This is a genomic window from Ensifer sp. R1-3, assembly GCF_056739175.1.
On the sequence record NZ_CP096515.1, the window covers coordinates 3,479,108 to 3,590,694 of the forward strand.

General features: G+C 63.1%; 108 protein-coding genes, 1 tRNA gene and 1 pseudogene (2 of these 110 running past the window's edge). 64 read left to right on the plus strand and 46 right to left on the minus strand.

The window, feature by feature from the left end:
* The 3 genes from M1D43_RS16435 to M1D43_RS16445 all read left to right on the plus strand — a co-directional run.
* A protein-coding gene (locus M1D43_RS16435; RefSeq protein ID WP_028003133.1) for an efflux RND transporter permease subunit crosses the window boundary here: on the plus strand, window positions 1–1,268 show its 3' portion. The gene continues 1,909 nt to the left of window position 1, outside the view; the window shows 1,268 of its 3,177 coding nt (coding positions 1,910–3,177); its start codon lies off the left edge, out of view; the stop codon is at window positions 1,266–1,268.
* Window positions 1,269–1,440: 172 nt separating this feature from the next.
* Window positions 1,441–2,274 (plus strand): MBL fold metallo-hydrolase, encoded by an 834-nt coding sequence (locus M1D43_RS16440; RefSeq protein ID WP_027993296.1) that lies wholly within the window; start codon window positions 1,441–1,443, stop codon window positions 2,272–2,274.
* 116 nt (window positions 2,275–2,390) lie between these two features.
* Window positions 2,391–3,137, plus strand: a complete 747-nt coding sequence (locus M1D43_RS16445) for a YebC/PmpR family DNA-binding transcriptional regulator (protein WP_010970171.1) — start codon at window positions 2,391–2,393, stop codon at window positions 3,135–3,137.
* Between the two features lie 181 nt (window positions 3,138–3,318).
* Here M1D43_RS16445 and M1D43_RS16450 read toward each other — a convergent pair whose 3' ends face one another.
* Window positions 3,319–4,308 carry an LLM class flavin-dependent oxidoreductase gene (locus tag M1D43_RS16450; protein WP_003535967.1) on the minus strand — a complete coding sequence of 330 codons (990 nt, stop codon included), beginning with the start codon at window positions 4,306–4,308 and terminating at the stop codon, window positions 3,319–3,321.
* Between the two features lie 168 nt (window positions 4,309–4,476).
* Here M1D43_RS16450 and ruvC point away from each other — a divergent pair, with 168 nt between their 5' ends.
* The 4 genes from ruvC (at window position 4,477) to M1D43_RS16470 (ending at window position 7,797) form a co-directional block, all read left to right on the plus strand.
* A complete protein-coding gene (gene ruvC / locus M1D43_RS16455; RefSeq protein WP_027993294.1) occupies window positions 4,477–4,989 on the plus strand; it encodes a crossover junction endodeoxyribonuclease RuvC in 513 nt (170 codons plus the stop codon).
* A gap of 74 nt (window positions 4,990–5,063) precedes the next feature.
* On the plus strand, window positions 5,064–5,681 hold the full coding sequence (gene ruvA, locus M1D43_RS16460) for a Holliday junction branch migration protein RuvA (protein WP_010970169.1): 618 nt from the start codon (window positions 5,064–5,066) through the stop codon (window positions 5,679–5,681).
* Between the two features lie 171 nt (window positions 5,682–5,852).
* Window positions 5,853–6,893: a Holliday junction branch migration DNA helicase RuvB gene (gene ruvB / locus M1D43_RS16465; protein ID WP_153313686.1), complete on the plus strand. Its 1,041-nt coding sequence runs from the start codon at window positions 5,853–5,855 to the stop codon at window positions 6,891–6,893.
* 1 nt (window position 6,894) lies between these two features.
* Window positions 6,895–7,797 carry a metallophosphoesterase gene (locus M1D43_RS16470; RefSeq protein ID WP_153313685.1) on the plus strand — a complete coding sequence of 301 codons (903 nt, stop codon included), beginning with the start codon at window positions 6,895–6,897 and terminating at the stop codon, window positions 7,795–7,797.
* 139 nt (window positions 7,798–7,936) lie between these two features.
* Here M1D43_RS16470 and M1D43_RS16475 read toward each other — a convergent pair whose 3' ends face one another.
* Genes M1D43_RS16475 through M1D43_RS16485 form a run of 3 tightly spaced genes read right to left on the minus strand, consistent with a single transcriptional unit; the run spans window position 7,937 to window position 10,955 of the window.
* On the minus strand, window positions 7,937–8,863 hold the full coding sequence (locus tag M1D43_RS16475; protein WP_010970167.1) for an NAD-dependent epimerase/dehydratase family protein: 927 nt from the start codon (window positions 8,861–8,863) through the stop codon (window positions 7,937–7,939).
* Window positions 8,860–9,738, minus strand: coding sequence for a glycosyltransferase (locus M1D43_RS16480; RefSeq protein ID WP_153313683.1), 879 nt, complete (start codon window positions 9,736–9,738; stop codon window positions 8,860–8,862). The genes M1D43_RS16475 and M1D43_RS16480 overlap by 4 nt, the downstream gene beginning before the upstream one ends.
* Window positions 9,735–10,955: an NAD-dependent epimerase/dehydratase family protein gene (locus M1D43_RS16485; protein WP_003527600.1), complete on the minus strand. Its 1,221-nt coding sequence runs from the start codon at window positions 10,953–10,955 to the stop codon at window positions 9,735–9,737. Before M1D43_RS16485 ends, M1D43_RS16480 begins: the two co-directional genes overlap by 4 nt.
* Window positions 10,956–11,082: 127 nt before the next feature.
* Here M1D43_RS16485 and ybgC point away from each other — a divergent pair, with 127 nt between their 5' ends.
* Window positions 11,083–11,538 carry a tol-pal system-associated acyl-CoA thioesterase gene (gene ybgC, locus M1D43_RS16490; RefSeq protein WP_003527598.1) on the plus strand — a complete coding sequence of 152 codons (456 nt, stop codon included), beginning with the start codon at window positions 11,083–11,085 and terminating at the stop codon, window positions 11,536–11,538.
* Between the two features lie 9 nt (window positions 11,539–11,547).
* Here ybgC and ligD read toward each other — a convergent pair whose 3' ends face one another.
* Entirely contained in the window at window positions 11,548–14,145 is a 2,598-nt protein-coding gene (gene ligD, locus M1D43_RS16495) for a DNA ligase D (protein ID WP_153313682.1), read from the minus strand.
* A gap of 349 nt (window positions 14,146–14,494) precedes the next feature.
* On the opposite strand from ligD, the gene tolQ reads away from it, so the two are divergent.
* The 13 genes from tolQ to serA all read left to right on the plus strand — a co-directional run bounded on the left by tolQ (window position 14,495) and on the right by serA (window position 30,540).
* On the plus strand, window positions 14,495–15,214 hold the full coding sequence (gene tolQ / locus M1D43_RS16500; RefSeq protein ID WP_003527594.1) for a protein TolQ: 720 nt from the start codon (window positions 14,495–14,497) through the stop codon (window positions 15,212–15,214).
* A gap of 27 nt (window positions 15,215–15,241) precedes the next feature.
* On the plus strand, window positions 15,242–15,694 hold the full coding sequence (gene tolR, locus M1D43_RS16505; protein WP_003527592.1) for a protein TolR: 453 nt from the start codon (window positions 15,242–15,244) through the stop codon (window positions 15,692–15,694).
* Window positions 15,695–15,702: 8 nt separating this feature from the next.
* The gene (gene tolA, locus M1D43_RS16510; protein WP_153313681.1) at window positions 15,703–16,773 is read left to right on the plus strand and encodes a cell envelope integrity protein TolA; all 1,071 of its coding nucleotides are present in this window, start codon (window positions 15,703–15,705) and stop codon (window positions 16,771–16,773) included.
* A 71-nt stretch (window positions 16,774–16,844) separates the two neighbouring features.
* Complete coding sequence (tolB, locus tag M1D43_RS16515) at window positions 16,845–18,155, plus strand: Tol-Pal system beta propeller repeat protein TolB (RefSeq protein ID WP_153313680.1); 1,311 nt, start codon at window positions 16,845–16,847, stop codon at window positions 18,153–18,155.
* A 265-nt stretch (window positions 18,156–18,420) separates the two neighbouring features.
* A complete protein-coding gene (gene pal, locus M1D43_RS16520; protein ID WP_003527588.1) occupies window positions 18,421–18,951 on the plus strand; it encodes a peptidoglycan-associated lipoprotein Pal in 531 nt (176 codons plus the stop codon).
* Between the two features lie 191 nt (window positions 18,952–19,142).
* Window positions 19,143–20,180, plus strand: coding sequence for a tol-pal system protein YbgF (ybgF, locus tag M1D43_RS16525; RefSeq protein WP_003527587.1), 1,038 nt, complete (start codon window positions 19,143–19,145; stop codon window positions 20,178–20,180).
* Between the two features lie 11 nt (window positions 20,181–20,191).
* Window positions 20,192–21,550, plus strand: coding sequence for a tRNA lysidine(34) synthetase TilS (tilS, locus tag M1D43_RS16530; protein WP_153313679.1), 1,359 nt, complete (start codon window positions 20,192–20,194; stop codon window positions 21,548–21,550).
* Window positions 21,551–21,649: 99 nt separating this feature from the next.
* Entirely contained in the window at window positions 21,650–23,587 is a 1,938-nt protein-coding gene (gene ftsH, locus M1D43_RS16535; RefSeq protein ID WP_003527585.1) for an ATP-dependent zinc metalloprotease FtsH, read from the plus strand.
* 322 nt (window positions 23,588–23,909) lie between these two features.
* Window positions 23,910–25,262, plus strand: a complete 1,353-nt coding sequence (gene glmM, locus M1D43_RS16540) for a phosphoglucosamine mutase (RefSeq protein ID WP_153313678.1) — start codon at window positions 23,910–23,912, stop codon at window positions 25,260–25,262.
* 398 nt (window positions 25,263–25,660) lie between these two features.
* On the plus strand, window positions 25,661–26,536 hold the full coding sequence (locus tag M1D43_RS16545; RefSeq protein ID WP_013844837.1) for an outer membrane protein: 876 nt from the start codon (window positions 25,661–25,663) through the stop codon (window positions 26,534–26,536).
* 211 nt (window positions 26,537–26,747) lie between these two features.
* Window positions 26,748–27,548 carry an outer membrane protein gene (locus tag M1D43_RS16550; protein WP_153313677.1) on the plus strand — a complete coding sequence of 267 codons (801 nt, stop codon included), beginning with the start codon at window positions 26,748–26,750 and terminating at the stop codon, window positions 27,546–27,548.
* Window positions 27,549–27,685: 137 nt separating this feature from the next.
* Window positions 27,686–28,864, plus strand: coding sequence for a phosphoserine transaminase (locus M1D43_RS16555; protein WP_153313676.1), 1,179 nt, complete (start codon window positions 27,686–27,688; stop codon window positions 28,862–28,864).
* An 80-nt stretch (window positions 28,865–28,944) separates the two neighbouring features.
* Window positions 28,945–30,540 carry a phosphoglycerate dehydrogenase gene (serA, locus tag M1D43_RS16560; protein ID WP_010970158.1) on the plus strand — a complete coding sequence of 532 codons (1,596 nt, stop codon included), beginning with the start codon at window positions 28,945–28,947 and terminating at the stop codon, window positions 30,538–30,540.
* Window positions 30,541–30,677: 137 nt separating this feature from the next.
* On the opposite strand, the gene M1D43_RS16565 is transcribed toward serA, so the two are convergent.
* Entirely contained in the window at window positions 30,678–31,568 is an 891-nt protein-coding gene (locus tag M1D43_RS16565) for a DMT family transporter (RefSeq protein ID WP_498814034.1), read from the minus strand.
* 204 nt (window positions 31,569–31,772) lie between these two features.
* Between M1D43_RS16565 and M1D43_RS16570 the strand changes: the two genes are divergently transcribed.
* A complete protein-coding gene (locus tag M1D43_RS16570) occupies window positions 31,773–33,071 on the plus strand; it encodes an adenylosuccinate synthase (protein ID WP_003527570.1) in 1,299 nt (432 codons plus the stop codon).
* A gap of 63 nt (window positions 33,072–33,134) precedes the next feature.
* Window positions 33,135–35,399, plus strand: a complete 2,265-nt coding sequence (locus M1D43_RS16575; RefSeq protein WP_153313675.1) for a hypothetical protein — start codon at window positions 33,135–33,137, stop codon at window positions 35,397–35,399.
* Between the two features lie 130 nt (window positions 35,400–35,529).
* Here the strand turns inward: M1D43_RS16575 and rpoH are convergent, their stop codons facing one another.
* Window positions 35,530–36,435 carry an RNA polymerase sigma factor RpoH gene (rpoH, locus tag M1D43_RS16580; RefSeq protein WP_003527567.1) on the minus strand — a complete coding sequence of 302 codons (906 nt, stop codon included), beginning with the start codon at window positions 36,433–36,435 and terminating at the stop codon, window positions 35,530–35,532.
* A 197-nt stretch (window positions 36,436–36,632) separates the two neighbouring features.
* Window positions 36,633–37,664 carry an RluA family pseudouridine synthase gene (locus M1D43_RS16585; RefSeq protein ID WP_153313674.1) on the minus strand — a complete coding sequence of 344 codons (1,032 nt, stop codon included), beginning with the start codon at window positions 37,662–37,664 and terminating at the stop codon, window positions 36,633–36,635.
* A 29-nt stretch (window positions 37,665–37,693) separates the two neighbouring features.
* Between M1D43_RS16585 and M1D43_RS16590 the strand changes: the two genes are divergently transcribed.
* Window positions 37,694–38,077, plus strand: a complete 384-nt coding sequence (locus M1D43_RS16590) for a hypothetical protein (protein WP_003527564.1) — start codon at window positions 37,694–37,696, stop codon at window positions 38,075–38,077.
* Between the two features lie 4 nt (window positions 38,078–38,081).
* Window positions 38,082–38,909 (plus strand): TrmH family RNA methyltransferase, encoded by an 828-nt coding sequence (locus M1D43_RS16595; protein ID WP_003527563.1) that lies wholly within the window; start codon window positions 38,082–38,084, stop codon window positions 38,907–38,909.
* Between the two features lie 230 nt (window positions 38,910–39,139).
* Here M1D43_RS16595 and M1D43_RS16600 read toward each other — a convergent pair whose 3' ends face one another.
* Window positions 39,140–40,222: a coiled-coil domain-containing protein gene (locus M1D43_RS16600; RefSeq protein ID WP_318853534.1), complete on the minus strand. Its 1,083-nt coding sequence runs from the start codon at window positions 40,220–40,222 to the stop codon at window positions 39,140–39,142.
* A gap of 148 nt (window positions 40,223–40,370) precedes the next feature.
* Window positions 40,371–40,973, minus strand: a complete 603-nt coding sequence (locus tag M1D43_RS16605; protein ID WP_010970153.1) for a DUF1134 domain-containing protein — start codon at window positions 40,971–40,973, stop codon at window positions 40,371–40,373.
* A 367-nt stretch (window positions 40,974–41,340) separates the two neighbouring features.
* Here M1D43_RS16605 and chpT point away from each other — a divergent pair, with 367 nt between their 5' ends.
* Entirely contained in the window at window positions 41,341–42,003 is a 663-nt protein-coding gene (chpT, locus tag M1D43_RS16610; RefSeq protein WP_003527560.1) for a histidine phosphotransferase ChpT, read from the plus strand.
* Between the two features lie 242 nt (window positions 42,004–42,245).
* Window positions 42,246–42,614, plus strand: coding sequence for a response regulator (locus M1D43_RS16615; RefSeq protein ID WP_010970151.1), 369 nt, complete (start codon window positions 42,246–42,248; stop codon window positions 42,612–42,614).
* 374 nt (window positions 42,615–42,988) lie between these two features.
* On the opposite strand, the gene ctrA is transcribed toward M1D43_RS16615, so the two are convergent.
* The gene (gene ctrA, locus M1D43_RS16620; protein WP_003527557.1) at window positions 42,989–43,690 is read right to left on the minus strand and encodes a response regulator transcription factor CtrA; all 702 of its coding nucleotides are present in this window, start codon (window positions 43,688–43,690) and stop codon (window positions 42,989–42,991) included.
* 550 nt (window positions 43,691–44,240) lie between these two features.
* Between ctrA and M1D43_RS16625 the strand changes: the two genes are divergently transcribed.
* The gene (locus tag M1D43_RS16625; protein WP_003527555.1) at window positions 44,241–44,591 is read left to right on the plus strand and encodes a hypothetical protein; all 351 of its coding nucleotides are present in this window, start codon (window positions 44,241–44,243) and stop codon (window positions 44,589–44,591) included.
* Between the two features lie 172 nt (window positions 44,592–44,763).
* Here the strand turns inward: M1D43_RS16625 and M1D43_RS16630 are convergent, their stop codons facing one another.
* Both M1D43_RS16630 and sciP read right to left on the minus strand, forming a co-directional pair.
* Window positions 44,764–45,045, minus strand: coding sequence for a GNAT family N-acetyltransferase (locus M1D43_RS16630; protein ID WP_153313673.1), 282 nt, complete (start codon window positions 45,043–45,045; stop codon window positions 44,764–44,766).
* 150 nt (window positions 45,046–45,195) lie between these two features.
* On the minus strand, window positions 45,196–45,471 hold the full coding sequence (sciP, locus tag M1D43_RS16635; RefSeq protein WP_003527546.1) for a CtrA inhibitor SciP: 276 nt from the start codon (window positions 45,469–45,471) through the stop codon (window positions 45,196–45,198).
* 406 nt (window positions 45,472–45,877) lie between these two features.
* Between sciP and M1D43_RS16640 the strand changes: the two genes are divergently transcribed.
* The 7 genes from M1D43_RS16640 (at window position 45,878) to M1D43_RS16670 (ending at window position 50,509) form a co-directional block, all read left to right on the plus strand.
* On the plus strand, window positions 45,878–46,621 hold the full coding sequence (locus tag M1D43_RS16640; protein WP_153313672.1) for a helix-turn-helix transcriptional regulator: 744 nt from the start codon (window positions 45,878–45,880) through the stop codon (window positions 46,619–46,621).
* Window positions 46,622–46,885: 264 nt separating this feature from the next.
* Entirely contained in the window at window positions 46,886–48,082 is a 1,197-nt protein-coding gene (mnmA, locus tag M1D43_RS16645; RefSeq protein WP_013844832.1) for a tRNA 2-thiouridine(34) synthase MnmA, read from the plus strand.
* 134 nt (window positions 48,083–48,216) lie between these two features.
* Window positions 48,217–48,293: transfer RNA gene (locus M1D43_RS16650), tRNA-Met, on the plus strand.
* Window positions 48,294–48,802: 509 nt separating this feature from the next.
* Window positions 48,803–49,063, plus strand: a complete 261-nt coding sequence (locus M1D43_RS16655) for a hypothetical protein (RefSeq protein ID WP_003527539.1) — start codon at window positions 48,803–48,805, stop codon at window positions 49,061–49,063.
* A 216-nt stretch (window positions 49,064–49,279) separates the two neighbouring features.
* Window positions 49,280–49,615: a hypothetical protein gene (locus M1D43_RS16660; RefSeq protein ID WP_027989798.1), complete on the plus strand. Its 336-nt coding sequence runs from the start codon at window positions 49,280–49,282 to the stop codon at window positions 49,613–49,615.
* Window positions 49,616–50,093: 478 nt separating this feature from the next.
* Entirely contained in the window at window positions 50,094–50,327 is a 234-nt protein-coding gene (locus M1D43_RS16665; protein ID WP_014526973.1) for a hypothetical protein, read from the plus strand.
* Window positions 50,309–50,509, plus strand: a complete 201-nt coding sequence (locus M1D43_RS16670) for a hypothetical protein (RefSeq protein ID WP_018096871.1) — start codon at window positions 50,309–50,311, stop codon at window positions 50,507–50,509. Before M1D43_RS16665 ends, M1D43_RS16670 begins: the two co-directional genes overlap by 19 nt.
* Window positions 50,510–50,602: 93 nt before the next feature.
* On the opposite strand, the gene M1D43_RS16675 is transcribed toward M1D43_RS16670, so the two are convergent.
* Window positions 50,603–50,803, minus strand: a complete 201-nt coding sequence (locus M1D43_RS16675; RefSeq protein WP_153313670.1) for a hypothetical protein — start codon at window positions 50,801–50,803, stop codon at window positions 50,603–50,605.
* Window positions 50,804–50,947: 144 nt separating this feature from the next.
* On the opposite strand from M1D43_RS16675, the gene M1D43_RS16680 reads away from it, so the two are divergent.
* Window positions 50,948–51,136: a hypothetical protein gene (locus M1D43_RS16680; protein ID WP_003527526.1), complete on the plus strand. Its 189-nt coding sequence runs from the start codon at window positions 50,948–50,950 to the stop codon at window positions 51,134–51,136.
* A 53-nt stretch (window positions 51,137–51,189) separates the two neighbouring features.
* Complete coding sequence (locus tag M1D43_RS16685) at window positions 51,190–51,444, plus strand: hypothetical protein (protein WP_003527524.1); 255 nt, start codon at window positions 51,190–51,192, stop codon at window positions 51,442–51,444.
* 54 nt (window positions 51,445–51,498) lie between these two features.
* Here M1D43_RS16685 and M1D43_RS16690 read toward each other — a convergent pair whose 3' ends face one another.
* The 7 genes from M1D43_RS16690 to hutF all read right to left on the minus strand — a co-directional run bounded on the left by M1D43_RS16690 (window position 51,499) and on the right by hutF (window position 59,211).
* Window positions 51,499–52,092, minus strand: a complete 594-nt coding sequence (locus M1D43_RS16690) for a HutD/Ves family protein (protein ID WP_003527522.1) — start codon at window positions 52,090–52,092, stop codon at window positions 51,499–51,501.
* A complete protein-coding gene (locus M1D43_RS16695) occupies window positions 52,080–53,405 on the minus strand; it encodes a YjiH family protein (RefSeq protein ID WP_153313669.1) in 1,326 nt (441 codons plus the stop codon). The genes M1D43_RS16690 and M1D43_RS16695 overlap by 13 nt, the downstream gene beginning before the upstream one ends.
* A gap of 31 nt (window positions 53,406–53,436) precedes the next feature.
* Entirely contained in the window at window positions 53,437–54,936 is a 1,500-nt protein-coding gene (locus M1D43_RS16700) for an HAL/PAL/TAL family ammonia-lyase (RefSeq protein WP_153313668.1), read from the minus strand.
* Window positions 54,929–55,756, minus strand: a complete 828-nt coding sequence (locus tag M1D43_RS16705) for a quaternary amine ABC transporter ATP-binding protein (RefSeq protein ID WP_153313667.1) — start codon at window positions 55,754–55,756, stop codon at window positions 54,929–54,931. Before M1D43_RS16705 ends, M1D43_RS16700 begins: the two co-directional genes overlap by 8 nt.
* The gene (locus M1D43_RS16710) at window positions 55,749–56,606 is read right to left on the minus strand and encodes an ABC transporter permease (protein WP_010970142.1); all 858 of its coding nucleotides are present in this window, start codon (window positions 56,604–56,606) and stop codon (window positions 55,749–55,751) included. The genes M1D43_RS16705 and M1D43_RS16710 overlap by 8 nt, the downstream gene beginning before the upstream one ends.
* Window positions 56,607–56,741: 135 nt before the next feature.
* Entirely contained in the window at window positions 56,742–57,776 is a 1,035-nt protein-coding gene (locus M1D43_RS16715) for an ABC transporter substrate-binding protein (protein ID WP_027989802.1), read from the minus strand.
* Between the two features lie 37 nt (window positions 57,777–57,813).
* Complete coding sequence (gene hutF, locus M1D43_RS16720) at window positions 57,814–59,211, minus strand: formimidoylglutamate deiminase (protein WP_003527512.1); 1,398 nt, start codon at window positions 59,209–59,211, stop codon at window positions 57,814–57,816.
* Window positions 59,212–59,339: 128 nt separating this feature from the next.
* On the opposite strand from hutF, the gene hutC reads away from it, so the two are divergent.
* Together hutC and M1D43_RS16730 are read left to right on the plus strand one after the other, a co-directional pair.
* Window positions 59,340–60,083, plus strand: coding sequence for a histidine utilization transcriptional repressor HutC (hutC, locus tag M1D43_RS16725; protein WP_003527510.1), 744 nt, complete (start codon window positions 59,340–59,342; stop codon window positions 60,081–60,083).
* A gap of 30 nt (window positions 60,084–60,113) precedes the next feature.
* Window positions 60,114–63,044 carry an aminotransferase gene (locus M1D43_RS16730; protein ID WP_192923422.1) on the plus strand — a complete coding sequence of 977 codons (2,931 nt, stop codon included), beginning with the start codon at window positions 60,114–60,116 and terminating at the stop codon, window positions 63,042–63,044.
* Window positions 63,045–63,131: 87 nt separating this feature from the next.
* On the opposite strand, the gene M1D43_RS16735 is transcribed toward M1D43_RS16730, so the two are convergent.
* Window positions 63,132–64,142 carry an amino acid ABC transporter substrate-binding protein gene (locus M1D43_RS16735; protein WP_107608344.1) on the minus strand — a complete coding sequence of 337 codons (1,011 nt, stop codon included), beginning with the start codon at window positions 64,140–64,142 and terminating at the stop codon, window positions 63,132–63,134.
* 98 nt (window positions 64,143–64,240) lie between these two features.
* Window positions 64,241–67,294 carry an aminotransferase class III-fold pyridoxal phosphate-dependent enzyme gene (locus tag M1D43_RS16740; RefSeq protein WP_153313663.1) on the minus strand — a complete coding sequence of 1,018 codons (3,054 nt, stop codon included), beginning with the start codon at window positions 67,292–67,294 and terminating at the stop codon, window positions 64,241–64,243.
* A 45-nt stretch (window positions 67,295–67,339) separates the two neighbouring features.
* Between M1D43_RS16740 and M1D43_RS16745 the strand changes: the two genes are divergently transcribed.
* A complete protein-coding gene (locus M1D43_RS16745) occupies window positions 67,340–67,882 on the plus strand; it encodes an Lrp/AsnC family transcriptional regulator (RefSeq protein ID WP_003527502.1) in 543 nt (180 codons plus the stop codon).
* Between the two features lie 42 nt (window positions 67,883–67,924).
* Here the strand turns inward: M1D43_RS16745 and M1D43_RS16750 are convergent, their stop codons facing one another.
* Window positions 67,925–68,866: an AraC family transcriptional regulator gene (locus tag M1D43_RS16750; RefSeq protein ID WP_010970135.1), complete on the minus strand. Its 942-nt coding sequence runs from the start codon at window positions 68,864–68,866 to the stop codon at window positions 67,925–67,927.
* A gap of 251 nt (window positions 68,867–69,117) precedes the next feature.
* Between M1D43_RS16750 and M1D43_RS16755 the strand changes: the two genes are divergently transcribed.
* On the plus strand, window positions 69,118–70,161 hold the full coding sequence (locus tag M1D43_RS16755) for an NAD(P)-dependent alcohol dehydrogenase (RefSeq protein WP_318853533.1): 1,044 nt from the start codon (window positions 69,118–69,120) through the stop codon (window positions 70,159–70,161).
* Between the two features lie 24 nt (window positions 70,162–70,185).
* Here M1D43_RS16755 and M1D43_RS16760 read toward each other — a convergent pair whose 3' ends face one another.
* Both M1D43_RS16760 and M1D43_RS16765 read right to left on the minus strand, forming a co-directional pair.
* Window positions 70,186–70,650 carry an Lrp/AsnC ligand binding domain-containing protein gene (locus M1D43_RS16760; RefSeq protein WP_010970133.1) on the minus strand — a complete coding sequence of 155 codons (465 nt, stop codon included), beginning with the start codon at window positions 70,648–70,650 and terminating at the stop codon, window positions 70,186–70,188.
* A gap of 22 nt (window positions 70,651–70,672) precedes the next feature.
* Window positions 70,673–71,836, minus strand: coding sequence for a M20 aminoacylase family protein (locus M1D43_RS16765; RefSeq protein ID WP_028011314.1), 1,164 nt, complete (start codon window positions 71,834–71,836; stop codon window positions 70,673–70,675).
* A 251-nt stretch (window positions 71,837–72,087) separates the two neighbouring features.
* Here M1D43_RS16765 and M1D43_RS16770 point away from each other — a divergent pair, with 251 nt between their 5' ends.
* The 4 genes from M1D43_RS16770 to vapC all read left to right on the plus strand — a co-directional run bounded on the left by M1D43_RS16770 (window position 72,088) and on the right by vapC (window position 75,072).
* Window positions 72,088–73,170, plus strand: coding sequence for a D-alanyl-D-alanine carboxypeptidase family protein (locus M1D43_RS16770; RefSeq protein WP_153313691.1), 1,083 nt, complete (start codon window positions 72,088–72,090; stop codon window positions 73,168–73,170).
* A gap of 13 nt (window positions 73,171–73,183) precedes the next feature.
* Window positions 73,184–74,332, plus strand: coding sequence for a CobW family GTP-binding protein (locus M1D43_RS16775; RefSeq protein ID WP_153313660.1), 1,149 nt, complete (start codon window positions 73,184–73,186; stop codon window positions 74,330–74,332).
* Between the two features lie 108 nt (window positions 74,333–74,440).
* A complete protein-coding gene (gene vapB / locus M1D43_RS16780; protein ID WP_010970129.1) occupies window positions 74,441–74,674 on the plus strand; it encodes a type II toxin-antitoxin system antitoxin VapB in 234 nt (77 codons plus the stop codon).
* The gene (gene vapC, locus M1D43_RS16785; RefSeq protein WP_013844828.1) at window positions 74,674–75,072 is read left to right on the plus strand and encodes a type II toxin-antitoxin system toxin VapC; all 399 of its coding nucleotides are present in this window, start codon (window positions 74,674–74,676) and stop codon (window positions 75,070–75,072) included. Before vapB ends, vapC begins: the two co-directional genes overlap by 1 nt.
* Before the next feature lie 33 nt (window positions 75,073–75,105).
* On the opposite strand, the gene M1D43_RS16790 is transcribed toward vapC, so the two are convergent.
* The 5 genes from M1D43_RS16790 to M1D43_RS16810 all read right to left on the minus strand — a co-directional run bounded on the left by M1D43_RS16790 (window position 75,106) and on the right by M1D43_RS16810 (window position 79,130).
* Window positions 75,106–75,345: a sulfurtransferase TusA family protein gene (locus M1D43_RS16790; RefSeq protein WP_010970127.1), complete on the minus strand. Its 240-nt coding sequence runs from the start codon at window positions 75,343–75,345 to the stop codon at window positions 75,106–75,108.
* Complete coding sequence (locus tag M1D43_RS16795; protein WP_153313659.1) at window positions 75,345–76,787, minus strand: L,D-transpeptidase family protein; 1,443 nt, start codon at window positions 76,785–76,787, stop codon at window positions 75,345–75,347. The genes M1D43_RS16790 and M1D43_RS16795 overlap by 1 nt, the downstream gene beginning before the upstream one ends.
* 244 nt (window positions 76,788–77,031) lie before the next feature.
* The gene (locus M1D43_RS16800; RefSeq protein WP_003527479.1) at window positions 77,032–77,985 is read right to left on the minus strand and encodes an acetyl-CoA carboxylase carboxyltransferase subunit alpha; all 954 of its coding nucleotides are present in this window, start codon (window positions 77,983–77,985) and stop codon (window positions 77,032–77,034) included.
* Window positions 77,986–78,048: 63 nt separating this feature from the next.
* On the minus strand, window positions 78,049–78,984 hold the full coding sequence (xerD, locus tag M1D43_RS16805) for a site-specific tyrosine recombinase XerD (protein WP_010970125.1): 936 nt from the start codon (window positions 78,982–78,984) through the stop codon (window positions 78,049–78,051).
* Entirely contained in the window at window positions 78,981–79,130 is a 150-nt protein-coding gene (locus tag M1D43_RS16810; RefSeq protein ID WP_003527468.1) for a hypothetical protein, read from the minus strand. Before M1D43_RS16810 ends, xerD begins: the two co-directional genes overlap by 4 nt.
* A 287-nt stretch (window positions 79,131–79,417) precedes the next feature.
* On the opposite strand from M1D43_RS16810, the gene M1D43_RS16815 reads away from it, so the two are divergent.
* The 5 genes and pseudogenes from M1D43_RS16815 (at window position 79,418) to M1D43_RS16835 (ending at window position 83,093) form a co-directional block, all read left to right on the plus strand.
* Window positions 79,418–79,693, plus strand: a complete 276-nt coding sequence (locus M1D43_RS16815) for a type II toxin-antitoxin system ParD family antitoxin (RefSeq protein ID WP_153313658.1) — start codon at window positions 79,418–79,420, stop codon at window positions 79,691–79,693.
* Window positions 79,690–79,991: pseudogene (locus M1D43_RS16820) on the plus strand (type II toxin-antitoxin system RelE/ParE family toxin). Before M1D43_RS16815 ends, M1D43_RS16820 begins: the two are co-directional and overlap by 4 nt.
* Window positions 79,992–80,075: 84 nt before the next feature.
* Complete coding sequence (locus tag M1D43_RS16825; RefSeq protein WP_027989814.1) at window positions 80,076–80,654, plus strand: shikimate kinase; 579 nt, start codon at window positions 80,076–80,078, stop codon at window positions 80,652–80,654.
* A gap of 4 nt (window positions 80,655–80,658) precedes the next feature.
* Window positions 80,659–81,792, plus strand: a complete 1,134-nt coding sequence (gene aroB, locus M1D43_RS16830; protein ID WP_153313657.1) for a 3-dehydroquinate synthase — start codon at window positions 80,659–80,661, stop codon at window positions 81,790–81,792.
* Window positions 81,789–83,093: an HlyC/CorC family transporter gene (locus tag M1D43_RS16835; protein WP_003527459.1), complete on the plus strand. Its 1,305-nt coding sequence runs from the start codon at window positions 81,789–81,791 to the stop codon at window positions 83,091–83,093. Before aroB ends, M1D43_RS16835 begins: the two co-directional genes overlap by 4 nt.
* A gap of 276 nt (window positions 83,094–83,369) precedes the next feature.
* On the opposite strand, the gene M1D43_RS16840 is transcribed toward M1D43_RS16835, so the two are convergent.
* Window positions 83,370–83,651, minus strand: coding sequence for a BolA family protein (locus tag M1D43_RS16840; protein WP_153313459.1), 282 nt, complete (start codon window positions 83,649–83,651; stop codon window positions 83,370–83,372).
* 139 nt (window positions 83,652–83,790) lie between these two features.
* On the opposite strand from M1D43_RS16840, the gene M1D43_RS16845 reads away from it, so the two are divergent.
* The 4 genes from M1D43_RS16845 (at window position 83,791) to M1D43_RS16860 (ending at window position 88,746) form a co-directional block, all read left to right on the plus strand.
* A complete protein-coding gene (locus tag M1D43_RS16845; RefSeq protein WP_003527457.1) occupies window positions 83,791–84,426 on the plus strand; it encodes a J domain-containing protein in 636 nt (211 codons plus the stop codon).
* A 75-nt stretch (window positions 84,427–84,501) separates the two neighbouring features.
* Window positions 84,502–85,497 carry a cobaltochelatase subunit CobS gene (cobS, locus tag M1D43_RS16850; protein WP_003527456.1) on the plus strand — a complete coding sequence of 332 codons (996 nt, stop codon included), beginning with the start codon at window positions 84,502–84,504 and terminating at the stop codon, window positions 85,495–85,497.
* A 49-nt stretch (window positions 85,498–85,546) separates the two neighbouring features.
* Window positions 85,547–87,442 carry a cobaltochelatase subunit CobT gene (gene cobT, locus M1D43_RS16855; protein WP_003527455.1) on the plus strand — a complete coding sequence of 632 codons (1,896 nt, stop codon included), beginning with the start codon at window positions 85,547–85,549 and terminating at the stop codon, window positions 87,440–87,442.
* Between the two features lie 311 nt (window positions 87,443–87,753).
* Window positions 87,754–88,746 carry an esterase-like activity of phytase family protein gene (locus M1D43_RS16860; protein ID WP_153313460.1) on the plus strand — a complete coding sequence of 331 codons (993 nt, stop codon included), beginning with the start codon at window positions 87,754–87,756 and terminating at the stop codon, window positions 88,744–88,746.
* A gap of 83 nt (window positions 88,747–88,829) precedes the next feature.
* Here M1D43_RS16860 and M1D43_RS16865 read toward each other — a convergent pair whose 3' ends face one another.
* On the minus strand, window positions 88,830–89,468 hold the full coding sequence (locus M1D43_RS16865) for a VUT family protein (RefSeq protein WP_003527453.1): 639 nt from the start codon (window positions 89,466–89,468) through the stop codon (window positions 88,830–88,832).
* A gap of 135 nt (window positions 89,469–89,603) precedes the next feature.
* Entirely contained in the window at window positions 89,604–89,894 is a 291-nt protein-coding gene (rpmB, locus tag M1D43_RS16870) for a 50S ribosomal protein L28 (RefSeq protein ID WP_003527451.1), read from the minus strand.
* A 416-nt stretch (window positions 89,895–90,310) separates the two neighbouring features.
* Here rpmB and M1D43_RS16875 point away from each other — a divergent pair, with 416 nt between their 5' ends.
* Together M1D43_RS16875 and yddG are read left to right on the plus strand one after the other, a co-directional pair.
* Window positions 90,311–91,102, plus strand: coding sequence for a DUF3108 domain-containing protein (locus tag M1D43_RS16875; protein ID WP_003527448.1), 792 nt, complete (start codon window positions 90,311–90,313; stop codon window positions 91,100–91,102).
* Between the two features lie 136 nt (window positions 91,103–91,238).
* On the plus strand, window positions 91,239–92,126 hold the full coding sequence (yddG, locus tag M1D43_RS16880; protein WP_153313461.1) for an aromatic amino acid exporter YddG: 888 nt from the start codon (window positions 91,239–91,241) through the stop codon (window positions 92,124–92,126).
* Window positions 92,127–92,129: 3 nt separating this feature from the next.
* Here yddG and M1D43_RS16885 read toward each other — a convergent pair whose 3' ends face one another.
* Together M1D43_RS16885 and gloB are read right to left on the minus strand one after the other, a co-directional pair.
* A complete protein-coding gene (locus M1D43_RS16885) occupies window positions 92,130–92,570 on the minus strand; it encodes a cupin domain-containing protein (RefSeq protein ID WP_010970112.1) in 441 nt (146 codons plus the stop codon).
* A 1-nt stretch (window position 92,571) separates the two neighbouring features.
* Window positions 92,572–93,342 carry a hydroxyacylglutathione hydrolase gene (gene gloB / locus M1D43_RS16890; RefSeq protein ID WP_153313462.1) on the minus strand — a complete coding sequence of 257 codons (771 nt, stop codon included), beginning with the start codon at window positions 93,340–93,342 and terminating at the stop codon, window positions 92,572–92,574.
* 101 nt (window positions 93,343–93,443) lie between these two features.
* On the opposite strand from gloB, the gene M1D43_RS16895 reads away from it, so the two are divergent.
* The 3 genes from M1D43_RS16895 (at window position 93,444) to M1D43_RS16905 (ending at window position 96,362) form a co-directional block, all read left to right on the plus strand.
* Window positions 93,444–94,208 (plus strand): class I SAM-dependent methyltransferase, encoded by a 765-nt coding sequence (locus M1D43_RS16895; RefSeq protein WP_010970111.1) that lies wholly within the window; start codon window positions 93,444–93,446, stop codon window positions 94,206–94,208.
* A 124-nt stretch (window positions 94,209–94,332) separates the two neighbouring features.
* Window positions 94,333–95,439, plus strand: a complete 1,107-nt coding sequence (gene hisC / locus M1D43_RS16900) for a histidinol-phosphate transaminase (RefSeq protein WP_153313463.1) — start codon at window positions 94,333–94,335, stop codon at window positions 95,437–95,439.
* Entirely contained in the window at window positions 95,436–96,362 is a 927-nt protein-coding gene (locus tag M1D43_RS16905; RefSeq protein ID WP_027989821.1) for a prephenate/arogenate dehydrogenase family protein, read from the plus strand. Before hisC ends, M1D43_RS16905 begins: the two co-directional genes overlap by 4 nt.
* A 31-nt stretch (window positions 96,363–96,393) precedes the next feature.
* On the opposite strand, the gene M1D43_RS16910 is transcribed toward M1D43_RS16905, so the two are convergent.
* Window positions 96,394–97,407 carry a DUF2125 domain-containing protein gene (locus M1D43_RS16910; protein WP_027989822.1) on the minus strand — a complete coding sequence of 338 codons (1,014 nt, stop codon included), beginning with the start codon at window positions 97,405–97,407 and terminating at the stop codon, window positions 96,394–96,396.
* 305 nt (window positions 97,408–97,712) lie between these two features.
* On the opposite strand from M1D43_RS16910, the gene M1D43_RS16915 reads away from it, so the two are divergent.
* Window positions 97,713–98,267 carry a gamma-glutamylcyclotransferase gene (locus M1D43_RS16915; RefSeq protein WP_107608330.1) on the plus strand — a complete coding sequence of 185 codons (555 nt, stop codon included), beginning with the start codon at window positions 97,713–97,715 and terminating at the stop codon, window positions 98,265–98,267.
* A 9-nt stretch (window positions 98,268–98,276) separates the two neighbouring features.
* Here the strand turns inward: M1D43_RS16915 and M1D43_RS16920 are convergent, their stop codons facing one another.
* From M1D43_RS16920 to ftsE, 4 genes are all read right to left on the minus strand, one after another.
* On the minus strand, window positions 98,277–99,059 hold the full coding sequence (locus M1D43_RS16920) for a lysophospholipid acyltransferase family protein (protein ID WP_010970106.1): 783 nt from the start codon (window positions 99,057–99,059) through the stop codon (window positions 98,277–98,279).
* 101 nt (window positions 99,060–99,160) lie between these two features.
* Window positions 99,161–99,859, minus strand: a complete 699-nt coding sequence (locus M1D43_RS16925) for a YdcF family protein (protein WP_107608329.1) — start codon at window positions 99,857–99,859, stop codon at window positions 99,161–99,163.
* Window positions 99,860–99,964: 105 nt separating this feature from the next.
* On the minus strand, window positions 99,965–100,981 hold the full coding sequence (locus M1D43_RS16930; protein ID WP_153313464.1) for a cell division protein FtsX: 1,017 nt from the start codon (window positions 100,979–100,981) through the stop codon (window positions 99,965–99,967).
* Window positions 100,974–101,597 (minus strand): cell division ATP-binding protein FtsE, encoded by a 624-nt coding sequence (ftsE, locus tag M1D43_RS16935; RefSeq protein ID WP_015007944.1) that lies wholly within the window; start codon window positions 101,595–101,597, stop codon window positions 100,974–100,976. Before ftsE ends, M1D43_RS16930 begins: the two co-directional genes overlap by 8 nt.
* Before the next feature lie 424 nt (window positions 101,598–102,021).
* Between ftsE and M1D43_RS16940 the strand changes: the two genes are divergently transcribed.
* Window positions 102,022–102,462 carry a hypothetical protein gene (locus tag M1D43_RS16940; protein ID WP_153313466.1) on the plus strand — a complete coding sequence of 147 codons (441 nt, stop codon included), beginning with the start codon at window positions 102,022–102,024 and terminating at the stop codon, window positions 102,460–102,462.
* A gap of 25 nt (window positions 102,463–102,487) precedes the next feature.
* Here M1D43_RS16940 and M1D43_RS16945 read toward each other — a convergent pair whose 3' ends face one another.
* Entirely contained in the window at window positions 102,488–103,408 is a 921-nt protein-coding gene (locus M1D43_RS16945) for a protein-L-isoaspartate O-methyltransferase family protein (protein WP_127597436.1), read from the minus strand.
* Window positions 103,409–103,743: 335 nt separating this feature from the next.
* Here M1D43_RS16945 and hpt point away from each other — a divergent pair, with 335 nt between their 5' ends.
* Together hpt and M1D43_RS16955 are read left to right on the plus strand one after the other, a co-directional pair.
* Window positions 103,744–104,289, plus strand: a complete 546-nt coding sequence (hpt, locus tag M1D43_RS16950; protein ID WP_153313467.1) for a hypoxanthine phosphoribosyltransferase — start codon at window positions 103,744–103,746, stop codon at window positions 104,287–104,289.
* 225 nt (window positions 104,290–104,514) lie between these two features.
* The gene (locus M1D43_RS16955; RefSeq protein ID WP_003527419.1) at window positions 104,515–104,874 is read left to right on the plus strand and encodes a response regulator; all 360 of its coding nucleotides are present in this window, start codon (window positions 104,515–104,517) and stop codon (window positions 104,872–104,874) included.
* Window positions 104,875–105,120: 246 nt separating this feature from the next.
* Here M1D43_RS16955 and M1D43_RS16960 read toward each other — a convergent pair whose 3' ends face one another.
* From M1D43_RS16960 to argH, 4 genes are all read right to left on the minus strand, one after another.
* Complete coding sequence (locus tag M1D43_RS16960; RefSeq protein WP_153313468.1) at window positions 105,121–107,778, minus strand: TIGR02302 family protein; 2,658 nt, start codon at window positions 107,776–107,778, stop codon at window positions 105,121–105,123.
* A 140-nt stretch (window positions 107,779–107,918) separates the two neighbouring features.
* The gene (gene lysA, locus M1D43_RS16965; protein ID WP_028010987.1) at window positions 107,919–109,187 is read right to left on the minus strand and encodes a diaminopimelate decarboxylase; all 1,269 of its coding nucleotides are present in this window, start codon (window positions 109,185–109,187) and stop codon (window positions 107,919–107,921) included.
* Between the two features lie 14 nt (window positions 109,188–109,201).
* Window positions 109,202–109,402, minus strand: a complete 201-nt coding sequence (gene lptM / locus M1D43_RS16970; RefSeq protein ID WP_003527415.1) for an LPS translocon maturation chaperone LptM — start codon at window positions 109,400–109,402, stop codon at window positions 109,202–109,204.
* A 195-nt stretch (window positions 109,403–109,597) separates the two neighbouring features.
* Window positions 109,598–111,001 carry an argininosuccinate lyase gene (argH, locus tag M1D43_RS16975; RefSeq protein WP_153313470.1) on the minus strand — a complete coding sequence of 468 codons (1,404 nt, stop codon included), beginning with the start codon at window positions 110,999–111,001 and terminating at the stop codon, window positions 109,598–109,600.
* Between the two features lie 25 nt (window positions 111,002–111,026).
* On the opposite strand from argH, the gene tlpA reads away from it, so the two are divergent.
* Window positions 111,027–111,587, plus strand: the 5' portion of a protein-coding gene (gene tlpA / locus M1D43_RS16980) for a thiol:disulfide interchange protein TlpA (RefSeq protein ID WP_028010988.1). Its footprint extends 114 nt past the window's final position; only the first 561 of its 675 coding nucleotides appear in the window; its start codon is at window positions 111,027–111,029; the stop codon falls past the right edge of the window.

The following is a 111,587-nucleotide window of genomic DNA, read 5'->3' on the forward strand; positions in this document are numbered from 1 at the left end:
TGATCTTCACGCCCTTCGACAGCTTCGAGGAACGCCTCGAGCAAAAGCAGAGCGCTGAACAGATCATCGGCCAGATCTTCGGTGCCATGCAAGGCATTCAGGAGGCTTTCATCATCGCCGTTCCGCCACCCTCCGTGCGAGGCATCGGCAATTCGGGCGGCTTCAAGATGCAGATCATGGACCGGCAGAGCGCCGACATGCGCCGCGCGCTCGGGCTCGCCTATCAGATGATGGGAGCGGCGAACCAGACGGAGGGGCTGACCGGCGTCTTCACCACATTCACGGCCTCCAGCCCGCAATTCTTCCTGGCGATCGACCGCGACAAGGCGCGGGCCCTGAACGTCCCGATCCCCAATATCTTCGAGACGCTCTCGATCAATCTGGGGACGTCCTACGTCAACGATTTCAACGCCTTCGGCCGCGTCTATCAGGTCCGCGCCCAGGCCGACCAGCAATTCCGGCTGGAGCGGGAGGACATACTCGCGCTCAAGGTACGCTCCGCCTCGGGCGCGCTCGTGCCGCTCGGAACGCTCGTCGAAATCCGCGATACGAGCGGACCGGCGCTCGTCCAGCGCTACAACATGTATGTCTCGGTCCCCGTTCAGGGCAATCCTGCGCCGGGCGTCTCGACGGGCAGCGCCCTCGACAAGATGGAAGCGCTTGCAGGTCAGATCCTGCCGCAGGGCACGACCTTCGAATGGACGGAACTCGCTTTGCAGGAGCGCCAGACCGGCAACACTGCGGTCTTCATCTTCGCTCTTTCGGTGGTCTTCGTCTTCCTGGCGCTCTCGGCGCAATATGAAAGCTGGGTGCTGCCGCTGGCCATCATCCTGATCGTGCCGCTTGCCGTCCTCGCGGCACTTCTCGGCGTTTCGATCCGGGGCTTCGACAACAATGTGCTGACCCAGATCGGGCTCATCGTCCTTATCGGTCTTGCCGCCAAGAACGCGATCCTCATCGTGGAATTCGCCCGCCAGGGCGAGGAGGAGGGCAAGACGCCGATCGAGGCGGCGATCGATGCGAGCCGGCTCAGGCTGCGGCCGATCCTGATGACCGCTTTCGCCTTCATTCTCGGCGTCGTGCCACTGGTCATCGCCACGGGGCCCGGCGCCGAAATGCGCCAGTCTCTCGGTACCGCGGTCTTTGCCGGCATGCTCGGGGTCACCTTCCTCGGCCTGTTCCTGACGCCGGTCTTCTACGTGGCCCTGCGCTCCCTGCGCCGCAAGCCCGCACCGGCGGCTGCGCCGGCGCCGGCGCCGGGAGAGTGAGGAGACCAGGTGCATCGGCAATGACGTAATTGTGAGCGGTTGTCCGTCGTTAGACGCTGGACGCGATCATGACCTTGAATGATCCTGCCTGCCGCCCGGCATGAGCGGCAACGCGGGATGCGGGCGGAATGAGAGAGCAAGTTTTTCATCCCGCATATGTGAGAGGTGAAGGATGCTGCTGCGATACCTTGCCTACACCCTGACCGTCATCTGGCTCATCCATGCGCTCTGGCCGACACCGGCTCACGCGCAGCAGGCGAAAGCCCATGTGAGCCAATGCCAGGCGATCGCGGCAGCCACGCCGGCGGCGACGTTCGCCAGCTTCTCGGCCGCCGATGCCACTCCGGTGGCGTCGGCCGACACGAGCGAGGTGACGATCACCTTTCTCGGCCATTCGACCTTCCTGATCGAAACGCCGGGCGGGGTTTCGATCGCCACGGACTACAACGGCTGGTTCCGGACCTCGTCGCCGCCTACGGTGGCGACGATGAACAGGGCCCATTCCAGCCACTACACCCTGGCGCCTGATCCGGCGATCGCGCATGTCCTGCATGGCTGGGGCGACAATGGCGAGCCGGCGGATCATGACCTCGTCGTCGGCGACGCCTATATCCGCAATGTGACGACGGATATCCGTTCAGGCTTCGAGGGCATGGAACGGGACGGCAATTCGATCTTCATTTTCGAGATTGCCGGGCTCTGTATCGGCCATCTCGGCCATCTGCACCACGAGCTCGACGAAAGCCATTACCGGCAGATCGGCCGGCTCGACGTGCTCATGGTGCCGGTGGACGGCGGGCTGACGATGGGCGCGGAGAGCATGAGCCGTGTCGTCTCGCGGCTGCGCTCGGCGCTGATCCTGCCGATGCACAGGCCGATGACCAACGACTTTCTGGCGATGTTCGGCGATGACTTCGACAAGCGCTTCGCCACGGAGCCCTCCGTGAAGGTGTCGCTGCGTTCCCTGCCGAGCAGACCGCTCATCTATGTCCTGCAGGGCGTTTGAGGACCGCTGCAGCGCATTTCCCGCCTCCTGAAAACACGACGCGACTGCTGGACTGGACGCGGCAATGAAACTATAAGGCGCCCGATCTCACCAAAATCACGCATGCAGAGGGCGTCATGGCTGGCCATTCACAGTTCAAGAACATCATGCACCGCAAGGGCCGTCAGGATGCGGTGCGCTCCAAAATGTTTTCCAAGCTCGCGCGCGAAATCACCGTCGCAGCAAAAACCGGTCTTCCCGACCCGACGATGAATCCGCGTCTGCGTCTGGCGATCCAGAACGCCAAGGCGCAGTCGATGCCGAAGGACAATATCGAGCGCGCGGTCAAGAAGGCTGCGGGCGGCGATGCCGAGAATTACGAAGAAGTCCGCTACGAGGGCTACGGCCCGGGCGGCGTCGCGGTCATCGTCGAGGCGCTGACGGACAACCGCAACCGCACCGCCTCCAACGTACGATCCACCTTCACCAAGGCGGGCGGAGCGCTCGGCGAAACCGGTTCGGTTTCCTTCTCCTTCGATCGCGTCGGTGAAATCACCTACAAGCTCTCCGCCGGCGACGCCGACAAGGTCATGGAAGCCGCGATCGAAGCGGGTGCCGACGACGTCGAGACGGATGAGGAAGGCCACACCATCACCTGCGGTTTCGAGGATATCGGCGAGGTGTCGAAGGCCCTCGAAGGCGCGCTCGGCGAGGCGGAGACCGTGAAGGCGGTCTGGAAGCCGCAGAATACCGTGCCGGTCGACGAGGAAAAGGCACAGTCGCTGATGAAGCTCATCGACAATCTCGAAGACGACGACGATGTCCAGAACGTCTACTCGAACTTCGAGGTTTCCGACGAGGTCCTGGCGAAGCTTTCGGCCTGAGGAGAGGAAGGGTACCGCCTCTGGCCTGCCGGCCATCTCCCCCGCAAGGGGGGAGATCGGCAAGCGGCGATGTTCCACTCAATTCAATTAGGCAGCGTGCACGCACTGCGTTCACCGTCGGGCAGGACGGGAGATGCCGGCAGGGCAAAGCGGCGTATCGGGCCGGTTGCGATCAGAGCACTCAACCCGTTCTCCGGATCCCGCCGAAAAGCTTCACCGAACGCAATCGCGCTTCCATGTCGAAGATCGGCATCGAGACGATCAACTCGTCCGCCTTGGTGAGATCGAGAAACGCCTCGATCTTTCGGCGGATCGTCTCGGGGCCGCCGACCACCGCGTAGCTCATTGCGTGGTCGACGAAAATCTTCTCGTCCTGGCTCCAGAGGCCGTCCATCGATTTGACCGGCGGCGGGAAGCGCCCGCGCGCATTGCGGCGAAGCGCGACGAAGGATTGCTGCATGGAGGTGAAGAGGTGGTTCGCCTCCTCGTCCGTGTCCGCTGCGACGCCCATGACGCCCACCATGACATGCGGCTTGTCGAGCTGTGGCGACGGGGTGAAGCGCTCGCGGTATATTTCGAGCGCGGAAAGCAGCATGTCCGGCGCGAAATGCGAGGCGAAGGCGAAGGGAAGGCCGAGCATGCCGGCGAGATGGGCGCTGAAATGGCTCGAACCGAGCAGCCAGATCGGCACGTTCGAATCCGCGCCCGGAACGGCGATGATCTTCTGGTCTTCGGTCGCCGGGCCGAGCAGCGCCTGCAGTTCCACGACATCGTTGGGGAAATTGTTGGCGCTCGCCTCCATGTTGCGGCGGAGCGCCTGCGCCGTTCTCATGTCCGTGCCGGGCGCGCGGCCGAGGCCGAGATCGATGCGGCCGGGGTAAAGCGCCGCAAGCGTGCCGAATTGCTCGGCGATGACGAGCGGTGAATGGTTGGGCAGCATGATGCCACCTGAGCCGACGCGGATCGTCCGCGTGGCCGAAGCCACATGCGAAATCACGAGAGACGTCGCGGCGCTGGCAATGCCCTTCATGCCATGGTGTTCGGCCAGCCAGAAGCGCTGATAGCCATTCTCCTCCGCCGCGATTGCCAGCCGCTGCGAATTTTCGAGCGACTCTGCGATGCTGCCCCCTTCGGTGATCGGCGACAGGTCGAGAATGGAAAAGGGGATCATGGCGAGGCTTTCAATTAAGAGAAATTGATCTTCCGCAATGTAGGTTCAAGTTTCCTTACGCCAAGGGTGCCCCGGCGCTTTTAGGCAGTACGCGACCATTTCTGTGCAATGTTTTTGTTTTGTTCACTTTTTGCTGGCAGCGTCCCGCCGACCGAAATAGGGTGAAGCATGCAGAATACGATTCGCATCATCGGCATCGATCCGGGCTTGAGGCGCACCGGCTGGGGGGTCATCGAAACGCTCGGCAATTCGCTGCGTTTCGTCGCTTCCGGCACCGTCACTTCCGATGGCGAGATGGATCTTGCCTCCCGTCTCTGCCAGTTGCATGACGGGCTTGCCGAGGTGGTGCACGGCTACCAGCCGCACGAGGCCGCTGTCGAACAGACCTTCGTCAACAAGGATGCGACCGCCACGCTGAAGCTCGGCCAGGCGCGCGGCATCGCCATGCTGGTGCCGGCCCGGGCGGGCTTGAGGGTCGCGGAATATGCGCCGAACGCCGTCAAGAAGGCCGTGATCGGCGTCGGTCACGGCGAAAAGCAGCAGATACACATGATGTTGAAAGTCCTGATGCCCAAGGCCGAGTTCAAAGGCAACGATGCCGCCGACGCGCTCGCCATCGCCATCTGCCACGCCCATAACAGGCAGGCAGTCACGAGCCGCCTTGCGGCGCTTGCGGGGTAGGTCGTGCGAATGAATATGACGGCAAGCGATACGCCCTCTGGCCGGCAGGTCAAAGGGCGTTGGAGGGCAACCGGATGATTGGCAAGCTCAAGGGCACGATAGACGAGATCGGCGAGGATCACGTGGTTCTCGACGTGCATGGGGTCGGGTATGTCGCCCATTGCTCCGCGCGCACGCTCGGAAAGCTCGGAAGCGCTGGAGAGGCGGCCGTACTCTTCATCGAGACCTATGTGCGCGAGGATCAGCTGAAGCTGTTCGGGTTCCTGAGCGCGTTGGAGCGCGAATGGTTCCGCCTGCTTCAGAGCGTTCAGGGTGTGGGATCCAAGGTGGCGCTGGCGGTGCTCTCCACGCTGACCCCCGGGGAACTCGCCAATGCCATCGCCTTGCAGGACAAGACGTCGATCTCGCGCGCGCCGGGCGTGGGTCCGAAAGTTGCCGTGCGCATCGTCACCGAACTCAAGAACAAGGCTCCGGCCTTCTCCGGCGAGATGGCACCATCGATCGGCCTCAAGCAGGAGCTCGGCGAAGGCGTTGCCGCAGCGCCGGTTGCGGACGCGGTCTCGGCGCTCACCAATCTCGGCTATTCGCGAGACCAGGCGGCCAACGCCGTTGCGGCTGCGCTGAAAAACGGCGGGGAGGGCGGCGACAGCGCCAAGCTGATCCGCCTCGGCTTGAAGGAACTGTCGCGGTGAGGAAGCGGCGAGCCTTCCTGCGGCCACAAAAGCATTGGAGTAGAGGGACGCTGGCCGTTCTCGCTGGATTGATCCGGGCGCCCCAATTATGGTTGAGCGCGGCAGCGGCGGTGACCGGCCTCAACACCGGCACCCCTATGGCCGCGGACAGCCCGAAACGGAAGCAATGACATGAGCGAAGCCGCACGTCTGATCGCGCCGGAAAAGCGAGGCGAAGACCTCGATGCGACCATGCGCCCGCAGACGCTCGACGAGTTCACCGGCCAGGCTGAAGCCCGCGCCAATCTGAAGATCTTCATCGAGGCGGCGCGCAATCGCGGCGAAGCGCTCGACCACGTGCTCTTCGTCGGCCCGCCCGGGCTCGGCAAGACGACGCTGGCGCAGATCATGGCGAAGGAGCTCGGCGTCAATTTTCGCTCGACTTCCGGCCCGGTGATCGCCAAGGCCGGTGACCTTGCGGCGCTGCTCACCAATCTCGAAGAGCGCGACGTGCTCTTCATCGATGAAATCCACCGCCTCAATCCGGCCGTCGAGGAAATCCTCTATCCGGCCATGGAGGATTTCCAGCTCGACCTCATCATCGGCGAGGGGCCGGCGGCCCGTTCGGTGAAGATCGATCTCGCAAAGTTCACCCTCGTGGCGGCGACGACGCGCCTCGGACTGCTGACGACGCCGCTGCGCGATCGCTTCGGCATCCCCGTGCGGCTCAATTTCTATACGGTCGAGGAGTTGGAGCTGATCGTCCGGCGTGGCGCGCGGCTGATGGGTCTCGGCATGACCGACGAAGGCGCGCGCGAGATTGCCCGCCGGGCGCGCGGAACGCCCCGCATCGCCGGCCGCCTCCTGCGCCGGGTGCGCGACTTCGCCGAGGTCGCACGGGCGGAGGCCGTGACGCTAAAGATTGCCGACGATGCGCTGACCCGGCTGCTCGTCGACAGCATGGGTCTCGACCAGCTCGACCGGCGCTATCTGACGATGATCGCCCAGAATTTCGGCGGCGGGCCGGTGGGGATCGAGACGATCGCCGCCGGGCTTTCCGAGCCGCGCGACGCGATCGAAGACATCATCGAGCCCTATCTGATCCAGCAGGGCTTCATCCAGCGCACGCCGCGTGGCCGCGTGCTCACGGCGAATGCCTGGAAGCATCTCGGCCTCAATCCGCCACGGGATGTCGAGGCAAGCCAATTCCGGCTGACGCTCGAGGACGATTGAAATGATCACCCGGCGGGGCTTCATGAAGGTCCTCGGCGGTGGATTGGTGAGCGCCGTGGCCCTGGGCAGCTACGCCTTCGGCATCGAACCGCTTGCGCGTCTGAGGGTGGCGCGCTACGCCCTGACGCCACCCGGCTGGAGCCCCGGCCTGAAGCTCCGCCTGGTCGCGCTCGCGGATGTTCATGCCTGCGAACCCTGGATGTCTGCGCGCCGCATCGCATCCATATGCGAGCGCGCCAACGACCTCGGCGGCGACGTGACGGTCCTTCTCGGCGACTACGCTTCCGGCATGAATCTCGTGACGCGCTATGTCCATTCGAGCGAGTGGTCGAAGGCGCTTGCCACGCTCAGGGCACCCCTCGGCGTCCATGCGATCATGGGAAATCATGATTGGTGGGAAGACAGGACCGCCCAGAAGAGCGGCGGCGGCGATACCTTCGGCCATCGGGCATTGGCGGGCGTCGGCATTCAGGTGTACAGCAATCGCGCGGTCCGCCTTGAGAAGAGCGGCTTCCCCTTCTGGCTCGCAGGGCTCGAGGACCAGCTTGCGCTCCTGCCGGGACGGAAATGGAAACGCGCGGGGATGGGCGGACTCGACGATCTCGATGGCACGCTTGCACAGGTGACGGACGAGGCGCCTGTGATACTGCTCGCGCACGAGCCGGATATTTTTCCGAAGGTGCCCTCGCGGGTGGCATTGACACTATCCGGTCACACGCATGGCGGACAGGTGCGCTTTGCCGGCCACTCGCCCGTCGTGCCATCGCGTTTCGGCGACCGGTACGCCTATGGTCATATTGTCGAGGGAGACCGCAACCTCATCGTCTCGGGCGGCCTTGGCTGCTCCATCGCACCGATCCGTTTCGGCGTGCCGCCGGAAATTGTGGTCGTCGATCTCGGATGACCGGAATTGCCCCTCATCCGGCTGCCGCCACCTTCTCCCCGCATGCGGGGAGAAGGGACTCGCGGTTTCGTCATTGCAACCAATATCGGCCGCGCATTCGCAGGGGGCATGTCCCCTCTCCCCGCTCGCGGGGAGAGGGTTAGGGTGAGGGGCGAAATCTTGGTTCAACGGTCACAGCTTGCACGGCAAGCTCCCGGATCGTCGCAGCCAGTCTTTCCCTTCCGCCCGGCACCCAGCCGAGCGCGCGCAGCTTCTCCGTCGACATCGTCTTGAATGCTGCCGCTTCCGCTGCCGGCGGCAGAGGGTGCGGGCAGCCGGTTGCAGCCTGGAGAAAGGAGAGGATCTCGCGGTTGTCGGTCAGCACGTCGGAGACGTTGAACACCTGACCGGATATTCTCGCCGGTTCGGTTTCGAGCATGAGGCGGACGGCCTGGGCGACATCGTCGCCGTGGACTTCCGTGCCGATGCGCCTTGGCACCGGTCGGCCGGCAATGTAATCGGAAAAGAGATCGCTCCACTTGTGTTTTCGTCCCGAGCCCGCGGGGCCGTAGACACCGGTGACGCGCAGGCTCGTCGTGACGAAACTGTGGTCGGTCATCGATTTCAAGGCGTTCTCGGTGGCGAGCTTTACCTGTCCGTAGAACGTGTCCGGCTCGACAGGTGACGTCTCAGCGACAACCGGCGGCGCCGTCTCGCCATAGACGGCGCGGCTCGACAGGAAAACGCAGCGCCGTACGCCGGCGGCGCGCGCTTCCTCGAAAAGGCGAACGGAGCCGTCGAGATTGGCGCGGCGGAAACTCGTGGGATCGTCACCCTCGCCTCCGCGATATCTGCCCTCGACATGCTCGAAAGCCGCATGGACGAAATAATAGATATCGTCGAAGGCGCCGGCCTGGTCCGCATCCGCATCGAGACGGAGCGGCACATGGGACACGGGTTGCGAATAAAAGCCGGCAGGCGGCGGAGAGCGCCCGCCGACCGTGACCTCATAGCCGTTTGCCAGCAGGTGCTCGATGATGAAGCGGCCGACGAATCCGGTGCCGCCGGAGACGAGAACGCGGGTCATGGCGACGTGAGGCCGGCGTACGGCGGGTTGGGAAGAGTGGCAATATCGGGAATCTGCTCGCCGGTCAGAAAAGCGTGCCAGAGATCGGTCAGCGGGCGCAGCGCATCCGCGCGCGGATGATCCTTCTCCCACGGCTTTTCATACTGGTAATGAAGCACCCCGATCGAGCGCCAGTCCCAAAGCTCAGGCAGGTTGAACCACACATATTGCAGCATGTTCATCGTCACCGGCAGGCCATGCCAATCGGGGAAGAAGCTTTGCAGAAAGGTCTGGTCCGTGCGCGGCCAGAAGGCGTCCGGCGCATCGAGGGCCGCGAGCATCTTCTCGAAGGTCGCGACTGCCGGCTCGGCGACGAAGACGCCGGAGTTCAGGCGGTGGAAGTCCGCGAGACTCTCATAGACGTTCGGCGCTGCGGCAAATTCCGGATAGAGAAACAGCTTGTCGATGTTGCGCAACACGATCGCGTCGGCATCGATGAAGATGCAGCGTTCGTATTCGACGAGTTGCCACAGCCTTATCTTGCAGAAATTGTCGAGCGGCGAATGGAAATCGGGCTTGCGTCCTTTTGTGAAGGGGGCCTGCTCATGCACGTTGCGGCGCTGATGCCGGGCGTTGAATTCGTCCGAAAGCGGCAGCAGGTCGGTTTGGATCAGGCGGCAGTCGAATTCGGTCAGCGGCTCGAGGGAGGCGGCATCCACCCCGCCGGTATGGAGCACGACGACATCTGCGGGCGTCCGGGTGAGACGGATCGATCTGAGCAGGGCCCGCGCACCGAGCGCGTAGTCGCTGTTGGTGACGAGCGTCACGAAAGCGTGGCGCGCAGTCACCGTGGAGGAGGGACTGAGCCCCTCCGGACTGGCGAAGACGCGGCTCATGAAACCGATTTCAGCCGCTTGCCCTCCGGATCGTGGTTGATCAAGGGGGCGATGTCCTTCGTCCAGGCGGAAACCGCCGGCACGCGCGAGCGATCGACGCGATAGGCGAATTTCTTCGCCACGTCGACGATCTCCGAAAGCAGCCCGTCTTCGAGCCGAACCGGATTGAGTCCGAGCGCGAGGAATTTCTCGTTCCGCACCACGAGCTCGTTCTCGGCCGCTTCCTTGCGCGGATTGGGCAGCCAGGCGATTTTCGCGCCGGTCATGCGTGCGACCATCTCGGCGAGATCGCGGATGCGGTGCGTTTCCGTCATCTGGTTGAATATCTCGACGCGGCTGCCGCGCGCCGGCGGGTTCCTGAGCGCGAGTTCGATGCAGCGCACCGAGTCCTGAATATGGATGAAGGCGCGCGTCTGGCCGCCGGTTCCGTGAACCGTCAGCGGATAGTCGATTGCTGCCTGGATCAGGAAACGATTGAGGACGGTTCCGTAATCGCCGTCATAGTCGAAGCGGTTGATGAGCTGCGGATGACGCCGCGTCTGCTCCGTATGCGTGCCCCAGACGATGCCCTGATGCAGATCGGTGATCCTGAGGCGGTCATTCTTCGCATAGAACTGGAAGAGCAGCTGATCCAGGCACTTGGTCATGTGATAGACGGAGCCCGGATTGGAAGGATAGAGGATTTCCTGGTTCACCGTCTCTCCGCCCATGGTCTCGATGCCGACGGGCAGGTAGCCTTCAGGGATCGCCGCCCCGATCGTGGAATAGCCGTAAACGCCCATCGTACCGAGATGCACGAGATGGGCATCGAGTTCGAGTTCGACCAGTGCGTTCAGGAGATTGTGGGTCGCGTTGACGTTGTTGTTGACCGTGTAGTTCTTGTGCCTGTCGCTCTTCATCGAATAGGGGGCGGCCCGCTGCTCGGCGAAGTGGACGACCGCATCGGGCCGATGCTCCGCCAGCCAGTTCTTCAGGAGTTCGTAGTCGCGGGCGAGATCGATCAGATTGAAGTGGATGCGCCGGCCGGTTTCCGCGTGCCAGATGCGCGTGCGCTCCTGGATGGAATCCATGGGCGTCAGGGATTGAACGCCGAGTTCCGTGTCGATCCAGCGGCGGGAGAGATTGTCGAGGATGTGAACCTCGTGGCCCGCATCGGACAAATGCAGGGCGGTGGGCCAGCCGACGAAACCGTCACCGCCGAGGACTGCAATCTTCATGCACGATTCTCCTGCTCGGGAAGAGGACAGGGTCCTGATAGGATAGGATTGTGACAAAGCTGCAGTGCTTGCAAATGTCTTTTTGTTCCTGCACAGGAAAACGCAATAAATCCTCCCGGAGAATGCCATGTCACTGATTTCGCTTGCCGGCGAGCTGACCGAGACCGGCCACCGACTGATCCAGCGGGTCTATTACGAGGACACCGATTTTTCCGGCGTCGTCTACCATGCGCGCTATCTGCATTTCATGGAGCGCGCCCGGACCGACTATCTGCGGCTTCTCGGCGTCGAGCAGGCGTCGCTGGCGATCGAAGGCGACGTGGAAGGTCTCGTCTTCGTCGTTCACCGTATGGAAATCGACTTCAAGGCGCCGGCGCGCATGGACGACGTCCTGACCATCGAGACCGCGACCGAAAAGGCCGGCGGCGCAAAAATGATCCTGCAGCAGCAGATCAGGCGCGGCGACGCGCTGCTGATCGCGGCCAAGGTAATCATCGCGGTCATCAACGGTCAGGGGCGGCCACGGCGTCTGCCGGAGGCACTGGCAACGAAATTCCTGGCTGCGCAAGCGGCTTCCGCGTGAGCGGCCGGCTCATTCGACCGAGTTCAATATCTTCTTCGTCAGCGACTGACTGATCTTGCCGATCTCCCGCCACGGATCGGTCCCGGCTTCGATCCGCTCGATAATGTCCGGAATCTGAAACCCGTTGGCGGCTTCGAGGCCTTGGAGTTCGTCCCAGCCGACCGGCGTGGCGACCGGTCCGCCGGAGCGCGCGCGGGTGGAATAGGGCGCGATCGCCGTGGCGCCGCGATCGTTTCTCAGCCAGTCTATGAAAATCTTTCCCTTGCGCTTCGCCTTCGACATGGTGGCGACGAAATTGTCCGGATCGCGCTCGGCGATAGATCGCGCGAGCGCTTTCGCGAAGCCTTTGGCCTCCTCCCATTCGGCATGGGGGCGGAGCGGAACGATGACGTGGACGCCCTTGCCGCCGGTCACCATGGGCACTGTTTTCAGGCCGATCTCGGCGAGTTCGTCGCGGAGCCTGACGGCTGCCGCCTTGACTGTCTCGAAGTCGACGCTCGGATCGGGGTCGAGATCGAAGACCAGACGGTCGGGTTTCTCCAGCCGGTCGATGCTTGAACCCCAGATGTGAAACTCGAGCGTCCCCATCTGCACGGCGGCGACGAGGCCCTTGGCATCGTGGATGTACATATAGTTCTCGGTGTCGCCCGATGACTCGGTAATCGGCACTTCCCGGATCGCCTCGGGAAAGCCGTCGCTTGCGTGTTTCTGGAAGAAACAGTGCCGCTCGCCGCCCTGCGGGCAGCGCACCAGCGAAACGGGGTGATCGGCGGCAAAGGGGAGCATCCTCTCGGCGACAACGGCATAATAGCGGGCGAGATCGATCTTGGTGATGCCCTGGCCTTCGAAGAGCACCCGGTCCGGATGGGAGATGCGGATGCCGAGGACATCGGCGTCTCCCTGCACAGGCGGCGTCTTGCGCGTCCTGGCGGAGGATTTGCTCTTGGCGGTCTCCGGCTCCGCTTCTGCCGGCTTCGGTGTCTCCAGTTTCACGGCCCTGGCCTCCTTGTCCTCGCGCAATCCCTCGAATGAACCGTGACGGACATGTCCGTCGGCCGTGAATTCGGCGAAATCCACCTCCGCCACCAGGTCCGGCTCAAGCCATACCGAATTTCGCATTCTCTCTCGCGGCACGCTGTCGAAGGGCGACGTATCGCGCTTGCGCTTTGCGAAGGCCGCGGCGAGGTCCTCCATTGTCTTTCCGCTGAAACCGGTGCCGACGCCGCCACGGTAGATCAGCTTCCCGCCTTCGAAGGTCCCGACGAGCAGCGAGGCGAAGGCACGCCCCTTCTTCGAAGACGGGGTATAGCCACCGATCACGAACTCCTGGCGCTTCGTGCATTTCACCTTGAGCCAGCTTCGGCTGCGCCCGCTGCGATAGGGGGCATCCGCCTCCTTGGCGATTATACCCTCCTGGCCGGCCTTGCATATCGCGGAAAGCACGTGCTCGCCATTGCCGCGGACATGCTCGCTGAATTGTACGGTAGAGGTGGCGCCGAGCGTTTGGAGCAGCGCTTCGAGCCGTTCCTTGCGTTCCACGAGCGGCTTCCGGCTCAAATCCTTGCCGTCGAGCTCGATGAGATCGAAAGCGTAAAGCCGTGTGCTGGCCCCCGTTCTAAGCGCCTTCTGCAGGGCCGAGAAGGTCGATCCGCCTTCCGAAAGCGCCACCACTTCGCCATCGATCAGAGCGGACTGGCAGTCGAGTTCGGCAAGGGCGGCGGCAATTGCCGGGAACTTCTCGGTCCAGTCGAGGCCGTTGCGCGTGTAGCAGCGCACGGTGCCGGCACCGACGGCGCAGACAAGACGGTAGCCGTCGAACTTGGCTTCGTTCAGCCATGCGTCGCCGGCGGGCACCTTGGTCACCAGAGTCGCCAGCTGCGGTGCCTTGAAGGCGGGCAGCTTGCCGGAGGCTTTTCGCGTCGCGCGCTTGCCTGCATTGCCGTTTTCGGCGATCGCGCCGGCCTTGAGATTGGCCGAGATGCTTTTGTTGGAATGCCAGACCCGCGCCCGCTTCTCGCCCCTGCCTTCGGCGATCTCCTCCATCGTCCGGCCGGTAACGATGCTGGTGATGTTCTCGTTGATCAGGCTCTCGCCGTCATCGGAGGCGACATCGTCCGTTTCCTTGACGAGCAGCCAGTTCTCGCGCTTTTCGCCTTCGCGTGGCCGCATGCGCACCAGCGCCCAGCCGCCCTTCATTCGGCTGCCATGCAGCTTGAAGGAGAGCTTGCCCTTCTTCAGGGCTTTCGACGGGTCATCCTCCGGCTCCCACCAGCCGGTATCCCAGAGCATCACGGTACCGCCGCCATACTCTCCCTTCGGTATCGTTCCTTCGAAGTCGCCATAGGCAAGCGGGTGGTCTTCGGTACGCACGGCCAGGCGCTTGTCTTCGGGGTTGAGGCTCGGGCCGCGTGTGACCGCCCAGCTCTTCAGCACGCCCTCCCATTCCAGGCGGAAGTCGTAATGCAGGCGGGTCGCAGCGTGCTTCTGAACCAGGAACCGCATCCTGTTGTCCCCGCTGCGCCGAGCGACCGCTCCCTTGGGTTCGCTCGTCCGCGTGAAATCGCGGCGCCGGTTATATTCGGAAAGCGGTTCATTGCGAGCGGCCATGGATCGTCAGCCCGATTTCGGCTGGAAGGCGATATGTTTCGGGGACCAGGGGCTCATGGCACCGAAACGTGCGACCTGCTGCGAAGTTCCGTATCGTGCAAGCTCACTCGAACTGCGCGCGCGGTAATACTCCCTTAACCATAATGGTGTCTTAATCCGTGTATCAGGATTTGTGCAGTGCACGTCATCCTTTGACCAAAATTGACGGCAAGAAGGCAGGCTGAAGCGAGTAGATCGCAATGCCGCGATCGGTGGCAATACCGGGGCATTCCTGCTGCAGGACATTTGGGCGACCCGGTCACGAGCATGAGTTGCTCTGCCGGGTGTTTGGATTCGGGGACTGAAATCGATGGAACAGGTTGGATTGGCCGCGACGAGCGACGTGACCCTCTGGTCGCTCTTCATGCAAGCGGGCTTGGTCGTGAAGCTGGTCATGCTGGGGCTCATCGCCGCCTCGGTCTGGACCTGGGCTATCGTCGTCGACAAGAGCCTGAATTACGGGCGTGTCCGCCGGCAGCTCGATAATTTCGAGCAGGTATTCTGGTCGGGTCAGTCGCTGGAGGAGCTCTATCGGACCCTCTCGGACAGGCAGACGAGCGGAATGGGCGCGATCTTCGTTTCGGCCATGCGCGAATGGAAGAAAAGCTTCGAGCGCGGCGCGCGCGCGCCGATCGGCCTGCAGATGCGGATCGACCGTGCGATGGACGTGACGCTCGCCCGTGAATCCGAAGCGCTCGAGGCAAGGCTCGGCTCGCTAGCGACGATCGGCTCGGCTGCCCCCTTCATCGGCCTTTTCGGCACCGTCGTCGGTATCATGACCTCGTTCCAGGCCATCGCCGGTTCCAAGTCCACCAACCTCGCCGTCGTTGCTCCCGGTATCGCCGAAGCGCTGCTTGCGACCGCCATCGGTCTGCTCGCCGCCATTCCTGCCGTTATCGCCTACAACAAGTTCACCGCCGATGCCGGCAAGCTGACGGCACGCATGGAAGCCTTTGCCGACGAGTTCTCCGCCATCCTGTCGCGGCAGATCGACGAGAAGCTGCAGCCTTCTCGCCAAGCCGCGCAATAACGACCTCAAAGCACGGAGACCACGCTGATGGGTATGGCAGTTGGCGGAGCCAAGGGGTCGGGCGGCGGGCGCCGCCGCCGCGGCGGCAGAAGAAGCGCGATCAGCGAGATCAACGTCACGCCGCTCGTCGACGTCATGCTGGTTCTCCTCATCATCTTCATGGTGGCTGCGCCGATGATGACGGTCGGCGTGCCGATCGATCTGCCGGAAACGCAGGCGAAGGCCATGAACGCCGATACGCAGCCGATCACCGTCTCGGTCAACCCGGCGGGCGAGATCTTCCTGCAGGAGACGCCGATAGCGATCGACGAGGTCGTCCCGAAGCTCGAGGCGATCGCCACGACCGGCTACAATGAGCGCATCTATGTGCGCGGCGACACCAATGCCGACTACGGCACCGTGATGAAGGTGATGGCACGCATCTCCGCGGCAGGCTTCAAGAACCTGGGTCTCGTAACGCTTCAAGAACAAGAGAAGTGATCGTCCGAATGAAGGGCAGTATCGCTACATCTGCTGTCCTCCACGCCCTGGTCCTGACCTGGGCGCTGGTGTCGCTTGGCAGCCCGGCCGATTTCGAGGTCGCGGATGTCGAGGCGCTGCCGGTCGACATCGTGCCGGTCGAGTCGATCACGCAGATCCAGCAGGGCGACAAGAAGGCTCCGGCCAAGGAAAAGGCATCGCCCGTTCCGACCAAGAAGCCGACGCCCGTCGAGAACGCCGAGAATGCCGGCGAGAACGACGTCGACCTGAAGACGCCGCCCACACCCAATGTCAAGCCGGTCGAGAACGAGTCGGCCGCAGCGCCGCAGAAGACCGAAAAGGCCCCGCCGACGCCCGATCCCGTGAAGGAAGAGATCGAAAAGGTCGAAGAGACCAAGCCGGCCGCCGAGCCCGCGACGGAAGTGGCGGCACTCCCCGAACCCAAGCAGGAAGTAAAGCCGGATACGAAGCCGGAACCGGCACCGGCGGAAGAGCAGCCCGCGGAAAATCCCGAGGCCGAGGCTCTGCCGGACAGGGTGCCGACGCCGCAGGTGAAGCCCAAGGTCGAAAAGCCCGCGCAGACGGCCAAGACGCCAGAGCGCAAGAAGGAAGAGGTCAAGAAGGAGCAGAAGAAGGCGTCCTCCCAGAAGGAGAGCGACTTCAATGCCGACGAGATCGCGGCGCTGCTCAACAAGCAGGAATCCTCCGGCGGCGGCGCCAAGCGCTCGACCGAGGAGGCGGCCCTCGGCGGCAAGAAGACGACGAGCGGCAACACGCTTTCGCAGAGTGAAATGGACGCGCTTCGCGGCCAGATCCAGAACAACTGGTCGATCATTCCCGGCATGGCCGACGCGGCGGACGTCCGCATCAAGGTGACGATGCGGCTCGACCCGAACGGCGACCTGATCGGCGAACCGGAAGTGGAAGCCAGCGGCGGCTCGGATGCGGCGCGGCGGGCACTCATGGGTGGTGCACGCCGGGCCATCCTGAAGTCCGTTCCCTTCAAGGGGCTGCCGGCCGACAAATACGATTCGTGGAGCGAGGTCGTCGTCAACTTCGACCCGAGCTCGATGCTCTAGACAGGTTGGGCCGGTTGCGGGCGGAATATTGCGCCTCATCCTGCTCGGAACACGAAAGGCTGAAAGGCTTTATGGAAATGCTGAGACGCAATTTTTTCCGCCTCCTGATGGTGCTGGTCGCCGGCTGCGGGCTCATTGCCACGCCGGCAAATGCGCTCGTCGAGATCAACATCAACAAGGGTAACGTCGAGCCGCTGCCGATCGCGATCACGGACTTCCTGCAGGGCGAACTCGCCCAGAAGATCTCCGGCGTGATTGCCGCCGACCTGAAGCGCTCCGGGCTTTTCGCGCCGATCGACAAGGGCGCCTTCATCGAGAAGATCTCCAATCCCGATGCCACACCGCGTTTCGAGGACTGGAAAGTGATCAACGCGCAGGCGCTCGTCATCGGCCGCGTCACGCAGGAAGGCGACGGCAGGCTGAAGGCGGAGTTCCGCCTTTGGGATACCTTTGCCGGCCAGCAGATGCTCGGTCAGCAGTTCTACACCCAGCCGGAGAACTGGCGCCGGGTCGCCCACATCATTGCCGACGCGATCTATGAGAGGATCACCGGCGAGAAGGGGTATTTCGACACGCGCATCGTCTACGTCGCCGAAAGCGGGCCGAAGAATGCGCGCAAGCGCCAACTCGCCATCATGGACCAGGACGGGGCCAATTCCCGGGCGCTCACCAATTCCAACGACATCGTGCTGACGCCGCGCTTCTCGCCGAACCGTCAGGAAATCACCTATATGTCGTTCGAGAACCAGCAGCCGCGCGTTTATCTGCTTCAGCTTGAAACGGGGCAGCGCGAGGTGGTCGGCAATTTCCCGGGCATGACCTTCGCCCCGCGTTTCTCGCCGGATGGCCAGCGGGTGATCATGAGCCTGCAGCAGGAAGGCAACGCCAATATCTATACGATGGATCTGCGCTCGCGCACGACGACGCGGCTCACCAACACCGCGGCGATCGACACCTCTCCCTCCTATTCGCCGGACGGCAGCCGGATCGTCTTCGAAAGCGACCGCGGCGGCAAGCAGCAGCTCTACGTCATGGGCGCCGACGGCTCCGGCCAGACGCGCATTTCCTTCGGCGACGGTTCCTATTCGACGCCCGTCTGGTCTCCGCGCGGCGACCTCATCGCCTTCACCAAGCAGTCGGGCGGGAAGTTCTCGATCGGCGTCATGAAGCCGGACGGGTCGGGCGAGCGCATTCTCACCACCGGCTTCCACAATGAAGGCCCCACCTGGGCGCCGAACGGCCGTGTCCTGATGTTTTTCCGTCAGAACGCCGGTGCGGGCGGCCCGCAGCTCTATTCGATCGATCTGACGGGCTATAACGAGCAGCTTGTCCAGACGCAGGGTTTCGCCTCGGATCCGGCCTGGTCGCCGCTGATGGAATAGGGCATCCGCCGCGAGCCCAATCGAGAGAAATGATGAGATTCAAAGATTTCGGGCCAATACGGCCCGAAATTCTTCGTGATCGCGCGTCCACAGTTATGGCAGGGAATGAGGCGAATGTGCCGCTTTCTCGCCGCAAAGTGCTGGTGTAGCAGGCGCCCCGACGCACATTGTCGATTTGTTAACCATATCCGTTGAAAAGCAATTAACCGCTTCCGGTTACAGTCTGGCAACCGTGAATTTGACACTTCTCAAGGAGACCCGGCCCATGAGCCGAATTGACACCCCGGCAGCAAGCCGCATGCAGACCATCGCCCGCAATCCGGTCATGATCGCGCTCGTCATGACGCTTGCCCTTGCTGGCTGCGCTTCGAAGAAGAACCTGCCGAACGATGCTGCCGGCCTCGGTCTCGGCGCAGGCGCGGCGACCCCGGGCTCGCAGCAGGACTTCACCGTCAACGTCGGCGACCGCATCTTCTTCGATACGGATTCGACGTCGATCCGCGCCGACGCGCAGGCGACGCTCGACCGCCAGGCCCAGTGGCTGGCAAAATATCCGAACTACGGAATCACCATCGAAGGCCATGCCGACGAGCGCGGCACCCGCGAATACAACCTGGCGCTCGGCGCGCGCCGTGCTGCCGCGACCCGCGACTATCTCGTCAGCCGCGGCGTCCCCGGAAACCGCATGCGCACGATCTCCTACGGCAAGGAAAAGCCGGTCGCCGTCTGCGACGACATCTCCTGCTGGTCGCAGAACCGCCGCGCCGTTACCGTGCTCGGTGGCGCCGGCAGCTGATTATTCGGCATGGAAGGTGAATTCGAGGGGCGGTCTACGGGCCGCCCTTTCTTTTTTACCACACTTTGGCCGAACTCCGTTGCTTTTTCACGGGAGTTGGAAAACTGTGCGGCACCCCGCCTCGGAATCGGCAAATGTACTGCGCAACGCGATCCAGGGCGGGATAATCGGTTACGAACAGGACAAATGAAATGAAGAAATTTGTCGTGGCAGGACTGCTTGGCCTCGTGACCCTTGCGGGTCTCGGCTCTACAGCAGATGCCATGCCGCTTTCCGGGCTCTTTGCCCGCACGACGCAGACCGATGCCGGCAGCAAGGGCGACCTTCCGGTAATGAAGGTGCAATCACCCGATATTGCGCGGGTCGGTCAACTCGAGGAACAGATCCGCTCCCTCAATGGGCGTATCGAGGAAATGAGCTTCCAGCTCCTGCAGATGCAGGAGCAGATCCGGAAGTTCCAGGAGGACAACGAGTTCCGCTTCCAGGATCTGGAAAACGGCAGGTCCTCCTCCAAGAAGAGCGGCGCGCTTGAAACGCCGAAATCGAATGATCAGGCGTCCGTCACCCCCGGGGTGACGGATAGCCGGCCGTCGGGCGCTCCGGCTGCCGGCGGCGCCGATATGGCGGGTGTCGATCCCAACGCGCCGGGCGCCGCGCCCGCGCCGGCGACGCTGGGGCAGATCATTTTCGACGAGAACGGCAACCCCGTCTCGGCAACGGCGGGCGTAGAGCCCGGGGCCAACGCCACTCTGCCCGGCGTCGATACAGGGCTTGCGACCCAGGGCGGTGGCCTCAACGACAATCCGGGAAGCGTGCCGGACAGCGGACAGGCGACCGCGTCTCTCAGCGATCCGGGCGATCTCTACCAAGCAGGCTACAGCCACGTGCTTTCCGGCGATTACAGCATCGCAGAGCAGGAATTCCGCGATTACCTCGATGCCTTTCCAAGCGGCGACAAGGCGGCGGATGCGAGCTTCTGGATGGGCGAGGCACAGTATTCGCAAGGCAAGTACAGCGACGCGGCCAAGACCTTCCTCAACGCGCATCAGAGCCACGGCAAGTCACCGAAGGCTCCGGAAATGCTCTTGAAGCTCGGCATGTCCCTCGGCGCCCTCGACAACAAGGAGACCGCCTGCGCCACGCTGCGCGAGGTCAACAAGCGCTATCCGAAAGCATCACCCGCCGTGAAGGCGAAGGTGGCGAGCGAGCAGAGCCGTTTCGGCTGCTGAGGCGGGCCCAGATGCCCCATGCCGTCCTCGATACGGCCCGAAATTTTCTCCGATCCTTTATCACGCCCCGCAGGATCCTGGTTGCCGTCTCCGGTGGCAGCGACTCGATGGGGCTGCTTGTAGCCCTGCATTCGGCGATCGCCGCAGATGAGCGCCGCGGATTTTCCCTTGCCGCCTGCACTGTCGACCATGCGCTGAGGCCGCAGTCGGCTCGCGAAGCCGAAGATGTGGCGGCCTTTTGTGCTGCGCTCGGCATTGCCCACCGTATCTGCCGCTGGGAGGGCCCGAAGCCGTCGACCGGCATCCAGGCGGCGGCTCGAAACAAGCGCTACGAATTGCTGACTGAGGCCGCCGACGCGCTCGGCGCCGATTGCATCGCGACCGGCCATACCCGCGACGACCAGCAGGAGACCGTCGCCATGCGCATTGCCCGCGGCAAGGGTGGTGCCGGAGACGGGCAGGGCGAGGGGCAGGGCGGCGCCGGCATGGCCGCGGCCATGTTATACGGACGGCGGATCTGGGTGTTGCGGCCGTTTCTCGGCTTGGCGCGCGCCGAGATCCGCAGCTTTCTCCAGGCACGCGGCGTCTCCTGGATCGACGATCCGAGCAATGCCAACCCCGCCTTCGAGCGGGTCCGGGTGCGTGCCCGGATAGCGACATCCGGAGGGATGCCGACGCCCTTGGGCAACGGGCGCCAGCGCGCCGCCTCTTCCGCCAGAGCCGCCGCCCTGATCGAGAAGCGTATCCGCGTTCACGAGGCGCTCGTCGCGGAGGTCTCGGCGCGGCATGCCGGGGAGATCGACGATCCGGACTGGCGCCGTGCGCTCCTGACGGTCGCGTCGGTTCTCGGCGGGCGCGAGCACATGCCCGCTCTCGCCACGGTGCAGCGGCTTTCGCAGTTCCTGCGATCAGGTGAGCCTGGCCGCATGACGGCGGGACGGGTCGTCTTCGACCGGCGAGCAAGCGGTCTCTATCTCTATCGAGAGGCGCGCAACCTGCCGGTGCTCGCCGTTGGACCGGGCCGGCAGGGCACTTGGGATGGGCGGTTCACGGTAAAGAGCTGCGGGCCGGCGGTTACGGTCGCCGCGGACGCTTCGGGGAGGTTGTGGACCCAGAGGCTTATTGACGCAGGGCTGCCGGCGGGGATTGCCAAGCGCGGATCCACGGTGGCACCAGAAATCGCGTCGACGGACGGCGCGGGGCTCGCCTTCGGCGAGGCTTCGGCGCAAGTCGAGTACCACATCGGGCTTTACGACACCTTTTTGCCGGGTTTCGACAGGATCATGGCGGATGCGGTCGCCGTGTCGTTTGGGCGTGATCGATACCCCGCGCCGCCGGTGCACGATGTTTTGATAGAAATGGAAACGTAACCGGCGGTTTTCCTTGGCAAGGTCACCCCGGACACCTATGTTAGGGACAAGAATACAGTCCGGCAAATGCGCGGGCTGCGACAGGTTCCGGGGAGTTCGATGAACCCTAATTTTCGAAATTTTGCCCTTTGGGCAATCATAGCGCTTCTCCTGATAGCGCTATTCAGCATGTTCCAGCAGCCGACCGAACGAGCAGGCTCGCGTGAAATTCCATTCTCGCAGTTCCTCAAGGACGTCGACGCGAGCCGCGTGAAGGACGTGGTGATCACCGGTTCGAAGGTGATCGGCAGCTACACCGAGAGCGGGGCGACCTTCCAGACCTATGCGCCCGCCGTCGACACGGCGCTGACGGAGCGGCTGGAAGCCAAGGACGTCACGGTCACGGTTCGGCCGGAGACGGACGGCTCGTCGGGCTTCCTCAGCTATATCGGAACGCTGTTGCCGATGCTCCTGATCCTCGGCGTCTGGCTGTTCTTCATGCGGCAGATGCAAGGCGGCTCGCGCGGCGCGATGGGTTTCGGAAAGTCCAAGGCAAAGCTTTTGACGGAAGCGCATGGCCGCGTGACCTTCGACGACGTCGCTGGTGTCGACGAGGCCAAGCAGGACCTGGAGGAAATCGTCGAATTCCTGCGCGACCCGCAGAAGTTCCAGCGTCTCGGTGGCCGCATCCCGCGCGGCGTGCTGCTGGTCGGACCGCCCGGCACCGGTAAGACGCTGCTTGCCCGCTCGGTGGCCGGTGAGGCGAACGTGCCCTTCTTCACGATCTCGGGTTCGGACTTCGTCGAAATGTTCGTCGGTGTCGGCGCATCGCGCGTCCGCGACATGTTCGAGCAGGCGAAGAAGAACGCGCCCTGCATCATCTTCATCGACGAAATCGATGCGGTTGGCCGTCATCGCGGCGCCGGTCTTGGCGGCGGCAACGACGAGCGCGAGCAGACGCTGAACCAGCTGCTGGTCGAGATGGACGGCTTCGAGGCGAACGAGGGCATCATCCTTATCGCCGCGACGAACCGGCCGGACGTGCTCGACCCGGCGCTGCTGCGTCCGGGCCGCTTCGACCGCCAGGTCGTCGTGCCGAACCCGGACATCAACGGCCGCGAGCGGATCCTGAAGGTGCATGTCCGCAACGTGCCGCTCGCACCGAACGTGGACCTCAAGGTGCTGGCGCGCGGCACGCCGGGCTTCTCGGGCGCCGATCTCATGAATCTCGTCAACGAGTCGGCGCTGATGGCGGCGCGGCGCAACAAGCGTCTCGTTACCATGCAGGAGTTCGAGGACGCCAAGGACAAGATCATGATGGGCGCCGAGCGCCGCTCCTCGGCCATGACCGAAGCCGAGAAGAAGCTGACCGCCTATCACGAGGCGGGCCATGCGATCCTTGCGCTCAACGTCCCCTCGGCCGATCCCTTGCACAAGGCGACGATCATTCCCCGGGGCCGTGCGCTCGGCATGGTGATGCAGTTGCCCGAGGGCGACCGCTACTCGATGAGCTACAAATGGATGATCTCGCGTCTCGCCATCATGATGGGCGGACGCGTTGCCGAGGAACTGACCTTCGGCAAGGAGAACATCACCTCGGGCGCATCCTCCGATATCGAGCAGGCGACGAAGCTTGCCCGGGCGATGGTGACGCAGTGGGGCTTCTCCGACCAGCTCGGACAGGTCGCCTATGGCGAGAATCAGCAGGAGGTTTTCCTCGGCCATTCCGTCGCGCAGCAGAAGAACGTTTCGGAATCGACCGCGCAGAAAATCGACAACGAAATCCGCCGGCTGATCGACGAGGCCTATGAGACGGCACGCCGCATCCTCGTCGAAAAGAACCATGAATTCGTGGCTCTCGCGGAAGGCTTGCTCGAATACGAGACGCTGACCGGCGACGAGATCAAGGCTCTGATCCGCGGCGAGAAGCCGGCGCGCGATCTTGGGGACGATACACCGCCGCATCGCGGCTCCGCAGTGCCTTCGGCCGGTACGAAGAAGGAAGCCGGCACGAAGGGCGAAGAGCCTGAAGGCGGGTTCGAACCGCAGCCGCAATAGGTTCCTACACATGCGCAAATCAAATGCCGCCGCTCCGGAAGGGGCGGCGGCATTTTTGGATGCTCACGGTTTCAATGAAGCAGTGGTGCGCGCCGGTTTTGCGTTCATGCTTCAGGCGACCCGGCCGAAGCGTTGAAAGATCCAGTTGTAACGCGCTGTAATGATTTCTGATGTTATGATCGGTGCCGTATATTGCGGTTTTATGGCAAATATGGCGCAGATCTGCAGGCGGGGTCGCGGAACTATGAAAAACAATAGCGGAACACGCAGGCAGACGCGGCCGGCACAAGAGGCGACGCCGAAGCAGGACAATGGAGTTTTTATGAAGCGAAGATATTTCGGCACCGACGGCATTCGCGGCCAGTCCAATATATTTCCGATGACGCCGGACCTCGCCATGCGGGTCGGCATTGCGGTGGGAACCATTTTCAGAAACGGTGCTCACCGCCACCGGGTGGTGATCGGCAAGGATACGCGCCTCTCCGGCTATATGCTCGAGAACGCGATGGTCGCGGGCTTCACGGCGGCGGGGCTCGACGTCTTTCTGCTCGGCCCGATCCCGACGCCAGGCGTTGCCATGCTGACGCGGTCGCTGAGGGCCGATATCGGCGTGATGATCTCCGCCTCGCACAATGCGTTTCGCGACAACGGCATCAAGCTCTTCGGACCCGACGGCTACAAGCTTTCGGATGACATCGAGCAAAAGATCGAGGACCTGCTGGAGCAGGACATGTCCGGGCAGCTCGCCAAGCCGGAGGATATCGGCCGGGCCAAGCGCGTCGACGGTGACATCTACCGTTATATCGAGCAGGCCAAGCGGACGCTGCCGCGCGACGTCACGCTGAAAGGTCTCCGGATCGCCATCGACTGCGCAAACGGTGCCGCCTACAAGGTCGCGCCCTCCGCCCTTTGGGAACTCGGCGCCGAAGTCGTTACGATCGGGACCGAACCGAACGGCGTCAACATCAACCTCGAGTGCGGATCGACGCATCCGGCGGCGCTTCAGAAGAAGGTGCACGAGGTGAGGGCGGATATCGGCATCGCGCTCGACGGAGACGCCGACCGTGTTCTGATCGTCGACGAGGAGGGGGCGGTCATCGACGGGGACCAGCTCATGGCGGTCATCGCCGACAGCTGGGCGGCAGACGGCATGCTCAAGGGCGGCGGCATTGCCGCGACCGTCATGTCGAATCTCGGCCTCGAACGCTACCTTCAGGCGCGCCGGCTCAACCTTCACCGCACGAAGGTGGGCGACCGCTACGTCGTCGAGCAGATGCGTCAGGACGGCCTGAACGTCGGTGGCGAACAATCGGGCCATATCGTGCTTTCCGATTTCGGCACGACCGGCGACGGCCTCGTCGCGGCGCTGCAGATCCTCGCGGTCGTCAAGCGCCAGGGCAAGACTGTGAGCGAAATCTGCCGTCGTTTCGAGCCGGTGCCGCAGGTCCTGAAGAACGTCCGCGTGTCGGCCGGCAAGCCCCTGGAGGATGCCGCCGTGCAGCAGGCGATCGCTGAAGCAGAGGCGCAGCTCGCCAAGAACGGGCGGCTGCTCATCCGGCCCTCCGGCACCGAACCGCTGATCCGCGTCATGGCGGAAGGCGACGACCGCGGTCAGGTCGAGCGCATCGTCGACGAACTCGTAAACGTGATCGGCGGCGTGCGCAACGCTGCCTGAAGAAGTAGCCTTTGCCCCTCATCCGGCCTGCCGGCCACCTTCTCCCCGCAAGCGGGGCGAAGGGACAAGCGGCCTGCCCTCGTACGCCATCGCCTCCCGGTGTCAGGGAGTGAAACCGTTGCCACGAGTCACCTTCTCCCCGCAAGCGGGGCGAAAGGACAAGGGGCCTGCCCTCGTACGCCATCGCCTCCCGGCGTCAGGGAGTGAAACCGTTGCCACGAGTCACCTTCTCCCCGCGCGCGGGAAGAAGGTGCCGGCAGGCGGATGAGGGGCAACTATTGTTGGCTACGACGACCGAATACTGCCGACAGTTAATATTCAAGGTAAATTTTTGTAGTTAATCAGGGATTAACCATTCCCCTTCATTATGCGTCGAAGCATACGGAACCGCTGCGACTATGATCCGTCAGCCGTTCAAGAATACTCTAATGTATTGGGGTTGGGGCATGAAGAAGATTTTTAGGGGCGTTGCTGCGGCTCTGCTGAGCGGCACGCCGGTATATGCAGCGGACGTCTATCAGCCGCCCGTGGAAGCGCCGTTCGTCGAGCAGCCTGTGGAGGTGGTCGAAGCCAGCGGCTGGTATTTGCGCGGCGACGTCGGCTACGCGTGGAACGATTTGCGCGGGGCCCACTATTTCCAGGGCTCGAACAGCAACCTGGTCGATTTCGACCGCGCCGATGTGGATGATTCCTACGTCCTTGGCGGCGGTGTCGGATACCAGATCAACAGCTATCTGCGTGCCGACGTCACCCTCGATTATCTCGGCGAGTCCGACTTCAACGGTTCTACCAGCGGCGGTTGCGGGGTTGCCGTCAATTGCGTCTCGAACGATGTCGCATCGATGTCCGCCTGGAGCCTGCTCGCCAATGCCTATGTGGATCTCGGGACCTACGGCGCCTTCACGCCCTATGTCGGTGCCGGTATCGGTGGCACCCGGGTAAAGTGGGGAACGCTGCGCAACACGAGTTGCGACGTCACGGATCCGAGCAACTGCGACCCGACGATCGAGCACAAGGGCGAAAGCGATTGGCGCTTCACCTATGCGCTGATGGCCGGTACCTCCGTAGATCTCACCTGCAATCTCAAGGCCGATGTCGGCTACCGCTTCCGCCATATCAACGGCGGCAACATGTTCGGCTACAATCTCAACAGCGGCCCGGCCTACGACAAGGACATCTATGTGCACGAGGCGCGCGCCGGCTTGCGCTATTCCTTCGGCAACAATTGCGAAGCGGCCTACGTGCCGCCGGCCGAGCCGATCGTATACAAGTGATCCGAGCTAGACCTAGACTGCGGAGTTTCGAAGGGCCGTCCCATGGGGCGGCCCTTCCGTTTTGTCGCCCTTTCCACATTCCTAAGAGACATGGTTAACCCATAGTTAACCCGTGCCTGCAATAGTTAACGCGAATGGTCAGCTTCATGCTGCAGCGCTTTGCGTCCCCATATGCGCAAGCCCGCAGCTTGGCCGAGCGAAAGGGCATGGCATGGATTGGCGACGGGGATTTTGCAGCATGGCGTTCTGCGCCGGCCTGTTGGCGCCGTTCTCCGCACAGGCCGCCGACGAAGAACTGCTCGACGCGCCCGAGATAACGATTTCGCCGGAAGCGACCGGCGGCGGCCGCCTTTATCTGCGTGGCGACATCGGCTACGCGGCCTGGCTGGACGAGGGCGATCCCTTCTACCGCTCCTTTGGCGGCACGGGAGCCGTTTCCTTCGACAGCGCACGCTTCGACAAGCCGGCCTCCGCCACGATCGGTCTCGGCTATCAATTCACCGACGTCATTCGTGCCGACCTGACGGCCGAATATTTCGAGGGCCGCTTCGACGGGTCGTCGCTGTCCACCAATCCGTGCGCGGGCGAGGGCGCTGGGACAAGGTGTGCCCTTTCCCACAGCGCCAATTTTTCCGCGCTCGGCCTGATGGCAAACGGTTATCTCGATCTGGCGACGCTTGCCGGTTTCACGCCGTATCTCGGTGCCGGTATCGGAGCGACCCGGATCGACTGGAAAACGACCCATGAAACCTCGACTTGCGTCGGGGCAGGCGGGGCCTGCTCCGGGGCGGCGGGCGGTGCTTCCTACGGCGGGCGGGACAGCTGGCGCTTTACCTATGCCCTCATGGCGGGTGTCTCCTACGATGTCACGGATCGGCTGAAGTTCGATGCCGGCTATCGCTATTCGCAAATCGCGGATGGTGACATGTTTGGCTCCGGGGGCGCGAAGGGTCATGACGACGGACTCTCACGCCATGAGTTCCGCGTCGGCCTGCGTTTCGCGCTTTGGTGATGCAGAGCCGGTTTGCTCGAAACGGCAAAAGTTTCTTCAATCGCGACGCGACCGCTTGACTTCCTCTCCGAGCCGCAATATTTCCGGCGGCGGGACACCCCTCCCCAACGAGGGGCTTCTATCTGAGAGGATAGCATATGACGAAGCCTGCCAAGCCGGCCATGCGCCCGGCCAATACTCATTTTTCTTCTGGTCCTTGCGCCAAGCGTCCCGGTTGGACGCTCGAAGCTCTCTCCGATGCCCCGCTCGGTCGCTCGCACCGTGCCAAGATCGGAAAGAGGAAGCTCAAGCAAGCGATCGACCTTACCCGCGAAATTCTCGAAGTTCCGGCCGACTACCGTATCGGTATCGTCCCCGCTTCGGATACCGGTGCCGTTGAAATGGCGCTCTGGTCGCTGCTCGGCGCCCGCGGCGTCGACATGCTGGCCTGGGAGAGCTTTGGTGCCGGCTGGGTGACCGACGTCGTCAAGCAGTTGAAGCTCTCCGACGTACGCCGCCTCGAAGCCGATTACGGCGAGCTCCCGGAACTGTCCAAGGTCGACTTCGACCGCGACGTGGTCTTCACCTGGAACGGCACGACCTCCGGCGTGCGTGTCCCGAATGCCGATTTCATTCCCGCGGATCGCAAGGGCCTGACCATCTGCGATGCGACCTCCGCCGCCTTCGCGCAGGCGCTCGATTTCGCCAAGCTCGACGTCGTGACTTTCTCCTGGCAGAAGGTGCTCGGTGGAGAGGGCGCCCATGGCGTGCTGATCCTCAGCCCCCGCGCCGTCGAACGGCTGGAGACCTATGTCCCCGCCTGGCCGCTGCCGAAGATCTTCCGCATGACCAAGGGCGGCAAGCTCATCGAAGGTATCTTCACCGGCGAGACGATCAATACGCCGTCCATGCTCTGCGTCGAGGACTATATCGACGCGCTTCTCTGGGCGAAGTCGGTCGGTGGCCTCGAAGGTCTGATGGCCCGCGCCGATGCCAATGCCGAGGTCATTCACCGTTTCGTTGCAGCCAACGACTGGATCGCCAACCTCGCGGTGAAGCCCGAAACCCGCTCCAATACGTCGGTCTGCCTGAAGATCGCCGACAATGATGTGTCGGCGCTCGACGCGGACGCACAGGCCGCCTTCGCCAAGGGCGTCGTGGCCCTCCTCGAGAAGGAAGGCGTCGCATTCGACATCGGCCACTATCGCGATGCGCCGTCCGGGCTTCGCATATGGGCGGGCGCGACGATCGAGACGTCCGACATGGAAGCGCTGATGCCGTGGCTTGCCTGGGCTTTCGAGACTCAGAAGGCGACGCTTTCGCAGGCTGCCGCCTGATCCGATGCGATCCGCTTCGCTCTCCCTGAGGGCGAAGCCTAATCCCCAATGGTTCAGACCTGTTTTTCAAGGAGGCCTTCATGGCACCTCGCGTTCTCGTATCCGATGAACTGTCGGAAACCGCTGTCCAGATATTCCGCGACCATGGCGTGGAAGTGGATTTCCAGCCGAAGCTTGGCAAGGACAAGGAGAAGCTTGCCGAGATCATCGGCAATTACGACGGCCTCGCCATCCGCTCAGCCACCAAGGTGACCGAAAAGCTGATCGCCGCCGCGACCAATCTCAAGGTCGTCGGCCGCGCCGGCATCGGCGTCGACAATGTCGACATTCCCGCCGCTTCGCGCCGCGGCATCATCGTCATGAACACGCCCTTCGGCAACTCGATCACCACCGCCGAGCATGCGATCGCCTTGATGTTCGCCGTTGCCCGCCAGCTTCCCGCTGCCGACGGCTCGACCCAGGCCGGCAAGTGGGAAAAGTCGAAGTTCATGGGTGTCGAGATCACCGGCAAGGTGCTCGGCGTCATCGGCGCCGGCAATATCGGCTCGATCGTCTGCGCCCGCGCGATCGGTCTCAAGATGCACGTCATCGCCTATGATCCGTTCCTGTCGAAGGAGCGGGCGGAGGAAATGGGGGTCGTCAAGGTCGAGCTCGATGAACTCCTCGCCCAGGCAGACTTCATCAGCCTGCACGTGCCGCTGACGGACAAGACCCGCAACATCCTGAACGCGGAGGCGATCGCGAAGGCCAAGCCGGGCGTGCGTATCATCAACTGCGCCCGCGGCGGTCTCGTCGATGAAAAGGCGCTTGCCGAGGCCCTCAAGGCCGGCCACGTCGCCGGCGCAGGCTTCGACGTCTTCGAGGTCGAGCCCGCCACCGAGAGCCCGCTCTTCGGCCTGCCGAACGTCGTCTGCACCCCGCATCTCGGCGCATCGACCACCGAGGCGCAGGAGAACGTCGCTCTGCAGGTCGCCGAGCAGATGTCGGAGTATCTCGTTAAGGGTGCGGTCACCAACGCCATCAACATGCCGTCGATCACGGCGGAAGAGGCGCCGATCCTAAAGCCCTTCATCCGGCTCGCGGACGTTCTCGGCGCCTTTGTCGGGCAGGTCACCGAAAGTGCGATCAAGGAGATCGAGATACTCTACGACGGCTCGACCGCGGCGATGAACACCAAGGCGCTGACGAGCGCGGCGCTCGCCGGCCTGATCCGCCCGCAGGTGGCCGACGTCAACATGGTTTCGGCGCCGGTCATGGTCAAGGAAAAGGGTGTGATCCTTTCCGAGGTCAAGCGCGACAAGACCGGCGTCTTCGACGGCTACATCAAGCTGACTGTAAAGACGGCGAACCAGACCCGCTCGGTCGCAGGTACCGTCTTCTCCGACGGCAAGCCGCGCTTCATCCAGATCAAGGGCATCAATCTCGATGCGGATGTCGGCAATCACATGGTCTACATCACCAACACCGACGTTCCCGGCATGATCGGCTTCATCGGATCGACCCTCGGCGACGCGGGCGTCAACATCGCCAACTTCCAGCTCGGCCGTGAGAAACAGGGCGGCGATGCAATCGCGCTGCTTTACGTCGATGGCCCGGTTTCGGAGATCGTGCTCGACAAGCTGCGGGCGAACGAAGCGATCCGCCAGGCAAAGCCGCTGGTGTTCAATATCGACTAAGCACGGTCGCCCCCCTCATCCGGCCTGCCGGCACCTTTTCCCCATCGTGTGGGGAGAAGGGGCCGGCAGGCGGATGAGGGGCGGGTTACTACAGCGCGAAGCGATTTCTCACGCGCGCGAACATGCGAGCCTTTATGTCACCGCGGCAGCTTCGGCCGGCCGCGTTCGGCGATGGCGATGCCGCCGAGGACGAGTGCCAACGCCGCGAGATGAAACGGGTGAAATATCTCGCCGACCAGAAGGACGGAGAGAAGGGTCCCGAACACCGGAATGGCGTTGATGAACAGACCGGCACGGTTGGCGCCGATCATCTCGACGCCGCGAACATAGAGAACCTGCGACATCAGCGAGGGGAAGATCGCCGCATAGATCACGATCGCCCAGCCGTTCGCATCCGGCATGATCGCCGTGCCTTTCCCCATCTCCCACAAGAGGAGCGGTATGGCGCTCAGCAGCGCCCCGAAGGCCGGGGCGGCTATGAAGCTCTGCCAATGCATTGCCGGTTTCCACCGCAGCGCAACCGTATATGCGGCATAGACGATGCAGGCGAGGATCATCAGCGCGTCGCCGAAATTGAAGCTCAGGCGCATGAGGCTCGCGAGATCGCCATGGGCGGCGGTAATGAGCACGCCGATCAATGTGACGGTAAAGCCGATGACCTGGGCGAGCGACGCCTTCATCTTGAAAAGCGCGAAATTGAAGATGAAGATCAGCATCGGAATGCCGGCCTGAAGGATGACGGCATTGATGGCGCTGGTGTATTGCACCGCGGAATACAGGAACGCATTGAACATGGTGAAGCCGACGGCGCCATAGGCAAGCAGCTGCAGCCAGTGCTGGCGGATCTTTTGCCAGTCGCGGCGGATCTGCGGCGTCATCAGGACCAGGATGACCGCAAGCGCGAGCAACCAGCGCAAGGTCGTCAGCATCATCGGGCTGACGTGCCCGACGGCCATCTTGCCCGCTACCGAATTGCCGCCCCAAAAGAGCGCGGTAATACCGAGATAGAAATAGGCCCTGGCGTTCACGATGATACGGTCCGTGCGGGATGGAGGAGGATTGCCGGAATGGCACGAGAGTTCGAGATATAGGCGTTAAATCCGCGGTTTGTCATTCAAAAAGGACTGACCACCGCTCATAACGGGGTCGCTTTCCGAAAGACAACACAGTATAGATGCGCGGGTTTGAGAACAGCGCACCGTCCGCATGCGCGCGTGAACAGGAAGAGAATTATGACGAATGTCGTGGTGGTCGGATCCCAGTGGGGCGACGAAGGCAAAGGCAAGATCGTGGATTGGCTCTCGGAGCGCGCCGACATCGTGGTGCGCTTCCAGGGCGGCCACAATGCCGGCCACACGCTGGTGATCGACGGCGTCAGCTACAAGCTGTCGCTGCTGCCTTCGGGTGTCGTCCGTCCCGGCAAGCTCGCCGTCATCGGCAATGGCGTGGTGATCGACCCCCATGCATTGCTCGCCGAGATCGACAAGCTTGCGGCCCAGGGCGTCAAGGTCACGCCCGAGAACCTGCGCATCGCCGACAATGCCACGCTCATTCTCTCGCTCCACCGCGAGCTCGACGGCATACGCGAGGATGCGGCTTCCAACAGCGGCACGAAGATCGGCACGACCCGCCGCGGCATCGGTCCGGCCTACGAGGACAAGGTCGGCCGCCGCGCGATCCGCGTCATGGATCTCGCCGATCTCGACACCCTTCCGGCCAAGGTCGATCGACTGCTGACGCATCACAACGCGTTGCGCCGCGGCCTCGGTGAGGCGGAAATCAGCCATCAGGCGATCATGGACGAGCTGTCGTCGGTTGCCGAGCGCGTGCTGCCGTTCATGGACACGATCTGGCTGCTCCTGGACCGGGAGCGCCGCAAGGGCGCACGGATCCTTTTCGAAGGCGCGCAGGGCACGCTGCTGGATATCGATCACGGCACCTATCCCTTCGTGACCTCGTCGAACACGGTCGCCGGTCAGGCCGCCGCCGGCTCGGGCATGGGCCCCGGTTCGCTCGGCTATATCCTCGGCATCACCAAGGCCTATACGACGCGCGTCGGCGAGGGGCCGTTCCCGACCGAACTCGACGATGAAATCGGCCGCTTCCTTGGAGAGCGCGGCCATGAATTCGGGACGGTGACGGGTCGTAAGCGCCGCTGCGGCTGGTTCGATGCTGCGCTGGTGCGCCAGTCGGTCGCCGCCAACGGCATCACGGGCATAGCGCTCACCAAGCTCGACGTGCTCGACGGGCTGGATGAGTTGAAGATTTGCGTCGGCTATACTCTGGATGGACAGCAGATCGATCATCTTCCCGCAAGTCAGGCACAGCAAGCTTCGGCAAAGCCGGTCTATATCACGCTCGAGGGATGGAAAGAATCGACGGTGGGTGCCCGCAGTTGGGCCGATCTTCCGGCGCAGGCGATCAAGTATGTTCGCCAGGTCGAGGAACTGATCGGCGCGCCGGTCGCGCTACTTTCGACCAGCCCGGAACGGGACGACACGATACTTGTGACGGACCCTTTTGAGGACTAGTGTCGGCGCAGGGAAAGCGGCGACGCGGCAATTGCCGCGGGTCTCGAAATTGAGAAAGTACTGATGGCGGATTTTGTTGCAGTTATTCGCAGGACGGTCGACGGCCTGTCGGAAAACACACTGGAAATGCGAGGCAGGGTCTACGAGAAGGCGCGCGGTGCCGTACGCCGTCAGCTCGAGAGCATGAACCCCCGGCCCTCGGACGACATGATCAACCGCCAGCTCAACAAGCTGGAACAGGCAATCTCCGAGGTTGAAAGCGAACACGCCGAAGCCCTGCCGCCGGTCGAGGAGACCGAAGCTATCGAGCCGGATACGCTCGAAGCACCGCCGAGCGACGAGGCCGCCACACCGGTAACACAGGAGGCGGAGCCTGAGGGACTGCCGGCCGCATCCGTCGAAGCGGAACAGACCGCTCCAACTCCGGTCGAAGAGCCTGCTTCGGACGCCGCCCCCGAAGAACCTGAAGATCTGGTGCAAGCGGCCCCCGATGAGGAGCCGCCTGCACCGGTTGCCGAGGCGCCCACGGTCGACACGCGCGAAGGGGCACCGCTTCACGAGGTGGAGCCGGTCGACGCTGCCCCCGCCGCTCCGCAATGGGATGAGCCGGCCGAGGAACAGCAGCCGGCCGCCGAGGCCGATGCGCAGCAGGAACATCCGGCCAAAGACGTGACGGCCGCCGAGCCCGATCCGCAGGATGTCAGCCGCGATGAGGCTGAGATCGAAACGCATCAGGCCGAGCCGGCGCCGGTGGAGGTCCAGGCCGAGGATGTGCCGGACAGGCCGGGACCATCCGAGTGGGCCTTGCCCGAATGGGAGGATACCACCCCCCCGGCACGGCCGAGCGAGACCCCGGCCGAGCCGGAAGACCATAGGCAGGACGAGACATCGCCGGCCGAGCCTGAACGGCTTGGCATACATCCGGTCGAGCCGGAAAAGGCGGAAACGCAGCAGCAGCGCGGCGAGGCCGACGCAGCGCGCTCCTGGTCATTCGACGACAGCGACCCCTTTGCCCAAGGAACCGAAGGCACGAAGGACCGGCCGGCCGACGAGCCGGAAATTTCCGAATGGTCGTGGCCCGTCGAGAAGGCTCCGGCGGCCGCGAACCAGGAAGAGCGTGCCGGCACGGCCTGGGACCATGTCGATGATCTGCTCGGTTTTGACGACGACGGGCGAACGGCGAATGGTCCGACGAGCAACAAGGACAAGGACGGCAGCCTTGCCGCGCCGCCGGCGGTCCCTGCTCGCCCCACTTCCTATCGCACCACGCCCAAGCCCAGCCGGTTCAGCATCAAGCGCCTGTCGATCGGCGCGGCGGTCGTGCTTCTCCTCGGCGCCGGCGGCTACGCCTACTGGCAGAACAGAGAGGCGGGCAATGCCTGGCTCACGGGCATGGTCGCGAAGCTCATGCCGGGTGATCCCGCCGAGGCACCGGCACCGGCGACGCCCGGTAGCGAGGCCGAGCCGGCGAACCGACCGGCCGAACAGTCCGGCATCGAGGAAAATGCAGCGCCTTCGGATGCTGCATCCACCAAGTTCACTCAGCGGCTGCTTGTCGATGGAACGGAAATGGACGAGGGACCTGCCGTCGCGAACGAGACGGCAGCTTCTCAGGAAGGCAAATCCGTCGCCGCACGGACGCATGCGGTAGAGCCGCCGAACGCCAATGCCGGCGTGCAGCAGGCGGCAGCGGATCAGACAGCCTCGCCGGTGCCCGGCCAGGCCGCCAGCGAGGCAGCGCAGCCCGAGGTTTCCGTCGCCGATGGCGAGAAGATGTTCCTCTATGAAGAGAGGCTCGGCCAGTCCTCACCGACCGCGATCCCCGGCACCGTTGCCTGGTCGATCAAGGAGGAATCGCCCGGCGGCGATGCCAAGCCCGAGCCCGCGATCCAGGCGCAGATCACGGTTCCCGATCGTGGCCTCACGGCACTGATGACCATCAAGCGCAATGCCGATCCGTCCTTGCCCGCAAGTCACGTGATCGAATTCGTGTTTTCGCTGCCCGAGAGCTTCGAGGGCGGCGCCATCGACGGCGTCCAGCGCGTTTCGATGAAGCGAACCGAGCAGGACCGCGGCGATCCGCTGATCGCAGTCCCGGCAAAGATCACCGACGATTTCCACATGATCGCGCTCAACGATTTTGCCGAAGCGGTCAGCAACAACACCGAGCTTCTGCGCAGCCGCAGCTGGATCGATATCCCCATCACCTATCGCAACGGCCGCCGCGCGCTCCTCACTTTGGAGAAGGGGCAGGGCGGAGCGGACGCCTTCAACAAGGCCTTGCAGGCATGGGGCAGTCCCGGCAGCACAGCTTCCAGCGGGCAGTAGAGCACTTCCTGGAAAAGTGGGTAACGGTTTTCCGTCCGGTAGTGCGTGGTTTCAGAGCACATGAAGACATGAAAAAATCCCGGCTGGGTGTCCAGCCGGGATTTTCGTTTGTCGAGAAATGAGTGGTCCTTTAAGCGCCTTCAACCACGCGCAGCGCACTGGCTCGTTCCAGCGCAGCCTTGCGCACGGCCTCCTGCACCTTTTCGAAGGCACGAACCTCGATCTGCCGCACGCGCTCGCGGCTGATGTCGAACTCGGTCGAAAGATCCTCCAGCGTTATCGGTTCCTCGGTGAGGCGGCGGGCCTCGAAGATCCGGCGCTCACGATCGTTCAGAACCTTCATGGCATTGGCCAGCAGTGCGCGGCGGCTCTCGAGCTCGTCCTGTTCGATCAGGATTTGTTCCTGATTGTCGTGATCGTCCACCAGCCAATCCTGCCACTGGCCGGAATCGCCTTCGCTCGCCTTGATCGGCGCGTTGAGCGAAGCGTCGCCCGAAAGGCGACGGTTCATCGAGACGACCTCTTCCTCACTGACCTTCAGGGTCGTGGCGATCTCCTTCACCTGTTCCGGCTTGAGATCGCCTTCATCGAGCGCCTGGATGCGGCCTTTCAGCCGTCTCAGGTTGAAGAACAGGCGTTTCTGGTTGGCCGTCGTGCCCATTTTGACCAGAGACCACGAACGCAGGATATATTCCTGGATGGCAGCCTTGATCCACCACATGGCGTAGGTCGCGAGGCGGAAGCCGCGATCGGGCTCGAACTTCTTGACCGCCTGCATCAGGCCGACATTGCCTTCGGAAATGACTTCGCCGATCGGCAGACCGTAGCCGCGATAACCCATCGCGATCTTGGCGACGAGGCGAAGATGGCTCGTTACGAGCTTGTGCGCGGCCTTGCGGTCGTCATGCTCCTGATACCGCTTGGCGAGCATGTACTCTTCCTGCGGCTCGAGCATGGGAAATTTGCGAATCTCGTCGAGATAGCGGTTGAGACCGCCCTCTCCAGCAGCAATGGTCGGCAAGGTATTGCGGGCCATGAAGCACCCCCTTTGTGCGTCGCCGGCCTCCGGGACGGCAGGCCGGGCCTGTGGGTCTTCATCCAAGACCCCACGAGGCTAATAGATAAGTGCGGCGAAAGCATGATTCAAGGAATCCAGTTTCACGCTGTCGTCAAACTGGAGAAAGAAATCGGCGAGTTGAAACGCCTATAAGATTGGAATCTTCACACGCAAATTCAAGGGGCTCCGGCCCGCAGCGCCGCGATCAATTCCTGCATATCCGCCGGCGCGGGCGTTTCGAAATGCATGGTCTCGCCGGTTGCGGGGTGTTCGAATTGCAGCATGAAGGCGTGCAGGGCCTGTCGCGGAAAGCGATTGACGGCGGCCCTCGCCGGTTCCGGCAGCAGATTGGCCTTGGTGCGGAAGGCCGCGCCGTAATCCGGATCGCCGATGAGCGGATGACCGATATGGGCCATGTGCACGCGGATCTGGTGCGTACGCCCGGTCTCCAGATGGCACTCGACGGTGGAGGCGAGAGAGGTGCCGTCCGGTTTCTCGTGATAGCGCTCGACCACCTCGTAATGCGTGATCGCCTCGCGTGCATCGTCGCTGTCTTCGCGTTTGACGGCCCGTTTCGTCCGGTCGCCCGCCCGCCCCAGCGGTGCGTCGATCTTGCCCTTCAATTGGCGCGGCCGGCCCCAGACTACGGCGCGATAGGCGCGCTCGAGCGGCCCGTTGCGGCCATGGTCGGCGAACTGGTCCGAAAGGTGGCGGTGTGCGGCATCGTTCTTCGCGACCACCATGACGCCGCTCGTGTCCTTGTCGAGGCGATGCACGATACCGGGGCGCTTGACGCCGCCGATGCCGGAAAGGCTGTCGCCGCAATGGTGGATGAGCGCGTTGACGAGGGTTCCCGTCCAATTGCCGGCGCCCGGATGCACGACCAGACCGGCCGGCTTGACCAGTACGATCAGGTCGGCATCCTCGTAAAGCACGTCGAGCGGGATCGCCTCACCCTTGGGTTCGGGATCCTCCGGCTCGGGCAGGGCAATCCGGAAGGAGTCGCCGGGATGAACCTTTCGCTTCGGTTCGGTGACGGTCGCGCCGTTGATCGAGACGGCTCCTTGCTCGATCAGGCTCTTGATGCGATTGCGCGAAAACTCGCCCGCAAGCGCTTCCGTCAGGAAGGCGTCGAGGCGCCCGGCCGCGTCATCGCCTGCCGTCAGGACTTTCCTATTGCCGGGCGCTTGTTTAAAGGGATCGTTCATTCCGTTCCAATTCCGATAGAAAGCCGACCATGACCGCAATCGAGCCTGAAGAACAGGAAGACAAGCCGCTTGACCCCGCGATGGAGAACGTCCGTCGCAAGATGGTGCGCCTGCAACTCGTCTCGGCCGGCGTGATGCTGGTGATGCTTATGGCCGTCCTCGGGGCGATTGTCTACAAGCTGACCCGCACGGACGGAAGCGCCGAGGCGGCGCAGCCGGCCCTGAGCGTGCCCGGCGATGCGCCGGTAAGTGCCATTGCGGCGCTGCCGGCCGGCTTCTCGGTGAGCAATGTGGCGCTTTCCGGCTCGCAGCTCGTCTTCTACGGCAGTTTGCCCGGTGCGGAGCCGCGTGCGATCGTTTTCGACATCAGGGCCGGCCGCATCGTCGCCGACGTCACGGTCAGGACCAACTGACGACATGACTGAGCCTCTCCTTCGCATTGACGACCCGGCGGACCCGCGCATAGCCGGGTTCCTGTCGATCAAGGAGCGCGATCTGACGGGACGGCAGGGCCGCTTCATCGCCGAGGGGACCGTGGTGCTCAGGATGCTTGCGGCTGCGCATCGCGAAGGGCGCGGCATCGCAGCCGAGGCGATCCTGCTCCTCGAGAGCCGGGTCGCCGGCGTCGCGGAGCTGCTCGCGCAGTTTCCGCCGGACGTTCCGGTCTATGTGGCCGCCAGCCGCGTCTTCGACGCGATCGCCGGGTTCAACATGCATCGCGGCGTGCTGGCGCTCGGCCGGCGCGATGCCGCGCCGGGCCGCGATGCGCTGATTGCAGGCTTACCGCAGTCGAGCCTCGTGCTCGCCGCCTGCGGCATATCGAACCACGACAATATGGGATCGCTCTTTCGCAACGCTGCGGCCTTCGGGGTCGATGCGGTGCTGATGGACTCGACGAGCTGCGATCCGATGTACCGCAAGGCAATCCGCGTATCCGTGGGGTCGGTGCTGACGCTGCCCTTCGCGCGCGAGGGTACGGCGGCGGAGCTGATCGAACGTCTTCAGACGGCAGGTTTCGTCGTCTGGGGTTTGTCCCCGCGCGGCACCGCCGACATCAACGCAATCCCGCCGGCGCCGCGCACCGCATTGCTTGTCGGCACCGAAGGCGAGGGACTGCCCGAAACGATCCTTTCGCAAATCCGCACGGCCCGCATCCGGCAGCGGCCCGGCCTGGACAGCCTCAACGTGGCGATGGCGGCGGGCATAGCGCTGCATCAGGTTGCAAGCATCAACGGCAGGATTTGAGCGCAACGGCGAGCGTTTAGGCAAGATGGGTGCGGATGCTGCCCCTCATCCCGCTGCCGCGACCTTCTCCCCGCCATGCGGGGAGAAGGGGACTCGTGGTGCCGGCAGGGCCCTCCCGCGAGCATGGCGAGGGGACCAGGTCGGCGCGGCATATGCCTTCGCCCCGCTTGCGGGGAGGAGGTGCCGGCAGGCGGATGAGGGGCATCCCGCCTTCGCCAGGCGCCCTGATCTCATTCGGGCTCCAGCATCTCCTTCACCCGCCGCGCCAGGCTCCTTCGGCCTGCCTGCCCTTCGGCATCCTCGCCGGCAAGAAGGCCGTGGATGGGCGAGGTGTCGCCCTCGCGCGTCGCCGTCAGGGTGACCATGCCAGCCGCGATTTCGGCCATCTCCTCGCGGAGCGCCTCGTCGTGAGCAGCCGATTTGGAACCGACAAGGCGTTCGGAGAGCGCTGTCGCCCGGTTTCTGAGATCGTCGGAAAGCGCGGTCGTGCCGAGGCCATCCGTCGCGGCGTCGTGCCCGTCCGCATGCTTCGAACGCTTCGCACCGCGCGTTTTGACCTGCGACCTCAAATGGGCGATCTCTGCCGCGCGCTGTTCGAGGGCACTTTCGCGGTCGGCATTGGCCGCCGTTTCGCGGGCGAGCCGGTTTTCGAGTTGATGCATGCGTGCCTCGTCTCCGGTGAGGCGCAGCTCCATTTCCCCGGCGCGGGCGGTTTCTGCCTTCAGGTTGGCGCGCAAAGTCTCGCGCTCGTCATGCATCGCTCTCATCCGGTTCTTCAAGTGCTCGATTTCGGTGTCGCGCGCCGCAAGGTCTATCTTGAGGCCGTCGAGGTCCGCGCTCTGCTTGTCGATCCGGCTCTGCAGCGAGCGCACGGTCTCGGAATTCGCACCGTTCTCTCGTGCCGAGCTCTTGGCAGCCGCCTCCATGCTTTCCAGGCGTTGCTCCAGTTGACGGATGGCAGAGCGCATGGTGGCCGCCTCGACGTTCATATCCGCCAGCTGCGCCTGAAGTTCGGTGTTTTCGCTCACCAGATGGCGCGTGTCCCTCAGGGTTCTTTCATGCTGAACCATCAGCGCGACAGCCTTGTCGCGCTCGCGGCGCAGCGCCTGAAGCGTCTTGGCGTTTTCGACGGCATAAGTCGCGCGCGCCGCATCCCTTTGCGCGCGCACTTCCTGCGGGCTCAGAGGCATCGTTGCCTTCAGCCTGTCCTCCGCAAAGCGCACGATGCGCCTTTGGATGGCAGGTGCGACGAGAAGGCCGATGACGACCGCCGTCAGGAAGCCCAGGGCAAAGAGGAGCGCATATTCAATCACGTGCGGGCCGTTTCAGTGTGGACCGGGTCTGCAGCAGGCAGTCATTCGCGTTCATGCAGTAAGCATGATGCAGGAAATGCTGCAACAATTACCGCAAGCTTGCACGTCTTTTCGAAGGGCAGTTCATCGGCGCCGTGCCGCGGGCGCCTCAGAAGGGGTTCCAGGTCGGCTGCTGCGTCAGCTTGAGATAGCCGACATTGATACCGAGCCTCGCGCCGATGCCGGTGCGGATCGGCACCACCACGACATGTTCGTCCGTCAGCACCGTCATGCCGACGCCGGCGACCACGTAAGCCGAACCGGAGACGCCGCCGAAGCGCTTGTAAAGAGCCGGGACGCTCGGCAGATTGTAGACGAGCATCATGGCGCGGCTGCCCTGGCCGCCCCAGTCGAGCCCGAGTGACGGGCCCTGCCAGAAGACGCTGTGCTGCCCCACATTCTTGGTATGGAGCTCGCCCTCGCCATAGGTGACGCCGGCGATGAAGGCACCGGATCCTTCCTGACCGAGGATATAGCCGTTCGGCAGGCCATAGCGCTCGAAGGCCCGCTCGACGACCTTGGCAAGGCCCCCGGACGTTTCGCCGAAGAAACCATGACCGGCGTCGACGATCTCCTGCATCGTGTACTGGCTTGAGTTTTGCGATTGCGCCTGCGCGCCGGAGGTGCCGGCGATCAGGGTGCCGGCCACCAGGGCCATCATGGTCACAATAGCGCGGACAGCCATCAGGGTGGTCTTCATCATCGGCTGCATCGTTTCCTCCGTCGGGGCGCGAAAGCGGCTCGCGCGCCGGCCGTCATGACCGGCTCTTCCATCGGCTGCGCCGTCGGTGCCGGCACGGGCCATTTTCACAAGCATGCGCGCGGGACGCACTAGCATTTGGAACGAGTGCACCTTATCGGCTTCCAGGAACCCACCTGAAATCGGGGTGCTCCGACAATTTGAACGGATCATCTTAACAATCGGTTTACCAAATGTGATGTCATTATGGCTTATCGACATATGGCACGACCGCCCGCCTCATGATCTTACTCACGACCGTGCGGGAGCTGCGTCGGGCTTATGCGCGCCCGGCGCCGCGACAGCCCGTGATCCGGTTTGAAGCGAGCAAGGAAGAATGATGGCAAAGAATCCGAATCTGACGTTGACGGGACACGATCTGGCCGCGCTGCTGTGCAGCCGCGTCTGCCACGACATCATCTCGCCGGTCGGCGCCATCAACAACGGTCTCGAACTCCTCGACGAGGGCGGCGCCGATGCGGACGCGATGGACCTGATTCGCACCAGCGCGCTCAATGCCTCGGTACGGCTGAAATTCGCGCGCCTTGCCTTCGGGGCCTCGGGCTCGGTCGGTGCCTCGATCGACACCGGCGAGGCCGAGAAGGCCGCCAAGGATTTTGCCGCTTCGGAGAAGAAGACCGAGGTCAACTGGAACGGACCGCGCGCGATCATCGCCAAGAACCGCGTCAAGCTGCTCCTGAACCTGTTCCTGATCGCTTACGGCTCGATCCCGCGTGGCGGCGTCATCGACATCACTCTGGAAAATCCGGAGTTCGACGCGATATTCACCCTCAATGCCAAGGGTCGGATGATGCGCGTGCCGCCCAAGCTGGTGGAGCTCATCTCCGGCACGCCGGAGGAGGCGGTCGACGCACATTCGATCCAGCCCTATTACACGGTGCTCCTGGCGGAAGAGGCCGGTATGGCGATCGACGTCGTATCGACCGGCGAAGCGATCGTCTTCACCGCTCGCGTCGTAGCGCCCGAAACGGTGAGCGCCTGAGGCGGAACCAAGCGCGGCTTTCGGCAAATCTGGCCGATTTCCATCGTCTCATTGCTCCGGTGACGGGAGGACCCATGCGCCCTCCCGTATGCTTCACGACCGCATCCCTCCGACCGACCGGAAGCGTCGGCGGTTTTCAGCGCGGCGGGTGATGCCGCGTCACCGCGGTAACTGTTTCTTTGCCAAATCCGTATAGGATTGCTTCATGGAGATGGTTTCGCGTGTGGCGGAGCGGGAAGGAGATGGACGTGCGGCGCTTGATGATTGCTGACGGATCGGATGTTGTGCGTAAGGTCGGGAAGCGCATCCTGTCGGGAATGGGATTCCTGGTTTCCGAGGCGCCGAGCAGCCTTGAAGCGCTGGTGCGATGCGAGGCCGAACTGCCGAACATCCTGATCGTCGATGCGGGCCTGGACGGTGCGCTCGACCTGATCGGCAATATCCGTCGCCTGCCTGAGGGCGCTTCGGTGCGGATCTATTACTGTGTCGTCCAGGCGGATCTCAAGAAGATGATGGCCGGCAAGCGGGCCGGTGCCGACGATTTCCTGCTGAAACCGTTCGACCGCAAGATCCTGACGAGTGTTTTCGCCGGTCAGTCCATGGCGGCCTGAAACAGAGCCGGTCCTATGGGGCCACGCGGGGCTTACCCAAGCGCTCACCTGCCCCGTCTTCCGACAGGGCAAGGCTTTCTCTCTTGATTCCTCATTCCTGTGCTCGTCACCGGAATCCAGCCAGGCCAAGTCCCTGGGCTGAAAAGACCCTCCCGCGCCGCAGACGCAGCGCTGCTGGATTCCTGTGACACGCACAGGAATGAGGCAGAGAGAAAAAATGTATCCGCCACCAATCGCTGCTATGCGGCGTCACGTGCTTGCTGTGACCGGTCAATATGCGTCGGCAACAAAAAACCCGCCCTGACTAGGCGGGTTCGGCTGCGATTCGGGCGAGGCGGCAGATGCGGGTATGTCGCCTACGGGAATGCCGGAAATCAGGCGGTTTCCAGGTAGTCGCTGCCTTCCGGTTCGCGCAGCACGTAGCCGCGGCCCCAGACGGTTTCGATGTAGTTGGCGCCGCCGGCGGCATTGGCGAGTTTCTTGCGCAGCTTACAGATGAAGACGTCGATGATCTTCAGCTCCGGCTCGTCCATGCCGCCATAAAGGTGGTTCAGGAACATTTCCTTGGTGAGCGTCGTGCCCTTGCGCAGCGAGAGCAGCTCCAGCATCTGGTATTCCTTGCCCGTCAGATGCACGCGCTGGCCGCCGACTTCCACGGTCTTGGCGTCCAGGTTGACGATCAGCTCGCCCGTCGAGATGACCGACTGGGCATGGCCCTTGGAGCGGCGCACGATCGCGTGGATCCGCGCCACCAGCTCGTCCTTGTGGAAAGGCTTGGTCATATAGTCGTCGGCGCCGAAGCCGAGGCCGCGCACCTTGTCCTCGATACCCGCCATGCCCGAAAGGATGAGAATCGGTGTTTTGACCTTCGACAGACGCAGCGTTCTGAGAACTTCGTAACCGGACATGTCCGGCAGGTTCAGGTCGAGGAGAATGATGTCGTAGTCGTAAAGCTTGCCGAGATCGACGCCTTCTTCCCCGAGATCTGTGGTGTAGACGTTGAAACTTTCGGACTTGAGCATGAGCTCGATGCTCTGAGCCGTCGCGCTGTCGTCTTCGATCAGTAGAACCCGCATAGTCTTCCCCTTTTCCGCCGCCCAAGGTTGTCGTGGCATCCTTACGCGATACGGATCCAGTCGTTGCCTGATTTGGAGGCTGCCACCAAATGGTTAACAAATTCTGATTCACTCTGGCAAGGTGTATCGAAAATGTTAAATATTTTTAGCAGTCTCCTGATTCAAAACGTAAATCTGAAATTGCGCTCCTCATGCGATACATGAGGGAATGCCGTTAACTGACTCTTCCGACTCGTAAATGCGCGAAAGTCCACATTTCATGCATCAGCATTTACGGAGCCTTAAATCATCGCACCTATGATTAACGATGCCCGTAAACGAAAGGTTACCAGCGGTAGGCATTTGTTAAGGCCGCGGTCGATTTTTGTTTCCGGCTCGGTTGGGCCGGCACAACGGGCCGCAGATCACGGGGATTCCGGGCGAACCGGCTTCTCTAGTGGTCGATTAGAAGGAGTTAGAGCGGGATGCGGGCGGAGATCTCCTTCACAGCTTTCCCTTATCCCGCTCGGGAACAGTAACCGGGGTCTCGGTATCCACGGGAGTATTGCGTATGAAAGCACGTGAGAGCCTAGTCCGACTGAAGGAATTTCAGGTTCGGGAAAAGCAGCGCCAGCTCAGCCAGCTTCAAATGATGATGGCCGAGTTCGAGCGCATGACCAAGGATCTGGAAAACCAGATCGTCTTCGAGGAGAAGAAGTCGGGTATTTCCGACCCTTCTCATTTCGCCTATCCCACCTTCGCCAAGGCTGCCCGCCAGAGGGCCGATAATCTCCAGGTTTCCATTCGCGAGCTGAAGATGCAGCAGGATGCGGCCGAGCTCGCGCTCGAGGAGGTGCAGGCGGAATATGCGAGGGCAGCAGCGCTCGAGGAGCGGGATACGGGTGCGCGGCTGCGCGCCTGAGAGAGCAGCTACGGCACCGCGTATCTGATGAGGCGCGCGGTGCCTTACAGCGCCGCGCGTCTTATCAGACGCACAAAGGGCGCTCTAACTTGTTGAATCGGCGCATTGTGCTTTTCGAAGATCGATTCCGATTGTCGGGCCGATGCGGCAGGAGAAGGGGTCCCTTGCACTATCAGCCCTGGATCACATCCCGCCACTCCGGATGGCGCATGACCTGAGCGCGCATGAAGGGGCAGAGCGGGATGATCTTCCAGCTGCCCTTTCGGGCCTCTTCGATCGCGTGAAGGGCCAGCGCCTGGCCGACGCCCTTGCCGCGCAACGCGTCCGGAACGAACGTGTGGTCCACGATTATGAGATGCGGCGACGACCTGGAATAGGTCATCTCACCGGTGTGGCCGTCGAGCGTCGCCGTGTAGCGGCCTTTTGTATTCGTTTCTTCCTGGGCGATTTCCATCGGGCGTCCTTCGTTCCCATGCGTTGGTGGCGATACGGCAGCTGCAGCATGATCTGATGGATGGTTTTATCGTCAAATCGGCTGAAACGAAACCGGCGGCTCAGGAGCACCCAAGCCGCCGGTTCGAATTATGGCCCTGCAGGGGATTGATCAGTGGCGATATTGCTGGATGCGCGTCGTGCGCAGGCCGGCGAGACCATGGTCATTTATCGAGGATTGCCAGGAGAGGAATTCCTCTACGGTCAGCGTGTAACGCTCACATGCCTCTTCGAGGCTCAAAAGGCCACCACGCACGGCGGCGACGACTTCAGCCTTCCTGCGGATGACCCAGCGCCGGGTATTGGCCGGCGGCAGGTCCGCGATCGTCAAGGGGCTGCCATCGGGGCCGATGACATATTTCACGCGTGGACGCATCATTTCGGTCATGGGACTCTCTACACAAACTCAAGACCATATGGCTGTGACCTTAGCTTGCCACATTTAATAATTGCCTAAACCGTTGATAACCATTTGATCATCATTTGAGCGGCCTCGGCCGCGGATGGTTCGCAAGGGTGGCTGTTCGTGAGGGAAGGAAACGGCAGGCCTTCCTAGAATTTCGGGACGCGGGCCATGCAATCACCACATTTCGCTTCGACTGGAATTCGCGACAGCGAGGCGCCGGATCAAACGGGCGTCCACGTGTATGCTCCCGGAATAAACCGGGGCGTCACGAAGTTTGCGGGCGGCGCGGCTCATGTCTGCGGCGCGGGCAGGGGGGCGCTTTCAGCCACCGGGCCAAGACCGCTTTAGTCTCCATAGCGGCGGCAACGCCGGCAGCACGGTGACCGGAATGAAGGATTCGAACGAACCGGCCTCGCGGCGCGAGGCCGAAGCAAACATGCCTTTCGAGATCGACCCCGCATCGGTGCGCACGGAGTACGAGCTCCTGCATCTGATGCGGCGGCTGATCTCCCGCTACGGATTCGCGCATTTCATGATCGCGCGTCTGCCTCTCGCCGACGAGCAGCGCTTTTCCGAACGTCTCGTGCTGAGCAATTGGCCCGCGGAGCTGGTACAGCAGTATGATGCCGGCGAGACGTTCCAGACCAGCGAACTGGTAGAGCGCCTGCGCCAGACGAAGCTGCCCGTCACCGGCGGCCCTGAACTCATGGAGCCCGCGGGCAGGGGCGCCGGCAAGGCCGCGGTTATCCGCCTCCCGCCCCATGCCGGTATGGGTCACTTCGCGGTGCTGCTGCACACGACCTATGGTGAGCCTTTTGTGGCAGTGCTCTCCGGCACGCGGGACGAACCGGCCGGCGCGGAGCGTGCGACGCTCTATCTGGCGCTATTGCAGCTTTTCGAATGCCTCGAGCGTACCTTCGATGCCGGCAGCGGCGCCCGCGAGAAGCTCTCGAGCCGGGAGGTCGAATGTCTGCGCTGGGCAGCGGCCGGAAAGAGCAGCGACGAGATCGCCATCATTCTCGGCATATCCGCCTATACGGTGAGCAGCTATTTCAAGAGCGCGACCCGCAAGCTCGACGCCGTCAACCGCATGCAGGCGATCGCCCGGGCGATGCGGATGAAGCTGATCTGACGGGTCGAGTGCTCGGCCGGCGTTCTGCCGTCCACTCTTGCCGTGACGGGCGCAAGTTTCTATATGTCGCGGCACGGAAAAGTCTGATGCATGCCGCCCGACACCGAGCAGCGGTTTTGGGATGACGGCATGCACGAAGAAAATACCAGAAGGGCGTAGACCCTTACAGAATATGCCGCGCCGCCCTCATGTGCCGCCGTGCGGCCTCAAGCGTGAAACAGGGTGCCGGTACAGGAGCCGCGCCCGGATGCCGGATTGGATCCCGTGAACAGTCTCGATTTTGACCGCAAGCCCGAAGATACGCGCGTCGTCGTCGCCATGTCCGGCGGCGTCGACTCTTCCGTCGTGGCGGGGCTTCTCAAACGCGAGGGCTACGACGTTCTCGGCATCACGCTGCAGCTTTACGATCATGGCGCGGCGGTGCACAGGGCCGGCTCCTGCTGCGCCGGTCAGGATATCGACGACGCCCGCCGCGTCTGCGAGACGATCGGCATTCCGCATTATGTCCTCGATTACGAGGCGCGTTTCCGCGAGACGGTGATCAACCCCTTCGCCGAAAGCTATATCGCCGGCGAGACGCCGATCCCGTGCGTGGCCTGCAACCAGACGGTCAAGTTCGCCGACCTGCTTGCGACCGCCAAGGAGCTCGGCGCCGATGCGCTCGCCACCGGCCATTACATCCGTTCGCGGCCGAGCCCGAAGCCGCGTTATGCCGGCCAGCGCGCGCTCTACCGGCCGGCCGACGCCGAGCGCGACCAGAGCTATTTCCTCTTTGCGACAACGCAGGAGCAGATCGACTATCTGCGCTTCCCGCTCGGCGGTCTTCCGAAGAGCGAGACCCGGGCGCTCGCCGAGGAGATGGGCCTTGTCGTCGCCAAGAAGGCCGACAGCCAGGACATCTGTTTCGTGCCCCAGGGCAAATACAGCGACATCGTCTCGAAGCTGAAGCCGAACGCGGCGCTTGCCGGCGAAATCGTCCATCTCGACGGTCGCGTACTGGGCGCGCACGAGGGCATCCTGCATTACACGATCGGTCAGCGCCGCGGCATCGGTGTCGCGACCGGCGAGCCGCTCTATGTCGTCTACCTCGACGCCCGCTCGCGCCGCGTGATCGTCGGCCCGAAGGAGGCGCTGGAGACGCGCCGCGTCTACCTGCGCGACGTCAACTGGCTGGGTGACGAGGAACTGGAAGCGGCAGCCGGGCAGGGCTTCGAATGCTTTGCCAAGGTGCGCTCCACCCGCCGCCCCGCGCCGGCGGTCCTCAAGAGCGACGCCGAAGGGCTATATGTCGAGCTCGTCGAAGGCGAGGCGGGTGTCGCGCCCGGCCAGGCCTGCGCGCTCTATTCCGGCACCGGCGAGGATGCGCGCGTCTATGGCGGCGGCTTCATCCGCAGGTCCGAGCGCGAGCCGGCCGCGGAAGCGGCGCTGAAGGCGCTCTTGCAGGCGCCGGCGGCAGCGTAAAGCGGGCGATTCCGGCGTGGCGGGAAAACATCGCTTTTTCCCGAAGACATTGCTTGACACTAGCCGGAACAGCGCCTTATAAGCCGCCCGACCAGCCAAGACGGGCTTCGTTCAGAAGCTTTCACGGCACCGGCGGCGGAGTAGCTCAGTAGGTTAGAGCAGAGGAATCATAATCCTTGTGTCGGGGGTTCGAATCCCTCCTCCGCTACCAATCCTTCCCGGTCCATTCTGGACACATAGGTAACCGGTTTATTCCTGAGACATTGGCCGGTGCGATCCTGCATATTGTCGCTTGGCGCGAGCAAGGTTCACCAAAACGGCTTGCCGGATCTGCGAGGGAGTGCCGGCCCTCCCGTCCACTCGATGAGCTTTCTTATTTTTCGAGCGCGCTCTATCACTCATAGCGCCTCGCTCTCGCTCTTGCGTGAAAGCTCTGAAGCCGCCACCAGAGCCAGTGGAAGCGCCGAGTCTTCTGCACTGAATTCTAACGTCGTTAAATGAGTTACTGTCAAAGGCCATACTCGAAAGATCATTAGAGTAGATTTCTGCTGGTTACTTGATCAAGACGGTTTTGGCCGTCGGTCGCTCCTGCGCCGGATCCATTCTCCCAACTTTATGACGAGAACTGTCATCGGCGTTGTCTACCCTTATTTCTCGCTCTGGAACTTAATTCTGCTGTAGTGGTTTCCCTGGAGGAAAGAACCTAAAGGAGAACTCCAAATGGCTGACAGAGGACCAACAGTAGTCAACACCGGGGGCAGCGGCGGTGGGTGGGCCGTTGCGGTAATCGTGATTCTGCTAGTTGTCGGAGCCTTGTTCCTGTTTGGCGGCGATCTCTTCGACGGCAGCGGCGGTGGTGGAAATACCGACGTCGACGTGAACGTGCCGAACGTTGAAGCGCCGCAGGCACCTTCAGGCGGACAGGAAACGCAGGCGCCTTCAGGCGGCGAGGGAACGTCGCCGGGCGGCGCTCAACAGTAGTCATCAACGTCGAGCCGTCCCTCGACGGCTCTTCCGGAACTGGCGAGCGCGCCCGGTGAGGCGTGGTTCATTTCTCCCGAAGCGCTCGCCCTGATGTCCTGCCGCTTGGTCCGTCCTCCCCGGCTCAAAGACGCGGAAGGGCGGAACTAATCCGCTCCCCTGCCGTTCAGATATGAGTTTAAGAAAACTCTCAAATGAGAGCATGGAGGAGAAGTCATGAACATCGGCAGGCTTTTCGCGGCCGGGTTGATTTTGGGCGGCGCGGCGGCTGCTTTACCTTCTGCTTCGTCAGCCCAGTCATTCGACCTGTATATCGGTCCGGACGGTCCGCAGCTGCGTGATCGCAGATACGACGATGATGACTACGATTATCGTCCGTCTCGCGGCTGCAGCGAGCGTCAGGCCATCCGTCGCGCCTATCGGCTTGGAATCCGCGACCCGGATATCCGGTCGGTCACGCGGCGCGAGGTGGCGGTCGACGGTGTCGGCCGGCGCGGCCGGCTTACGACCGTCTATTTCGCAAATCGGCCGGGATGTCCTCGCATAGGTTGAGCCTCGTCCGCTACAGCGCCGCGCGTCTTATCAGACGCGCAAAGGTCGCTGTGGCACTTTGATCTGCTGCATGTTTTTGTCCTTTAATCGGATACGATTAAAGGAAACATGCAGTATAGCCGAACGGTCGCCATCATAGGGCGCCGCGCGTTTCCGGACGCACGGCGCCATTTGGTGCTGCTACAAACGGCAGCGCTCGGGCAAGACTATCTGTATGGACGAGGCGGGCGACGGAACTTCCCGGGGCCGGCCTTGTTAGAGCAATTCCAGGAAAAGTGCGCAGCGGTTTTCCGTCCGGAGTTGCGTCAACGAAAGGTTAGAGCATTGCCGGAGCGGAAATGCTCTGGATCACGATGTTTTTAGGTCTGGTTGACCTAAAAACATGACCGTGATCGATTGCACGAAGTTGGAGCGGGATGCGGGCGGTAAACCGCACACACTTTTCCTCATCCCGCTCCGGGTCGGTCAGGAGGATCGCATGCCGGCGCCGAAAGAGATGGATTCCGCATTGACCAGTCTTCCCCTGAGAATCGGGGCCTATGTCCCCGACGATCTCCTGGAGGACTGGTTCGCCCCGGGAACGGGAATGAACCCGCCCTCGGAAAAGGCTTTGACCGAGGCAGCCGCATACGGCCGGCGGTTCGAGTGCGAATTCAAATATTATCCCGAGCGAAAGGAAGGGGTCTTCTGGAAATGGGTACCAGCCATCTGAACGAAGGCAATCTGGAGGCGAAGGCCATCAATGCCGTTATCGAAGAACTTCAGCGGCAGGCGGCAGAAAACCCTTCGAAGCTTCAGGTCCGCCAGGCGGGAGACAAGCTCGCGGTCAATGGAGAGATCGACGTCGATGCGGTGGTGATGGTGGTCGTAGGGTCGATGGCAGGCGGCCCTTGAGCCGCCTCCGCCTTCCTTCGGCCCTATGCCCTTGAGCCGGTCCGTTTCGGGTCTGCGCGAGCGCGTGCCATGCGCGCCCGCGAAGGGAGGGCCTCAGGAAGGATTGTCCTTGTCGCCCGTGGCGCTCGGCGGATTTTCGTCGATGGTATTGATGCCGTCGGCATTGACCTTGGTGTCCTCGATCCGGGTGGAATTGGTCGAGGAGAAGCGGTCGACATAGACGTAGAAAATCGCACTGGCGATTATGATGACGGCGGCGCCGATCAGCGCCAGTCGTTCCCAGCTTCTGCTCATGACATCACCTCCGGTCGCTCATGGTCGGAAACCGCAGCCGGCCGCAAAGGTTCCGGCCCGCGGGAGCCGCCGCCGGACTTGACGCGACGGGGGAACCATTTGTGCCCGTTCGACGTTAGAACCAACGCAGTTGGGAGGCGCAGGATGAGACACGCGGAAATCGGAAAGCTCGACAAATCCCAGGCCAGGCATGTCTGGGACGTGGCGGAGTATTGCAGGCGGACCGGCATCAACAAGGCCGAGGAACGCCGCCTGATCAGGGTTCTCGGGCGATTTGCATCCAGCCACGAGCTTCAGATGAACATCGTGCGTCCTCAGACGCGCATCCGCTGACATCTCCGCGTCTCCATCGCCATTGAATCATTCACTGTTTCGTCGAACAGTGAATTCAGCCGCAGGAGGCGCGCGTGTGGGCAACCCTGGCCGGTGCACTTCTTTTCATCAGCGGGCTTCTCTACATGGCATGGGAGGCGCTCGGACGGCGACGGCTGAGCGAGCCGCCGCAGCCCGCGGAACGCAATCCCAAGCAGACGCTTGAGCCGCGCGGGCAAGGCCTGCGCTTTCTGAGCCCGTTGCGCAATTGGCTGGGCGTCGCGCTCATGCTGGTCGGCGGAATTCTCCTGCTCTTCGGCATGCGCTGAAGCGGCGTGCCTTCATATTTCCGGCCGAACAAAGGACGGCTGACGGCGCGGCGCTCAGGCCGGGCCGATCTCGATCAGGAAAGCTTCCGAAGCGATGTCGGCCGAGAGCGTGAGCGTGCCCGGCTGGACGAGGACCGCCGCGTCGAGCCCGTGCAGGGTTGCGGAGACGCCTTCGGTCACGAGCGCAACGCTGCCGCGATGACAGAAGAGAACGAGATCGCGGGCGCTCGTCGTCACCGGTTGCGAGCCCTCGACATGAATCCTGCGCACGCGATGTTTCAAAGCCTGGCGGCGCGTCATCACATTGAGATCGGTGACCGGGCCATCCACGAGCGTCGCGGACGTCGGCACGTCGGCGGGGAAGGTGAGGGGGGTATCCGAGGTGGTCAGCAGTTTCGGTTGCCGGCCCTCGATCGCAAGCGTCATCCCGCTGCCCTCCAGGATCGATAGGGTGCGGTCGATGCCGGGAAAGATCGAGAAGGCGCCATTGGTGGCGACGGTCGCCATGCTTATGCGCCAGTCGAAATCGGCAATGGTGGCACGGTCCGGAGAGACGGCGATTTCCACCGTCTCTCCGCCGCCGTTCTTCCACGGCATATGCCTGTACTCGCTCGAGCGCAGAATTCGCATCATCGTCAGCCGAGCCATCCCATCGACGTTCCGACCCAAATGATCGGCGCCGTCACCACTATGCTCAATACGACGCGAATATACCAGATCACCAGAAGATCGCGAAAGCTGAGCGGGATCGAGGTCGCCAGCATGCAAGGGACCGAGGCGGACAGGAACAGGACCTGACTGACCGATACCACCGCGACCAGGAACTTCACCTCGGGCACGGCCTCCTTGAGCAGGATGGCGGGCAGGAACATCTCGGCGAGCCCTGAGGCGAGCGCCTTTGCCGCCTGCATCGGCTCGCCGAACTGCGCGAGCCAGGTGAAGGGGTAGAGCGTCAGGCCGAGAATGTCGAAGATCGGCGTGAACTTGGCGGCGAGAAGCCCGATGAGCCCGACAGCCATGATGCTCGGCAGGATCATCGCCGCCATGCGCAGTCCGTCGAGGAAGCTTTCGCGTAGCAGCGTCGGCAGGGCCTTGGCGATTGCTGCCTGTTCCAGGCCCGTCTCGACGGCGACGCTCAGGCGGCTGCGGCCCGGGGGCAGCGGCTGGTCCCGATCGCCCTCGTGCGCAAGCCGGGAAAGCGGCCAGATCCGGGCGGTGATCGCAGAAACGATGAATGTGACGACAAGCGTCGTCCAGAAGTAGAAATTCCAGATATCCATGAGCCCCAGCGTCTTCGCCACGATGATCATGAACGTAGCCGACACGGTGGAAAAGCCTGTCGCGATGATCGCCGCTTCGCGCACCGTGTACTTGCCTTCGCGGAACACGCGGTCGGTGATCAGGAGCGCAAGGGAGTAGCTGCCGACGAAGGAAGCGACGGCGTCGATGGCGGACCAGCCCGGCGTACGCCAGATCGGCCGCATCACGGGCTGGACGAGCACGCCGGTGAATTCGAGAAGGCCGTAGCCGATCAGGAAGGCGAGTGCCAAAGCGCCGATGGGTACGATCAGCCCGACCGACAGCACCAGCTTGTCGAAGAGGAAGGGCAGCATGTCGGGGGCGAAGAAGACCTCGGGCCCGATGCCGGCGAGATAAAGGCCGGCAAGGACCAGTCCGAGGACGCGCAGGACCGAAAACACGGCATCGGTCGTCGTCTTGCGCCAGGTGCCCTTCGCGATGGGGCCGAAGGCGCCGTAAGCCATCAGCAGCAATACGAAGCCGATCGCCACCGGCCGCGCATGGGTCGATATGGCGGTTGCCGCATGGTCGAGCAGGATCGTCGACTTGCCGTTGATTTCGACCGGCACGAAGAACAGGAATATGCCGATGAGGCTGAAAAGGATGAGCCGCAATGCGGCGCCGCCGCGCGAGCCCCCTGCCTCGGTGGTGATGTGCGTCATGTAGTCTCCTCCCTTCCTTGTTCAGAGCGGGTTACAGCTGCCCGTGTGCCGGCGCGGCTCGCATCAGCCGCCGCATCCGGTCAAAGTCTTCGTTCATCGGGCGATCGTCGCGATAGGCGGGGATCGCCGAGCGTATGTGCCCGTAAAGGGCAGCGGTGCGTTGCGCCTTGCCCTGCGCTTGCGGCTGCAGCTCATAGGCCTGTGCGGCCGCAAGCAGTTCGATCGCCAGTATCCGCTCGAGATTGTCGACGATCGAGAGCGCTTTCCAGGCGGCCGGTGTCGCATGGGTGAGCATGTCTTCCTGAAGCGCGGAGGTGATGCCGCCGTCGAGACTGGCGGGTGCCGCGAGCCGCCGGTTTTCCGCTACGAGCGCGGCAGCCGTGTACTGCGCGATCATGTAACCCGAGGAAACGCCGCTATCGCCGGCGAGGAAGGCAGGAAGACCGCTCACCAGAGGGTTCACCAGCCGGTCGATGCGGCGCTCGGAAATTGCTGCGACTTCCGCCACTGCGACGGCGAGGCTGTCCATTGCAAGGCCAAGCGCGGCACCGACGGCATGGGCTTGCGAATGCACCTCGGGTGCCTCCGGCGAACCGGCAACGGCCGGGTTGTCGGTAACGCTTGCGAGTTCGCGGTCGACGATTTCGGCCACCTGGCCGAAAGCGTCGCGGACGGCGCCATGCACCTGCGGTACGGCCCTGAGACTGAGCGGATCCTGGGTGCGGGTCCCGGCCGTACCTGCGAGCATCGGGCTATCCGCCAGCCAGTCGCGCAGACCCTCGCCGACCGCGCTCAGGCCAGGGGATTGCCGCAGTGCCAAGGGCAACTCGGCAAAGGCATTGGCTTGGCTGCCGAGGTTTTCGTAAGTCATCGCCGCGGCTGCATCCGCCCAGGCGAAGAGCCTTTCCGTGCGTGCGAGCGCCAGCGCCGCCAGACCGGTGGCGCATGGGGTCCCGTTGACGAGGCTCAGGCCTTCTTTCGCTTCGAGCCGCAAGGGCGCAAGCCCCAGACGGGCGAGGGCATCGGCGCCGCTCAGTCTTTCCGTCCCCTGCATGGCCGAGCCCTGACCGATCAGCACGAGGCCGATCGCGGCGGCGTGGGTTAGATATCCGACCGAGCCCCGCGACGGAATGAGAGGGATGATGTCGGCATTGAGCAGCGCCAGGAGCATTTCGGCCGTCTCGACCCGCACGCCGGAATAGCCGTGGGCGAAGTTGGCTATCTGTGCTGCCATGACGGCCCGGGCTTCCACTCGACCGAGCGGATCTCCGACGCCGCAAGCGTGGCTCAGGATGATGTTGCGCGAGAGCGCCTGCTGGTTCTCACGGCTGATGATGACATCGCATAGCGCGCCAACGCCGGTGTTGATGCCGTAACCGCGGATGCCGCGCTCCACCAATGCGTCGACGATCCGGCGGGCCTGGGCGATCCGCCGGCGCGCCGGTCCGGACAGGTCCAGAGAGGCGCCCTCGGCGATCGAAGCGATCTCGCGCCAGGTAAGCGGTCCATCGAGCGAAATCATCTCACCCATGGGTCTGCGGCCTTTCGTGCCGGCGCTGGACGAATCGGGCAACATAGTCGTTGGCAGGGTTGTCGAGAATATCGTTCGGTGTGCCGACCTGAACGACCTGACCGTCCCTCAGGATCGCGATCTCCGACCCGATGCGCAGGGCCTCGTCGAGATCATGGGTGATGAAGACGATGGTCTTCGCAAGATTCCGCTGGAGTTGCAGCAACTGGTCCTGCATGTCGCCGCGGATCAGTGGGTCAAGGGCACTGAACGCCTCGTCCATCAGGATCACATCCGTGTCGGCAGCGAGCGCTCGTGCAAGGCCGACGCGCTGCTTCATGCCGCCCGAGAGCTGATGAGGAAATTTCGCGTCGTAGCCCGAGAGGCCCACAGTATCGATCCATTTCATGCCGATGTCGCGGGCATCGTCCTTCGACACGCCGCGCACGCGCTGGCCGTAGACGACATTCTGGAGCACGGTCCGATGCGGCATCAGGGCAAAGCTCTGGAAGACCATGCTGACGCGCCGCATGCGGAAGGCGCGCAGCGCCTTCGCACCGAGGTCGAGGATATTGTCGCCGTCGAAGAGGACCTCGCCGCTCGTCGGTTCGATCAGCCGGTTGATGTGGCGCACCAGCGTCGACTTGCCCGATCCGGAAAGCCCCATGATCACGAAGATCTTTCCGGCGCCGATCTTGAGGCTGACATCGTTGAGGCCCACGGTGCAGCCGGACCTGGACAGGATGTCGGCTTTATCGAGCCCGTCCTCGACCATGGCGAGCGCCTTCTTCGCGTCATGCCCGAAGATCTTGTAGACGTTCCGGATCTCTATATCAGCCATTGCGGGCGTCCTCCGTCCGGGGCTTGCCGAAGCCTTGCGTGATACGGTCGAGCACGACCGCCAGAATGACGATGCCGATGCCGGCCTCGAGGCCCTTGCCGACGTCGAGCGTCTGAATGCCGTTCAGCACCTGTTCGCCGAGGCCGCGTGCGCCGATCATCGAGGCGACGACGACCATCGACAGCGCCATCATGATCGTCTGATTGAGGCCGGCCATGATCGTCGGCGTCGCAAGGGGCAGTTCGACGCCGAAGAGAATCTGTCCCGGGCTGCCGCCGAACGCCGTCGCAGCTTCGACGACTTCCGCATCAACCTGGCGGATGCCGAGATCGGTGAGCCGGATCAGCGGCGGGACGGCGTAGATAATGGTCGCGAGGATTGCCGGGACCTTGCCGAGCCCGAAGAGCATCAGCGCCGGGATGAGATAGACGAAGCTCGGCATGGTCTGCATGACATCGAGCACCGGCAGAGTGATGTTGCGGACGACGCGGCTCTTCGCGACGAGAATCCCCATGGGCACGCCGATCACCACCGAGACGATGGTCGCCATCAGCATCAGGGCGAGCGTCTGCATCGTCAGATCCCAGAGTCCGAGGACGCCGACGGTAACCAGCAACGCGCCTACGGCCAGCGTCAGCGACCAGCGCCGCGAACTCCGCCAGGCAAGCGCCATGAAGGCGAGAATGACGAGCCACCAGGGCAGGCCGCGCAGGATCCATTCGATGAACAGAACGGCCTTCAGGATGACGCCGCTGATCGCCTTGAAGACCCAGCCATAATTGGTGACGAGGGCCTGGATGAAGTCGTTCACCGGCGCGCGGATCGAGAGATTGAGAGAGTCCGGAAACATCGGATATCGTTCCTTGTTCAGGTGGGAGGCGGGAAGCCAAGACCCTCCTGGCCCGGGGAAGCAGCCTTTCGCCTACGATCGCAGCGCCCCGCCTGGTGGCGGGGCGCTGCGATTGCCGGCCGGAAAGGGCCACCGTTACTTGAGACCGGCTTCGATCTTGCCGCGCGCCTCGTCCGAGACCCACTTGCTCCAGATGTCGCCTTTGGTTTTCAGGAATTCGGCGGCAGCCGCCGTGGCGTCGACCTTGTTGTCGGCCATATAGGCGAGGCTGGCGTTGACCTCATCGAGCGGGAATGTTGCCTTTTCCAGGATCTCGACGATTTCCGGAGCTTCGGAAGCGAAGGTGCTGTTCACGCCATAGGCCACGTCGACGGAGGGAAAGGCGCAGCCTTCGTCACGTTTGCCGTTGGCGCTGCTCAGTTCTTTCCAGCAGGCTTCGTTATAGGCCGGCTCTTCGAGCTGGATCAGCTTGAATTTCCCCATGATCGCGGTCGGCGACCAGTAATAGAAGAGGATCGGCTCGCCCTGGAGATAGGCAGAGGTAATCGCCGCGTCGAGCGCTGTCCCCGTTCCGGGGCGGAAGTTCACATAGGTCTCACCGAGCTTGTAGGCCTCGAGCTTGGCGGTGCTCACGCCCTCGCAGGTCCAGCCGGAGGGGCAGTTGAGGAAGCGGCCTTTGGATGGCTCTTCCGGATCGGCGAAAATCTCGGCGATCTTCGGATCGGTAAGCTGTGATACGCTTTTCAGGTCCGGCGCCTTGGCTTCGATATTGCGAGCGGGATCGCCGTGGACGACGTAGTCCGGCACGAACCAGCCTTCGCTGGCGCCTACGAAGGTCTTGCCGACGGCAACCACCTTCTTTTCTTCCACCGCCTTGTTCCAGACGTCCGAACGGCCGAGCCATTCCTCGGCGAAAATCTGCACGTCGTTGTTGGCGGTTGCCTGTTCGAGAGTCACGGAATTGCCGGGGATCGAGTCGACCTGGCAGTCGTATCCCTTGGAAAGGATCGTTTTCATGACCTCGGTGATGAAGGCGCCGCTTTCCCAGTCGATGCCGGCGAAGGTCACGGTCTTGCCGTCGCCGCAATAGGAAGCATTGGCGCCGCTGGCGGAAGCCGCCAGCATCAGGCCGGCGGCAGCGAAGGTGAGTCTCATTGTGCTGATCGACATGCGCATTCCCCTTTTTTAAATTGCGATTCTTCGATTGCTATTTGAGCTTGTTCAGAACGCGCGCGAAGGCGCGGTCGATGTCTTCCTCCCGGTCATGCCGTCCATTGCGGATCTTCCATTCGCCCGCGATCATGACGTCGCGAACCGTATCCCCGCCGAGTGCGAAGAGCCAGCGGTCGAGGATCTGGTTGCCGCTTGCCGCGGCGATATAGGGATTGGAGCCGTCGAGAACGACGAGGTCGGCCATGGCGCCGGCGCGGATGCCCGGCTCTTCCATTCCGGCGGCTTGTCCGGCCGCTTGTCCGGCCGCTTGGGCGCCGCCCGCAAGCGCCGCATCGAAGATTGACCTGCCGACGGAGGCGCCGGGCGCGGCGAGCCGGTTGCGCCTGCGGTCGCGCAGGCGCTGGCCGTATTCGAGGAGCCGAAGCTCTTCCGCGACGCTCGTCGCGACATGGCTGTCGGTCCCGACCCCGAAGCGGCCGCCTGCCGCAACAAAGTCGACCGCGGGAAAAATTCCGTCGCCGAGATTGGCCTCGGTCGCGGGGCAAAGGCCGGCGACCGCTCCCGAATGGGCGAGCCGTCTCGTCTCGTCGGGCGTCATGTGCGTCGCGTGGATCGCGCACCAGCGCTCGTCCACCGGCATGTTGTCGAGGAGCCATTCGACCGGGCGCCGGCCGCTCCAGGCCAGGCAATCTTCCACTTCGCGGGGTTGCTCGGCGACATGGATGTGGATGGGGCCGGTGAGGGGCGACGATTGCAGGATCTCGCGCATTTCCTCCGGCGTCGCCGCCCGCAGCGAATGGATGGCATAGCCAAGCCTCGCGCCTGTCGCATTGCAAGCGGGCGAGAGCCGCTCGAGCAGCGCGAGGAAGCGGTCCGGATCATGAAGGAAGGGGCGCTGCCCCGCGCTCGGCGCAGCTCCGCCGAAATTGGCATGGGCGTAGAAGACCGGCAGATGGGTGAGGCCGATGCCGGTCGTCTGCGCGGCCCTTAGTATCCGCAGCGACATTTCCGCCGGGTCCGCGTAAGGCGTGCCGTCGAGCTGATGATGAAGGTAGTGGAATTCGACGACACGGCCGAAGCCGCCCTTCAGCATTTCCACATAGAGCTTGGCGGCGATCGCCTCGAGATCGTCCGGGTCGACCAGACCGACGGTGCGATACATCTCCTCCCGCCAGGTCCAGAAGCTGTCGTCGCCTGTTCCGGCCACTTCCGCAAGGCCGGCCATTGCACGCTGGAAGGCGTGGGAATGCAGGTTGGCCATCGCCGGCACAATGGGTCCGGATAGATGCTCGTCGCCCGGCGCCTTCGATTGCCCTGCTTCCACCGCGAGAATGCGTCCCGCCGCGTCGACGGAGATCGCGACGTTCTCGGACCAACCGGTCGGCAGCAGCGCCTGTTCGGCAAACAGTCGATGGGCGGACGAAGCTGTCATGAGAGCCGTTCCTGTACGTGGTTGTATATGGAACTATAGATATTTTGTTGTGGCGCGCAAGTTGGAAATAAAGGAAAACAATCGCTGATTTGCCGGGCCGGCGGCGCCCGGCCGCAACGGAGCATCGCATGGCGGTATTGGGGCGCAAGAGCGACAGGGCGGTTTTCGACGACGGGCCGGTACCGCGCTATGAGGCGGTCAAGCAGTTCATCCGCAGCCGCATCGAAAGCGGCGAATGGCCGCCGCACCATCGCGTACCGTCCGAAAACGATATCGTCGCCGATCTCGGCGTCAGCCGGATGACCGCCAATCGCGCACTGCGCGAACTGGCAAGCGAGGGTGCGATCACGCGGGTCCAGGGAGTAGGGTCCTTCGTGGCTGCCCACAAGGGCAGCACGGCCCTTCTCGAGGTGCGCAATATCGCCGACGAGATTCGCGAGCGCGGACACAGGCATACCTCGCGGATCACGCTGCTTGAGGAGGAGCAGGCAAGCACCGAGGTCGCGGAGGCGCTCGGGCTTGCGGCGAAAGCGCGGGTCTTTCACTCGATCATCGTCCACGCGGAGGACGACGTTCCGATCCAGATTGAAGACCGTTTCGTCAATCCCGCAATCTGCCCCAATTACCTGGAACAGGATTTTACCAGCATGACCCCGAACGTCTATCTGACGTTGGTGGCGCCGATCACGCGGACGGAGCAGATCGTCGAAGCCGTTCTGCCGAAGCCGTGGGAATGCAAGCTCCTTTCGATCGGCCGCGGCGAACCGTGCCTGATGATCCGTCGACGGACCTGGTCGGAAGCTGCGAATGTAACGGTCGCGTGGCTCACCTATCCGGGTACGCGCTATCGTCTTGAAGGTGTTTCGCAGTAAGAACGACACCATCGCAGAGACGGGAAGGAAATGATGGAAGACGAATTGCTGAAGCGCCGCACGCAGCTTGCGAGGCCGGACGTGTCGATCGAAGAGGCGCAGGCAATCCTGGCCCAACATTACGGCCTTTCCGGCGATCTCACCGAACTCGGCAGCCAGCAGGACCGCAACTACCGCGTCGACACAAGCGAGGGGCCTTTTGTCCTGAAGATCGCGCGTGCCGAATATGCGCGGGTTGAGATCGAAGCCCAGAATGCCGCGTTGCGGCATGTCGCTACCAGGCCCGATGCTCCCAAAGTGCCCGAAGTGGTGTCCGCCCTGAGCGGCGAGGAAATCGTTACCGCAGCCGTTCGCGAGGAAACCTATCAGTTCCGCTTGCTCACCTATCTGGACGGCACGCCCCTGACGCGCCGCAGGCACCTGGCCGTGGAAACCGTGGCGGCACTCGGCGATGTTGCAGGCCGGTTGGCGGTCGCACTCAGGGATTTCGATCATCCGGGGCTCGAGCGGGAGCTGCAATGGGACCTCAGAAGGGCAGGGCCGGTGGCGCTTCACCTGCTTTCGGCCATGAGCGACGTCGATCTGCGCAAGCGCATTGCCGAGGCGATGGTCGGCGCCATGCGCAGGGTTCAGCCGCTGATGCCGGAGCTGCGCCTGCAGGCGATCCATCAGGACGTCACCGACGACAATGTCGTGAGCCGCGCGGACAGGAGCGGGCGCCTCATCCCGGACGGCGTCATCGATTTCGGCGACGTGCTGAAAGGGTGGGTGGTCGCCGATCTTGCCGTTACCTGCGCATCGCTGCTGCATCATGCGGGCGGAGATCCCTTCCAGATCCTGCCGGCGGTGAAGGCGTTCCATGCCGTCTGCCCTTTGACGGATGCCGAATTGAAGGCGCTCTGGCCGCTGATCGTCGCGCGTGCCTGCGTTCTCGTGGCAAGCACGGCGCAGCAGCTCGAGGTCGATCCGGAAAATGCCTATGTCGAAGGCAATGCCGCGCATGAGCGGGAAATCTTCGACGTTGCGGTTTCCGTCCCTCTCGATCTCATGGAGCATGCGATCGGAGAGGCTGTGGAGCGGTCGCCGCAGCTTTCTCCGCCCGGGATGGGCCGCCGGCTGCTGCCCGAGCTCGACCCTTCGGAAATCGGCATCGTCGATCTCTCCTCGCTCGGCCCGCACCTTCCTGCCGACCGCTGGCATTACGAAGACACCGAAGCCCTGCTCCTGCAATCGGCGGCGCGTGCTGCCGGTGCCGCGGCCACGCGCTATGGCGAGTACCGGCTGACGGAAACCAGGCTCCTGCAGGCGAGCGCCCCCCGGACATTCGCCCTGCACGTCGATTTATGCCTGCATGGGCAGACTGCCGTGCACGCGCCTTTTGCCGGCCGGCTCCACCAGCGCGGCGGCAAGCTGATCTTCTCGGGCGAAGGTCTCCATCTCCATCTTTACGGCGTCGAGGCAGCCGACCTCGCCGAAGAGGCGTTCGAGGCGGGCGCACGGATCGGCGTGGTCCCCGGCGATCCGTCGGCCCTGGGGTTCATGCGCGTTCAGCTTTGCACTACGCCGGAGTTGGACCCGCCCGCCTTCGCGGCATCGCATCAGGCGGGGGCATGGTGCCGGCTTTGCCCGTCGCCCTCGCCCATCCTGGGCTTCGATTGCGATGCGGCCTTGCCGGACGCGGCCGGGCTCCTCGAGCGCCGCCGCCGGCACTATGCCCGGCCGCAGAAGAACTATTACCGCACGCCGCCGCAGATCGAGCGCGGCTGGAAGGAGCATCTCTTCGACGTCGAGGGCCGCGCTTACCTCGATATGGTCAACAACGTCACCCTCGCCGGCCACGGGCATCCGCGCCTGTCGGCTGCGGCCGGGCGGCAATGGTCGCTGCTCAACACCAATTCGCGGTTCCACTATGCTGCCGTGACGGAGTTTTCGGAGCGCCTTGCGGCGCTTGCGCCGGAAGGGCTCGACACTGTCTTTCTCGTCAACAGCGGATCCGAGGCGAACGATCTCGCCATCCGGCTCGCCTGGGCCCATTCCGGAGCGCGCAACATTATCTCGCTGCTCGAGGCCTATCATGGCTGGACGGTCGCGAGCGACGCCGTTTCCACCTCGATCGCCGACAATCCGCAGGCGCTGACGACGCGCCCCGACTGGGTCCATCCCGTCGTCTCGCCGAACACCTATCGCGGCCCGTTCCGCGGGGAGGATTCGACGGTGGGCTATGTCGACGCCGTGTCTCGAAAGCTCGCGGACCTGGACGAGAAGGGCGGGAAGCTCGCCGGCTTCATCTCGGAACCGGTCTACGGCAATGCCGGCGGCATTCCGTTGCCTTCCGGCTATCTGGATGCGGTCTACGCCATGGTCCGGGAGAGGAGCGGCGTCTGCATCGCCGATGAGGTGCAGGTCGGCTACGGGCGGCTCGGCCATCATTTCTGGGGTTTCGAGCAACAGGGCGTCGTGCCCGATATCATCACCGTCGCCAAGGGCATGGGCAACGGCCATCCGCTGGGCGCGGTCATCACCCGGCGCGAGATTGCCGATGCGCTGGAGAAGGAAGGCTATTTCTTCTCTTCCGCCGGCGGCAGCCCCGTGAGTTCCGTCGTCGGCTTGACCGTCCTCGACATTCTTCACGACGACGCCCTGCAGGAAAATGCCCGCGCGGTCGGCACCCATCTCAAGAGCCGGCTCGAGGCGCTCGGGGACCGGTTTCCGCTCGTCGGCGCCGTTCACGGCATGGGGCTTTACCTGGGCGTCGAATTCGTCCGCAACCGCGAAACGCTCGAACCGGCCACCGAGGAAACCGCGGCGATCTGCGACCGCCTTCTCGATCTCGGCATCGTCATGCAGCCGACCGGAGACCATCTGAACGTCCTGAAGATCAAGCCGCCGCTTTGCCTCGCCCGGGAGAGCGCCGATTTCTTCGCCGATATGCTGGGCCGGGTGCTCGAAGAGGGATGGTAGGAAAAAGGCGCCGCCGGGATTCCCGGCGGCGCGTGCTGCATGTTTTTGTCCTTCGATCGGCTGCGATCGAAGGAAACATGCGGTAGGTCAGCGGACCGGCGGCGCGTAGATCAGGCCGCCGTTGTTCCAGAGCTTGTTGAGACCGCGATCGATCCTGAGCGCGCTCCCCTTGCCCAGGTGGCGCTCGAAGATCTCGCCGTAATTGCCGACCGCGGCCACCGTCTGGTAGGCCCATTTCGGATCGAGCCCGAGCGCCTTGCCGGCTTCGTTGTCGATGCCGAGGAAGCGCTTTTGTGCGGCGGTTCCGCTTTCGAGGAGCGAAGCGGCATTTTCCCGGGTGATGCCCAGCTCCTCTGCCTCTATCATCGCGAAGAGCGTCCAGCGAACGACCTTGAACCATTGATCGTCGCCCTGGCGGACGGCAGGGCCGAGCGGCTCCTTGGAAATGACCTCCGGCAGGACGACGAAGCGGTCAGGGTCGTTGAGCGTCAGCCGCTGCGAATAGAGCGCGGAGGCATCGGTGGAATAGACGTCGCAGCGCCCGGAATTGAAGGCCTGGATCGTCTGGTCCGCCTTTTCGAAGGCGATCACCTGATACTCGATCTTGTTGGCGCTGAAATAGTCCGCCATGTTCTGTTCGGTTGTGGTGCCGGTCTCCGTGCAGACGGAGGCGCCCGAGAGCTCCTTGACGCTCTTCACGCCGATATCGCCGCGCACCATGAAGGCCTGGCCGTCATAATAGTTCACGCCGACGAAGCTCATGCCCAGATCCGTGTCGCGCGAAAGCGTCCAGGTGGTCTGGCGCGAAAGCAGGTCGACCTCGCCGGACTGCAGCGCGGTGAAGCGCTCCTTGGTCGAAAGCGGCACATATTTCACCTTGTCCGGGCTTCCGAGCGTGGCGGCCGCGACCGCACGGCAGAAATCGATGTCGAAGCCGGACCACTCGCCCTTGTCGTCCGGGGCAGAGAAGCCGAGCACGCCCTGGCTCACGCCGCAACGCAGCTCGCCGCGTTGCTTGACGACGTCGAGGGTTGCGGCCTGCGCCGTGGTGCCGGCAAGAAACGCCGTCGCAAATAGTGCCAAAATTCCGGTTTTCATCGTCCCGTTCTCCTCCGTTTTTTGAGACGCAACTATCGGGTTCCGGAACGCGTGCGTCCCGGAGTGGTCTGGTCTTCGGTGGTGCTTCTACCTCGTGCTTATCCCGCTTGCGCCAGCACGGCCCCGAATGTTTCCTCGAGCACGGCAATCAGATGATCCGCATCCCGCTTCGAAAAGATCATCGGCGGTCGCATCTTCAGCACGTTGTCATGTGGGCCCTCCGTGCCCATCAGCACGCCGCGCTGGCGGGCTCCGTTCGCGACGGCCCGGGCGATCTCCGTCGCCGGCGCCCTGGTCCTGCGGTCGCTGACGAGCTCGATGCCGAGGAACAGGCCGAGGCCGCGGACGTCGCCGATGACCTCGTAGCGCTCCTGCATGGTCCGGAAGGCGGCGAGAAGATGATTGCCGATATCGAGCGCATTGCGGCGCAGGTCCTCGCCTTCGATGACGTCGAGTACGGCGAGACCGACGGCGCAGGATACCGGGTTGCCGCCGAAGGTGTTGAAATACTCCATGCCGTTGTCGAACGACGCCGCGATCTCTCGCGTGGTGACGACCGCGGCAAGCGGATGGCCGTCGCCGATCGGCTTGCCCATGGTGACGATATCAGGGACGACGCCTTGCGTCTCGAAGGCCCACCAATGGCTGCCGACCCGGCCGAAGCCGACCTGCACCTCGTCGGCGATGCAGACGCCGCCGGCCTCCCGAACCATGCGGTAGACGTCCTTGAGGTAGCCGTCCGGCAGAAACACCTGGCCTGCGACGCTCGGAATGGATTCGGCGAGGAAGAAACCCGGCGCTTCGCCTCGGGCGCGCATCGCTGCGATTAGCTCGGCCACGTTTTCGGCGAAGCGCTTGCCGTGTTCCTCCAGCGGCCAGGCGGCCGGCGCGTGGTAACTGTCCGGAACGGCCGCCACGTGAACATGCGGCTTCTGGCCCTTTCCGCCCTTGCGGCGGAATTTGTATGCGCTGAGATCGATCAGCTCCTGCGTCGTGCCGTGATAGGCCCAGTCCAAGACGACGGCGTTTTCGCAGCCCGTATGGGCGCGCATCAGGCGCAGGGCGAGACTGTTGGCTTCGGAGCCACTGTTGGCGAAGGCGGCGACGGCGAGTTCCTTCGGCATCGTGGCCGTCAGCCGCTCGGCATAGGCGACGATGTTGTCGTGCAGGTAGCGCGTGTTGGTGTTGAGCGTCCCTGCTTGCCGGGCCAATGCCTCCACCACGGCGGGATGGGCGTGACCGATGTGGCAGACATTGTTGAAGCAGTCGAGATAGGCGCGGCCGCGATCGTCGATCAGCCAGACGCCTTCGCCGCGCACGAACTTGATCGGTTTCTCGTAGGAGATCGACAGGTTCGGCAGCAGCAGCTCTTTCCGCCGCCTGATGATCTCCTCGTGGGGGCGGCCGCTCCGGTCGTAGAATTCCCGCACAATGCCGGCAAATGTGCTCGCGTCGGGGAAGAGCTCCGCCCAGACGTCTAGATAGCGCTCCTCGCCGACGCCGAGGATATCCGTCGCTGCGAGACTTGTGTCGGTGGAGATCTGCAGATGCAGATGCGGCGCCCAGCCGCCGTTTTCTTCCGGTGCGCCCATTTCACCGACAAGCGCGCCGGCCTCCAGCCTGTCGCCGGCCTTCAGCCGACCGACGGCCTCATGGGCAAGATGCCCCCAGAGCGTCAGGAAAGGCGGGCAACCGTCGGGTTCATGGCGCAGCGCGATAAGGCAACCGTATCCGAGCGGATCCTTCTCGATCTCGACGCTCGCGACGGTGGCTGCAAGCGGCGTATGGACCTTGGTGCCGGCGGCCATGAAGAGGTCGAGGCCGAGATGGCGCGTGCGGCGGGTCTCTTCGATCAGGCGGGAGACGAACATCTCGCCCGAATAGACGGTGCGGGCTTCACCCCAGGGGCCGATGCCGAGCTCGACGCCAGCCATGCGGCAATGCTCTTCCCAGACCGATTGGGCCTCATGCGGCCGCGCGGCCGCCGAACTGACGGTCATCGGATGCGTCGGATCGCCATAGGGGACGAGAGCGGCGGGATAGGCCGCGGCTGGACGATCGAGAAGCGGCAGGAGGCTTTTGCGATTTTCGCCGATCCAGGAGGCGACGGCGTGCGCTCCGGCGACTGTCTCGAAACCGCAGGCCTTTCTCAGGATCGCGGTGGCGAAACGCGGGTTCATCGCATCGAGCTTGCGCAGCAGCGCCCAGGCAGGTCTTTCGCTGATCGCGAGATAGGGATTGTCGGCGGTATGCGCCCGGCGTGATGCGGAGATCGTCACCGAGGTGACCAGCCGCACGGCAATCAGGTCGAAGAGGAGATCGACTTCTTCTTCGAGGAGCGGGTATTCGGCATGGTACCCATTGGCGATCGCAGCCGCAGCGCCGATCGGATCGGGGTGGTCGAGGCCGGCATAGGCGGCGGCGATCGCGACTTCGGCAATGACGGGCGCGTAGAGGGCGTCGCCGAAGTCGATGATACCGGAAATGCGGTCTCGGTCGTCCTCGTCGATGAGGACGTTCCAGTCGTTTGCGTCATTATGGATGACGGCGGAGCGCAGCATCGGGAGCCGCGGGGCGACCCGCTCGTCGAAGCGGTCGAGAAAGCGCTGGAGAAGAGCACGATCCTGGAGATCGGCCACATGTGCGAGCCGTCCGGCAGAACGTCCGGCATTGCGTATGTCCCAGTCGAGGTCGCGCAGTGCGCCCGGATGCATGAAGCCCTTGAGCGAGGCATCGAAGCGGCCGAGCATCCGGCCGAGGGAGTGAAGCGCTCCGTCGCTGCGATCGGACTGTGCGAGCGGAGTTCCCGGAACCCAGGTGACCAGCCGCAATCGATGGACCATCCCGCGCCTGGTGGTCGCCGCGAGGTTCGCGCCGGACAGTGTCGGCTGCAAATGCGGAACCGGCAGGTCCCCTGCATTTTCGCCGGCGTGCTTCAGCAGCGCTGTCTGGAAGTCGCTTTCGATTTCCGGCTCGGCGCCGTTGACGATCTTCAGAATGTAGCAGCGGCCCTCGCCGGTATTGACCTTGAAGTTCTGGTCCCGCTCGCTGTCCAGCGGCTGAAGTGACCCATTCAGGCCGAAGTGCTGCTTAAGGAGGGCTTGCGCTTCCTCGGTCGTGAAATCCGGCGTCGTTTTCAGCATGTCGTTCATGGAGACCCCCGCTCTTGGTCCACGAGAGTTGCACGCCCGCCCGGCATGTGCATCCGGCATTTCGCCGGTTGCACCGGCACTTTGTTTATAATAACCGTCATCTTGCCGGCGCCGCTCGACAGCCGCCCGGCAGTCCCTCTGGCCGGCCGCAGGAGGCAGGAAATCGACGCGACAGACCGAACGATCCTCAGCATATTGAGCCGCGAGGCGCGTATTCCCATGAAGTCGCTTGCCGGGCGTATCGGGTTGTCTCGCAGTGCGACGGCCGAGCGCGTCGCGCGGCTGGAGAAGGCCGGCGTCATTCGCGGCTATCGCGCCGACATCGGCCAGTTGGAGGAGGGGCAGATCGAGGCTTTCCTGCTGGTGACGCTGAAGCGGACGCCCTCGCTCGGCGTGCTCGACCGGCTGGCCGGGTTTTCCTCCGTCAGGCGCGTTTTCTCAGTCAGCGGCCAGCTCGATCTCGTGGTGGAAGTGAAGGTCGCGTCGATCAATGCGCTGAACGAACTGCGCAACGAAGTGGCGCAGCTCGACAATGTCGAGGATCTGACGACGTCGATCGTCCTGCGCCGTGATATCGAACGAAGCTGAGCTTACGGGCGGAAAACCGCACGCATTTTTCCTCATCCCGATCTAACCCTCGCTCAGCATTTCAACCTCGCCGCTCGAACGGCCGATGAGGCTGCGGCGGACGCGGCCGACGTCGCGCCTCGGCGGCTCGCCGAAATGGCGGGCATATTCGCGGCTGAACTGGGACTGGCTCTCATAGCCGACCTTGTGGCCGGCATCGCCGGCATCGAGGCGCTCCTCGAGCATCAGCCGCCGTGCCTCCTGCAGGCGCAGCTGCTTCTGGTACTGCAGCGGGCTCATCGCCGTGATCGCCTTGAAATGGTGATGAAGCGAGGAAACGCTCATGCTTACGCGGCTTGCGAGGTCGTCGATGCGCAAGGGGCGGGAATAATGCTCCTTCAGCCAGGACACCGCGCGGCCGATCTGGTGCGGCTGGCTCTCCGTGGTCGCCATCTGGCGGAGCCGGGCGCCGTGCGGTCCGAGCAGCAGCCGATAAAGCAGTTCCTGCTCGACCAGCGGCAGCAGCACCGCAATGTCGTCCGGGCGGTCGAGGAGCCGCAGCAGCCGAAGCGCCGTGTCCTCAAGATCGGGAGTGAGCTTGCTGACCGTCATGCCGCGCGGCGAAGCCGGAGCTTTCGCGGCCTCCGGGCCGATGGCGTCGAGGAGCGCCGGAAGCCTCGTCGTATCGATCTGGAAGACCATGCTGAGATAGGGCTCCTCGGGCGAGGCGAGCGATATCTGAGAAAGAACCGGCAGGTCGATGGAGGTCAAAAGGTAGTCCGAGGCGCCGTAGACGAGGGTTTCCTCACCGAGCACGACACGTTTGGCTCCCTGGACGATGATCGCCAGGCTCGGCTTGTAGGCGGCGCAATTCGGCTTCGCGGAAACGGAATGCCGATGAACGCTCAGCCCCGGCATAATCGTCGGATGATCGCCGTCCTCTCCGGCGATCCGGGCAATGATGTCGATCATTTCCTGACGCGGGATGCGCTGTGATTCTGTCATATTCTGTGGACTTTCCAATACCTTAGATCCGTGCGGAGACAGGGGGCAGATAGGTTGTCGGCGCTGTCCCGCCACCTGGCTTCCACGATTCTCGCAGAATCGTGCAAAAGTTTTGCAGGATCGCACTAACGCAATGGCCTTGTGAGACAGCATAGTCTGCCCTGCCGCCTGCGGTCCATAGACCAATGGGCGCGCCACTCCCAGACATGCCACTCCCAGACATGCCACTCCCAGACATGAAGGACAGACCCATGGCCATTGCAAGAGGATATGCGGCGACGGACGCGTCGAAGCCGCTCGCACCCTTCACCTTCGAGCGTCGCGAACCGCGCGACGACGACGTGGTGATCGACATCAAATATTGCGGCGTCTGCCATTCCGACATCCACCAGGCGCGCGACGAATGGGGCAATTCGACCTTCCCCATGGTACCGGGCCACGAGATCGTCGGCATCGTCAGGGCAGTCGGCTCCCAGGTCACCAGGTTCAAGATCGGCGACCGGGTGGGTGTCGGCTGCTTCGTCGACTCCTGCACGACCTGCGCCAAGCGTGATCTCGACCTGGAGCAGTATCTGCCCGGCCTCGTGGTGACCTACAACGGCGTCGAGGCCGACGGAACCCCGACCCAAGGCGGCTATTCCGACCATATCGTCGTCAAGGAAGGCTATGTGCTCTCCATTCCGGAGAACCTTCCGCTCGAAGCTGCCGCACCGCTGCTTTGCGCCGGCATCACGCTCTACTCGCCGCTGCGTCACTGGAAGGCCGGCCCCGGCAAGAAGGTGGCGATCGTCGGCTTGGGCGGTCTTGGCCATATGGGAGTGAAGCTCGCCCATGCGATGGGCGCGGAGGTCACGGTGCTCAGCCAGACGCTTTCGAAGAAGGAGGACGGGCTTAAGCTCGGGGCGGACCACTACTACGCGACGAAGGATCCGGAGACATTCACGAAGCTCTCCGGCAGCTTCGACCTGATCATCTGCACGGTCGCGGCCGAGATCGACTGGAACGCCTATCTCAACCTCCTGAAGGTCGATGGCGATCTGGTGCTCGTCGGCATTCCGGAGAATCCGGTGCCGGTCCATGCCTTCTCGCTGGTGCCGGCACGGCGCAGCATTTCCGGCTCCATGATCGGTTCGATCAAGGAGACGCAGGAAATGCTCGATTTCTGCGGCGAGCACGGAATCGTTTCGGAGATCGAGACGATCCGCATGGAGCAGATCAACGAGGCCTATGAGCGGGTGGTGAGAAGCGACGTGCGCTATCGCTTCGTTATCGACATGGAATCGATCAAGGCTTGAGCTTGGGCGGGCCGCTGCCGCTACTCAAAGCAGCGGCAGCGGCCCGTCGTTCTTGATCTCTTCCATGACCGCATAGGTCCGGGTCTCCTTGACGCCCGGGAGCGTCCAGAGGACCTGACCGAGGAAATTGCGGTAGGCGGCCATGTCCTCGAAGCGGGTCTTGACGAGATAGTCGAAGCCGCCGGCTACCATGTGGCATTCGAGCACTGCGGGCGCCTGCTTTATGGCGGCCGCGAACTGGTCGAAGACCTCCGGCGTCGTCTTGTCGAGCATCACTTCGATGAACACCAACAGCCCGAAGCCGAGTTTGTGGGGGTCGAGACGCGCACCGAAGCCGGAGACGTAACCTTCCTTCAGAAGCCGCCTCAGGCGTTCGCTGGTCGCCGTCGGGGAAAGCCCGATCCGGTCCGCCAGCTCCAGATTGGTAATCCGCCCGTCCGCCTGCAGGATATTGAGGATTCTCCGGTCCGTCTTGTCGATCTGGTGCATGGCCGCCTCCGCTTTCGGTGCCTCAGGCGGCAAGCCGTGTTTCGGCGAGCTTCACCCAATAGGAAATTCCGTGCGGAATGGCTTCGTCGTTGAAGTCGTAAGCCGGGTGATGCAGTCCCGCCGTATCGCCATTGCCGATGAAGACGAAGGCGCCCGGCCGGGCCAGCAGCATGTAGGAAAAATCCTCGCCGCCCATCATCGGGTCGAGCGCTGCGTTGACGTTGCCTTCGCCGGCGATCGTGGCGGCGACGGCAAGCGCGTGACCGGCCTCGGCGGCGTGGTTTACCGTCACGGGATAGTTGCGGCCGTACCAGACGTCGACGGTGGCCCCGTAGGCGCCTGCGATGTTCTCGGCGATCTGGCGGATACGGGCTTCGCCGGTGTCGCGCACTTCCGGCGTCAGCGCGCGCACGGTGCCGGCGAGTACGGCCTGTTCGGGGATGACGTTGTGCGCGAAGCCGGCATTGAACTTGGTGACGGAGACGACGATGGAGGCAAGCGGATCGACGGTGCGCGAGGCGATCGTCTGCAGCGCGTTGACGATCTGGGCGCCGATGGCGATCGGGTCGATCGTCTTGTGCGGCTGAGCGGCGTGGCCGCCGCGGCCCTTGACGGTGATGTTGAACTCGTCGGTTGAGGCCATGATCGGGCCGGCGCGGCTGCCGAAGTGGCCGACCGGCATCCCCGGCATGTTGTGCATGCCGTAGACCTCTTCGATTGCGAAGCGCTCCATCATGCCGTCCTTCACCATCTCGTTGCCGCCGCCGCCGCCTTCCTCTGCCGGCTGGAAGATCACCGCGACATTGCCGGCGAAGTTACGCGTTTCGGCGAGGTACTTCGCCGCGCCGAGCAGCATGGCCGTATGGCCGTCATGGCCGCAGGCATGCATCTTGCCGGGGGCCGTCGAGGACCAGGCCCTGCCGCTTGCTTCGGTGATCGGCAGGGCGTCCATGTCGGCCCTGAGCCCGACGGTGCGGCCCGGGCCGCGATTGCCGCGGATGAGGCCGACGACCCCGGTCCGGCCGAGGCCGGTCACGATTTCGTCAACGCCGAATTCCCTCAGTTTTCTTTCGACGAAGGCTGCCGTATTTTCCACCGCGAACAGGAGCTCCGGGTTCTGGTGCAGATGGCGCCGCCATTCGGTCACTTCGTTCTTGAGCTCGGCGGCACGGTTTAGAATCGGCATTGTTCGTTCCTGTCGATCTGTTCGTTCACTTTGGTTCGGCACGTGAGGCCCGACGCTTCTGCATCCGGCTGGAGTCTCGCCGGCGGAGTGTCCGGGCGGTGGATTGGCGCGGCAGCCAGATGAATGGGCTTTGCCATCTCCTTGCCATATAGGCTAAATAGCGGGACGATACGAGGCAACTCCGGAATTTCGAGGTTTGGATTGTGGCAATAGCACGATTCCCGTTGGGCGACAGGTTGGGCAGGATGGGCATGCTCGCGGGGGCTTGCGCCGTCTTCTTGGCTGCGGTGCTGCCTGCATCGGCCAATCCGCGGCTGGTGATCGACGTCGATACGCTCAAGGTCTACGAGCATCAGGACATCTTCCAGAAATGGTATCCGGCGTCGCTGACCAAGCTCATGACGGCCTATACCACGTTCCGGGCCATCCAGGCGGGACAGCTGACGCTGCAAAGCCCGGTGGTCATGACGAAGAACGCCGCTTCGGAGCCGCCGAGCAAGATGTTCTACAAGCCCGGCCAGAAGATGACGCTCGACAGCGCGTTGAAGATGATGCTGATCAAGTCGGCGAACGACGTCGCCGTCGCGATCGCCGAGACGGTCGGCGGATCCGAACAGGCCTTCATCGAGAAGATGAACGCCGAGGCGCGCCGCATCGGCATGACCTCGTCGCATTTCATCAATCCCAACGGCCTGCCCGGCCAGGGGCAATATACGACTGCCCGGGACCTTGCGGTGCTCGCGGTCACGCTGAAGCGCGAATTCCCGCAATATGCTTCCTATTTCGCGCTGGAAGGCTTCACCACCGGCAAGAAGGACTATCCCAATTACAACATGCTGATCGGCCGCTTCGATGGCGCGGACGGCATGAAGACGGGGTTCATTTGCGCCTCGGGCTTCAACCAGGTCTCCTCGGCCAGCCGCGGCGGCCGCAGGGTGGTATCGGTCGTGCTCGGTGAAGACAGCCTTGCAGCGCGTGCCGACGAGTCGGCCAGGCTCCTGCAGATGGCTTTCACCACGGTGAGCACGGGCAAGCCCTCGCTTGCGGAGATCGTCCCTTATGGCGAAACCCGCGGGGTGGTTGCCGATATCAGCAAGGAAATCTGCTCGAAGCAGGCGGCGAAGGTACGCAGCGAGGGGCGTGACGAGGCCGGCCGGCAGAAGCTGCTTTCACCCTATATCCACGAGATCGACCGCCCGCTGAAACTTGCCTTCGCCGGCCTCATACCCGGCAGCGACGACAAGACGGCCAAGGCCGGCAGCGATGCCACGGCACAGGGTGACGCGGTCGAGATCGCCAATGTGCCGATTCCGGTCCCGCGCCCGAGCTTCTGAACGGAGTCTTTTCATGAACGGTCCAATGCGGGTGGTGCCGGTCTCGATCCTCACCGGCTTTCTCGGCGCGGGCAAGACGACCCTTCTGAACCGGGTGCTCAAGGATCCGGCGCTTGCCGACACGGCAGTCATCATCAACGAATTCGGCGATGTCTCCATCGACCACCTCCTGGTCGAGGCGTCGAGTGACGGCGTCATCGAGCTTTCCGACGGCTGCCTGTGCTGCACCGTGCGCGGCGAGCTCGTCGATACGCTGGCCGATCTCATGGACCGGATGCAGACCGGCCGCATCAAGCCGCTGAAGCGCGTCGTCATCGAAACCACCGGTCTTGCCGATCCGGCACCGGTGCTGCAATCCGTCCTCGGCAATCCCGTGATTGCCCAGAATTTCCGGCTGGACGGCGTCGTCACCGTCGTCGATGCGGTCAATGGCGAGCAGACGATCGCCAATCATGTGGAAGCCATGAAGCAGGTCGCGATGGCCGACCGGCTGGTGATCAGCAAGAGCGGGCTCGCCAAAGATGATGGTGCCGGCAGGCTCGAGGCGCGGCTCAGGGATCTCAACCCGCGCGCGCCGATCATCGACGGCGATACGGAAGAGGCGGGCCGGGCCGATCTCTTCGCCTGCGGTCTTTACGACGCCTCAACCAAGGTCGCCGATGTCGGCCGCTGGCTTCAGGACGAAGCCCATGCGGACGGCCACGACCACGTTCATGACCACCACCACCACGAAGATGGTCACGGCCATGGGCACCATCACCATCATCACGACGTCAATCGTCATGGTTCGGACATTCGCTCATTCAGCATCGTGCATGATCGGCCGGTTGAACCGATGGCGCTGGAGATGTTCATCGACCTCCTGCGCTCGGCCCATGGGGAAAAGCTCCTGCGCATGAAGGCTATCGTTTCCGTCGCCGACAATCCGGAGCGGCCGGTGGTGCTGCACGGCGTGCAGACGGTCTTTCACGCGCCGGAGCGGCTTGCCGCCTGGCCGGATCCGGCCGATCGCCGGACGCGAATGGTGCTGATCACCAAAGGCCTGGAGGAAGCATTCGTGCGCGACCTCTTCGACGCATTCACCGGCAAGCCGCGCGTCGATCGACCGGATGCGCAGGCCCTCGCGGACAACCCCCTGGCGGTGCCGGGGATGAAGTTCTGAGGCCTCCGGCCGGGCTTTCTTCATCACCCCCTGCTCGCCGGGGGCTTGATTTTCAGGTCCCTCAGCGCTACGTATATCCCACTCGTATATGGCAAAGAGGAATGGACCTTGGCCAGTTCGACCGTATTCATCAGTAACCGTAGCCAAGCGGTGCGGCTGCCAAAGGCCGTCGCCTTTCCCGAGGGCGTGCATCAGGTCGATATCCTCAAGATCGGCCGCAGCCGCGTGATCGTCCCCCAGGGCAAAAGATGGGACGATCTGTTCCTCAGCGGGCCGCGCGTCAGCGAGGATTTCATGAGCGAGCGTGATCAGCCGGTGGCGGAAACACGCGAATCCTTCTGATGCTCACCTATATGCTCGATACCAATATCTGCATCTATGTGATGAAGACCTATCCGCCGGCCGTGCGCGAAAAGTTCAACGGACTGGCGGAGCAGCTTTGCATATCGAGCATCACGCTGGGAGAATTACACTATGGCGCTGAAAAATCGGCCCGGCGCGTTGAGAACCTTACGGCTATCGAACATTTCGTGGCACGGCTGGAGGTGCTGCCGTTCGCAGACAAGGCAGCGGCCCACTACGGGCAGGTTCGGGCTGAACTGGAGCGGACGGGAACGCCATGCGGCCCCCACGACATGCAGATCGGCGCGCATGCGCGCAGCGAAGGGCTGATTGTCGTGACCAACAATATACGCGAGTTCGTCCGCATGCCGGGTGTAAGGGTCGAGAACTGGCTGTGACCGATCCGAAGGCGCGGGAGTGCTTTAATTTGGTTAGCTACACCGCTTGCGGATAAGGAAACGATGTCCGCCTGCGATCGGCTCAGCCTGTTCCAGCCGATGCCCGTCCTCGTTGCAGAAATGCGGGATGTCTATCACGGCCAGCGGGTCCGTCGTTTCGATCTCGATGAGTGCGCCGGGCGTCAGGTTTTCCATTCGCTTGCGCGTCTTCAAAACGGGAAGGGGGCATTTCAGCCCCCTCAGATCGTAGCGTAGCCTCGCTTCCTCGGGCATCAATTGCCCCAGAGTTTCCAGAACGGGCGCTTCTTCGGCTGCTCGGCGGGTTGCTGTTCGGGTGCCGGCGCTTGCGCATTCCCGGCGGGAGCGGCGGCAACCTGAGCATTGTCCTGCGCCGGCGGTGCTGCCTGTTGCCCGCTGGCGGCGGCTTGCGGCTGGCCCGGTGCGGGCTGTTGAGCGGCCGGCTGGCCTGCGCCCTGCTGCGCGGGAGCCTCGGCGGCGGGTGCGGCCGGCGCGGCCGCGGGCTCGCTGCGAGAGAACAGACCCCAGAGCGACTTCCTCGCGGGCTCGGCTTGCACCGCTGCCTGCTCCACGGGGCGCTCGAGCGGGTTGGCCTGCGGCACCGGCAGGCCCTTGCCTTCGCGGGCCGCCTTTTCCAGCGCTTCCTTCTGGATCAAGGTTGCCTGCTTGGCTTCCTCGGCCTCTTTCTGTTCGGCAAGCTTCTTCTCGAGATCGCTTACCTTGAGCAGCTTGCCCGCATCGAGCGAGGTGCCGGTCGGCGCATAGGCAAGCTCGCGGCCCTTGCGCTGGTCGGCGACGACCGCCTTGCGTTCGGCCTCGGTCGGCTCATACCAGACCATGCCGTCGAATTTCTTCAATGCCTTCTCGTAGTCGCGCCGATAGTCCTTGTCGTAGCTGGCCATCGCCATCTGCAGCGCCGGCGGCGTCGTCATGGCAGGGCACTGGCCGGCCGCATTGAACTGCCCCGCGGCCTGCTGATTGAAGACGTATTTCCTCTCGCAGACATTCACTGCCGGCGGGCGCTTGGTCACTTCGAACTGGTCGTAGCCGGCCTTCAGCATCTTCCAGAAGTCGATGTTCGGATTGTCGCGGTGGCGCGCCATGTTTTCCGCCGTCATGCGGAAGGGAAAGGCTTGAAGCTGCACGCTTTCCTGGCCGCCCTTGAACGCGTCGCGGGCGAGCGCGAAAATCTCGATGATCTGCTCGTTCGTCATCGAATAGCAGCCGGCCGAAGAGCAGGCACCGTGGATCATCAGATGCGTGCCGGTGCGGCCGTTGGCCTTGTCGTAGGTGTTCGGATAGCCCGTGTTGATCGCCAGGTAGTAGCTCGAATTCGGGTTCATCTGGTGCGGATAGAGCGGATAGAATCCCTCCGGCGCCTGCCGGTCTCCCTCCTTCACCTTGGGCCCGAGCTTGCCCGACCAGGCGCAGATCTTGTAGCTCTTCAGAAGCTGGAACCGGTTCGCCGTGTTCGCCTTCCAGACTTCGAGCGTCCCTTCTTCCTTGAAGATGCGCAACAGGATCGGGGACGTCTTCTGCATCCCCAGCTCGCGCATCTTGCTGACCATCTTGCTGGAAAGCTGGTACTCGGTCTTGTTCTTGACGGACGACAGGTTGACCGAATCGAGCGTCTCGTTGGTGCAGCCCGCAAGAGCGGCTGCGACAGCGGCGGTGAGGACAAGGTTCCTGAAACGCATCGGCAAAAGCCCGTTCTAGCCACATTCTATCCGTGCACGCCGGTTCCACGAAGGACAGGCGTCAACGAATCAGTACGTCATTATTCTTCACGAAATCTTAACCGTGCAGGCGCCCCCTGCGAATGGCCATCTCTCATGACCTCATGAATATGGCCAAGATTTGGCCACACTCCGATTTCCGGTTGCTGACGTCAGGGAATAATCGCAATGGTTCGGATTGGAACGGCTCGGGCCGGAGCCGTAATCAGAGGTTACGGCCGATATTCAGATATTTCTGCCGCCGGTCGGCCCGCAATTCGTCGCCATTGCGTGCGGAAAGCTCCTTGAGAGCGTCGCCGATCACGGTTTCCGTGCGGCTGATGACCGCGTCCGGGTCACGGTGGGCTCCACCGACAGGCTCCGGGATTATTCCGTCGATGACGCCGAGCGACTTCAGGTCTTCGGCGGTGATCTTCATGTTGCTGGCGGCCTCCTTGGCGCGCGTCGAGTCGCGCCAGAGGATCGAGGCCGCACCTTCCGGGGAGATCACGCTGTAGATCGCGTGCTCCAGCATGTAGACGCGGTTGCCGGTCGCGATCGCGATCGCGCCGCCCGAACCGCCTTCGCCGATCACCACGGTGACGATCGGCACCTTGACGTTGAGGCACATTTCGGTCGAGCGGGCGATCGCCTCGGCCTGGCCCCGCTCCTCGGCGTTGACGCCCGGATAGGCGCCTGCCGTGTCGACCAGCGTTATCAGCGGCAGGCCGAAACGGTCGGCCATCTCCATTATGCGCGTCGCCTTGCGATAGCCCTCGGGTCGGGGGCTGCCGAAATTGTGCTTGATGCGCGACTTGGTGTCGTTGCCCTTCTCCTGGCCGATGACGGCGACGGGCGTGCCGTGAAAGCGGGCAAGCCCCGCCTGGATCGCGTCGTCATTGGCGAAATTCCGGTCGCCGGCAAGCGGCGTGAACTCGGTGAAGAGGCGCGAGGCATAGTCCAGGAAATGCGGACGCGAGGGGTGGCGAGCGACCTGGGTCTTCTGCCAGGGGGACAATTTGGAATAGATCTCGACCATCGCATCGCGGACGCGCCCTTCCAATCGGGCGATCTCGTCTGATGTGTTAACGCTCTCGTCTTCGCTGGCGAGCTTCTTCAGTTCGAGAATCTTGCCTTCGAGATCAGAGATGGGTTTTTCGAAGTCGAGATAATTGTGCATCAGACGCGTTTCCGATCGTTTTTCGACAAGGGCCGCCCTGCCAAGCCATTCCGTCAGGCGGACCTAATCCTGTTTTTTCGCCTGTTTGGCAAGGGGGTGATGGTTTTGCACGAGGTCGTGAAGCCGTTCTTCCAGCACATGCGTATAGATTTGTGTCGTGGAAATGTCTGAATGGCCGAGCAGTTCCTGTACGGCGCGAAGGTCGGCGCCGTTGGCGAGCAGATGACTGGCGAAGGCGTGGCGCAGCACGTGCGGCGAAATCGCCGCCACCCGGATGCCTGCCCGTGCCGCAAGGCTCTTGAGGTCGCGGGCAAAGACCTGCCGCGGCAGATGGCCGGACTTGCCATTGGAGGGGAACAGCCAGGGGCTGTCCGCACTCTCTTCCTGCAGTGCTTCCCCATAGGCCCGCATGGCGCGGATCGCCGCCTGCGACAGCGGTACGAGCCTTTCCTTGTTACCCTTGCCGCGAATGATGAGAAAACGCCCGTTCTGTGCAAGCACGCTCGCCGGCAGCGACACGAGCTCGCTGACGCGCATGCCTGTCGCATAAAGGAGCTCGATCAGCGCGTGCATGCGCAATTTCGCCATCACGTCGTCGCTGCCGGATTTCGCCTCCGCTTCCGCCTGGCCGATCAGCCGGGTGACGTCTTCGATGCTGAGGGTCTTCGGAAGGGTGCGGGCTTTCTTCGGCGCGTCGAGGATGCCCGTCGGGTCGTCCGTGCGCAGCCCCTCCGCATAGAGGAACTTGTAAAATTGCCGGAGGGCCGAGAGCCGCCGCGCCTGCGACGACGCTTTGAAGCCCTGGCCTGCGAGATGGGAGAGATAGCTTCTGAGATCGTCGGCCGAGGCGTCGGTGAGCCCGGTGCCGCGCGAGCGCAGGAAGGAACGCGCGTCCTCGAGGTCGCGCTCGTAGGATTGCAGCGTGTTCGCCGCCGCTCCACGCTCGGCGCTCATCATTTCCAGGAAGGCTTCGACGTAGGCTGCGGACATATCCGTCATTGCGGCTTGTTGACCCGTTCGGAGGGAATGCGCACCGTCACGTCCCGCTCAACCGGGACGACGAAAGTGACGAGCGCCACCATCGTGCCATAGACCATGCCGGCCGCGACGGCGCAGATGAACAGGAAGCGGAAGAGGGTGGGCATTCAAGTCTCCTCTGCATGGCGCCGGAAAACCGGACCTTTTCGCGGGCGGACCATGCAGCCGTTCGAAACGCTGTAGCGCGTCCAATATGAACGCTGCAGCGGGTGCGTGAACTATATGAACGGCGCCGACCAAGAGTGCAAGAAGCCGGCCCCCGATCCTTGCAGCGCCGCGCGTCTAATCAGGCGCAAAGGCCGCCGGTCCGCACGTCCAAGCGAAGGCGCCGAAAATCATTGAATCGGATAGGTGGGAAAAGTGGTAGTATCAAGTAGTAGTATAGGGATGTGCCATGCAAACGGAAAAGCTCAGTATCAGTCTGCCGGTCGACATGGCGCGCATGGTGCGCCGCCGGGTCGAGGACGGGGCTTATGCCTCAAACAGCGAAGTCATCCGTGACGCATTGCGACTGTGGCAGGAGCGCGAACAGGAACGCGGGCATCGCCTTGATGCCATCCGCGCCAGCCTCGATGCCGCTGCCAACGATCCGGCACGCCATGGCAGCGCCGAGGTTTCGGCTCATTTTGACCGTCTTCTGACCCAGACAGAGAAGACTGCCAAGTCGTGAGCCGCGAACTCGTCTTTACGCCGGCGGCGCTCGCCGATCTAGAGGAGACATTTTGGTTTGTCGCTGCCGATAATCCTCGTCGCGCCCGCAGCTACGTCGCAGAGATCGAACAAGCTGCCGCAATCTCTGCGAGACGCCGTTGATGGGCCGTGGAAGACCGGATTTGCGGCCGAACCTGTTTATCTTCCCGCTTTGGCGACGTGTTCTGATCGCCTACGAACTGCCGGACAATCGCGTAGATATTCTGCGCGTGTTTTCAGGCGGGCAGGATTACGAAGCAATCATGTCTGGCGAGTAGGTAGGTCCTGATCTGCAGTGGCGACGGCTTGACGCTCCCCCCCGATTTGTCGATACCGGAGAGGAATGGGGAATTTGAAGCGCAATGAACGATGTGACCGAACCGGTTTCCGCGACGCTGGCCGAAAGGGCGAAGCGCACTCTCGGTAAGCGCAATCTCGTTTTCATCGGCCTGATGGGGGCAGGTAAATCGGCAATCGGTCGGCTGACCGCCCAGGCGCTCGGCGTTCCTTTCGTCGATTCCGACCACGAGATCGAGCGGGTCTCGCGCATGACGGTCGGCGATCTCTTCGCGACCTACGGCGAGGAAGAGTTCCGGGCGCTGGAGGCCCGCGTGCTGAAGCGCCTGCTCAGGTCCGGCCCGCGGGTGGTGTCGACCGGCGGCGGCGCCTATATCAACGAGCGCTCGCGGCGGCATATCAAGAAGGGCGGCCTGACGATCTGGCTCAACGCCGAGCTTGACGTGCTATGGGAGCGGGTAAACAAGCGCGACACCCGGCCGCTTCTGAAGACCGAGAATCCGAAGCAGACGCTCGAGAACCTGATGCGCGCGCGCTACCCGATCTATGCCGAGGCGGACCTGACCGTTCTCTCGCGCGATGTGAAAAAGGAAGCGATGGTCGAGGAGGTTCTCGCCGCCATCGCCGATCATCAGAAAGCCTGAAGCCATGACCAGCCATGTGATGCCAACCGCCGAGCGCAAGGTCCGCGTCGATCTCGCAGAGCGTTCCTACGATATCCTCATCGGCCCCGGTCTGATCGCCGCGGCAGGCAGGGAGATCGCTTCCCGGCTCAAGGGCCGGAAGATGGCGGTCATCACCGACGAGAACGTCGCGCCGCGTTATCTCGAACCACTGATGGCGAGCCTCGGGGAAAGCGGCATCGAGGCCGTCTCCCTCATCCTGCCGGCAGGCGAGAAGACCAAGAGCTTCGAGCACCTGATCCCGGTTTGCGAAGCCATCCTCGGCGCCAGAATCGAGCGCAACGACGCGGTGATCGCGCTCGGCGGCGGCGTCATCGGCGATCTTACCGGCTTTGCCGCCGGTATCGTCCGCCGCGGTTCGCGCTTCATCCAGATCCCGACATCGCTGCTGGCGCAGGTCGATTCCTCGGTCGGAGGCAAGACCGGGATCAATTCGCCGCATGGCAAGAACCTGATCGGCGTCTTCCATCAGCCCGACCTCGTCCTCGCCGATACTGCCGCGCTCGACACGCTGAGCCCGCGCGAATTCCGCGCAGGCTATGCCGAGGTCGCGAAATACGGCCTTATCGACAAGCCGGAGTTCTTCGAATGGCTCGAGAAAAACTGGCAGGCGGTGTTTGCAGGCGGACCCGCCCGGATCGAGGCGATTGCCGTCAGCTGCCAGGCAAAGGCCGACGTCGTTGCCGCGGACGAGCGCGAAAACGGACGTCGTGCCCTCCTCAACCTCGGCCATACCTTCGGTCATGCGCTGGAGGCCGCCACCGATTACGACAGCAAGCGGCTGGTGCATGGAGAGGGCGTTGCGATCGGCATGGTTCTGGCGCATGAGTTTTCAGCCCGGATGAATCTTGCGAGCCCCGACGATGCGCGGCGGGTGGAGGCCCATCTGAAAACCGTCGGCCTGCCGACGCGCCTCGCCGACATTCCCGGTGCATTGCCGCCGGCCGATCGGCTGATGGAGGCGATCGCCCAGGACAAGAAGGTGAAGGGAGGCAAGCTCACCTTCATCCTTACGAGGGGCATAGGCCAGTCCTTCGTGGCGGACGACGTGCCCTCCTCGGAGGTGTTGAGCTTTCTTATGGAAAAGCATCCGCGATGACCGATGTGCTCCTGGGCTTTCTGACGGAATACTGGCTGTCGCTGCTTTCCGTTATCTGCCTTCTCGTTATTTCAGCCTTTTTCTCCGGCTCCGAGACGGCGCTGACCGCGGCCTCGCGCTCGCGGATGCATACGCTGGAGAACAACGGCGAGGAGCGGGCCGGCATGGTCACCCGGCTGATCGAGCGTCGCGACCGTCTGATCGGGACGCTGCTCATCGGCAACAACCTCGTCAACATTCTGGCCTCGTCGCTGACGACGAGCCTGCTGATCGGCCTCTTCGGCGATTCGGGCGTGGCGATCGCCACAGTCGCCATGACGGTACTGCTCGTCATCTTCTCCGAGGTCCTGCCGAAGAGCTGGGCGATCGCGTCGCCGGACCGGTTTGCGCTGGCGGTTGCGCCTTGGGTTCGCCCCTTCGTTGCCGTCGTGGGTCCGGTATCCTCCCTCGTCAACGCAATTGTCAGGCGCATCCTGCACCTCTTCGGCATCAATCTTTCTTCCGACCTGCCGATGCTCACCGCGCATGAGGAACTGCGCGGCGCGGTCAATCTGCTCCACCGCGAAGGGTCGGTCATCAAGGCGGACCGCGACCGGCTCGGCGGGGTGCTCGATCTCGGCGAACTCGAAGTTTCCGACGTCATGATCCACCGGACCGGCATGCGGGCGATCAATGCGGATGATCCGCCCCAGACCTGCGTGCGCGAGATCCTCGAAAGTCCGTTTACACGCCTGCCGTTGTGGCGCGGCTCGGCCGACAACATCATCGGCGTCGTCCATTCCAAGGACCTGCTCCGGGCGCTCGCCGAGCCGAATGTGGAGCCCGAGACGCTCGATATCGTCAAGATTGCGCAGAAACCCTGGTTCGTTCCGGATTCGACCAATCTCAAGGACCAGCTCAACGCCTTCCTGCGCCGCAAGCTGCATCTTGCGATCGTGGTCGACGAATACGGCCAGGTGCAGGGGCTCGTCACGCTGGAGGATATTCTCGAAGAGATCGTCGGCGACATTGCCGACGAGCACGACATCGACATCCAGGGCGTACGTCAGGAGGCCGACGGTTCGATCGTCGTCGATGGTTCCGTGCCGATCCGCGACCTCAACCGGGCGCTGGACTGGTCGTTGCCGGACGAGGAGGCGACGACGGTTGCCGGCCTCGTGATCCATGAATCGAAGAGCATTCCGGAGGAGCGGCAGGCCTTCACGTTCTACGGCAAGCGTTTCACCGTGATGAAGCGGGTGAAGAACCGCATCACCAAGCTGCGCATCCGCGCGGCCGAGGACGAGGGGCAGGTGGGTTAGGACCTGTGGACACTTATGGATAGGGGTTTGATTTTGCACAAATCGGTCAATGCCAAGGATTTTTCCGCAGCAAAGGGTTGTCCCCTTTGCAAGGGAAAAGCCGCCGGCAGTGGGCGATTTGTGCAAAACCCTTCGGGCGGCCCATATTGCGGTGCCTTGTCGCGAAAAATCCGGCTTGCAGGCGGACGGCCTGCGGCGCCGGATTTTCCACGAAAGTCCCTCGCAATTTGGGCCGTCAAATCCCTATCCATAAGTGTCCACAGGTCCTAGAGCAGTTCACCAGCGCGTCGCTTCCCCTGGCGCAGCCGGTTCCACCGCCAAAGCATGGAGGCCGGCATCGAGCTCCGGCTTCAGCAGATCGTTTATGGCGCGGTGGCGCGCCACACGGCTCATGCCGGTAAAGACGCTCGAAACGATGCGGACGCGCATATGCGTTTCGCCGCCGCCGTCGAATTCCGGCTGATGACCGGCATGCTGATCGCTCTCATTGATCACCATCAGCCGCTCGGGATGGAAGGCTTGCGTGAGCTTCTCTTCGATGCGGCGTTGCAGCGACATGTCTTCAGTCCCATTTCCCTGTTTTGCTGCAAGGGGCGGAGCCAGGCGGCAGCGTCTCCCATGCAATGCAAAATGCCCGCACAAAGCCAGTAACATTCCGTTTTGTCAATTCTTGTTGTCGCCCTCTGCAAACCCCATAATGTGCGTCATGAAGCTCGATTCAAAATATTTCGACCGCATCCGAACGCGCCCCCGGGGTCAAGCGCGCGTGGAGCCGTCTGCGCCGGTGTGCCAATGGGACGGCTGCGACAATACGGCAGTTCATCGGGCACCCGTCGGGCGCAATGCCGAGGGCGAGTATTTCATGTTCTGCTTCGAGCATGTGAAGGAGTACAACAAGGGCTACAACTATTTTTCCGGCCTCTCCGACACCGAGATCGCCCGCTATCAGAAGGAAGCGGTGACCGGCCATCGTCCGACCTGGACGGTCGGTGTCAACAAGAGCGCCCGCAACGGCCCGACACAGTCGCAGATGCGCTCCGGCACCGCCGGCGCACAGGCGCGCATGCGCGATCCTTTCGGATTTTTCAACGAGGCGCGCGCCCGCCAGGCACGGCACGAACCGCGCATGCGCAAGCTGAAGACGCTCGAGGCCAAGGCCTTCGAGACGCTGGGGCTTGCGGCCTCGGCGACGACCGCCGACATCAAGGCGGCATACAAGGAGCTCGTCAAGAAGCACCACCCCGACGCAAATGGCGGAGACAGGGGGTCGGAAGACCGCTTTCGGGCGGTTATTCAAGCCTACCAATTGTTAAAACAGGCTGGTTTCTGCTAACAACCCGGATTATGACAGAAGCACACTTTGCAGGCGAATGCGCGGGTGCCGGCGGGCGTCCGCTCTGGAGTTATGATGAGCAAGATTGACCTCGACATTTCCAACCTCCCCGACACGACGGTCTCTGTCCGGGAGGCTTTCGGCATCGACACGGATCTGCGCGTTCCGGCCTATTCGAAGGGCGATGCCTATGTGCCCGAAATCGACCCGGACTACCTCTTCGATCGTGAGACGACGCTCGCCATTCTCGCCGGCTTCGCCCACAACCGGCGCGTGATGGTTTCCGGTTATCACGGCACCGGCAAGTCGACCCATATCGAGCAGGTCGCGGCGCGGCTCAACTGGCCATGCGTGCGCGTCAACCTCGACAGCCATGTCAGCCGCATCGATCTCGTCGGCAAGGACGCGATCGTCGTCAAGGACGGGCTTCAGGTGACCGAGTTCAAGGACGGCATCCTGCCCTGGGCCTATCAGCACAATGTCGCGCTCGTCTTCGACGAATACGATGCCGGCCGGCCCGACGTCATGTTCGTGATCCAGCGCGTGCTGGAGTCCTCCGGCCGCCTGACGCTGCTCGACCAGAGCCGTGTCATCCGCCCGCATCCGGCCTTCCGATTGTTTGCGACGGCAAACACCGTCGGTCTCGGCGACACGACCGGCCTCTATCACGGTACGCAGCAGATCAATCAGGCCCAGATGGACCGCTGGTCGATCGTGACGGCGCTCAATTACCTGCCGCACGACAAGGAAGTCGACATCGTTTCCGCCAAGGTCAAGGGCTTCGTCGCCGACAAGGGGCGCGAGACGGTCTCCAAGATGGTCCGCGTCGCCGACCTGACGCGTGCCGCCTTCATCAACGGCGACCTTTCGACCGTCATGAGCCCGCGCACAGTCATCACCTGGGCCGAGAACGCCTATATCTTCGGCGACATCGCCTTTGCGTTCCGCGTGACTTTCCTCAACAAGTGCGACGAGCTGGAGCGGGCGCTGGTCGCCGAGCATTATCAGCGCGCCTTCGGCGTCGAGCTCAAGGAGAGCGCTGCCAACATCGTGCTGGAAGCGACCGCCTGAAAATCGATGTGCTCGCATAACGGCCGATCCGGTTGAAGAAGGAATTGTCGTGAGTTCGAATTCCAAGGCGAAACCGACTACGAGGGAAAACGCCGCCGAACCGTTCAAGCGGGCGCTTTCCGGCTGCATCCGGTCGATCGCCGGCGATGCGGAGCTGGAGGTCGCTTTCGCCAATGAGCGGCCGGGAATGACAGCCGAACGCATCCGGCTGCCGGAGCTCTCCAAGCGCCCGACCCGTCAGGAGCTGGCAGTGGCGCGCGGCCTCGGCGATTCCATGGCGCTGCGCAAGGCCTGCCACGATGCTCGGGTCCATGCGACGATGTCGCCGCAAGGGGCGGACGCCCGGGCGATCTTCGATGCGGTCGAGCAGGCGCGCGTCGAGGCGATCGGCGCACTCAGGATGCCGGGCGTGGCGGGCAACCTCTCCTCCATGCTCGAGGAGAAATACAGCAAGGCGAATTTCGCTGCGATCGACGCTCAATCGGACGCGCCGCTCGAAGAGGCGGTGGCACTGCTCGTGCGCGAGAAACTGACCGGGGAGAAGCCGCCGGAGTCGGCCGGTCAGGTCCTCGACCTCTGGCGCGACTTCATCGAGCAGAAGGCCGGTCCCGACATGCGCAATCTGGCCGGTACGATCAACGACCAGCAGGCTTTCGCCCGCGTCGTGCGTGACATGCTGTCTTCGATGGATGTTGCCGAGAAATACGGCGAGGACGATAACGAGCCGGACGAGCAGGAGAGCGAAACCGACGAGGACCAGCCGCGCAGCCAGGAGCAGGACGAAAACGCCAGCGACGAGGAAGAGGGCTCCGACGCCGCGCCCGCCGACGAAAACCAGTCTGCCGAGGAGCAGATGGAAGAAGGCGAGATGGATGGCGCGGAAATTTCCGACGACGATCTCCAGGACGAGAGCGACGAGGACAGCGAAACGCCCGGCGAGGTGAAGCGGCCGAACCATCCCTTCGCGGATTTCAACGAGAAGGTCGACTATTCGGTCTATACCCGGGAATTCGACGAAACCATCGCCTCCGAGGAGCTCTGCGACGAGGCGGAACTCGACCGGTTGCGCGCCTTTCTCGACAAGCAGCTCGCCCATCTCCAGGGCGCGGTCGGACGCCTTGCAAACCGCCTGCAGCGCCGCCTGATGGCGCAGCAGAACCGGTCCTGGGAGTTCGATCTCGAAGAGGGCTATCTCGACTCCGCCCGCCTGCAGCGCATCATCATCGATCCGATGCAGCCGCTCTCCTTCAAACGCGAGAAGGACACGAATTTCCGCGACACGGTCGTCACGCTCCTGATCGACAATTCCGGTTCGATGCGCGGCCGCCCGATCACCGTCGCCGCGACCTGCGCCGACATTCTTGCGCGCACACTGGAGCGCTGCGGCGTGAAGGTCGAGATCCTGGGTTTCACGACCAAGGCGTGGAAGGGCGGACAATCGCGCGAGAAATGGCTCGCCGGCGGCAAGCCTCAGTCGCCCGGCCGCCTCAACGACCTGCGCCACATCATCTACAAGTCCGCCGACGCGCCCTGGCGTCGCGCGCGCCGCAATCTCGGCCTGATGATGCGCGAGGGACTGCTCAAGGAGAACATCGACGGCGAGGCGCTGATGTGGGCGCATGATCGTCTCCTGGCGCGGTCCGAGCAGCGACGCATCCTGATGATGATCTCGGACGGTGCGCCGGTCGACGATTCCACTCTGTCGGTGAACCCCGGAAATTACCTCGAACGGCATCTGCGCGCCGTTATCGAGCAGATCGAGACGCGTTCGCCGGTCGAACTGCTTGCGATCGGCATAGGGCATGACGTCACACGCTATTATCGCCGCGCCGTGACCATCGTCGATGCGGACGAACTGGCGGGGGCGATGACGGACCAGCTTGCGGCGCTCTTCGAGGACGAGAGTATGCGCCGCCGCCCGGGCGGAGCGCGTCGCGCCGGTTGACGGATTTCCGGCCGCGGCCACCCCCTAGGACCTGTGGACCCTTATGGATAGGGATTTGACGGCCCATGTTGCGAGGGACTTTCGTGGAAAATCCGGCGCCGCAGGCCGTCCGCCTGCAAGCCGGATTTTTCGCGACAAGGCACCGCAATATGGTCCGCCCGAAGGGTTTTGCACAAATCGCCCACTGCCGGCGGCTTTTCCCTTGCAAAGGGGGCAACCCTTTGCTGCGGAAAAATCCTTGGCATTGACCGATTTGTGCAAAATCAAACCCCTATCCATAAGCGTCCACAGGTCCTAAGGTCATTCCTCAGATGTTCTGCCGAAACTTTGCCGTGCTTTTCCTGCTGATTTCGGCTGCTGTCGCGCGCGCGGAGCCGGCGCGCGAGATCGTGCCCGTCAAGAGCCGGCAGATATCCCAGTTCAAGGTCGGTTCCGACAAAACGGTCTTCGGCGCACTCGAATTCATCGGCGGCATAGAGATGACGTCAGCCAACCCTTTGTTCGGCGCGCTGTCGGCGATCCGGTTTCTGCCGGACGGCCAGTCCTTCGTCGCGGTGATGGACACGGGCCACTGGGTCGAGGGGGCCGTCATCCGCGACGATGCGGGCGGGCTCGAGGGGCTGAGCGATCTGACGGTCACGCCGATGACCGACGCAAACGGCGAAGCTCAGCTCGAGAAATGGCGGGTCGATTCCGAAGGGCTGGCCTTGCGCGAAGGTCAGGCGATCGTCAGCTTCGAGCAGTCGCCCCGGATCGAAATCTATCCCTATCCCGGGTTCGCCGAGGCGCGTCCCCAGGGGCAGATGGCCTTGCCGTTCCCCGTCGAAGAGCTGCGCAGCAATGGCGGAATCGAGACGATCGCGATCGCGCCGAAGAACGGCCCGCTTCGCGGCGCCGCCGTGGTCGTCTCCGAGCGCAGCGTCGACAAGGCGGACAATCTTTTTGCGGGGATATTGGAGGGGCCGATGAAAGGCGCCTTCACGGTCGTGCGCGCCGATCCCTATTCGGTCACTGACGGCGCTTTCCTGCCCGATGGCGACCTGCTTCTCCTCGAGCGGCGATTCAATTTCGCCTCCGGTCTCGGCATGCGTATTCGCCGTATCGCCGCGGGGGACATCCGGCTTGGCGCCGTGGTCGACGGCGACGTCATGCTCGAAGCGGACATGAGCTACCAGATCGACAATATGGAGGCGCTCGACGTCATCTCGCGGCCCGACGGCGAGATCCGGGTGATCTTGGTTTCGGACGACAACCACTCGATCCTCGAGCGAAACCTGATGCTCGAATTCCGGCTGATCAAGTGAAACGGGGCCGAATGCCCCGCCGCTCCAATGCGTTGAAACCACACACTTCCGCATGGGGAAGTGCTCTACCCGATGAGCGGTTTTCAGGTCGTTGCTTTTACCGCCGGCATGGGTTTGACGACGCTCATCAGCGCGCCATAGGGAAGCAGCAGGACGATACCGCAGAGTATCTTGACTGCGAGATCGCCGAGCGCCCAGGAAATCCAGCGCGGGGCATCGGCGCTGAGCAGGCCGAGAACGGGCGCGGTTTCCAGCGCAAAGCCGTCATTCGCACCTAGGAACACGAAGAACGGCGCAAAGGCGAAAGAGAAGAACATCGCCGTATCGAGGGCCGAACCGATCAGCGAGCCTGCGAGCGGCGCCTGCCACCAGGTCTGGCGCCTGAGCCGGTTGAAGACGGAGATATCCAGAAGCTGGCCGAGCAGGAAGGCTGAACCGGAGGCGATCGCGATGCGTGGCGTCGCGGCGAGAACGGAGAGCACGACGGCAACCGCGAAGCCGGCAACGACGACGCGGCGCGCGATTCGCGGCCCGAACTGGCGATTGGTCAAATCTGTGACGAGGAAGGCGAAGGGATAGCTGAAGGCGCCCCAGGTCAGGAGGTCGCCCAGTTGCATCCCGGCTATCGAACCCGGGAGCGGATACTGGACGAGGAAGTTCGACGCCACGACCACGAAGGTCATCAGCGCCACATAGAGGTAGAACGTACGGTTGATCAGCATTTTTTTATCCTGGGTTATGCCACCAGTTGACGGATGCGCAGGCAGGTGCTTGCACGGCGATGGACGACACGAGAAAAAGGCTTGCCGGGCGAACCCGCAAGCCTCTTCAAGGTCTCGGCAGAAGTACCGGCGCTATCAGGCGGCTTCGGCAGCCTTCTTGACGATCTGACGGCGCAGCAGGCGGGCGCGCATGCTGAGCTCGTTCTCGTCGGCCTTCAGCAGGAAGGCGTCGAGACCGCCGCGGTGTTCGACCGAGCGGAGAGCCGCGGCGGAAACGCGCAGGCGGAAGCGCTGGCCGAGAGCATCGGAAATCAGCGTGACGTTGCACAGGTTCGGCAGGAACTTGCGCTTGGTCTTGTTGTTGGCATGGCTGACATTGTTGCCCGACTGGACGCCCTTGCCGGTCAATTCGCAACTACGGGACATTGTACACCTATTCTCTTATCGCCGCCGGACAATGCGGTAGCGGGCCCAGAGCCCAGGCCGCGTTCCTGTTGGCCATTATTGGAAAGTCGCGGTTCTATAGTCACAGGTGGCCCGCCAGTCAAGTCAAACCTTTGCATTCCCGAGCGAACGGGGCGATTTCGCCTGTTCTGCACTCATTAGCACGGTCGTTCCGGCGCGCAAGACGCATTCCAAGAGAGCGGCCGATGCGCTATCTTTTCCATGAGGACCGCGCCAGATTTCCAGCGGGCGCAGAAATGCCGCAAACCGCCTGCATTCCGGGGGATTGCGACATAAATACGCCGACTTTCCTCGGCGTCGGCAAGGTGTTGTAACACTATGAACGCTGCATGGTTCCGTTTTGAGCCGTTCCGGTATCGAGGATCATGCAGGACAGAATGGGGCTTTCGGGCATGAAGTTGTGCATTGGTTTTCGCGCGCCGGCTTTCCTAGCCGCCATGATGTTTTCCACAGCCCCGCTTGCTGCGGAAGTCTCGCATCAGACGGACTACAGCATCGCGCTCGCCGGCCTGCCTTTGGCGCGGGCATCGTTCCACACCGAGGTCGAAAAGAATCGCTACACGATCTCGGGAACCCTGAACTCCGCGGGACTCGTGGATATCATCAGCCGCACCACGGGGCAGACGCGTGTCTCCGGAGTAATCGACCGCGACCATCTCCGGGCAAGCGAATATTCCATGTCCTACCGCAGCGGCCGGAAGGGCCGGGCCATCAATGTAAGCTTCCGAAACGGCAATGTCGTCCGGGCGAGCATGGTTCCGAAGCGTAATCCCTTGCCGAAGAACTGGGTGCCGGTCACGAGCCGGGACATGCGCAATGTGCTGGACCCGCTTTCCGGTCTGCTCATTCCGGCAAGGGCCCGGGTCTGCCCCAACACGCTGCCGATCTTCGACGGGGAATCGCGGCTCGACATAAGACTGTCTCCGAAGGGAACGCGAAACTTCAAAACCAGGGGATTCGAGGGCGAGGTGATCGTCTGCGGCATCCGCTTCGTACCGAAGGCGGGATACCGGAAGGGCCGCGAGGACGTCGAATATCTGCGCCGCCTGGGAACGATGGAGATCTGGTACGCGAAGGCGAACGGCGTGGACGTCTATGCTCCGGTCTATGCCCGCATACCGACGAAGATCGGAGCGGTCACGGTTTCGGCGACGCGCTTCGGCGATTGAAGCCCGCCGGCGGGCTCTTTCCTTACGCGCCCCCGAGGATCGCACCCCTCTTTTCGGAATCACGTAAGCGCGATAGATCAGTGGGATTCGGGTGGGGTGACGGCCGCGCCGGAGTCTGGGCCGCGCGGAGGCGGGAATGAAGTTCAAGGCAACGCTGATCGGTTTCACCGCGATCCTCATGTGGTCGCTGCTGGCGCTCTTTACTGCCGCATCCGGCAAGATGCCGCCGTTTCAACTTTCGGCCGTCTGCTTTCTGATAGGCAGTCTGCCCGGCATCGCCGTCCTGGCGTCGAAGCCTGAGCGCCTCGCACTTCTGAAGCAGCCGGCAAAGGTGTGGGTCATCGGCATTGCCGGTCTTTTCGGCTACCACTTTCTTTATTTCACGGCGCTTCGCAATGCGCCGGCCGTGGAGGCGGGGCTCATCGCCTATCTCTGGCCGCTCTTCATCGTTGTCGGCTCGGCGCTGCTGCCGGGCGAGAGGCTCCGCTGGCACCATGTCGCAGGCGCCCTTGCAGGGCTCGTCGGAACGATCCTGATCGTTGCGCGCAACGGCATCGCCTTCGACGACGCCTATGCACTCGGCTACGGCGCGGCATTCCTCTGCGCCTTTACCTGGTCCGGCTATTCGCTGATCACGCGCCGCTTCGACGCGGTATCCACGGATGTCGTGACCGGTTTCTGCCTTGCGACATCGGCTCTGTCATTCCTCTGCCATCTCGGACTCGAAACGACGATCTGGCCTGAAACCACCTTCGAGTGGCTCGCCGTGGCGGGGCTCGGCCTGCTGCCGGTCGGTGCGGCCTTCTATGCCTGGGACTACGGCGTGAAGAACGGCGACATCCAGTTCCTGGGCGTTGCGAGCTATGCGGCGCCGGTGCTTTCGACCCTGATCCTCATTCTGTTCGGCTTTGCCGAGCCGTCCTGGCGGATCGTGGCCGCCTGCCTGCTGGTGACGGGCGGCGCCGTGCTTGCGGCAAAGGACATGATCTTCCGCAAGGGCAGGGCCGCGCAACCGGCGGAGTAGAACTCACTCCTCAGCCGGCCGCCAATCGGGGTGCGCCATTTCGAAGGAGGCGAAGTCGAAGCCGGGTGCGACGGTGCAACCGACGAGCGTCCACTCACCAAGCGAAGTGGCGGATTGCCACCAGCCGGCGGGAACGACCTGTTGCGGCCTTTCTCCGCCGAGCAGGTCGGGACCGAGCCGGGTCTGCGAAGCGGCCCTGCCGGGCTCGGCAATGCTGAGCTCGAGCGGGGCGCCGGCGTAGTAGTGCCAGACCTCGGCGGCATCGTGGACCCGGTGCCAATGCGACCGGTCGCCGCGTTCGAGAAGGTAGTAGATGGCCGTCGAGTGGCCACGCGCGCCACCATTGGCATCGCGGAACGTCTCCCCGTACCAACCGCCTTCCGGATGCCGGGCAAGACCCAGCGTTTCAATGATAGCTGCCGCCGTCATTTCCCGAGTCGCCATTTCAGAAATTGTCCTTGCGCTTGCGTATTTCCGCGAAGACGACGGCATCGCTCGCCTTTTCCATACCGAGCAGCGCGCGGATCTTCGGATCGCCGGCGCGCAGGAACGGGTTCGTCCGCTTTTCGAGGCCCATCGTCGTCGGCGCGGTGAAGCCGCCATCCGAGCGGGTCTCCTCGATCTCGGCCGCACGCTCCTTCAGCGCCGAATTTTCCGGATCGACCGTGATGGCGAAATGGGCGTTGGCAAGGGTGTATTCATGGCCGAAATAGATGGCCGTGTCGTCGGGAAGCGCCATCAGCCGGCTCAGCGACTGCCACATCGTATCGGCCGTTCCCTCGAAGAGACGGCCGCATCCGAGCGCGAAAAGCGTGTCGGCGGCGAAAAGCAGCTTGTCCTCGGGCAAATGGTAGCAGACGTGGCCGGACGTGTGTCCCGGCGTTTCGATGACATCGACCGGATGGCCGGCGAAGTCGAAGCGGTCACCATGTCCGACGGTCCTGTCTATGCCGGGGATCTTCGACGCCTCGTTCTTCGGGCCGATGATGGTGAGGCCGAAGCGTTCCTTCAGACTGGCATTCGCAGCCACATGATCACCGTGGTGATGCGTGGTGAGGATATGCGTCAATTGCCATCCGCGCCGTTCGAGCGCGTCGAGGATCGGCCGCTCCTCCGGTGCGTCGATCGATGCCGTAGCGCCGCTAAGCCGGTCGTGGAGGAGCACACCGTAATTGTCGGTGCGGCAGAGGAAGAGGTCGAGTTCGAGCGCGGCCATGTTTCGGTCCTCCGATCGGTGCGGGGTTATCGGAAAGCGGCGATCCCGCTCGGTTCGAATGTAGCGAGGCTCGCCTTGAAGTCTACCGCTTGGAGTCTAACATGTTGCCCATGCACACCGATATCGTCGATCTCCGCCAATTCTATCACTCCGAGCTCGGCCGCATGGCGGAACAGTCGGTCAGTTCAGCGCTTGCTTCCATCTGGGCACGCCTGCCTGAGGAAAGGCTCCTGGGGCTCGGCTACGCGGTGCCCTATCTCGAGCGCTTCCGTGCCGATACGGAGCGGACCTTCGCCTTCATGCCGGCCGGGCAGGGTGCGGTGAACTGGCCGGTCGCCGACCTGTCCTCGACGGCACTGGTCTTCGATGAGGAATTGCCGCTGCCGGATGCCTCTATCGATCGCGTATTGATGGTCCATTCCCTGGAATTCGCCGAAAGCCCGCGCGAAACGATGAAAGAGATCTGGCGCGTGCTGGCGCCCGGCGGACGCCTGATCATCGTGGTACCGAACCGCCGCGGCGTCTGGGCGCAGATGGAGCACACGCCTTTCGGCTCGGGGCGGCCCTATTCCCGCGGGCAGCTGACGGCGCTCTTGCGCGAGACCAACTTCACGCCCGGCGCCACGACGGAGGCGCTCTTCTTTCCGCCCTCGAAGCGCAAGCTTGCCCTTCGGCTGCGCCACGGTCTGGAACGGTTCGGCCGGTCGCTGTGGCCGGTCTTTTCCGGGGTGATCATCGTCGAGGCGCAGAAGCGGCTTTATCAGGGCCTGCCGGTGGCCGCACGCGCCTCGCGCCGCGTCTTCGTCCCGGTGCTGGCTCCGCGGGGCGTGCCCAGCACGCGCAGTCGAGCAACGAAAGCGCCGTAGGCCGCAGTCTGCTGCCCGTCACCCCGTTGCTTGCTCCCGCACCGGCCGCCGTCACGTCGCACTCGACAAATATCACCGTCCCCGGTATTGGCTGGACCGCATTCTTCCCGTGAAAGCTGGTCCGATGAATCTTGCCCTGAAAAGCCCTGCGCCGCGTTCCGGCATCCTGGACATCGCCGCCTATGTGCCGGGCAAGGAACATGCGCCCGGCGTTGCCAAGGTTCACAAGCTGTCGTCGAACGAAACGCCGCTCGGCGCGAGCCCGCGCGCGATCGAGGCTTTCCAGAAGGCGGCTTTCAATCTCGAACGCTACCCGGACGGTCAGGCGAATGCGCTCAAGGAAGCGATCGCGGCGGTTCACGGGCTGAACCCCGCCAACATCCTTTGCGGCAACGGGTCGGACGAACTGCTCGGTCTTCTCTGCCATACCTATCTCGGCCCCGGCGACGAGGGGATCGTCACCGAACACGGATTTCTCGTCTACAAAATCCAGATCACCGCGTCCGGCGGGACACCCGTCACGGTCAAGGAGAGGGAAGAGCGCGTCGATGTCGATGCGATACTTGCGGCCGTGACCGAGCGGACGAAGATCGTCTTCATCGCCAATCCGGCAAATCCGACCGGTACCTATATCCCCGTCGAGGAGGTCCGGCGTCTGCATGCGGGCCTGCCCGCCGGCGTCCTGCTGGTGCTCGATGCGGCCTATGCGGAATATGTCCGGCGCAACGACTACGAGGCGGGACTGGAACTCGTTTCGTCCAACCGCAATGTGGTGATGACCCGAACCTTTTCGAAGATCTACGGCCTTGCGGGTCTGCGCATCGGCTGGATGTACGCGCAGCGCGACGTGGTGGAGGCATTGGACCGCGTCCGCGGTCCCTTCAATCTCAACGCGGCGGCAATCGCAGCCGGTGCCGCGGCGATCCGCGACCAGGCCTTCGTTGCCGCGGCGGTCGACCACAATCACACCTGGCTGGCGAAGATCGGTCAGGCGTTGACGGATATCGGCCTGCGCGTCACCCCATCGGTCACCAATTTCGTGCTGATCCACTTCCCCGAGGAAGCGGGCATGTCGGCCAGCGACGCGGATGCCTATCTGACGAGCCGGGGCTTCATCCTGCGCGCCGTCGGCGCCTACGGTTTCCCCAATGCGCTGAGAATGACGATCGGCTCCGAAGAAGCGAACAAGGGCGTCGTCGCGGCACTGACTGAATTCATGGGACGGAAATGATGGCTCAGCAGTTCGAAACCATCGCCCTTATCGGCATCGGCCTGATCGGGTCGTCCATCGCCCGGGATATTCGCGAGAAGCAGCTCGCCGGTACGATCGTGGTTACGACGCGCAGCGAAGCGACGCTGAAGCGCGCCGGCGAGTTGGGCCTCGGCGACCGCTACACGCTTTCGGCGGCCGAGGCTGTCGAGGGCGCGGATCTCGTCGTCGTTTCGGTGCCAGTCGGTGCATCCGGCGCTGTCGCCGCTGAAATCGCAGCCCATCTGAAACCGGGTGCGATCGTCACCGATGTCGGTTCGACCAAAGGGTCGGTCATCGCCCAGATGGCGCCGCACCTGCCCAAGGACGTCCATTTCGTGCCCGGTCACCCGATCGCGGGTACCGAGCATTCCGGCCCGGATGCCGGCTTTGCGGGCCTCTTCCGCGGGCGCTGGTGCATTCTGACCCCGCCGGCCGGCACGGACGAAGAGGCGGTCGCCAGGCTCAGGCTGTTCTGGGAAACGCTTGGCTCGATGGTCGACGAGATGGATCCGGAGCATCATGACAAGGTGCTGGCGATCGTCTCGCATCTGCCGCATATCATCGCCTACAACATTGTCGGCACCGCCGACGACCTGGAGACGGTGACCGAGTCCGAAGTGATCAAATACTCGGCCTCGGGCTTCCGTGACTTCACCCGCCTTGCCGCTTCGGACCCGACCATGTGGCGCGACGTCTGCCTGCACAACAAGGACGCGATCCTGGAAATGCTCGCCCGCTTCTCCGAGGACCTCGCCTCACTGCAGCGCGCGATCCGTTGGGGCGACGGCGACAAGCTCTTCGATCTCTTCACCCGCACGCGGGCGATACGCCGCTCGATCGTTCAGGCCGGTCAGGACACCGCGATGCCCGATTTCGGCCGGCACGCGATGGACCAGAAGTAGGCTGCCGGAAGCAGGCTGCGAAGACCGGCGCTCACAGCGCCGGCAGCATGCCGATCGGAACGAAGGCGAGGAAGGCGGTCCCGTCGCGGACGTTCAGTTTGACTGTCGCTTCGTTCTTGCCGCCCGCAAGCGCCTTCAACATGTTGGCGACGTTGTCGATCAGGTCGGTTTCGTCCGGAGCAATCTTCACGAAGTTTTCCCGCCAGGCATCGATGTTCGCAAGCGTGAGAGAGAATTCCCCCGAAATCAGCCCCTGATCATTCACCGAAAAGGGGCCGGTGAGTTTTGCGCTCATTCCGGAGCCCGCATCGAGCGTCAATTGCCGCAACTCGCCTCTGGTGCCGCGGAGCATATGGGGCGGCAAAGTGCCCGCCTGAAGCCACTCTGCCTTGTCCGCAACGGTCAGGTCCATTGCGACATCGGCCGGTGCGGCAAGACTGGGTCCCTGGTCCGGGCGCAGGTCGAGCTTTTCGATGCTGAGTGCCGCGTCTAGGTTACCGCCGTTCTGGCGCAGATGGAGCTCGCCATGGCTGGCGCCGAAGCCGAGGCCCTTGCCCGTCAGGGGGGAGCGTGCGGTGCCGGTCAGATTGTCATAGGCCAGCGAGGTGCGGTCGATGCCGGAGAGGGTCGCCGCGACACTTGCGCGGAGCAGCGTCCAGTCGGCGGAAATCGTGACGCCGGGGGAAACGCGGATTTCGGCGGGGCCGTCGAGCTCGAGGACCGCACGCCCGGGCTGATAGACCTGCGCCGCCGTTCGCAGCGCGCCGAAGGACGCGGAGGCGCCGCGGCGCGTATCGTCGAGGCGCACCTTGTCGCAGAACAAACCGAGGCGGAAGGGAAAGCCGCGCACCTCCATCTCGGCGCATTCGCCGCTGAAGCCGATCGCCTGGCCCTTCGTCAGATAGGCAGTCAGCCGCTTCTGGATCTGGTCCGCGGCAAGAAACCAGCCGGCGGAATAGAGGCCGCCCACGAACACGATACCTGCTGCCAGCCACAAGAATTTCCTGCCGGTAGGCGATGGCTTGGCGACGGCGGTCACAGTCATGTTGTCGGGTACTCCACACTGGATCACGATGATTTCAGGTCGGGTCGACCTAAAACTCATCTCGCTCTTGCCGCCGGGAGCGGCCTTTCGGGTGGCCGATTCCCCTGCGGCGAACTAACCTTCATCAGCAATCGCGACACGGCCTATCGGCGCGACCAGTTCGATTGCAAGAGAATTGCTGCACAATTTTGTCCTTCGACCGATACGGTCCCGGGAATTATGCAGTAAAAAATTCCGGTAGGCCGCAGGAGCGTCGAATATCGATTCGGTGGACTGATTCGGCGGCTTGCCGGCGGCATGTTTGAATGGCAGCGGATATGGACGAATTTTGGGTCTTTGGCTACGGCTCGTTGATGTGGAATCCGGGCTTTCGCTTCGAGGAGAAGCTGACGGCGCGCGCTTTCGGCTACCGCCGCTCGCTCTGCGTGCGTTCCTGGGTTCACCGCGGGACTGAACGGCACCCCGGCCTGGTACTCGGGCTCGACTATGGCGGCTCCTGCATCGGGACGGCATTCCGCGTGGCGCCTGCGCAAAAGGCGGAGGTGATCGACTATCTGCGCGAACGCGAGCTGGTCACCCACGTCTACAAGGAACGAACCATGCCGGTACAACTTTCCAGCGGACACCGCGTGCCCGCGCTGACCTATGTGATCGATCGCTCACATGTCCAGTATGCCGGTGCGCTGAGCGCGGAGGAGGCGGCCGCGACGGTCGCCGTCGCCACCGGCAAGTCCGGGCCGAACAGCGAATACGTTCTCAATACGCTCGAACATCTTCGCGAAATGGGTATCCGCGACCATTGGCTGGAGGAGGTTGCCGCGAAGCTGACGGCCGGCGGAGCTGAGTCGCTCCGGGCCTGAAGGGGGAGGCTACCGAGCCCCGAGTTCGCGCAGCCGCTGTTCGGCGGTGGGCGGCAGCGGCAGGTGCGGATTTGCCCGCACGGTTTCGATGAGGAGGTCGTCGCTCGCAGCCTCCGTAACTTCCACCAGCTTCGCCAGAAATGCGTCCGGATCCAGCCCGGCCTCGATCGGCGGGAGGACACGCACCTTGAAGTGGCCAGGGAAACGGAGGAACTTGCGCCGCGGCCAAAACAGCCCCGGATGCATCGCGACGGGAACCACCGGCACCTGGAGATCCCGATAGAGCCGGGCGATGCCGTATTTGTACTCCGGCGGTGCGCCGGGCGGGCGGCGGGTCCCCTCGGGGTAGATGATCAACTGACGCCCCGTCGCCATCTCGTTTTTCGTGCGGTCCATGACCTCGGTCATCGCCTTACCGCGCGCGGCGCGGTTCACCGGAACCATGCGCTGCTTGACGATGTACCAGCCGAACAGCGGTATCCAGGTGAGCTCCCGTTTGAGGATATAGAAGGGATCGTCGAGCCAAGGCAGAAGCGCATAGGCGTCCCAGAAAGACTGATGCTTCGGCGCGAAGATGTAGGCGCCCTTCGGAATGTTCTCGAGGCCCTCGATCTCGAAGGTCGTGCCGACGATCTTCGCGAGCAGCCAGTGGTTGCTGCGCGCCCAGTTCTTGGGCACGAACCAGGCCGTCTTGCGCGGCACAAGGAAATAGAACGGCGTCAGCACGATCATCTGCACGATCAGGTTGGCATAGAAGACCAGATTGAAGAGGATCGAACGCAGGATGATCATCAGGCAGACTCTCGGGTGCGGGTGCGGTGCGCCACGCTGCCTACACGAATATGCGGCGGAGGAAAACAGCCTCGCGACGAGAGCACCTTTCTATGCCGGTCCTACTCCCCGGCCGGCGCAATATGAGAGGGGCCCGACCTGAGGCCGTTCGTCCAGCGGGCGCCCATCACATCGCGCAGCGTGGCGACCGAGTATTTGCCGTATTCGAGCAGAATGGCCTTCAGCACCAGCGGATTGCGCAGCCAGTTGGTCGTCTTGAGATCCGAATTGACGACCGGGTAGGCGATGAATTCGGTTTCGGGCCTGGCGCGGCGCAGTTCGAGCAGGCTGCGCGGCATGTGGTAATTGTTCGTCACCACGAGGATCGTCCGATAACCTCGGTTTCGGATCCACAGCGAGGTTTCGGTCGCATTGCCGATCGTATCGATCGCCGCATGACCGATATCGACGCAGCATTTGAACAGGTCGGCCGAGCTCTGGGTGTTGCGCCTGATCTGGCTTCGTGTCGTCGACGGATGAACACCGGAAATCAAGAGCCGCTTTCCGGCACCGAGTTTCAGGAGATCGACCGCCTGGTCTATTCGTTGGAAGCCGCCGGTCAGCACCACGATCGCATCCGCTTTCGGAGTGGCAGGCGGCTGCAGCGAGGCGACGGTATCGGCGAATTGCAGGAAGCCGGCGGTGAATACGGTGAGAAAGGCGAGCAGCACAAAGAAGCCGCGGCGCAGCACTTTGCGCAGCAGGCTGCGGGACTGGCGACGGCGCGCGGCCCTCTCCAGCCATTTGCCCCTTTCGGCCATCCCGCTCCCGCGTAGTTCTCCCGCCTTCATGATTCTCATCACATAGCCGCAGATTGCGGCAGGGAATAGATCGATTGCGGGCAATTCATGGCCTTCCGGCCGATTTCAACCCTGAAAGGTGTCGGTCCGGCCCGGATCCGATCGGATAAGGTCGATTTCGTAGATCGTCCGCATGACGGTAAGGCGCGCCGTCAAGGTCGTCAGCAGGGCAATGACCACGATTATGCCGAAGATACCGAGATAGCCGGTGTAGCCGATGGCGAAGGTACCGAACAGAGCGGTCGCCTGATCCGTTTCAGGGGTTGCAAGCGTCTGCGACTGCCAGAAGCTCGCCAGTGCAAAGGACAGCGCAGCGAGAAGGCCGCCGGCGCCGGCGCCCTTCAGACTGATTCGGAGAAAGTGCTTCTGGAATTCGGCGGCGACGAAACTCGCTTCCGCTCCGACGAAATGAAGGACCTCGACGATGTGGCGGTTGCCGGACAGCGCGCCGCGGGTGGCGAAAACCACCGTCAGCACCATTGCGGAGAAGACCAGTACCAGGACGCCGGTGCCGATCATCGTGGTCGTACTCGCCATCGCTACCAGGCGATCGACCCAGGTGCGGTGATCATCGAGGAAGGCCTGCGGGATGATTTCGGTGAGCGCCTTTCGCATGGCGCCGAAATCGGGGGGATTGCTCTCGTCGATCGTGACGACGACGAGCCGCGGCACGGGCAGTTCGTTCAGGTCGAGTCCGCCACCGAGCCACGGTTCGAGCAGGCGCGCCGTCGCCGCCCGGTCGATGATCGTGCCGCCCGTCGTGCCGTTGAAGGTCAGCGCCAGGTCACGGGCATCGGCGAGCGCCCTCTCCATGTCGAGGTTGTCGTCCGGCTTGATCTGGATGGTGATCTCGCGGGAGATCTGCGATTGCCAGCTCTGTGCGGTCGCCCGTACCATGCTGACGCCGCCGAGGGTCAGGCAGGCGAGAAAGGACATGATGGCGATGACGCACATGAGCGCATGGCCGGAAACGTTGGCCGAAGGCACGATCGGCCCCGTCGGGCGCACGCGCATCTCGCTGCGACGCTGCTGCTGTTGCGGCGGAGGGGCGGGCTCGCGGCGGGAAACACGGTTCTCATTCATAGATGTCGAGCCGTCCCTGTGACAGGATCATTCGCCGGGCCTCGACCTGATCCATCAAGGACAGGTCGTGCGTGGCGATCACCACCGCGGTCCCGAGCCGATTGAGTTCCATGAAGAGATTGAGCAATCGCCGCGCCATCGGCGGATCGACGTTGCCGGTCGGCTCGTCGGCAAGCAGGATCTCCGGCCGGTCGATCAGCGCCCGCGCGATCGCGGCGCGCTGCTTCTCTCCGCCGGACAGCACCGGCGGCAGCACGTTGAGGCGCTCGCCGAGGCCCACCCATTTAAGGAGTTCGAGCACGTCGGAGCGATAGCTCGACTCCTCCTTGCCGCGGACCCTGAGGGGAAGGGCGACGTTTTCATAAGTCGTCAGATGGTCGAGCAGCCGAAAGTCCTGGAAGACGATGCCGACCCGGCGGCGCAGCATCGGAAACTCCTCACGGGGAATGGAGGAGATGTTGCGGTCGAACATGCGGATGAGGCCGCGCGTCGGCTTGAGCGACAGGAAGAGGAGCCGGAGCAGCGTCGTCTTGCCGGCGCCCGACGGACCGGTCAGGAACTGGAAGGAACGGCGCGGAATATCGAATGTCAGGTCCCGGAGAATCTCTGGTCCCATGCCATAGCGCAATCCGACGTTTTCAAAGTGAATCAATGGGACAGCCCAGTCTCTCGTCACGACCCTCGCCAAATCCGCCGAAGGCCGGATTATCGCAGCTCCACCCGTCTATCAGATGCGCCACGGCCGGTGAAGCACTTCAAGCACCGCATGTCTGCTTGCACAGGCTCCGAATTCAGGAACATGCAGTAGGACGGCACTGCTGCCAAGGCAAAACCGCGCGTGCCGCTATGGTTAAGCAAGGGTTAACGTTCCACGAAAAGACGCCGCTTTCGCGGCCTTCTTTCCAAAACATTAACCATTTCGGTTTACGTCTCGTCAGGATTCGGAGCAATGCCTTGCATCCATGCAGATGGCATGTGCATCGAGAGAAGACGTACGGCGCTGCAGGCAAGACGTTCGGCGCCGCGTTCGGGGAGCGCCCATGCAGGCATTTCGCGCAAAGACCGCGGGCATCGACCTCATTCCACCGGAGCGCGCCTCGCGTTCGAGCGCCGCTCAGCCGAGGCGCCTCGACTATATCGATGTCGAGTTCGAAACGGTTGCGCCGACCGCACGGCGCAGCCCCTATCCGGTGTTCAACGACAACCGCCGGGCCGGCGCCCGGCAAAAGGCCAACGTGGCGGCCGCCCCGGGATTGCGGAGTGCAGCACGGCGGATCCTGGTCGCGGCCGGGACCAGGCTCGATGCGATGCCGCCCCGGCGCTTTGCCGGCCTGGCCGCCTTTCTCGGACTTACGGTTTTCCTGCTGATCGCCGGTTTCGGCGGCGACGGGCGGGCCGACATGCACCCGCTGCCGACGAAGGGCGGAAAAATGCCGGACCTGACGGTTTCCTTTGCCGAAGACGGTGCTTCCGATCGCTGATGTGTGCTCATAGCGGCGACTGACTTCAATAGAAGTCTGCACTGCTAGATTTGGAAAGCGGTTCGTAGGACAACCCCCAATCGTCACCGGAAAACCACTCATCTGATGTTTTTGCTTTGCCTAAACGCAAACTTCTGATTCTGTCCGCTTTCTTCGTTTCGATGCTATCTTGCAGCTGCTTTAGGTACTTCTTTCTATTGTAATGGATAGCGGTCTCATCATGAGAGCCCTCTCCCCAAACAAAGTAGGTGGGGCCCAGCGACGAGGCTTTGTAACCCGAAGGTTCTCGTTGCACGAACAGAAATATACCTTTAGCCGTCTTAGATCTTTTGTTTTGCGATTGCTCTATAGGTACGCCCAGCGGAAATATTAACTTGCCACCAACTCGAAGGTTCTCGATCCAGGATTTCGCAGGGCGAGAACTGGCGAAGTTCACGTAAATTCGATCGACGGGAACTTGAGGCCAGACACACCCATCTCCTTGGATCACTCTTATGTTGCCATTGTCGCGCAAGTTCCTTCCGGCGCTGTCAGCCAATACGGGATCAAACTCGATAGCCGTGACAAGACCGCTGTCTCCTGTCAATTTGGATAGGATAGACGTGTAGTAACCAGTGCCGCATCCAATATGTGCGACGCTGTTTCCGCGATTTATTTGCAAGGAATGCAACGCCCAAGCGTGCAAAGCTGGACTTCCGTTATTGACGTTCCGTTCCTGTTGAATGGAAAGAACACAATCTTGATACAGCACGGCCGGATCCGACGAAGGAATCTCGTAGTAGCCGTCATACCTTGCGAGAAACCAAGGGGGAGGTCCAAGGTAGTGCTCACGGCGCTCCGCCGCAAATGCGTGTTCCAGGTCTTCATCGGCAATCCCCGCAGCTGCCAGGATTTGCTTGGCATAGGCGCGCCTAATGACTGCCAGTTCATCCTTTGAAAAACTCATTCAGACCTCACAGCGTAAACGGGTCCATCGGCCGAATTTCAGAACATTTCCGTTAGGACCTCTGCGTTGTGCTATGCATGGTTGACTTACCGAGTTCTAACTAAATTTTACCTTGAAACCCATAGCTCGGTGAGTTTGCGCCAAGTTCGCAGGCAGTTTACAAAAATCAAACTTCGGCAGGACGTATAGGGCCATACCCGCTACCGACGAAGGGCGGAAAAATGCCGGACTTGCCGGTTTCCTTTGCCGAAGGCGGTGCTTCCGATCGCTGAATGTGCTAATCGCGGCTAAACAAGGGAAGGCTGGTGTTCTTCCTTACGAATGGAGAAACCCGCATGCCCGTCGTCCGCGGCAAGAATATCGAAGTCCTCTACAGCGCCGAAGCCATTGCGGCGAGAAATCAGGAAATGGCCGCCGATATCGTTCGTGGGCCGCATAAGGATCTTCTGGTCATCTCGATCCTGAAGGGCTCCTTCATCTTCGCGGCCGATCTGATCCGCGCCATGCATGCCGCGGGCCTTGCTCCGGAGGTCGAGTTCATCACGCTTTCGAGCTACGGAACCGGGACCGAATCCAAGGGCGTAAAGATCACCAAGGATATCGACAGCGATGTGCGTGATCGCGACGTGCTCCTCATCGACGACATTCTGGAGTCCGGCCGCACCCTGCGCTTCGCCAAGGAGCTGCTTCTGGAGCGCGGCGCACGAAACGTCACGATCGCGGTGCTGCTCGACAAGCGGGTGAAGCGCCGCGTCGACCTCGAAGCGGATTATGTCGGCTTCGAGTGCCCGGATCATTTCGTGGTCGGCTACGGAATGGATGTCGCCTACGCGTTCCGCGAACTGCCGTTCGTCGGAGTGGTGACGGGCGACGCAACCTAACTTGGCTCGTACCTTTTCTGCTGTGCGTCTGTCACGGGCACCGTCTCGGCGCCGCCGAATGATTAAAATGCCTCCTATCGTGTTTACCGGAATCAAACGAAAAGCTGTTTGTTTGGATGACGTATCGCGGTCGCATGAGGCGGCGGACGATACGGAGATCCAACGGAGCGTCCATGGCATCCAATCGCCGCGCCGCTCCCCGCAGAAAAAATACGGGAGGCCATGATGGCGAAAATCCTGATCACCGAGGACGAAGATGGCTTGCGCTCGTTCGTCGCGCGCGCTTTGCGGCTCGACGGGCACGAAACGGTTGAAGCCGGGGACGGAGCCGATGGGCTTGCCTGCCTTCGCGATCAGCCGTTCGACCTCTTGCTATCCGATATCCGGATGCCGGTCATGGACGGCATCGAGCTTGCGCATCAGGCGGCCGCCGCATTTCCGGCATTGAAGATCCTGTTGATGACCGGCTACGCCGAACAACGCGAGCGTGCCGACGACCTCTCCGGCAAGGTCGTCGACGTCATCGAGAAGCCATTTTCACTGCCCGACATCCGCAAGGCCGTAGCGCTCGCGCTGGCCGCCTGACGTCGCCGTCGAGAGGGACGCGGTTGATGTGTCCGCGCGGCCCCTCATCCGGCTGCCACCACCTTCTCCCCGCAAGCGGGGAGAAGGGATATGCCGCGCCCGCTCGCTCCCTCGAACGGACGGTGAATGCAGAGTTCAGTTGGCGCCGCTTGTCCCTTCGCCCCGCGTGCGGGGAGAAGGTGGCCGGCAGGCCGGATGAGGGGCTGAAACGCGCGTAAGCGCCGAAGGGCCCATCCGCCCTTGCCATCACCGCATGTCGAGCAGTCGTTCGAGATACTGCCGCTCCAGCTCGGGCGACAGGCTGTCACCCAACTTACGACGGATCTCTTCCAGAATCTGGCGGGCGCGCTGCGTGTCGATCTCGTCGGGCACCTTCACCTGATCGCCGAAATCGGGGCCGGCGTTCTGCTGCCGGCGTCCGAGCGGGTCACGTCCGTTCTGACCATATTGCGGAATGCCTTGTCCGGGACCTTGCCCCTGACCCTGGGCCTGCATCTGGTTCATCATGTCCTGCGCGCCCTCGCGCAGGGCCTGCAGGGCCCGGCCCTGGCTGCCGACCGCCTGCTCGCCCTGGCCCTTCCCGAGAGCGCCGGCGGCACCTTCCATCTCGCGCTGCGCCTGACCGAAGCCCTTGCCGGGCTTGATCCCCAAATTCTCGAGCCCCTTCTGCAGGTCGCCGAGTTGCTTGCCGAGCGATTCCTGCTGCTCTCTCAATTGCTTAAGAGCCTCCTTCAATTGCTCGGCGGTCATGTCGTCCATCGGGTTGGGTTGGCCATTGGGGTCACCCCGCTGCCCCGGCTCCTGGGGCATGTCCTGGCCGAAGAGTTCCTCGTCCTCGCCTTCGAGCGGATCGCCGCGCTGCATCCGGTCGCGCAGTGCCTGGTCCAGCTTGAAGGTTTCGTCCATCAGTTGCTGCTGCTGCTGCATCAGCTCGCCGAGCTTGTCCATCTGCTGCCGCATGGCGTTGTTCTGCTCGCCCATCTGCTGCTGCATGCGTCCGGCCTGGAGATTGTTCATCATCCTCTGCAGCTCGGAGAGCATCTGCCGCGCCTGATCGCGCGCGCCGGAACGGGCCAGATTTTCGATCTGGTCCATCATCTTCTGCAGGTCCTGCTGGCGCAGAACGTTGTTCATCTCGGGATTGGCGGCGACAGCCGGGTTCTTCGCGGCCTGCTCGGCGAGCGCCTGCATATATTCCTGCATCGCCTGGCGAAGCTCGTCCATCAGGCGGGCGATTTCCTCGTCCGAGGCATTGCGTTCGAGCGCGTCCGACAGGGCCTGCTGCGCGTCGCGCAGCCGCCGGTCAGCGAGCGACAGGTCACCGTCCTCGATGCCGAGAGCGATTTCCCACAGGTGGTCGGCGGCATCGCGCAGCATGTCGTCATTTCGGGCGAGCTGCATGCGCGTGCGTGCCGACTTCAAGAGCAGGAAGTGGGTGGCATTGGGGATCGTCTCCTCGGCATAGAGCGTCAGCGCATCATTGAGATCGATCGCGCGCGGCAATTGGTTGGCGTCGAGCGCGAAGACCTGGCGCTGTTCTGCGACGGCAGCGGCGAGGGGTTCGAAGAACCGGCGCGCCGGCAGAACGATCTCCTGCGGCACGCTTCGTCCCTCCTGGCCGGCTGCATCACGAGCGACGAGCGTGATGCTCACGCGCTTTCCGGCAAGCGGATGCTCACTCAGATTGCGGCTCGTCGTACCCTTTGCCTCACGGGCATTGCGGCGCGGCAGATCGAGGCGATATTCGGGAGGGGCGTAGAGCGGATGGGCATCCTTTGCGGGCTCCTCGAGGGGCTTGATTTCGGCCCAGGCCTGGGCGATGCCGTAGTCGTCATGGGCCAGGTAGCTGATATCGAGCGCTGCATTGACGGTTGGACGCGGTGCGCCGTCGAAAGCGATGCCGGGCACGCTGTCGGGCGTGATCTTGAAGCTCCAGCTCTGGCCGCCGACGGAGAGCGTTCCGTCCTTGGCGATCTTGTAAACATGATTGCGGACCGCATTCGGAGTTGCCTGGGGCGTTTCAGACCGGGGCGTTTCAGGTTTGGCTGTTTCCGGCCTGGATGTCGCCTCCGCCTTGGCGTCGGACGGCGGGATTGCCACCGGCTCGTTGCCCGCCTCGGCGTAGCTGACCGTTTCCTCCGTCCCGGCCCCGGTTATCCGCACCGTAAGATCGCTGAACTGCGGTATCGTGATCTGAGCCTTCTCCTGCGGATCCTTCTCCTGTGCTGGGTCCGTCGCGTCCTGACGGCCCGTAAGAAAGATCGGCGCGCGGCCGGTATAGGCGGGCGGCGTCACCCATGCATCGATACGGATGTCGGCAGCCGTTACCTCCTGCTCGGGCAAGCGAAAGGCGTCCGAAATCAGTCCGGCGCGGTTCGAATAGGAATAGGCGAAGGCGATGCAGGCAAGGAGGACGGGGATGGCCCGCAGCGCCCACGGGTCATGCCGTGCGATATCGGGCCGCGGCAGACCCGTATCGAGTTCCCTGACCATGCGCGCCATACGCGCCTGATGTTCGCGCCAGAGTGCGGCGCCGAACGCTCCTTCCGTCGCGGGCGCATCGTCCTGGACGCGGATCGCCTGATGGGGCAGCCGGTTGCGCTCTTCCAGCATCCGGTCCGCCTCGGGCGTTTCCGGCCAGCGAATGCGGGTCAGCGGCAACAGGGAGACGAACAGCCCTACGACGAAGAGAAGAAGAAGGGCGGCATGCAGCCAGAACGGCGCGGCCCGAAAGAGGCCGACCCAGCCGGCGGAGAGAAACAGAAGAACGAGCGAGGCCGGGACGAGCATGCGTGGCAGCAGCTCTTCGGCCAAAAGAACAGAACGGGCGAGGAATCGCTTCGCCGCCAGCATCCTGGCGAACGACTGCGGTTTTGGCGTTTCATCCTGCCGGAATTGCGTCATCCGCCGAAACTTCCTTTCGATCCTTCGACCGCGGGCGGTCGATGGTCAGGATAACATTGTTTGTGGCGAAGACGAGGGCGGCCCGTAAAACAATGCGTGATCGCCGCCGGCAACCCCGATCGTGAACGCGTCGCTGGAGCTCAGTCGAGCCAGTCCGGCACCGAGTCGAGGCCGATCAGCTCGTCGTAGTCCCGGCGCGGGCGGATCACGTGGAAACGATCGCCCTTGACGAGCACCTCGGGCACCAGCAGGCGGCTGTTATAGGTTCCCGCCTGTACGGCACCGTAGGCGCCCGCCGAGCCGATCGCGAAAAGATCGCCGGGCTTCGGCATCGCCATCTCCCGGTCGAGCGCCAGATAGTCGCCGGTCTCGCAGACCGGCCCGACGACATCGGCCTTGATGCGCGGCGCGCTTGCGGCGGAAATCTTCACCGGCCGTATCTCGTGATAGGCCTCGTAGAGCGTCGGTCGGATGAGATCGTTCATCGCTCCATCGACGATGACGAAGGTCTTGTCGCCGCCGTCCTTCACATAGACCACTTCGGTCACGAGAATGCCGGCATTGCCGACGATCAGCCTGCCCGGTTCGGTGACGATCTTGCAGTCGAGGCCCTTGAGCTGGTTCTTGACGATATCGGCATAGGCGTCCGGCAACGGCGGCGGATTGTTGTCTTCACGGTAGGGAATGCCGAGACCGCCGCCGATATCGACGTGCTCGATGACATGCCCGTCGGATCGCAGCGTATCGACCAGTTCGCGCAACAGCTTGAAGGCATCGTCGAAGGGCTGCAGCTCGGTGATCTGGCTGCCGATATGCATGTCGATCCCGGTCACTTCGATGCCGGGAAGCTCGGCGGCATGAGCGTAGACGCTACGTGCCCGCTCCCAGGAAATGCCGAACTTGTTTTCCTTCTTGCCGGTCGAGATCTTCGCATGGGTGCGGGCATCGACGTCGGGATTGATGCGGAAGGAAACCGGCGCTCGTCTGCCGGCGCGAACGGCCCTCTGGTTCAGGACCTCCAACTCCGGCTCGGATTCGACATTGAAGCAATAGATGCCTGCCTCGAGAGCAAAATCCATCTCGCGCGCGGTCTTGCCGACGCCCGAGAACATGATCCGGCTTGCCGGAATGCCCGCTGCAAGCGCGCGGCGCAGTTCGCCCTCGGACACGACGTCCAGGCCTGCGCCGAGACGGCCGAGGGTTTTCAGCACGGCCTGGTTTGAATTGGCCTTCATCGCATAGCAGACCATGGCGTCCACATCGGCAAAGGCTTGCGAAAAGACCTTGTAATGGCGCTCCAGCGTGGCGGTGGAATAACAGTAGAACGGCGTGCCGACGGCGCGCGCGATCTCGGTCAGGGGCACGTCTTCGGCGTAAAGAATTCCGTCGCGGTATTGGAAATGGTTCACGGTCTTTCCTCGGCTCAGAGGAGGGGGTCAAGCAGGAATGGGCGGTCGTCGACGGTTTGCTTCGGCGCGACAGTACCGGCGGGCGTTTTCGTGTTGATCGGTGTGCTGGCTCCCGGCCGGTCGAGGTCGCCCTTACGCCCGCAGCCGGCGAGAACCAGCCCCGGGATTGCCAGAAGAAGCGCGATTCGGGCGGCCTTCCTGAATGTCATCGTCATTTCCCTTTGCCGAAGCTGAGAGCCGGTTGATCTTGGGAGCGCGGGGGCGGCAGGAACCTGTTCCCTGTACCGCTCCGGTGCGATGTCTTACCGATTTTTCAGCGCCTTGTGCACCCTGTTTCTGCGAAGGGCAGGGAGCCTTGGAGCCGACGCATTTTCCCACGGAAAACCGTTACACACTTTTCCTGAAGCGCTCTAGGTGCGCGCCCGCCACCAGGCGATCTGCTTGCGGACCTCGGAGGGCGCAGTGCCGCCGAAACTGGTGCGGCTTGCCACGGAGGCCTCGACCGTCAGGACGCCGTAGACCTTGTCCGTTATCGCGGAATTGATCGCCTGCAGCTCGGCAAGCGAGAGGTCGGCGAGATCGCATCCCTTCTGTTCCGCAAGCGCGACGACGCGGCCGGTCACATGGTGGGCGTCGCGGAACGGAAGGCCCGCCTCGCGCACCAGCCAGTCGGCGAGATCGGTGGCTGTCGAGTAGCCGGAGCCTGCTGCGGCCTTCATCCGGTCGGCGCGTATCGTCACGTCGCGGATCATGCCGGTCATGGCCGCGATTGCGAGTTCGAGGCTCTCGGCCGCATCGAAGACTTGTTCCTTGTCTTCCTGCATGTCCTTGGAATAGGCGAGGGGCAGACCCTTCATCACCGTCAGAAGTGCAACCAGCGAGCCGTTGACCCGGCCGGTCTTGGCGCGCACGAGTTCGGCCGCATCCGGGTTCTTCTTCTGCGGCATGATCGACGAACCGGTCGAAAAGGCGTCCGACAGGCGGATGAAGCCGAATTGCGGCGTCGACCAGATGACGATTTCTTCCGCGAGCCGCGACAGATGGGTCGCCGCGATCGCGGCGATCGACAGGAATTCAAGCGCGAAGTCGCGGTCGGAGACGGTGTCGATGGAATTGCGCGTCGGCTCGCGGAAGCCGAGCGCCTTGGCGGTCATGTGCCGGTCGATGGGGAAGCCGGTGCCGGCAAGCGCGGCTGCGCCGATCGGGCTTTCGTCCATGTGCTCGATCGCGTGGCGAACGCGCGCGCGGTCGCGGCCGAACATTTCCACATAGGCCATGCAGTGATGCCCGAAGGTGACCGGCTGCGCCGTTTGCAAATGGGTGAAGCCGGGCATTACCGTTTCGGCATGCTCCTCGGCGCGGTCGAGAAAGGCAGCGATGAGCCCGGTCAGCGCCTTCTCGGTCTTCTGCAGCTCCTCTTTGACCCACAGGCGGAAATCGAGCGCGACCTGGTCGTTGCGCGAGCGCGCCGTGTGGAGGCGCCCGGCGGCCGGGCCGATGAGGGCCGCCAGCCGCGCCTCGATGTTCATGTGGATGTCTTCCAGCCGGCGCGAGAATTCGAATGCGCCGCTGTCGATCTCTGACAGGATCGTGTCGAGGCCGTGAACGATCTTGTCTTTGTCTTCGGCGGAAATGATGCCTTGATGCGCCAGCATCGTCGCATGCGCTATTGAGCCGCGGATGTCCTGGGCATAGAGCTTCTTGTCGAAGCCGATCGAGGCATTTATCTCCTCCATGATCGCGTCCGGGCCCGAGGCGAAGCGACCGCCCCACATCTGGTTGGAGGATTTCGTCTCGGAACTGCCGTCAGCCATCAGGATGCCCGCCTTGGAGAATGAAATGCCAGACCAGAAGAAACGCCCTCCGGCCCTAAAATTGTTCGCGCTCGCCGCCCTTCTGGGCGTGATCGCCGGTGCGGCTGCGGTATACGTGAAGGAGACGGGGTCTGGCAATGGCGGCGTCACGCCGACGGCCGATGCGAGCTGCCCGCTTGCCGGGCAAAAGGTGGCTTCGCTCACCCCGCTGATGCGCGGCCAGGTGGCGGCGATGACGCCGGCGGACAACGCGCGCCCGATCGGCGGCCTCGATTTCGCAGGTCCCGACGGCAAGCCGCTGACGCTTGCCGCCTTTGCCGGCAAGACCGTTCTGGTCAACCTCTGGGCCACCTGGTGCGTGCCTTGCCGGGAGGAGATGCCGGCGCTCAACGCCCTGCAACAGACGCTCGGGGGCGACCGTTTCGAGGTGGTCGCAATCAACATCGACACCGGTGCCGACGACAAGCCGAAGGCGTTCCTCGACGAGGTCGGCGTTCATGCACTCGGCTACTACCGCGATGCCTCGATGGGGGTTTTCAACACGCTCAAGAAGGAGGGGCTCGCCTTCGGCCTTCCCGCTACCTTG

Excerpts from the sequence above, each read along its gene's own strand:
- M1D43_RS16885 (WP_010970112.1), bottom strand. The coding sequence starts at position 92,570 with ATGGCGACTCGGGAAATGACGGCGGCAGCTATCATTGAAACGCTGGGT.
- M1D43_RS16630 (WP_153313673.1), bottom strand. The coding sequence starts at position 45,045 with ATGGAAATCGCCCAGGAAGAAACGAATACAAAAGGCCGCTACACGGCG.
- M1D43_RS16690 (WP_003527522.1), bottom strand. The coding sequence starts at position 52,092 with ATGGCTCGGCTGACGATGATGCGAATTCTGCGCTCGAGCGAGTACAGG.
- argH (WP_153313470.1), bottom strand. The coding sequence starts at position 111,001 with ATGGCTGACGGCAGTTCCGAGACGAAATCCTCCAACCAGATGTGGGGC.
- M1D43_RS16955 (WP_003527419.1), top strand. The coding sequence starts at position 104,515 with ATGGCGAAAATCCTGATCACCGAGGACGAAGATGGCTTGCGCTCGTTC.
- hutF (WP_003527512.1), bottom strand. The coding sequence starts at position 59,211 with ATGACAGCTTCGTCCGCCCATCGACTGTTTGCCGAACAGGCGCTGCTG.
- M1D43_RS16745 (WP_003527502.1), top strand. The coding sequence starts at position 67,340 with ATGTGCATCCGGCATTTCGCCGGTTGCACCGGCACTTTGTTTATAATA.
- M1D43_RS16485 (WP_003527600.1), bottom strand. The coding sequence starts at position 10,955 with ATGAAGATTGCAGTCCTCGGCGGTGACGGTTTCGTCGGCTGGCCCACC.
- M1D43_RS16735 (WP_107608344.1), bottom strand. The coding sequence starts at position 64,142 with ATGAAAACCGGAATTTTGGCACTATTTGCGACGGCGTTTCTTGCCGGC.
- ctrA (WP_003527557.1), bottom strand. The coding sequence starts at position 43,690 with ATGCGGGTTCTACTGATCGAAGACGACAGCGCGACGGCTCAGAGCATC.
- M1D43_RS16715 (WP_027989802.1), bottom strand. The coding sequence starts at position 57,776 with ATGTCGATCAGCACAATGAGACTCACCTTCGCTGCCGCCGGCCTGATG.
- pal (WP_003527588.1), top strand. The coding sequence starts at position 18,421 with ATGAGCCGAATTGACACCCCGGCAGCAAGCCGCATGCAGACCATCGCC.
- M1D43_RS16680 (WP_003527526.1), top strand. The coding sequence starts at position 50,948 with ATGAGACACGCGGAAATCGGAAAGCTCGACAAATCCCAGGCCAGGCAT.
- M1D43_RS16710 (WP_010970142.1), bottom strand. The coding sequence starts at position 56,606 with ATGTTTCCGGACTCTCTCAATCTCTCGATCCGCGCGCCGGTGAACGAC.
- M1D43_RS16670 (WP_018096871.1), top strand. The coding sequence starts at position 50,309 with ATGGGTACCAGCCATCTGAACGAAGGCAATCTGGAGGCGAAGGCCATC.
- M1D43_RS16895 (WP_010970111.1), top strand. The coding sequence starts at position 93,444 with ATGTTGCCCATGCACACCGATATCGTCGATCTCCGCCAATTCTATCAC.
- M1D43_RS16845 (WP_003527457.1), top strand. The coding sequence starts at position 83,791 with ATGTGCGTCATGAAGCTCGATTCAAAATATTTCGACCGCATCCGAACG.
- M1D43_RS16470 (WP_153313685.1), top strand. The coding sequence starts at position 6,895 with ATGATCACCCGGCGGGGCTTCATGAAGGTCCTCGGCGGTGGATTGGTG.
- M1D43_RS16860 (WP_153313460.1), top strand. The coding sequence starts at position 87,754 with ATGTTCTGCCGAAACTTTGCCGTGCTTTTCCTGCTGATTTCGGCTGCT.
- M1D43_RS16730 (WP_192923422.1), top strand. The coding sequence starts at position 60,114 with ATGATGGAAGACGAATTGCTGAAGCGCCGCACGCAGCTTGCGAGGCCG.
- M1D43_RS16640 (WP_153313672.1), top strand. The coding sequence starts at position 45,878 with ATGAAGGATTCGAACGAACCGGCCTCGCGGCGCGAGGCCGAAGCAAAC.
- M1D43_RS16740 (WP_153313663.1), bottom strand. The coding sequence starts at position 67,294 with ATGAACGACATGCTGAAAACGACGCCGGATTTCACGACCGAGGAAGCG.
- M1D43_RS16605 (WP_010970153.1), bottom strand. The coding sequence starts at position 40,973 with ATGCAGCCGATGATGAAGACCACCCTGATGGCTGTCCGCGCTATTGTG.
- M1D43_RS16575 (WP_153313675.1), top strand. The coding sequence starts at position 33,135 with ATGGCGGATTTTGTTGCAGTTATTCGCAGGACGGTCGACGGCCTGTCG.
- tolB (WP_153313680.1), top strand. The coding sequence starts at position 16,845 with ATGGAAATGCTGAGACGCAATTTTTTCCGCCTCCTGATGGTGCTGGTC.
- ftsH (WP_003527585.1), top strand. The coding sequence starts at position 21,650 with ATGAACCCTAATTTTCGAAATTTTGCCCTTTGGGCAATCATAGCGCTT.
- hisC (WP_153313463.1), top strand. The coding sequence starts at position 94,333 with ATGAATCTTGCCCTGAAAAGCCCTGCGCCGCGTTCCGGCATCCTGGAC.
- cobS (WP_003527456.1), top strand. The coding sequence starts at position 84,502 with ATGAGCAAGATTGACCTCGACATTTCCAACCTCCCCGACACGACGGTC.
- M1D43_RS16750 (WP_010970135.1), bottom strand. The coding sequence starts at position 68,866 with ATGACAGAATCACAGCGCATCCCGCGTCAGGAAATGATCGACATCATT.
- M1D43_RS16625 (WP_003527555.1), top strand. The coding sequence starts at position 44,241 with ATGAAAGCACGTGAGAGCCTAGTCCGACTGAAGGAATTTCAGGTTCGG.
- ftsE (WP_015007944.1), bottom strand. The coding sequence starts at position 101,597 with ATGGGACCAGAGATTCTCCGGGACCTGACATTCGATATTCCGCGCCGT.
- M1D43_RS16815 (WP_153313658.1), top strand. The coding sequence starts at position 79,418 with ATGCAAACGGAAAAGCTCAGTATCAGTCTGCCGGTCGACATGGCGCGC.
- tolA (WP_153313681.1), top strand. The coding sequence starts at position 15,703 with ATGAAGGGCAGTATCGCTACATCTGCTGTCCTCCACGCCCTGGTCCTG.
- M1D43_RS16875 (WP_003527448.1), top strand. The coding sequence starts at position 90,311 with ATGGGGCTTTCGGGCATGAAGTTGTGCATTGGTTTTCGCGCGCCGGCT.
- M1D43_RS16595 (WP_003527563.1), top strand. The coding sequence starts at position 38,082 with ATGACTGAGCCTCTCCTTCGCATTGACGACCCGGCGGACCCGCGCATA.
- M1D43_RS16545 (WP_013844837.1), top strand. The coding sequence starts at position 25,661 with ATGATCCGTCAGCCGTTCAAGAATACTCTAATGTATTGGGGTTGGGGC.
- M1D43_RS16905 (WP_027989821.1), top strand. The coding sequence starts at position 95,436 with ATGATGGCTCAGCAGTTCGAAACCATCGCCCTTATCGGCATCGGCCTG.
- M1D43_RS16865 (WP_003527453.1), bottom strand. The coding sequence starts at position 89,468 with ATGCTGATCAACCGTACGTTCTACCTCTATGTGGCGCTGATGACCTTC.
- tolR (WP_003527592.1), top strand. The coding sequence starts at position 15,242 with ATGGGTATGGCAGTTGGCGGAGCCAAGGGGTCGGGCGGCGGGCGCCGC.
- ligD (WP_153313682.1), bottom strand. The coding sequence starts at position 14,145 with ATGGCCGCTCGCAATGAACCGCTTTCCGAATATAACCGGCGCCGCGAT.
- serA (WP_010970158.1), top strand. The coding sequence starts at position 28,945 with ATGGCACCTCGCGTTCTCGTATCCGATGAACTGTCGGAAACCGCTGTC.
- M1D43_RS16755 (WP_318853533.1), top strand. The coding sequence starts at position 69,118 with ATGGCCATTGCAAGAGGATATGCGGCGACGGACGCGTCGAAGCCGCTC.
- M1D43_RS16840 (WP_153313459.1), bottom strand. The coding sequence starts at position 83,651 with ATGTCGCTGCAACGCCGCATCGAAGAGAAGCTCACGCAAGCCTTCCAT.
- glmM (WP_153313678.1), top strand. The coding sequence starts at position 23,910 with ATGAAGCGAAGATATTTCGGCACCGACGGCATTCGCGGCCAGTCCAAT.
- M1D43_RS16920 (WP_010970106.1), bottom strand. The coding sequence starts at position 99,059 with ATGATCATCCTGCGTTCGATCCTCTTCAATCTGGTCTTCTATGCCAAC.
- M1D43_RS16675 (WP_153313670.1), bottom strand. The coding sequence starts at position 50,803 with ATGAGCAGAAGCTGGGAACGACTGGCGCTGATCGGCGCCGCCGTCATC.
- M1D43_RS16910 (WP_027989822.1), bottom strand. The coding sequence starts at position 97,407 with ATGACTGTGACCGCCGTCGCCAAGCCATCGCCTACCGGCAGGAAATTC.
- M1D43_RS16825 (WP_027989814.1), top strand. The coding sequence starts at position 80,076 with ATGAACGATGTGACCGAACCGGTTTCCGCGACGCTGGCCGAAAGGGCG.
- M1D43_RS16795 (WP_153313659.1), bottom strand. The coding sequence starts at position 76,787 with ATGCGTTTCAGGAACCTTGTCCTCACCGCCGCTGTCGCAGCCGCTCTT.
- ybgF (WP_003527587.1), top strand. The coding sequence starts at position 19,143 with ATGAAGAAATTTGTCGTGGCAGGACTGCTTGGCCTCGTGACCCTTGCG.
- M1D43_RS16615 (WP_010970151.1), top strand. The coding sequence starts at position 42,246 with ATGGACGTGCGGCGCTTGATGATTGCTGACGGATCGGATGTTGTGCGT.
- tolQ (WP_003527594.1), top strand. The coding sequence starts at position 14,495 with ATGGAACAGGTTGGATTGGCCGCGACGAGCGACGTGACCCTCTGGTCG.
- M1D43_RS16660 (WP_027989798.1), top strand. The coding sequence starts at position 49,280 with ATGAACATCGGCAGGCTTTTCGCGGCCGGGTTGATTTTGGGCGGCGCG.
- rpoH (WP_003527567.1), bottom strand. The coding sequence starts at position 36,435 with ATGGCCCGCAATACCTTGCCGACCATTGCTGCTGGAGAGGGCGGTCTC.
- aroB (WP_153313657.1), top strand. The coding sequence starts at position 80,659 with ATGACCAGCCATGTGATGCCAACCGCCGAGCGCAAGGTCCGCGTCGAT.
- gloB (WP_153313462.1), bottom strand. The coding sequence starts at position 93,342 with ATGGCCGCGCTCGAACTCGACCTCTTCCTCTGCCGCACCGACAATTAC.
- vapC (WP_013844828.1), top strand. The coding sequence starts at position 74,674 with ATGCTCACCTATATGCTCGATACCAATATCTGCATCTATGTGATGAAG.
- M1D43_RS16480 (WP_153313683.1), bottom strand. The coding sequence starts at position 9,738 with ATGAGCCGCGTCTTCGCCAGTCCGGAGGGGCTCAGTCCCTCCTCCACG.
- M1D43_RS16945 (WP_127597436.1), bottom strand. The coding sequence starts at position 103,408 with ATGAGTTTTTCAAAGGATGAACTGGCAGTCATTAGGCGCGCCTATGCC.
- M1D43_RS16550 (WP_153313677.1), top strand. The coding sequence starts at position 26,748 with ATGGATTGGCGACGGGGATTTTGCAGCATGGCGTTCTGCGCCGGCCTG.
- hpt (WP_153313467.1), top strand. The coding sequence starts at position 103,744 with ATGCCCGTCGTCCGCGGCAAGAATATCGAAGTCCTCTACAGCGCCGAA.
- M1D43_RS16665 (WP_014526973.1), top strand. The coding sequence starts at position 50,094 with ATGCCGGCGCCGAAAGAGATGGATTCCGCATTGACCAGTCTTCCCCTG.
- M1D43_RS16940 (WP_153313466.1), top strand. The coding sequence starts at position 102,022 with ATGCAGGCATTTCGCGCAAAGACCGCGGGCATCGACCTCATTCCACCG.
- M1D43_RS16585 (WP_153313674.1), bottom strand. The coding sequence starts at position 37,664 with ATGAACGATCCCTTTAAACAAGCGCCCGGCAATAGGAAAGTCCTGACG.
- M1D43_RS16800 (WP_003527479.1), bottom strand. The coding sequence starts at position 77,985 with ATGCACAATTATCTCGACTTCGAAAAACCCATCTCTGATCTCGAAGGC.
- M1D43_RS16700 (WP_153313668.1), bottom strand. The coding sequence starts at position 54,936 with ATGGGTGAGATGATTTCGCTCGATGGACCGCTTACCTGGCGCGAGATC.
- M1D43_RS16915 (WP_107608330.1), top strand. The coding sequence starts at position 97,713 with ATGGCAGCGGATATGGACGAATTTTGGGTCTTTGGCTACGGCTCGTTG.
- M1D43_RS16475 (WP_010970167.1), bottom strand. The coding sequence starts at position 8,863 with ATGACCCGCGTTCTCGTCTCCGGCGGCACCGGATTCGTCGGCCGCTTC.
- tilS (WP_153313679.1), top strand. The coding sequence starts at position 20,192 with ATGCCCCATGCCGTCCTCGATACGGCCCGAAATTTTCTCCGATCCTTT.
- M1D43_RS16835 (WP_003527459.1), top strand. The coding sequence starts at position 81,789 with ATGACCGATGTGCTCCTGGGCTTTCTGACGGAATACTGGCTGTCGCTG.
- lptM (WP_003527415.1), bottom strand. The coding sequence starts at position 109,402 with ATGACGATGACATTCAGGAAGGCCGCCCGAATCGCGCTTCTTCTGGCA.
- M1D43_RS16760 (WP_010970133.1), bottom strand. The coding sequence starts at position 70,650 with ATGCACCAGATCGACAAGACGGACCGGAGAATCCTCAATATCCTGCAG.
- M1D43_RS16810 (WP_003527468.1), bottom strand. The coding sequence starts at position 79,130 with ATGCCCACCCTCTTCCGCTTCCTGTTCATCTGCGCCGTCGCGGCCGGC.
- M1D43_RS16925 (WP_107608329.1), bottom strand. The coding sequence starts at position 99,859 with ATGGCCGAAAGGGGCAAATGGCTGGAGAGGGCCGCGCGCCGTCGCCAG.
- yddG (WP_153313461.1), top strand. The coding sequence starts at position 91,239 with ATGAAGTTCAAGGCAACGCTGATCGGTTTCACCGCGATCCTCATGTGG.
- ruvA (WP_010970169.1), top strand. The coding sequence starts at position 5,064 with ATGATTGGCAAGCTCAAGGGCACGATAGACGAGATCGGCGAGGATCAC.
- M1D43_RS16450 (WP_003535967.1), bottom strand. The coding sequence starts at position 4,308 with ATGATCCCCTTTTCCATTCTCGACCTGTCGCCGATCACCGAAGGGGGC.
- M1D43_RS16770 (WP_153313691.1), top strand. The coding sequence starts at position 72,088 with ATGCTCGCGGGGGCTTGCGCCGTCTTCTTGGCTGCGGTGCTGCCTGCA.
- sciP (WP_003527546.1), bottom strand. The coding sequence starts at position 45,471 with ATGACCGAAATGATGCGTCCACGCGTGAAATATGTCATCGGCCCCGAT.
- M1D43_RS16930 (WP_153313464.1), bottom strand. The coding sequence starts at position 100,981 with ATGAATGAGAACCGTGTTTCCCGCCGCGAGCCCGCCCCTCCGCCGCAA.
- M1D43_RS16655 (WP_003527539.1), top strand. The coding sequence starts at position 48,803 with ATGGCTGACAGAGGACCAACAGTAGTCAACACCGGGGGCAGCGGCGGT.
- M1D43_RS16960 (WP_153313468.1), bottom strand. The coding sequence starts at position 107,778 with ATGACGCAATTCCGGCAGGATGAAACGCCAAAACCGCAGTCGTTCGCC.
- xerD (WP_010970125.1), bottom strand. The coding sequence starts at position 78,984 with ATGACGGATATGTCCGCAGCCTACGTCGAAGCCTTCCTGGAAATGATG.
- chpT (WP_003527560.1), top strand. The coding sequence starts at position 41,341 with ATGGCAAAGAATCCGAATCTGACGTTGACGGGACACGATCTGGCCGCG.
- M1D43_RS16705 (WP_153313667.1), bottom strand. The coding sequence starts at position 55,756 with ATGGCTGATATAGAGATCCGGAACGTCTACAAGATCTTCGGGCATGAC.
- rpmB (WP_003527451.1), bottom strand. The coding sequence starts at position 89,894 with ATGTCCCGTAGTTGCGAATTGACCGGCAAGGGCGTCCAGTCGGGCAAC.
- M1D43_RS16765 (WP_028011314.1), bottom strand. The coding sequence starts at position 71,836 with ATGCCGATTCTAAACCGTGCCGCCGAGCTCAAGAACGAAGTGACCGAA.
- M1D43_RS16440 (WP_027993296.1), top strand. The coding sequence starts at position 1,441 with ATGCTGCTGCGATACCTTGCCTACACCCTGACCGTCATCTGGCTCATC.
- ybgC (WP_003527598.1), top strand. The coding sequence starts at position 11,083 with ATGTCACTGATTTCGCTTGCCGGCGAGCTGACCGAGACCGGCCACCGA.
- M1D43_RS16775 (WP_153313660.1), top strand. The coding sequence starts at position 73,184 with ATGAACGGTCCAATGCGGGTGGTGCCGGTCTCGATCCTCACCGGCTTT.
- M1D43_RS16695 (WP_153313669.1), bottom strand. The coding sequence starts at position 53,405 with ATGACGCACATCACCACCGAGGCAGGGGGCTCGCGCGGCGGCGCCGCA.
- M1D43_RS16790 (WP_010970127.1), bottom strand. The coding sequence starts at position 75,345 with ATGCCCGAGGAAGCGAGGCTACGCTACGATCTGAGGGGGCTGAAATGC.
- M1D43_RS16570 (WP_003527570.1), top strand. The coding sequence starts at position 31,773 with ATGACGAATGTCGTGGTGGTCGGATCCCAGTGGGGCGACGAAGGCAAA.
- ruvB (WP_153313686.1), top strand. The coding sequence starts at position 5,853 with ATGAGCGAAGCCGCACGTCTGATCGCGCCGGAAAAGCGAGGCGAAGAC.
- M1D43_RS16445 (WP_010970171.1), top strand. The coding sequence starts at position 2,391 with ATGGCTGGCCATTCACAGTTCAAGAACATCATGCACCGCAAGGGCCGT.
- M1D43_RS16555 (WP_153313676.1), top strand. The coding sequence starts at position 27,686 with ATGACGAAGCCTGCCAAGCCGGCCATGCGCCCGGCCAATACTCATTTT.
- hutC (WP_003527510.1), top strand. The coding sequence starts at position 59,340 with ATGGCGGTATTGGGGCGCAAGAGCGACAGGGCGGTTTTCGACGACGGG.
- ruvC (WP_027993294.1), top strand. The coding sequence starts at position 4,477 with ATGCAGAATACGATTCGCATCATCGGCATCGATCCGGGCTTGAGGCGC.
- M1D43_RS16590 (WP_003527564.1), top strand. The coding sequence starts at position 37,694 with ATGACCGCAATCGAGCCTGAAGAACAGGAAGACAAGCCGCTTGACCCC.